This is a genomic window from Kiloniella antarctica, from assembly GCF_042682825.1.
Classification (GTDB): domain Bacteria; phylum Pseudomonadota; class Alphaproteobacteria; order Kiloniellales; family Kiloniellaceae; genus Kiloniella; species Kiloniella antarctica.
In genome coordinates this window covers 1,100,942-1,215,292 of sequence record NZ_JBHUII010000004.1, presented here as the reverse complement: position 1 = coordinate 1,215,292, position 114,351 = coordinate 1,100,942, and the positions used below count along the sequence as shown (strand labels likewise).

The 114,351-nt window shown below is 44.8% G+C and carries 110 protein-coding genes and 1 tRNA gene (1 of these 111 running past the window's edge); 60 read left to right on the top strand and 51 right to left on the bottom strand.

The genetic code is table 11. The features are described from left to right. The 5 genes in view from ACFSKO_RS12680 to ACFSKO_RS12660 are tightly spaced (at most 8 nt apart) and all read left to right on the top strand, a layout consistent with a single transcriptional unit that may run on beyond the window. Nucleotides 1-182, top strand: the 3' portion of a protein-coding gene (locus ACFSKO_RS12680) for a branched-chain amino acid ABC transporter permease (RefSeq protein WP_465262314.1). 745 nt of this gene lie to the left of the window's left edge; the window shows 182 of its 927 coding nt (coding positions 746-927); the start codon falls outside the window, past its left edge; it ends in the stop codon at nt 180-182. Nucleotides 183-190: 8 nt separating this feature from the next. Then, complete coding sequence (locus ACFSKO_RS12675) at nt 191-1,207, top strand: branched-chain amino acid ABC transporter permease (RefSeq protein ID WP_380252091.1); 1,017 nt, start codon at nt 191-193, stop codon at nt 1,205-1,207. Further along, nucleotides 1,200-1,946 (top strand): ABC transporter ATP-binding protein, encoded by a 747-nt coding sequence (locus tag ACFSKO_RS12670; protein WP_380252089.1) that lies wholly within the window; start codon nt 1,200-1,202, stop codon nt 1,944-1,946. Before ACFSKO_RS12675 ends, ACFSKO_RS12670 begins: the two co-directional genes overlap by 8 nt. Further along, the gene (locus ACFSKO_RS12665; RefSeq protein ID WP_380252087.1) at nt 1,946-2,656 is read left to right on the top strand and encodes an ABC transporter ATP-binding protein; all 711 of its coding nucleotides are present in this window, start codon (nt 1,946-1,948) and stop codon (nt 2,654-2,656) included. Before ACFSKO_RS12670 ends, ACFSKO_RS12665 begins: the two co-directional genes overlap by 1 nt. 3 nt (nt 2,657-2,659) lie before the next feature. Then, complete coding sequence (locus tag ACFSKO_RS12660) at nt 2,660-3,523, top strand: alpha/beta hydrolase (RefSeq protein WP_380252085.1); 864 nt, start codon at nt 2,660-2,662, stop codon at nt 3,521-3,523. On the opposite strand, the gene ACFSKO_RS12655 is transcribed toward ACFSKO_RS12660, so the two are convergent. The 5 genes from ACFSKO_RS12655 to ACFSKO_RS12635 all read right to left on the bottom strand — a co-directional run bounded on the left by ACFSKO_RS12655 (nt 3,490) and on the right by ACFSKO_RS12635 (nt 6,843). Then, nucleotides 3,490-4,041 (bottom strand): hypothetical protein, encoded by a 552-nt coding sequence (locus ACFSKO_RS12655; protein WP_380252083.1) that lies wholly within the window; start codon nt 4,039-4,041, stop codon nt 3,490-3,492. The two genes, ACFSKO_RS12660 and ACFSKO_RS12655, sit on opposite strands and share 34 nt — an antisense overlap. Beyond that, entirely contained in the window at nt 4,032-4,670 is a 639-nt protein-coding gene (locus ACFSKO_RS12650) for a lysophospholipid acyltransferase family protein (RefSeq protein ID WP_380252081.1), read from the bottom strand. The genes ACFSKO_RS12655 and ACFSKO_RS12650 overlap by 10 nt, the downstream gene beginning before the upstream one ends. 3 nt (nt 4,671-4,673) lie before the next feature. Further along, a complete protein-coding gene (locus ACFSKO_RS12645; protein ID WP_380252079.1) occupies nt 4,674-5,642 on the bottom strand; it encodes a phosphatidate cytidylyltransferase in 969 nt (322 codons plus the stop codon). Further along, nucleotides 5,639-6,253 carry a CDP-alcohol phosphatidyltransferase family protein gene (locus tag ACFSKO_RS12640; protein ID WP_380252077.1) on the bottom strand — a complete coding sequence of 205 codons (615 nt, stop codon included), beginning with the start codon at nt 6,251-6,253 and terminating at the stop codon, nt 5,639-5,641. Before ACFSKO_RS12640 ends, ACFSKO_RS12645 begins: the two co-directional genes overlap by 4 nt. Nucleotides 6,254-6,375: 122 nt before the next feature. Beyond that, entirely contained in the window at nt 6,376-6,843 is a 468-nt protein-coding gene (locus tag ACFSKO_RS12635; RefSeq protein WP_380252075.1) for a thiol-disulfide oxidoreductase DCC family protein, read from the bottom strand. Nucleotides 6,844-6,996: 153 nt separating this feature from the next. Between ACFSKO_RS12635 and ACFSKO_RS12630 the strand changes: the two genes are divergently transcribed. After that, nucleotides 6,997-7,803, top strand: a complete 807-nt coding sequence (locus ACFSKO_RS12630; protein WP_380252073.1) for a substrate-binding periplasmic protein — start codon at nt 6,997-6,999, stop codon at nt 7,801-7,803. 82 nt (nt 7,804-7,885) lie between these two features. Here the strand turns inward: ACFSKO_RS12630 and ACFSKO_RS12625 are convergent, their stop codons facing one another. Further along, complete coding sequence (locus tag ACFSKO_RS12625) at nt 7,886-8,629, bottom strand: putative 4-mercaptohistidine N1-methyltransferase (protein WP_380252071.1); 744 nt, start codon at nt 8,627-8,629, stop codon at nt 7,886-7,888. 412 nt (nt 8,630-9,041) lie between these two features. On the opposite strand from ACFSKO_RS12625, the gene ACFSKO_RS12620 reads away from it, so the two are divergent. After that, nucleotides 9,042-9,974 (top strand): threonine/serine dehydratase, encoded by a 933-nt coding sequence (locus ACFSKO_RS12620; protein ID WP_380252069.1) that lies wholly within the window; start codon nt 9,042-9,044, stop codon nt 9,972-9,974. A 104-nt stretch (nt 9,975-10,078) separates the two neighbouring features. On the opposite strand, the gene ACFSKO_RS12615 is transcribed toward ACFSKO_RS12620, so the two are convergent. Continuing rightward, nucleotides 10,079-10,471 carry a DM13 domain-containing protein gene (locus ACFSKO_RS12615; protein ID WP_380252067.1) on the bottom strand — a complete coding sequence of 131 codons (393 nt, stop codon included), beginning with the start codon at nt 10,469-10,471 and terminating at the stop codon, nt 10,079-10,081. Nucleotides 10,472-10,671: 200 nt separating this feature from the next. On the opposite strand from ACFSKO_RS12615, the gene ACFSKO_RS12610 reads away from it, so the two are divergent. From ACFSKO_RS12610 to ACFSKO_RS12585, 6 genes are all read left to right on the top strand, one after another. Continuing rightward, nucleotides 10,672-11,262 (top strand): TetR/AcrR family transcriptional regulator, encoded by a 591-nt coding sequence (locus ACFSKO_RS12610; protein WP_380252065.1) that lies wholly within the window; start codon nt 10,672-10,674, stop codon nt 11,260-11,262. A gap of 216 nt (nt 11,263-11,478) precedes the next feature. Next, complete coding sequence (locus tag ACFSKO_RS12605; RefSeq protein WP_380252063.1) at nt 11,479-13,257, top strand: sensor histidine kinase; 1,779 nt, start codon at nt 11,479-11,481, stop codon at nt 13,255-13,257. A 168-nt stretch (nt 13,258-13,425) separates the two neighbouring features. Continuing rightward, entirely contained in the window at nt 13,426-14,337 is a 912-nt protein-coding gene (locus tag ACFSKO_RS12600; RefSeq protein ID WP_380252061.1) for a DMT family transporter, read from the top strand. Between the two features lie 59 nt (nt 14,338-14,396). Next, nucleotides 14,397-15,392, top strand: coding sequence for a hypothetical protein (locus tag ACFSKO_RS12595; protein WP_380252059.1), 996 nt, complete (start codon nt 14,397-14,399; stop codon nt 15,390-15,392). Between the two features lie 160 nt (nt 15,393-15,552). Beyond that, a complete protein-coding gene (locus ACFSKO_RS12590) occupies nt 15,553-16,479 on the top strand; it encodes a PA0069 family radical SAM protein (RefSeq protein WP_380252057.1) in 927 nt (308 codons plus the stop codon). A 3-nt stretch (nt 16,480-16,482) separates the two neighbouring features. Then, nucleotides 16,483-16,698 carry a hypothetical protein gene (locus tag ACFSKO_RS12585; RefSeq protein ID WP_380252055.1) on the top strand — a complete coding sequence of 72 codons (216 nt, stop codon included), beginning with the start codon at nt 16,483-16,485 and terminating at the stop codon, nt 16,696-16,698. 51 nt (nt 16,699-16,749) lie between these two features. Here ACFSKO_RS12585 and ACFSKO_RS12580 read toward each other — a convergent pair whose 3' ends face one another. Beyond that, nucleotides 16,750-17,244 carry a DinB family protein gene (locus tag ACFSKO_RS12580; RefSeq protein WP_380252053.1) on the bottom strand — a complete coding sequence of 165 codons (495 nt, stop codon included), beginning with the start codon at nt 17,242-17,244 and terminating at the stop codon, nt 16,750-16,752. A gap of 112 nt (nt 17,245-17,356) precedes the next feature. Here ACFSKO_RS12580 and ACFSKO_RS12575 point away from each other — a divergent pair, with 112 nt between their 5' ends. Both ACFSKO_RS12575 and ACFSKO_RS12570 read left to right on the top strand, forming a co-directional pair. After that, nucleotides 17,357-18,217, top strand: a complete 861-nt coding sequence (locus ACFSKO_RS12575) for a GNAT family N-acetyltransferase (RefSeq protein WP_380252051.1) — start codon at nt 17,357-17,359, stop codon at nt 18,215-18,217. A 144-nt stretch (nt 18,218-18,361) separates the two neighbouring features. Beyond that, nucleotides 18,362-18,760, top strand: a complete 399-nt coding sequence (locus tag ACFSKO_RS12570; RefSeq protein ID WP_380252049.1) for a DUF983 domain-containing protein — start codon at nt 18,362-18,364, stop codon at nt 18,758-18,760. 5 nt (nt 18,761-18,765) lie between these two features. On the opposite strand, the gene ACFSKO_RS12565 is transcribed toward ACFSKO_RS12570, so the two are convergent. Further along, nucleotides 18,766-19,197 carry an Lrp/AsnC family transcriptional regulator gene (locus ACFSKO_RS12565; RefSeq protein ID WP_380252047.1) on the bottom strand — a complete coding sequence of 144 codons (432 nt, stop codon included), beginning with the start codon at nt 19,195-19,197 and terminating at the stop codon, nt 18,766-18,768. A 167-nt stretch (nt 19,198-19,364) separates the two neighbouring features. Between ACFSKO_RS12565 and ACFSKO_RS12560 the strand changes: the two genes are divergently transcribed. Continuing rightward, nucleotides 19,365-22,400 (top strand): aminotransferase class III-fold pyridoxal phosphate-dependent enzyme, encoded by a 3,036-nt coding sequence (locus ACFSKO_RS12560; RefSeq protein ID WP_380252045.1) that lies wholly within the window; start codon nt 19,365-19,367, stop codon nt 22,398-22,400. A gap of 82 nt (nt 22,401-22,482) precedes the next feature. On the opposite strand, the gene ACFSKO_RS12555 is transcribed toward ACFSKO_RS12560, so the two are convergent. Next, a complete protein-coding gene (locus tag ACFSKO_RS12555) occupies nt 22,483-23,382 on the bottom strand; it encodes a DMT family transporter (protein ID WP_380252043.1) in 900 nt (299 codons plus the stop codon). Between the two features lie 210 nt (nt 23,383-23,592). On the opposite strand from ACFSKO_RS12555, the gene ACFSKO_RS12550 reads away from it, so the two are divergent. The 3 genes from ACFSKO_RS12550 to ACFSKO_RS12540 all read left to right on the top strand — a co-directional run bounded on the left by ACFSKO_RS12550 (nt 23,593) and on the right by ACFSKO_RS12540 (nt 25,829). After that, nucleotides 23,593-24,468 (top strand): helix-turn-helix transcriptional regulator, encoded by an 876-nt coding sequence (locus ACFSKO_RS12550; RefSeq protein ID WP_380252041.1) that lies wholly within the window; start codon nt 23,593-23,595, stop codon nt 24,466-24,468. Nucleotides 24,469-24,576: 108 nt separating this feature from the next. Next, nucleotides 24,577-25,170, top strand: coding sequence for an NADPH-dependent FMN reductase (locus ACFSKO_RS12545; protein WP_380252039.1), 594 nt, complete (start codon nt 24,577-24,579; stop codon nt 25,168-25,170). A 92-nt stretch (nt 25,171-25,262) separates the two neighbouring features. Continuing rightward, entirely contained in the window at nt 25,263-25,829 is a 567-nt protein-coding gene (locus ACFSKO_RS12540) for a D-sedoheptulose-7-phosphate isomerase (RefSeq protein ID WP_380252037.1), read from the top strand. A gap of 9 nt (nt 25,830-25,838) precedes the next feature. On the opposite strand, the gene ACFSKO_RS12535 is transcribed toward ACFSKO_RS12540, so the two are convergent. After that, on the bottom strand, nt 25,839-26,534 hold the full coding sequence (locus ACFSKO_RS12535) for a D-glycero-alpha-D-manno-heptose-1,7-bisphosphate 7-phosphatase (RefSeq protein ID WP_380252035.1): 696 nt from the start codon (nt 26,532-26,534) through the stop codon (nt 25,839-25,841). Nucleotides 26,535-26,997: 463 nt separating this feature from the next. Between ACFSKO_RS12535 and cysD the strand changes: the two genes are divergently transcribed. From cysD to sthA, 9 genes are all read left to right on the top strand, one after another. Then, nucleotides 26,998-27,891: a sulfate adenylyltransferase subunit CysD gene (cysD, locus tag ACFSKO_RS12530; RefSeq protein WP_380252277.1), complete on the top strand. Its 894-nt coding sequence runs from the start codon at nt 26,998-27,000 to the stop codon at nt 27,889-27,891. After that, nucleotides 27,891-29,789: a sulfate adenylyltransferase subunit CysN gene (cysN, locus tag ACFSKO_RS12525; RefSeq protein ID WP_380252033.1), complete on the top strand. Its 1,899-nt coding sequence runs from the start codon at nt 27,891-27,893 to the stop codon at nt 29,787-29,789. Before cysD ends, cysN begins: the two co-directional genes overlap by 1 nt. A 298-nt stretch (nt 29,790-30,087) precedes the next feature. Beyond that, the gene (locus tag ACFSKO_RS12520; RefSeq protein WP_380252031.1) at nt 30,088-32,427 is read left to right on the top strand and encodes an alpha/beta fold hydrolase; all 2,340 of its coding nucleotides are present in this window, start codon (nt 30,088-30,090) and stop codon (nt 32,425-32,427) included. After that, nucleotides 32,427-34,103, top strand: coding sequence for a long-chain-fatty-acid--CoA ligase (locus tag ACFSKO_RS12515; protein ID WP_380252029.1), 1,677 nt, complete (start codon nt 32,427-32,429; stop codon nt 34,101-34,103). The genes ACFSKO_RS12520 and ACFSKO_RS12515 overlap by 1 nt, the downstream gene beginning before the upstream one ends. A 70-nt stretch (nt 34,104-34,173) precedes the next feature. Next, nucleotides 34,174-35,316 carry a thiolase family protein gene (locus ACFSKO_RS12510; RefSeq protein WP_380252027.1) on the top strand — a complete coding sequence of 381 codons (1,143 nt, stop codon included), beginning with the start codon at nt 34,174-34,176 and terminating at the stop codon, nt 35,314-35,316. Further along, on the top strand, nt 35,313-37,643 hold the full coding sequence (locus tag ACFSKO_RS12505) for a 3-hydroxyacyl-CoA dehydrogenase/enoyl-CoA hydratase family protein (protein ID WP_380252025.1): 2,331 nt from the start codon (nt 35,313-35,315) through the stop codon (nt 37,641-37,643). Before ACFSKO_RS12510 ends, ACFSKO_RS12505 begins: the two co-directional genes overlap by 4 nt. A gap of 13 nt (nt 37,644-37,656) precedes the next feature. Continuing rightward, complete coding sequence (locus tag ACFSKO_RS12500; protein WP_380252023.1) at nt 37,657-40,074, top strand: acyl-CoA dehydrogenase; 2,418 nt, start codon at nt 37,657-37,659, stop codon at nt 40,072-40,074. A gap of 100 nt (nt 40,075-40,174) precedes the next feature. After that, the gene (locus ACFSKO_RS12495; RefSeq protein ID WP_380252021.1) at nt 40,175-40,798 is read left to right on the top strand and encodes a YceI family protein; all 624 of its coding nucleotides are present in this window, start codon (nt 40,175-40,177) and stop codon (nt 40,796-40,798) included. A gap of 244 nt (nt 40,799-41,042) precedes the next feature. Further along, nucleotides 41,043-42,434 carry a Si-specific NAD(P)(+) transhydrogenase gene (sthA, locus tag ACFSKO_RS12490; protein WP_380252019.1) on the top strand — a complete coding sequence of 464 codons (1,392 nt, stop codon included), beginning with the start codon at nt 41,043-41,045 and terminating at the stop codon, nt 42,432-42,434. A 39-nt stretch (nt 42,435-42,473) separates the two neighbouring features. On the opposite strand, the gene ACFSKO_RS12485 is transcribed toward sthA, so the two are convergent. After that, nucleotides 42,474-42,947: an OsmC family protein gene (locus tag ACFSKO_RS12485; protein WP_380252017.1), complete on the bottom strand. Its 474-nt coding sequence runs from the start codon at nt 42,945-42,947 to the stop codon at nt 42,474-42,476. A gap of 109 nt (nt 42,948-43,056) precedes the next feature. On the opposite strand from ACFSKO_RS12485, the gene ACFSKO_RS12480 reads away from it, so the two are divergent. Next, nucleotides 43,057-43,914, top strand: a complete 858-nt coding sequence (locus ACFSKO_RS12480) for a LysR family transcriptional regulator (protein WP_380252015.1) — start codon at nt 43,057-43,059, stop codon at nt 43,912-43,914. A gap of 124 nt (nt 43,915-44,038) precedes the next feature. Here the strand turns inward: ACFSKO_RS12480 and ACFSKO_RS12475 are convergent, their stop codons facing one another. From ACFSKO_RS12475 to ACFSKO_RS12450, 6 genes are all read right to left on the bottom strand, one after another. Beyond that, a complete protein-coding gene (locus ACFSKO_RS12475; protein WP_380252013.1) occupies nt 44,039-44,992 on the bottom strand; it encodes a bestrophin family protein in 954 nt (317 codons plus the stop codon). Between the two features lie 144 nt (nt 44,993-45,136). Next, nucleotides 45,137-45,787, bottom strand: a complete 651-nt coding sequence (locus ACFSKO_RS12470) for an ABC-type transport auxiliary lipoprotein family protein (RefSeq protein WP_380252011.1) — start codon at nt 45,785-45,787, stop codon at nt 45,137-45,139. 54 nt (nt 45,788-45,841) lie between these two features. Beyond that, complete coding sequence (locus ACFSKO_RS12465) at nt 45,842-46,879, bottom strand: MlaD family protein (protein WP_380252009.1); 1,038 nt, start codon at nt 46,877-46,879, stop codon at nt 45,842-45,844. Nucleotides 46,880-46,940: 61 nt separating this feature from the next. Continuing rightward, the gene (locus ACFSKO_RS12460) at nt 46,941-47,723 is read right to left on the bottom strand and encodes an ABC transporter ATP-binding protein (RefSeq protein WP_380252007.1); all 783 of its coding nucleotides are present in this window, start codon (nt 47,721-47,723) and stop codon (nt 46,941-46,943) included. 1 nt (nt 47,724) lies between these two features. Further along, nucleotides 47,725-48,891 carry an ABC transporter permease gene (locus ACFSKO_RS12455; protein WP_380252005.1) on the bottom strand — a complete coding sequence of 389 codons (1,167 nt, stop codon included), beginning with the start codon at nt 48,889-48,891 and terminating at the stop codon, nt 47,725-47,727. A gap of 46 nt (nt 48,892-48,937) precedes the next feature. After that, nucleotides 48,938-49,507, bottom strand: coding sequence for a hypothetical protein (locus ACFSKO_RS12450; RefSeq protein ID WP_380252003.1), 570 nt, complete (start codon nt 49,505-49,507; stop codon nt 48,938-48,940). Between the two features lie 196 nt (nt 49,508-49,703). Between ACFSKO_RS12450 and ACFSKO_RS12445 the strand changes: the two genes are divergently transcribed. Next, nucleotides 49,704-50,501, top strand: a complete 798-nt coding sequence (locus ACFSKO_RS12445; protein ID WP_380252001.1) for a substrate-binding periplasmic protein — start codon at nt 49,704-49,706, stop codon at nt 50,499-50,501. Nucleotides 50,502-50,601: 100 nt separating this feature from the next. Then, nucleotides 50,602-51,354 carry a sulfite exporter TauE/SafE family protein gene (locus ACFSKO_RS12440; protein ID WP_380251999.1) on the top strand — a complete coding sequence of 251 codons (753 nt, stop codon included), beginning with the start codon at nt 50,602-50,604 and terminating at the stop codon, nt 51,352-51,354. Nucleotides 51,355-51,411: 57 nt separating this feature from the next. Here ACFSKO_RS12440 and ACFSKO_RS12435 read toward each other — a convergent pair whose 3' ends face one another. Continuing rightward, complete coding sequence (locus ACFSKO_RS12435) at nt 51,412-52,587, bottom strand: TauD/TfdA family dioxygenase (RefSeq protein WP_380251997.1); 1,176 nt, start codon at nt 52,585-52,587, stop codon at nt 51,412-51,414. Between the two features lie 265 nt (nt 52,588-52,852). On the opposite strand from ACFSKO_RS12435, the gene ACFSKO_RS12430 reads away from it, so the two are divergent. Next, entirely contained in the window at nt 52,853-54,007 is a 1,155-nt protein-coding gene (locus ACFSKO_RS12430; RefSeq protein WP_380251995.1) for an aminotransferase, read from the top strand. Nucleotides 54,008-54,046: 39 nt separating this feature from the next. Here the strand turns inward: ACFSKO_RS12430 and pdxR are convergent, their stop codons facing one another. Next, entirely contained in the window at nt 54,047-55,546 is a 1,500-nt protein-coding gene (pdxR, locus tag ACFSKO_RS12425) for a MocR-like pyridoxine biosynthesis transcription factor PdxR (RefSeq protein ID WP_380251993.1), read from the bottom strand. Nucleotides 55,547-55,852: 306 nt separating this feature from the next. Between pdxR and ACFSKO_RS12420 the strand changes: the two genes are divergently transcribed. The 8 genes from ACFSKO_RS12420 (at nt 55,853) to ACFSKO_RS12385 (ending at nt 62,823) form a co-directional block, all read left to right on the top strand. Then, nucleotides 55,853-56,926 (top strand): extracellular solute-binding protein, encoded by a 1,074-nt coding sequence (locus ACFSKO_RS12420; RefSeq protein ID WP_380251991.1) that lies wholly within the window; start codon nt 55,853-55,855, stop codon nt 56,924-56,926. A 213-nt stretch (nt 56,927-57,139) separates the two neighbouring features. Then, nucleotides 57,140-58,285, top strand: coding sequence for an ABC transporter ATP-binding protein (locus ACFSKO_RS12415; RefSeq protein WP_380251989.1), 1,146 nt, complete (start codon nt 57,140-57,142; stop codon nt 58,283-58,285). Then, the gene (locus ACFSKO_RS12410; protein ID WP_380251987.1) at nt 58,282-59,184 is read left to right on the top strand and encodes an ABC transporter permease; all 903 of its coding nucleotides are present in this window, start codon (nt 58,282-58,284) and stop codon (nt 59,182-59,184) included. Before ACFSKO_RS12415 ends, ACFSKO_RS12410 begins: the two co-directional genes overlap by 4 nt. 11 nt (nt 59,185-59,195) lie before the next feature. After that, entirely contained in the window at nt 59,196-60,062 is an 867-nt protein-coding gene (locus ACFSKO_RS12405; RefSeq protein ID WP_380251985.1) for an ABC transporter permease, read from the top strand. A gap of 408 nt (nt 60,063-60,470) precedes the next feature. Continuing rightward, nucleotides 60,471-61,637 carry an extracellular solute-binding protein gene (locus tag ACFSKO_RS12400; protein ID WP_380251983.1) on the top strand — a complete coding sequence of 389 codons (1,167 nt, stop codon included), beginning with the start codon at nt 60,471-60,473 and terminating at the stop codon, nt 61,635-61,637. Nucleotides 61,638-61,761: 124 nt separating this feature from the next. Further along, nucleotides 61,762-61,965 (top strand): mercury resistance system transport protein MerF, encoded by a 204-nt coding sequence (gene merF / locus ACFSKO_RS12395; RefSeq protein ID WP_380251981.1) that lies wholly within the window; start codon nt 61,762-61,764, stop codon nt 61,963-61,965. Continuing rightward, on the top strand, nt 61,962-62,165 hold the full coding sequence (locus ACFSKO_RS12390; protein ID WP_380251979.1) for a GDCCVxC domain-containing (seleno)protein: 204 nt from the start codon (nt 61,962-61,964) through the stop codon (nt 62,163-62,165). Before merF ends, ACFSKO_RS12390 begins: the two co-directional genes overlap by 4 nt. 115 nt (nt 62,166-62,280) lie before the next feature. After that, nucleotides 62,281-62,823, top strand: coding sequence for a glycine cleavage system transcriptional repressor (locus ACFSKO_RS12385; RefSeq protein ID WP_380251977.1), 543 nt, complete (start codon nt 62,281-62,283; stop codon nt 62,821-62,823). A 127-nt stretch (nt 62,824-62,950) separates the two neighbouring features. Here ACFSKO_RS12385 and ung read toward each other — a convergent pair whose 3' ends face one another. The 5 genes from ung to ACFSKO_RS12360 all read right to left on the bottom strand — a co-directional run bounded on the left by ung (nt 62,951) and on the right by ACFSKO_RS12360 (nt 67,846). Further along, nucleotides 62,951-63,670 (bottom strand): uracil-DNA glycosylase, encoded by a 720-nt coding sequence (gene ung / locus ACFSKO_RS12380; protein ID WP_380251975.1) that lies wholly within the window; start codon nt 63,668-63,670, stop codon nt 62,951-62,953. 31 nt (nt 63,671-63,701) lie between these two features. Next, complete coding sequence (elbB, locus tag ACFSKO_RS12375; RefSeq protein WP_380251973.1) at nt 63,702-64,361, bottom strand: isoprenoid biosynthesis glyoxalase ElbB; 660 nt, start codon at nt 64,359-64,361, stop codon at nt 63,702-63,704. A gap of 99 nt (nt 64,362-64,460) precedes the next feature. Beyond that, a complete protein-coding gene (locus ACFSKO_RS12370; protein ID WP_380251971.1) occupies nt 64,461-65,378 on the bottom strand; it encodes a LysR family transcriptional regulator in 918 nt (305 codons plus the stop codon). Nucleotides 65,379-65,580: 202 nt separating this feature from the next. After that, nucleotides 65,581-66,828, bottom strand: a complete 1,248-nt coding sequence (locus ACFSKO_RS12365) for an FAD-dependent monooxygenase (RefSeq protein WP_380251969.1) — start codon at nt 66,826-66,828, stop codon at nt 65,581-65,583. Nucleotides 66,829-67,012: 184 nt separating this feature from the next. After that, nucleotides 67,013-67,846, bottom strand: a complete 834-nt coding sequence (locus ACFSKO_RS12360) for a DUF748 domain-containing protein (protein WP_380251967.1) — start codon at nt 67,844-67,846, stop codon at nt 67,013-67,015. A 715-nt stretch (nt 67,847-68,561) separates the two neighbouring features. Here ACFSKO_RS12360 and ACFSKO_RS12355 point away from each other — a divergent pair. Further along, nucleotides 68,562-69,251 (top strand): cell wall hydrolase, encoded by a 690-nt coding sequence (locus tag ACFSKO_RS12355; protein WP_380251965.1) that lies wholly within the window; start codon nt 68,562-68,564, stop codon nt 69,249-69,251. 182 nt (nt 69,252-69,433) lie between these two features. Here the strand turns inward: ACFSKO_RS12355 and ACFSKO_RS12350 are convergent, their stop codons facing one another. Both ACFSKO_RS12350 and ACFSKO_RS12345 read right to left on the bottom strand, forming a co-directional pair. Further along, nucleotides 69,434-69,835, bottom strand: coding sequence for a MerR family transcriptional regulator (locus ACFSKO_RS12350; protein WP_380251963.1), 402 nt, complete (start codon nt 69,833-69,835; stop codon nt 69,434-69,436). A 221-nt stretch (nt 69,836-70,056) separates the two neighbouring features. After that, on the bottom strand, nt 70,057-70,239 hold the full coding sequence (locus tag ACFSKO_RS12345; protein ID WP_380251961.1) for a DUF4169 family protein: 183 nt from the start codon (nt 70,237-70,239) through the stop codon (nt 70,057-70,059). A gap of 128 nt (nt 70,240-70,367) precedes the next feature. On the opposite strand from ACFSKO_RS12345, the gene ACFSKO_RS12340 reads away from it, so the two are divergent. Further along, nucleotides 70,368-72,467: a S9 family peptidase gene (locus ACFSKO_RS12340; protein WP_380251959.1), complete on the top strand. Its 2,100-nt coding sequence runs from the start codon at nt 70,368-70,370 to the stop codon at nt 72,465-72,467. 73 nt (nt 72,468-72,540) lie between these two features. Here the strand turns inward: ACFSKO_RS12340 and ACFSKO_RS12335 are convergent, their stop codons facing one another. The 5 genes from ACFSKO_RS12335 to carA all read right to left on the bottom strand — a co-directional run bounded on the left by ACFSKO_RS12335 (nt 72,541) and on the right by carA (nt 79,019). Further along, on the bottom strand, nt 72,541-73,056 hold the full coding sequence (locus ACFSKO_RS12335) for a DUF4410 domain-containing protein (RefSeq protein WP_380251957.1): 516 nt from the start codon (nt 73,054-73,056) through the stop codon (nt 72,541-72,543). Between the two features lie 171 nt (nt 73,057-73,227). Continuing rightward, complete coding sequence (locus ACFSKO_RS12330) at nt 73,228-73,791, bottom strand: histidine phosphatase family protein (RefSeq protein ID WP_380251955.1); 564 nt, start codon at nt 73,789-73,791, stop codon at nt 73,228-73,230. A 75-nt stretch (nt 73,792-73,866) separates the two neighbouring features. Next, nucleotides 73,867-74,343, bottom strand: a complete 477-nt coding sequence (gene greA / locus ACFSKO_RS12325; RefSeq protein ID WP_380251953.1) for a transcription elongation factor GreA — start codon at nt 74,341-74,343, stop codon at nt 73,867-73,869. A 78-nt stretch (nt 74,344-74,421) separates the two neighbouring features. Then, a complete protein-coding gene (carB, locus tag ACFSKO_RS12320) occupies nt 74,422-77,682 on the bottom strand; it encodes a carbamoyl-phosphate synthase large subunit (protein ID WP_380251951.1) in 3,261 nt (1,086 codons plus the stop codon). Between the two features lie 119 nt (nt 77,683-77,801). Then, nucleotides 77,802-79,019 (bottom strand): glutamine-hydrolyzing carbamoyl-phosphate synthase small subunit, encoded by a 1,218-nt coding sequence (gene carA, locus ACFSKO_RS12315; RefSeq protein ID WP_380252275.1) that lies wholly within the window; start codon nt 79,017-79,019, stop codon nt 77,802-77,804. A 212-nt stretch (nt 79,020-79,231) separates the two neighbouring features. Here carA and ACFSKO_RS12310 point away from each other — a divergent pair, with 212 nt between their 5' ends. The 6 genes from ACFSKO_RS12310 to ACFSKO_RS12285 all read left to right on the top strand — a co-directional run bounded on the left by ACFSKO_RS12310 (nt 79,232) and on the right by ACFSKO_RS12285 (nt 85,744). Next, on the top strand, nt 79,232-79,684 hold the full coding sequence (locus tag ACFSKO_RS12310; RefSeq protein ID WP_380252273.1) for a GatB/YqeY domain-containing protein: 453 nt from the start codon (nt 79,232-79,234) through the stop codon (nt 79,682-79,684). Nucleotides 79,685-79,883: 199 nt separating this feature from the next. Continuing rightward, nucleotides 79,884-81,890, top strand: a complete 2,007-nt coding sequence (dnaG, locus tag ACFSKO_RS12305) for a DNA primase (RefSeq protein WP_380251949.1) — start codon at nt 79,884-79,886, stop codon at nt 81,888-81,890. Between the two features lie 75 nt (nt 81,891-81,965). After that, nucleotides 81,966-83,990 (top strand): RNA polymerase sigma factor RpoD, encoded by a 2,025-nt coding sequence (rpoD, locus tag ACFSKO_RS12300; RefSeq protein ID WP_380251947.1) that lies wholly within the window; start codon nt 81,966-81,968, stop codon nt 83,988-83,990. 32 nt (nt 83,991-84,022) lie between these two features. After that, nucleotides 84,023-84,508: an ASCH domain-containing protein gene (locus tag ACFSKO_RS12295; RefSeq protein ID WP_380251945.1), complete on the top strand. Its 486-nt coding sequence runs from the start codon at nt 84,023-84,025 to the stop codon at nt 84,506-84,508. 141 nt (nt 84,509-84,649) lie between these two features. Further along, the gene (locus tag ACFSKO_RS12290) at nt 84,650-85,558 is read left to right on the top strand and encodes an MBL fold metallo-hydrolase (protein ID WP_380251943.1); all 909 of its coding nucleotides are present in this window, start codon (nt 84,650-84,652) and stop codon (nt 85,556-85,558) included. A 109-nt stretch (nt 85,559-85,667) separates the two neighbouring features. Further along, nucleotides 85,668-85,744: transfer RNA gene (locus ACFSKO_RS12285), tRNA-Ile, on the top strand. A 16-nt stretch (nt 85,745-85,760) separates the two neighbouring features. Here ACFSKO_RS12285 and ACFSKO_RS12280 read toward each other — a convergent pair. From ACFSKO_RS12280 to ACFSKO_RS12260, 5 genes are all read right to left on the bottom strand, one after another. Further along, complete coding sequence (locus ACFSKO_RS12280; RefSeq protein ID WP_380251941.1) at nt 85,761-86,222, bottom strand: hypothetical protein; 462 nt, start codon at nt 86,220-86,222, stop codon at nt 85,761-85,763. Nucleotides 86,223-86,278: 56 nt separating this feature from the next. After that, the gene (locus ACFSKO_RS12275; protein ID WP_380251939.1) at nt 86,279-86,887 is read right to left on the bottom strand and encodes a DNA-3-methyladenine glycosylase I; all 609 of its coding nucleotides are present in this window, start codon (nt 86,885-86,887) and stop codon (nt 86,279-86,281) included. Nucleotides 86,888-86,939: 52 nt separating this feature from the next. Further along, complete coding sequence (locus ACFSKO_RS12270; protein ID WP_380251937.1) at nt 86,940-87,242, bottom strand: YciI family protein; 303 nt, start codon at nt 87,240-87,242, stop codon at nt 86,940-86,942. A gap of 61 nt (nt 87,243-87,303) precedes the next feature. Beyond that, on the bottom strand, nt 87,304-87,876 hold the full coding sequence (locus tag ACFSKO_RS12265; RefSeq protein ID WP_380251935.1) for a TetR/AcrR family transcriptional regulator: 573 nt from the start codon (nt 87,874-87,876) through the stop codon (nt 87,304-87,306). Between the two features lie 172 nt (nt 87,877-88,048). Continuing rightward, a complete protein-coding gene (locus tag ACFSKO_RS12260; protein ID WP_380251933.1) occupies nt 88,049-88,672 on the bottom strand; it encodes a class I SAM-dependent methyltransferase in 624 nt (207 codons plus the stop codon). A 175-nt stretch (nt 88,673-88,847) separates the two neighbouring features. Here ACFSKO_RS12260 and ACFSKO_RS12255 point away from each other — a divergent pair, with 175 nt between their 5' ends. Beyond that, a complete protein-coding gene (locus tag ACFSKO_RS12255) occupies nt 88,848-89,297 on the top strand; it encodes a hypothetical protein (protein ID WP_380251931.1) in 450 nt (149 codons plus the stop codon). Between the two features lies 1 nt (nt 89,298). After that, nucleotides 89,299-89,517 carry a helix-turn-helix transcriptional regulator gene (locus tag ACFSKO_RS12250; RefSeq protein WP_380251929.1) on the top strand — a complete coding sequence of 73 codons (219 nt, stop codon included), beginning with the start codon at nt 89,299-89,301 and terminating at the stop codon, nt 89,515-89,517. Nucleotides 89,518-89,609: 92 nt separating this feature from the next. Here ACFSKO_RS12250 and ACFSKO_RS12245 read toward each other — a convergent pair whose 3' ends face one another. The 4 genes from ACFSKO_RS12245 to ACFSKO_RS12230 are packed head-to-tail and all read right to left on the bottom strand — an operon-like array spanning nt 89,610 to nt 92,519. Further along, nucleotides 89,610-90,620, bottom strand: coding sequence for a zinc-binding alcohol dehydrogenase family protein (locus ACFSKO_RS12245; protein ID WP_380251927.1), 1,011 nt, complete (start codon nt 90,618-90,620; stop codon nt 89,610-89,612). After that, nucleotides 90,617-91,006: a cupin domain-containing protein gene (locus ACFSKO_RS12240; protein WP_380251925.1), complete on the bottom strand. Its 390-nt coding sequence runs from the start codon at nt 91,004-91,006 to the stop codon at nt 90,617-90,619. The genes ACFSKO_RS12245 and ACFSKO_RS12240 overlap by 4 nt, the downstream gene beginning before the upstream one ends. After that, the gene (locus tag ACFSKO_RS12235) at nt 91,003-92,106 is read right to left on the bottom strand and encodes an alkene reductase (protein ID WP_380251923.1); all 1,104 of its coding nucleotides are present in this window, start codon (nt 92,104-92,106) and stop codon (nt 91,003-91,005) included. Before ACFSKO_RS12235 ends, ACFSKO_RS12240 begins: the two co-directional genes overlap by 4 nt. A gap of 35 nt (nt 92,107-92,141) precedes the next feature. Beyond that, nucleotides 92,142-92,519 carry a VOC family protein gene (locus ACFSKO_RS12230; RefSeq protein ID WP_380251921.1) on the bottom strand — a complete coding sequence of 126 codons (378 nt, stop codon included), beginning with the start codon at nt 92,517-92,519 and terminating at the stop codon, nt 92,142-92,144. 108 nt (nt 92,520-92,627) lie between these two features. On the opposite strand from ACFSKO_RS12230, the gene ACFSKO_RS12225 reads away from it, so the two are divergent. Next, on the top strand, nt 92,628-93,542 hold the full coding sequence (locus tag ACFSKO_RS12225; protein WP_380251919.1) for a LysR family transcriptional regulator: 915 nt from the start codon (nt 92,628-92,630) through the stop codon (nt 93,540-93,542). A gap of 46 nt (nt 93,543-93,588) precedes the next feature. Here the strand turns inward: ACFSKO_RS12225 and ACFSKO_RS12220 are convergent, their stop codons facing one another. From ACFSKO_RS12220 to ACFSKO_RS12210, 3 genes are all read right to left on the bottom strand, one after another. Continuing rightward, nucleotides 93,589-94,047: a GNAT family N-acetyltransferase gene (locus ACFSKO_RS12220; RefSeq protein ID WP_380251917.1), complete on the bottom strand. Its 459-nt coding sequence runs from the start codon at nt 94,045-94,047 to the stop codon at nt 93,589-93,591. A 76-nt stretch (nt 94,048-94,123) separates the two neighbouring features. Beyond that, nucleotides 94,124-95,221 carry a saccharopine dehydrogenase family protein gene (locus tag ACFSKO_RS12215; RefSeq protein WP_380251915.1) on the bottom strand — a complete coding sequence of 366 codons (1,098 nt, stop codon included), beginning with the start codon at nt 95,219-95,221 and terminating at the stop codon, nt 94,124-94,126. Next, complete coding sequence (locus ACFSKO_RS12210; protein WP_380251913.1) at nt 95,203-95,841, bottom strand: DUF4166 domain-containing protein; 639 nt, start codon at nt 95,839-95,841, stop codon at nt 95,203-95,205. Before ACFSKO_RS12210 ends, ACFSKO_RS12215 begins: the two co-directional genes overlap by 19 nt. A 152-nt stretch (nt 95,842-95,993) precedes the next feature. Here ACFSKO_RS12210 and ACFSKO_RS12205 point away from each other — a divergent pair, with 152 nt between their 5' ends. From ACFSKO_RS12205 to ACFSKO_RS12195, 3 genes are all read left to right on the top strand, one after another. Continuing rightward, the gene (locus ACFSKO_RS12205; protein WP_380251911.1) at nt 95,994-96,473 is read left to right on the top strand and encodes a DUF2269 family protein; all 480 of its coding nucleotides are present in this window, start codon (nt 95,994-95,996) and stop codon (nt 96,471-96,473) included. Between the two features lie 146 nt (nt 96,474-96,619). Further along, a complete protein-coding gene (locus ACFSKO_RS12200; protein ID WP_380251909.1) occupies nt 96,620-97,078 on the top strand; it encodes a PAS domain-containing protein in 459 nt (152 codons plus the stop codon). A 151-nt stretch (nt 97,079-97,229) separates the two neighbouring features. After that, nucleotides 97,230-97,469 (top strand): YdcH family protein, encoded by a 240-nt coding sequence (locus ACFSKO_RS12195; RefSeq protein WP_380251907.1) that lies wholly within the window; start codon nt 97,230-97,232, stop codon nt 97,467-97,469. Nucleotides 97,470-97,552: 83 nt separating this feature from the next. Here ACFSKO_RS12195 and ACFSKO_RS12190 read toward each other — a convergent pair whose 3' ends face one another. The 7 genes from ACFSKO_RS12190 to ACFSKO_RS12160 all read right to left on the bottom strand — a co-directional run bounded on the left by ACFSKO_RS12190 (nt 97,553) and on the right by ACFSKO_RS12160 (nt 106,055). Next, complete coding sequence (locus ACFSKO_RS12190; protein ID WP_380251905.1) at nt 97,553-98,224, bottom strand: Fe2+-dependent dioxygenase; 672 nt, start codon at nt 98,222-98,224, stop codon at nt 97,553-97,555. 120 nt (nt 98,225-98,344) lie between these two features. Continuing rightward, nucleotides 98,345-99,451: a DUF1513 domain-containing protein gene (locus ACFSKO_RS12185; RefSeq protein WP_380251903.1), complete on the bottom strand. Its 1,107-nt coding sequence runs from the start codon at nt 99,449-99,451 to the stop codon at nt 98,345-98,347. After that, nucleotides 99,441-100,562 carry an imelysin family protein gene (locus tag ACFSKO_RS12180; RefSeq protein WP_380251901.1) on the bottom strand — a complete coding sequence of 374 codons (1,122 nt, stop codon included), beginning with the start codon at nt 100,560-100,562 and terminating at the stop codon, nt 99,441-99,443. The genes ACFSKO_RS12185 and ACFSKO_RS12180 overlap by 11 nt, the downstream gene beginning before the upstream one ends. Next, nucleotides 100,562-102,100 (bottom strand): di-heme oxidoreductase family protein, encoded by a 1,539-nt coding sequence (locus ACFSKO_RS12175; protein WP_380251899.1) that lies wholly within the window; start codon nt 102,098-102,100, stop codon nt 100,562-100,564. The genes ACFSKO_RS12180 and ACFSKO_RS12175 overlap by 1 nt, the downstream gene beginning before the upstream one ends. Before the next feature lie 128 nt (nt 102,101-102,228). Beyond that, nucleotides 102,229-103,515 carry an imelysin family protein gene (locus ACFSKO_RS12170; protein WP_380251897.1) on the bottom strand — a complete coding sequence of 429 codons (1,287 nt, stop codon included), beginning with the start codon at nt 103,513-103,515 and terminating at the stop codon, nt 102,229-102,231. Between the two features lie 298 nt (nt 103,516-103,813). Further along, nucleotides 103,814-104,293: a bacterioferritin gene (gene bfr / locus ACFSKO_RS12165; RefSeq protein WP_380251895.1), complete on the bottom strand. Its 480-nt coding sequence runs from the start codon at nt 104,291-104,293 to the stop codon at nt 103,814-103,816. 337 nt (nt 104,294-104,630) lie between these two features. Continuing rightward, nucleotides 104,631-106,055, bottom strand: coding sequence for an aminotransferase-like domain-containing protein (locus tag ACFSKO_RS12160; protein WP_380251893.1), 1,425 nt, complete (start codon nt 106,053-106,055; stop codon nt 104,631-104,633). Between the two features lie 105 nt (nt 106,056-106,160). On the opposite strand from ACFSKO_RS12160, the gene ACFSKO_RS12155 reads away from it, so the two are divergent. The 6 genes from ACFSKO_RS12155 (at nt 106,161) to ettA (ending at nt 114,220) form a co-directional block, all read left to right on the top strand. Continuing rightward, nucleotides 106,161-106,772 (top strand): LysE family translocator, encoded by a 612-nt coding sequence (locus ACFSKO_RS12155; RefSeq protein WP_380251891.1) that lies wholly within the window; start codon nt 106,161-106,163, stop codon nt 106,770-106,772. A 410-nt stretch (nt 106,773-107,182) separates the two neighbouring features. Next, nucleotides 107,183-108,715 (top strand): helix-turn-helix domain-containing protein, encoded by a 1,533-nt coding sequence (locus ACFSKO_RS12150; protein WP_380251889.1) that lies wholly within the window; start codon nt 107,183-107,185, stop codon nt 108,713-108,715. 115 nt (nt 108,716-108,830) lie between these two features. Then, nucleotides 108,831-109,214, top strand: a complete 384-nt coding sequence (locus tag ACFSKO_RS12145; protein WP_380251887.1) for a response regulator — start codon at nt 108,831-108,833, stop codon at nt 109,212-109,214. 60 nt (nt 109,215-109,274) lie between these two features. Beyond that, nucleotides 109,275-109,616: a hypothetical protein gene (locus ACFSKO_RS12140; RefSeq protein WP_380251885.1), complete on the top strand. Its 342-nt coding sequence runs from the start codon at nt 109,275-109,277 to the stop codon at nt 109,614-109,616. Beyond that, the gene (locus ACFSKO_RS12135; protein WP_380251883.1) at nt 109,606-112,362 is read left to right on the top strand and encodes an ATP-binding protein; all 2,757 of its coding nucleotides are present in this window, start codon (nt 109,606-109,608) and stop codon (nt 112,360-112,362) included. Before ACFSKO_RS12140 ends, ACFSKO_RS12135 begins: the two co-directional genes overlap by 11 nt. 181 nt (nt 112,363-112,543) lie before the next feature. Then, a complete protein-coding gene (gene ettA, locus ACFSKO_RS12130) occupies nt 112,544-114,220 on the top strand; it encodes an energy-dependent translational throttle protein EttA (RefSeq protein ID WP_380251881.1) in 1,677 nt (558 codons plus the stop codon). Nucleotides 114,221-114,351 lie beyond the last annotated feature (131 nt).

Genomic DNA, 114,351 nt, shown 5'->3' with positions numbered 1-114,351 from the left:
TTCTTGTTGGGATGGTCGATACTTATGGGCGGGCATTTCTTCCTGCTATCATGCGCGAGATCCTGGACCCCTCTGCGGCAGATACTGTCGCCGCGTCAGTTTCGTCCGTTGCTATTTATGTCTTAATGGCTGGGGTCCTAATTTGGAAACCACGCGGCCTGTTCCAGGCATATGGGAGCTAGGCTGAAAAATGGTTCTTGAAAAAATGATCGGCTCAGATGCAGGGGCACGGACAAAAATTGTTTCGGGCATTGGATTAACGATTCTTCTCTTTTTACCTTTGGTGGCAGATCTTCTGGATGAGCCCTTTTTTGTTGATATCGCCAGCAGGGTTTTGATCTACGCTTTGGTTGCTGTCAGCCTTGATCTCATTTTGGGATACGGGGGAATGGTTAGTTTTGGACATGGTGCCTTCTTCGGGATAGGAGCCTATGTCATCGGGATTTTGTCCCATCACAGTTATGAAGTGACTATGATCAGTTTTCTGCCTGGCGAATGGGAGGGGACAACACAAGCGCTGATCCAGTGGCCCCTTGCAATGCTTGTCAGTGGATTGCTTGCTTTACTGATTGGGGCATTAAGTCTGCGGACTACGGGTGTCTATTTTATTATGATCACACTGGCTTTCGCTCAGATGCTGTATTTCCTGATGATATCTATTCCAACCTACGGCGGAGAAGACGGTTTAAATATTTGGGAACGCAGTGAAATTCCATTGTTGGACCTCTATGATAGTGAGACCTTTTACTACACCTGTTTGGTTTTGTTGCTGTTGTGCCTGTGGGTCTGTAAACGACTTGTGAAAAGTCGTTTTGGTATGGTGCTTCAGGGCTGTCGTCAAAATGAAATTCGTATGAAGGCGCTTGGATACCCTGTGTATCGTTACAAGCTGACGGCCTTTGTAATATCGGGAATGATTGCAGGGTTGGCAGGAGCACTATCGGCTAATCATACAGAATTTGTTGGGCCGGGTCTTATGCATTGGACCCGTTCTGGTGAAATCATGATTATGGTTATTCTTGGCGGAATGGGAAGCTTGTTTGGTGCCGTGCTGGGGTCGGCTTCTCTGTTGTTAATGGAAGAAGTTTTGTCTGGGTTGACTGAACACTGGATGATTTTCCTTGGCCCCATTTTAGTTCTCGTTGTTCTTTTTGCTCGCAAGGGCCTTTATGGGCTTCTGATCGGGAAAGGGGATGGCAATGTCTGATCCTATTCTCGAAGTCATCAGTCTGACAAAATGTTTCGGTGCCATTGCTGCCAGCGATGGTTTGACCTTTTCTGTTAAACGGGGAACGATCCATGCTCTGATCGGTCCCAATGGAGCCGGAAAATCAACGGCGATTGCTCAGCTTTCTGGTGAATTACGTTCAGACACAGGCCGAGTTCGGTTTGATGGTCAGGACGTTACACGTTGGTCGGTGGATAAGCGTGCGCGCACGGGACTACAAAGATCCTATCAAATTACCAGCCTGTTACCTGAGTTTACGGCAGAAGATAACGTGGCTGTGGCGATCCAGTCTCAACAAGGCCACAGTTTCCGATTTTTGGAAGATGCGCGGAAGGACCACAGTCTTAGAACGCCTGCAAAGAAGATATTAAAACGTGTCGGGCTATCTGATTTTGCTGATTTTCCTATAACATCTCTTGCTCATGGTCAGCAACGCCAGTTAGAGCTTGCAATGGTGCTGGCGACAGCGCCGACCATGCTGTTGTTGGATGAACCCATGGCGGGAATGGGGCAGTCGGAATCTTTACAGATGATGGAATTACTGCGCCCGTTAAAAGGCGATATCACGATGTTGTTGGTCGAACACGATATGGATGTGGTCTTCGCACTCGCTGATGTCATCACTGTTTTGGTTAAAGGTCAGGCGTTGGCGACGGGAACTCCAGATGAAATTCGAGCAGATCCGGCTGTGCGTCGTGCCTATTTGGGAGAATATTGATGGGGGCGTTGAAACTTTCCGGAGTTGAAACCTGTTACGGGCCAAGTCAGGTTTTGTTCGGTGTGGATCTGGAGATCATGCGCGGCGAGGTGGTCACCTTGATGGGGCGTAACGGTATGGGTAAAACGACGACTGTGCGTTCGATAATGGGACTAACGCCAGCAAGTAAAGGTACGATTTCGTTCGGAGATACGGCGATACAGGATTTACGCAGTCATCACATTGCGAAAATGGGAATCGGTTACGTTCCGGAAGGACGGCAAGTTTTTTCTAACCTTACGGTGTTAGAAAATCTTGTCGCAACGGCTGCGAACAATGCGGGGCTGGATGAGCCCTGGGGGGTGGAGAAGGTCATGGATCTTTTCCCTCGCTTACGAGAGCGGGCAAGCCAATACGCACGGACCCTCTCTGGTGGTGAACAGCAGATGTTGGCAATTGGTCGGGCATTAATGACCAATCCAAGTTTTATGATTTTGGACGAAGCGACTGAAGGGCTTGCGCCTTTGATACGGGAAGAAATCTGGCATGTGCTTGAACACAATTTAAAGCAATCAGGGCAAGCTATTTTGGTGATAGACAAGCATCCTCAAGCTATGGCGCGGATTGCAGATCGACATTATGTGATGGAAAAAGGACGTGTTGTCTGGACTGGCTCGTCCGAACATCTTTTGTCAGATAAAGACATGCAGCATAGATACCTTGGGGTGTAGAAAATGACCATCGATCCAATTCTCGAAGACCTTTATAATGTTCGTGGCGCTATTCCAGAATTCGCTGATATCTTTGCCCTTTGGGACAAGCGTTCAAATGCTTTTCGTGAGAAGATCAACAGTCATCTTGATTTAATTTATGGAACTGGCCCGAGAGCAAAGCTCGATATCTATCCAACGAGGGAAAAGGGTGCCGCTTTGCATGTCTTTATTCATGGTGGGTATTGGCAAGCGATGGATAAAAGCCAATCAAATTTTCTTGCGGAAGCATTTTTGGATAAAGGTATTTCGGTAGCCATGATTGGCTATGATTTATGCCCCGATGTGGCGTTGCGAGATATCGTTGAAGAAATTCGTCAGGGTTTTGCCTGGCTTTGGCACCATGCCGATGAATATGGATATGATCGCGATAGAATTCAAATCTCAGGTCATTCAGCAGGCGGTCATCTGGTTGCAATATTGCTTACGACGGATTGGGTGGCATATGGATTGCCAAAAGATATCTCTCCAATTCATAGCGCGATTGCGATCAGTGGTCTGTTTGACGTGTCACAACTTGTCCAGACATCGATTAACAACAAGTTGGGGCTCGATTTCGAAGAGGCCATAGCCCTCAGTCCACTTTTTATGGTCCGTGAAAATATTTGCCCCCTCTTGCTTGCGGTTGGAGATGATGAAAGTTCAGCCTTCCATGAACAGTCCGATAATCTACATGAAAAGTGGCAGGATGAGGCTGGGTTAATGGAAAGAATGACCCTTTCTGGGCATCACCATCTTTCTGTTGTTGTTGAGCTTGCTAACCCGAACAGTCCTTTGTTTAAATGGGGTGTAAATCAGTTGGGCATAAACACGAAAAAAAGACTGTAAAATATTACCCAAAAGCTAAAAAAGGCCCAAAGAACAAATTTCTTACTGACGTGATTTAATAGAATATTTCCGATGAGTTGCGCTATGAAGATGACCTGAAACCATCTGATCAATCGCGCAGGGATGAATATCGCAATAAATGAAATCAACGGGATAGAAAGTTGCCCTGCTTGAGCCGCAAAAACTTTATAAGGAACACCACTAAAGGCCCCGATAAGAATACTTAGTATTCCGAATTGCTCTAAGTCCTCCTTGGCAGTAACAATCATTGCAGGACTTATTGCGGGTAAAATGTCTATATAATCTATAATGTCAGAGGAATAACTGTTCCCCAGGTGATAAATAATAACGCCGCCAATGAAGGCACCACTTAGTGTGAATAAAGCCGATTTTATTGCTGTTTTTAGGTTATATTTAACGCTGAGATAACTCAGGAATACATCTGGAACGATGAAAAAGAATGTTGCCTCAGCGAACCCCCATAAAAAAGAAATCAAGTAATTTTTGATTAGTCCCATAAAGGGAAGTTGCCTTGAGTTGCAAGGTCGCTCATCTGCTCCTCAAGGTGGTGCATAAATTGTTCTTTGTCGCCCTGCCATGCTTGTGGAGATCCAATAAAGACATCGCAAAAAAACGGAACAAAAATAGCATCTCCACGGGGAAGTGCTTTTCCTAAGCCGTGCAGGAAAAGTGGTACCACAGGTACGGTGGGATATTTTTTGCTAATCAGGGCAATACCTTTTTTGAAACGGGTCATCTCTTCTGGAGTGCCTCGAGATCCTTCCGGGAATATGATTAAAATCTCACCGCGACGCAGAGCTTCGAAGCTAAGCGCCAATGGATTTCCGCCCTGTTGAGATCGGGCAACAGGAATAATACCAATGACCTTTGTTGCAAACCAGGCAAGTACTGGATTTCGTAAAAAATAATCTGCTGCCGCGACGGGTCGAACTTTGGGTAACAAGGCCAGTGGAAATAGCGAAAGGATCACGAGAGTATCAAGATGGGAATTGTGATTGGCGACGATAACTGCGGGCCCTTTTGTTGGAAGCCCTGCACGATTACGGATGTTTAACCCCAAGCCTAGAAGGACAAGAGGACGCACAATAAAAAAGAAAAAGAAGCCGCGGAGTAATATATTTGGCATGGTTTAGTAATAAAAATATCTGAGAAAATGAAAGAAAATCGGGGCGCTATAGGTTAAGCTGTCTAACCGATCGAGTAAGCCCCCGTGGCCGGGAATGGTATTACCAGTATCTTTTACGCCAAGGTCTCTTTTTATCGCAGAAATTGTTACATCACCAATAAATCCGGCAAAGGAAATCAGGGCGCCTGCCAATCCAGCCATGAGCAATGACATGGGAGAGAGGAACGGTGATATGGCAACTGATAAAAGTGCTGTTGAAAATATACCCCCTAGAAATCCTGCCCAAGTTTTCCCGGGACTTACTTTCGGAATGATTTTGGGACCGCCAATAAGGCGTCCCCAAACATACTGTGCGACATCATTGAACTGGGTTAACAGCACCAGAAGGAACAAAAGGGCTGCACCATTTTTGTCAAATACAGGCGCGTCAGTTGAAAGGGCTGTTTCCGGTAAGACCAAAAGATAGGCGGCGTGAGACAAACTGAAGACTGTCATCATCAATCCCCAGTTTAAGGTGCCGATTGCGCGTAGAAAGCCGTCGGTCTCCCCCTTGAGGACCATACGGAATGGTAAGAATAGAAACACCCAAATTGGAATGAAGATGATGAACATGCCGTACCATCCGGCATAGACCCAGTAGTACTGTATGGGGATGGCAATATAGGCCCAGAAAAGAACACGACGATCTGCACGCCTTGTTGGGATCATTGAGAGATATTCTTTCAGGGCGAGAAAAGAAAGCAGGCCGAGAAAAACAATAGACAGCGTTCGGTTTATGGCAATAGCAAAGGTGAATATTGAAATCATATACCACCAGGACTTTACTCGAAGCCAAAGCTCTAGGTGGACTTCAGGGGCTTTACCGTGACGCATTAGGGCAACGATGATTGTTGCGATAGCGAGGAGGGCAAACACCCCGCCGATAATATAAAGCAAATTTTCGGGGACAGGTAAGTCTTGGATAAAGTTCATGTTGATGGTCCGGCTTCGTCCAGAGCGCGTCGTGCGCGGTTCATGATGGTGTAACAGGAAAGAAAAATTAGCAGATAGAAAAAGTAATCAATCCAGGCGAAGGGGATAAGATCAAGGGTAAGTAAAACAGCCAGTAAACCAAAAGCAAAAGCCCGATCGCTTTTCCCAAAAGGGCCGTCGTAACGGCGAGAGGCACCAATTTGTACCGAGATTACCCCGGTCATCTCGACGATGATGCCGAGCAAAATAACAGCAGTGCACAGGGGCGCTGAAATCCCGGCAATCATCACAAACGGTAGATAAAGCAGCGCATCAGCAATAATGTCACCAAGCTCATTGAGGACGGCGCCGAGGTTGCTTTTCTGATTAAATTCCCGCGCCATCATGCCATCAATGGCATTCAAGGCCATACGGATGAAAAGAATAATAGGAAGCACAAAAAGCGGAAGATTTTGATCAGGGGATAATGCAATCCAAAGCCCCCCGAATGCGGATAGAACAATGGCGGACATCGTAACTTGGTTGGCAGTAACACCTCTATTCACGAGCCCACAACAAATCGGCCGTAACAGATTCTGAAACTTGGGCTTCAGATCATATATGGTGATCACGCTATTTCCCCCACGACACTATTTGCATGAACTATGTTGGGATCTTAAGGCCTGGGCGTCGAAGTTGTAAATGCTTCTGTCGTGATCTTAAGGGAATACGTCGGTTTGGGACTTACAGGTTTTCATTCCAGAAAACGTTGCTTTAAATCTCCAGTTGGAATTAAGCAGCTCTCATCTTTGCCAAAGAAACTATAGCGATTTTGCGCGATCATGTCATAAAGCCAATTGTCCAGTGGAGAGGGAATTAAGCCTGAGAGGGAGAGTATCCGTGCCGGGTAGGGAAAGAGTTTCGTGCAATTGGAAAAAGCAGACATCTTTCCATAGGCTTGTCCATTTGAAATCAAGAGGTTGGTTTCAAAATTGATGGTGTCGAGATTGTAGTGCCTGAAAAGTGCTTGGCCCAACTTAGATTGCGCTGCGGTAAACTGAAATTTTTCATCCTTGTCGTTTTTGATAACAAACTTAATAAACCCAGAGCAAAGCACGCAAACACCGTCGTAAACCAATAGCGGACGACGATCATCAAATTTTGGAACTGTGGGGTCGGTTCTGTAACTATAGTCTGTTTGGCTCAAGGGTGCTGTGGACATAAGGACTTTCCAAAAGTTTAGCGCCTTTACTATTGCTCAAAGAGAGCTTGTAGAAAAGTTGTTAATCAATCCCTGTTATAATTTCGTCAACAGAATTTTTGACCAAGCTGTAGCTCTCAAAAAAGCGGCAAAAAAATTCGAAAGGGTTGATAAATGAAGGTTTTTTCTTCGAGTATATATTGGTGTATTGCCATCGTTGTAACTTTTTTTTACAGCAATTTGGCCCAAGCAGATTGTGCAAGAAGCTATTCTATTGCCTACTCTTCGGACTATATACCCTATCAATATCAATCGGAGTCTGAAGCGCCAATGGGGCTGGATATTGATATTACGTCGGCGGTTATGACCGAATTAGGCTGTAAGTTTGAATTTGTTCTGATCCCGTCAAAACGTGCGCAATTGCTCCTCAAAAGTGGCTCTCTTGATTTGATGCCTGCAGCGTCAATTACAGGTGAAAGAAGCGCTTATGCCCACTTTTCAAATCCATACCGAAATGAGGCCGTTGCCATGTTTGTACGGGTTGAGGATCATAGCAAATATCAGCAGTATCATTTCAAGGATGCAATAGATAACGGTCTGCGTACGGTTGCCGGGCTTGGTGGATGGTACGGTTCAGAATATGGTAAGGAGAAAGAGCGCGCATTGGCGGCCGGGGTCTTAAGGCTTAATGCAAGTACCAGCGTACGTATTCATCAGCTTTTAGATAAACGTGTTGATGTTGTCGTCGCTGATTTGTTTGTTGGATACCACCATGCAATTGAGGCTAATAGATTAAGCGAGATTACACCGCTTCCCCACTTGCTCAATTCAGAACCAGTGCATTATATGCTCAGTAAATCCTCGGTTTCAGATAAATTTGTTATGGAATTCAATCTTGCTCTTTCGGCTGTGTTAAACAGTGAAGAATACCAAGTTTTATTGGAAAAATATCGTCCGGCCACAGGAGTTCCAACGAATTAATGATTGATTATGGCCCATGGCATGATGTCATGACAAAAGCCTCAGGGGTGGCTTTTGTTTTTCAGTGGTCTGTTGGTTGGGATTAGTCCGTTTTTTTCCAAACTGTGAGTTCAGCAATCGTGTGTTGGTATTTCCGTCGTGTCTCACGAATGACAAAGGGGACGTCAACTGGCTGTGTGACCAGTTCAAATTCGGGGGCTAAAGCATCGCGTAACCCATCTATCGTGGTATGTTTTTCACCGGTGTTTGATTTGTAGCCGCCCAACCAGTTATCGCGCCGGGTAAACTCTTCGAGCCAGGTATAGGGGGATGTCAATACGAGATGCCCGCCTGCACGGATACGATCCTTGATTGTAGAGATAAATTTTTGAGGGTCGTATAGACGGTCGATAAGGTTGCCTGCAAAGACTAGGTCATAATCTGTATACTTCGCATTCAGATTACAGGCGTCGCCTTGCATAAAGTTGATTTTGTCTTTGATTTCGCTGTAGCCTTCGTAGTCATCGAGATTGATCTCTTTATAACCGACAAGCTCACCTTCATCTTGAACGGCATAGCGCTGTGTCCCTTTTTGCTGTAAGGTAGTTGGTGCCTGTATCAAACGAGTCGAGAAGTCGATGGCATCTACGTGATTGTATGATTTTGCCAGCTCAAAAGAAGCCCGCCCTGTCGCACACCCAAGATCCAGTGCTCTCTCTTTTATGCTTTTTGCTGTGTGGCCGAGACAAATCTTCGCGCAGGTAACTGGAAAATTTGGCACACCAAAATACTGATCGCCATAATGAAACTCTATGTATTGGGCGACAATGTTGTCTGTCTCGTACATATTTACCTCAGTCGTGGTGAGGTCCGCGGCTTCAATATAGCGCAGGCCTGAATATTAGAAGACGTGACGGCGAAGTGCATAGCAAGAATCCTTTAGGAAAAAATTACCTTTTAGATCCAGCCGCCTTCTTTGAAGATATTACGTTTACCAGTAAAGGCAGGGGAAGAGAAATTATCATAATTTGGTTGAGCATCAAAAACTTGATAATCAACATTGGGTGTTTCTGTTCATAGTAAGACTTGCCAATGATATAGAGAAATCTATTGGCAAAGGCATGGCAAGTAACTGGGCAAGGTGATATTTAATGTTCTGGGTTACTTCGTGTTATTTTCGTCTACTCTTTTAATGGGAAGATTTCTTCCTACATATTCCTGTGCTAATGAGAATTTATAATCAGTTAAGGGCAAATTTTGTGACAGAATCGATTACACAATCATCCATTCTCACTTCGTATGAACTCATTCGTGAACACATCAGGCGGACGCCAATTTTGCGAGTGCCTGCTGGTGAATTAATTGAGGATGTGCCCGTTACTCTGAAATTTGAGCAGATTCAACATGCTGGGTCTTTTAAGACAAGAGGGGCATTTAATGCGTTTCTTTCTTCTGACGTGCCAGAGGCAGGCGTCATTGCAGCCTCTGGCGGAAATCACGGTGCAGCAGTTGCCTATGCGGCATATAAGCTAGGTCTTCGCGCTGAAATTTTTGTACCTAAGATTATTTCATCAGCCAAATTAGCAAAGCTTGAAGAATACAAAGCCAAGATTAATATCGTCGGAGATAATTTCTCCGAAGCACTTGATGCCTGTTTTGCAAGACAGAAAGAAACTGGGGCCAAATTACTTCATGCCTATGACCAAGCTGAAATTGTGTCCGGGCAGGGTACTGTTGGTCTTGAGTTCGAAGAACAGGCCCCGGAGTTGGACAGCCTTCTCATTGCGGTTGGCGGGGGGGGATTAATCGGTGGTGTCTCTTCATGGTACCGCGGAAGAGTAAAAGTTATTGCCGTTGAGACCAAAGGCACCGCGACGCTGCACTCTGCACGAAAGGCTGGACAACCAATTGGTATATCTGTTTCAGGTCTCGCTGCTGATGCGTTAGGCGCAAGTACAATTGGTGCAATTGGATATAACGCCGCGCAAGAATTTGTGAATAAATCGATTCTTGTTTCAGACCAGGATGTTGCAGATGCACAGCGTTTGTTATGGGAGAACTTTAGACAAGTTGCAGAACCTGGAGGAGCAACAGCCTTGGCGGGGCTGTTGTCGGGCGCTTATAAACCGGAATCAAACGAAAAAGTAGGAGTTTTGGTTTGTGGAGGTAACGTGGATTTATCGAAATTGTAATTTTGAGCTTATCGTAAAGTCAAAAACCTCGACAGTGATCAAGGTTATAGGAAAACGGCCAATCAGCGATGATTGGCCGTTTTGAATATTTAAATGATACTTGCCTAGTTCAAATTAGCAACGCCAAGGGGGACGTCAAATTTTTCACACCAAACATAAATTTCATTATATTTGGTAGGATCAATTGAAGCAGGGAGTTTGTATTCTTGATGCCCAGTTTTGTTTAGTAGAGGGGTAAATAACGTACTTTTGTCTATACCGTTCTTACCAAATGCCAGCTTTGGGTCTGGGGCACCATCAAGAGAGAAGTTATCGGCGAGGATAACTTTATATCCTCCGTGACCATCCTTAACAATTTCGACGCCGCCAGTTGTAATATGGTCACTACGTCCTTCAAAATTACCTTGTGATACCGCGTTGTCTGCCACAGCGGGTGCGAATGAAAATGTTGAAACTGCTAACACAGCAACGGCAACAATTTTGAATAGCTTCTTCATTATTTTCTTCTCCTAATAGTATGTGACCGTTTGGTCCCTAATTTGTCGCGCGCTTGTTTTTTGCGGCGTCTCGAGTAATATAAGGTTAGGAACCGTTTGGTCAAAAACACAAAGTCGTGATCTTTTCACTTGGGTGTTTGCTCAGGATGGTTCTGAGAGTGTTTTTTGTAGATGCTATTAGATTGTAAAGGGGTGTCGTTTTGGCACGACCGCGTGAGTTTGATTTAGATCGTACGCTTGAGAAAGCGATGAATGTCTTTTGGAACAAGGGGTATGAAGGGGCGAGTCTAAATGATCTGCTTGAAGAAATGCAAATTGCCCGAGGAAGTCTATATAAGGCTTTTGGTGATAAGCGTAGATTGTTTATTGAAACGTTAAAATACTACGACAAAACCTGTATCACTGCTGCGGTACACCTTTTGAAGGATGAAACCATTCCAGAGGGGGGGCAGAGGATTGCCCGGTTGATGGAAAGTATTGCTTTAGCCGTTGAAATAGAGGGTGATCGACGGGGGTGCTTTCTTTGTAATTCAGTTGTAGATCAAGCACCACATGATACGGAGATTGAAGGTGAGTGTCAGCGTATGATGAGAAGGATGGAAAGCGGTTTTTTTGTTGCCTTAAGAGCATCAGATCAATTCCATGATTTAAATGAAAAGGACCTCATGGAAAATGCTCGTAACCTGAATGTGACCTATAATGGGCTGCGGGTCATGGCAAAGGCTGGCTATCGAGCAGAGGATATTCTTACGGCAATTCATACGGCTTTACGGGAAACAAAAATAACTTGAGTTCAAAACCTTCCTCAGAGATCAGCTATGAAATGTGTATTAATAACTTTTACATCTTAGGGGTGTATCTTTGATGAATACTCAATCATTCTGAGTGTATTCGCTGAAAAAATTGATGTTTGGTAAATGTAAGATTCTATCAAGATTCTATATCGAGGGGATATTCGCTTTTTATGTTTTTCGACGGTAAGTCTCTGACGTGTTTTGGTGTTCGACATGACAGTTTATAGTGGTAATTCTTTAGACAAATTCAATAATGATCCGTCAGAGTCTGGAGGAGAAGAGGCGGGGCCTGTTTATAAAGGCTTGAGCCGGCTTCATTTAAGGTGGCGGATATACCTTGTTGTATTGTTTTCGGTAGCTCTTTTTGTTTTTGGGGGAACGCTCGCGGTCTATATATTAGAAGATGAGCGAGCGACTTTAGAACAAACTCAAAATTATCAAGCAAGGCGGCTTTCTGACTTAACCGAGATCTTTCGAAGATTAACTGACGCGAATAGCAACCTTTCTGTTTTACTTTCCAGAACCGGGGACGATTTTCTGAATGATCAATTTTCAAGAGCATCTCAACCCTATATTGAAGAATTAAACAGCATTCATAAGTTGCTTGAAGAAATTAGCCAGGATTCGAAGCTGGAAGAACAAGAAAAACGGCATCTTGCTAATGTGGTTGATCGTTTGGATCGTTATCAACTCGTGATTAAATCTACGACAAAGTTAACAGATCGAGGGCATTACCTTCCATTGACACAGATGCGTGAGGCAAGTGACTGGTTTTTGCAGATCTCGGAAGCTTTTGGGGAATATGTTGATTACTACAGTGAGCGTACCGAAGGGGATATGGGCGCTCTTTTACAGCGGTATTCTTTTTATATTCCACTTTTTATATCCTGTATGGCTCTTGGGTTGTTTGTTCTCGGTGGATTAGCGTGGAGTGTTGCGTCGTCAATTGTTGCTGATCTTTCTCGTGTAACAAAAACCCTGGGGATGTTGGCTGAAGGTCGGAATGTTGGACAATTGGAAGGAATGGAGCGACAAGATGAGTATGGAGATATTGCTCGGGCTGCCGATCAGTTTCGTCATAACCTTAAGAGGCTGGATGATTTGCGGCACCTACAACGCAATGAAAGTATCCTTAAGTTAAGGATTGAAGAACTCAATGAAGCTGAAACACTGCTTGAAAGCCAAGTTAAGTTTCTCAGAAATTTTGCCCAAAATCTTGATGAAGCACGACAAAAAGCACAATCGGCTGTCCGGTCAAAAAATCAATTCCTTTCCAATATGAGTTACGAACTCCGATCTCCATTAAACACAGTTATCGGGTTTTCTCAGATTATGTCTCAGGAAATGTTCGGCCCGCTTGATAATCCTCGTTACAAGGAATACGCAAGACAGATAGAGGATAGTGGGTCTCAGCTTTTACAATTAGTCGATGACATATTTAATCTTGCCGAGTTGGAAGCGGGTAAAATTGAGTTACAAGAAGATACTCATAACGTTAAAGACTTATTTGACACTTGTGAGCGCGTCGTTAGCAATCAAGCAAGAGAGGCTGGGATAACTCTTTCCTCGCAAGTTGTTCCTGAAAATCTTGGTTTGCTTTGTGACATGAGGGTTATTCAACAAGCAATGCTCAATCTTTTGTCAAATGCCCTGAAATTTACGCCACCAGGTGGCGAAATTGTGCTTTGGGCAGGGTTGAATAACGTTGGTAATGTGTGTTTAACGGTCAACGATACTGGCAAAGGAATGGACGAAGTTTCCTTAAGCGAGGCTGTTGATTTATATTCGCAAGGGTCATCTGCATTGATGCGTGGAAAAAGAGGAATTGGTCTTGGTTTGGCTCTTACGGCAAGTTTCCTTGAGTTGCACGATGGACGCTTGAATATTGATAGTGAAGTTGGGAAAGGAACGCAAATTACCTGTGTTTTTCCTGCTGAAAGAACGATCCTTCCAGTCGATCTTGAACAAGGTTTAGCCGAAGCGATTACCTGATGTTCCGAGTTTGGACCTCTTTAGAATTTCAGGTGTTGTGATCGAGGGTCTTTATAATTGAGTTCAAATTTTCCTTACTTGCTGCCGAATTGGGTTTGACGTAGCTTCACTGTAATTTGAGTTCTGTTTGATATTGAAATTCAAATATTTATTTAAAGTGAGGTTGGTATGTCTTCTCCGCGCTGGGCTTTTGTGTTCCTGATTTCAGCACAGCTTTTATGGGCTGGAAACTTTATTGTCGGGCGTGCGATTTCGACAGAAATTTCACCGCTAACCTTATCCTATTGGCGTTGGACCATAGCTCTTATCTGCCTTTTACCTTTTACAGTGCCTGCCTTGATTAAAGATTGGCATTTGTATCGCCCTGTTATAGGGAAGATGGTTGTTCTTGGGCTATTGAGTGTTGCTTCTTTTAACACTCTTTTATATTACGGATTGCAAACCACGCCGGCGACCAATGCTGCACTTTTTAACTCGATGATTCCCGTTATCATTATCGCTATATCATTTTTGGTTTTTCGCGAACGTATTCGGCCACTTCAGATTCTGGGAATTGTGATTTCTTTTTGTGGCGTTTTGACCTTACTTGTTCGGGGAAATCCTCAAAATTTAGTTGGCTTGTCGTTGAATAGTGGTGATTTTTTTATCCTTGGGGCGGTTCTTAGTTGGTCTTTGTACTCTGCCCTGATGCGTTGGAAACCTGTTGGCGTTTCACCCTTCTCCTTCATTCTGCTAAATGTTCTCATTGGCGAAGTCGTTCTTACGGTGCTTTATATGCCGGGATGGATTGACGCGGCGCCTCTTGAGTTTACTCAGAACAACCTGCTTGCCGTATTTTATGCGGGAATACCTGTATCGATTATTGCCTTTCTCTGTTGGAATGAAGGTGTAAAACATGTCGGTGCCAGCCTTGCCGGACAGTTTATTCACCTTCTCCCTATATTTGCGGCAACTCTGGCCATTTTCTTGTTGGGGGAGCAACCTGAATATTATCATGGAGCCGGAGCGTTGTTAATCGGTTTTGGAGTCTGGCTTTCCGTGCGAAAGAGCCGACGAGCTAAGTTGATCGAACCCATATAGGGGTAAGTAATTTTAATGGGTACAGGATTTATTTGCTCTGACATGGTGGAGAAAATAACATGCCGTTGATCATTAACGGGATCTTTTTTGTACTTTCGAAAATAGGCGCCCGGGCATCTCTGATCTTGGCAATAAGTCTGCCCGTTGGGGTAATTTTACCAGAAATAGTAAGTAAAAGCCTTTTGCCCTATCTACCTCACATCATTGTTGGGTTGATAACAGTTGCCATGATCAGGGTTGATTTAGGCCGGGTGATATTGCATCTCAGAAAACCAATTGGTTTGTGTGCTTCATTAGTTCTTCTCATGGTTATCATCCCTTTTGGGATGAATTGGTTAGCGGGGTTTCTGGCGCTTTCATTACCATTGCATATGGCCTTGGTTTTTATGGCCTGTGCACCTCCTTTGGGGTCAGCACCTAATCTGGCTTATCTTCTGAAATTAGATGCCGAACTTGTCTTTAATGTAACGATTGCAGGCACTCTAATTTTACCTCTAATCGCTCCGATTATGGTCGGAATAACCCTTGGGAACGATATCGGCTTTGATAGCTGGGCTTTGTTCTCTCGTTTGATTGTTACCGTTGGCGCATCAATTTTTCTTGCGGCCTTCGCTCGAAATTTTTTTGGCCAAGAGGGTATTAAGGCGAATGAGATTGCACTCGACGGCTTAAGTACTTTGATTATGGTGTTATTCGTCGTCGCAGCGATGGGGGGTGTAACCCACATACTCGAAACGAACCCCATGCAGGTTTTGTATCTGCTTGGCATTGTCTTATTGGCGAATTTTGGGGCGCAGGTGGGTTTCTCTTTTTTTGGAATGATTATCGAAAAATTCTGTCCGGAGATGTCACGAAGACAATCTTTGTCTTTTGGTATGGTCGCCGGAAATAGAAACCTTGGCCTCTTTGCCGCAGCGATCCCCTTAACAAACCTTGAACAGATACTTCCTTTTCTCGCGCTTTATCAGGTGCCAATCTATCTAACTCCTATGATTGGGGGGCTTTTTTACCGCTATTTTCTTAACCGAACTTCTATTTTTAAGATTGCTGATTAAAGTAACCCCTGTCTCTGGTGAAATTCTTCTTAGTGGAGAAAGAAACAGTTTGGATTATTGTGATGATTGATATCCCTTATTTAACTATTTGAAAGTGATAGTATTTTGTGGATATTAAAAATAATGTTCACTTTTTGTTCCGAATACGGTAGCTTACGTAATGGGACAGCAAAAGCACAATGACGAAGTTCAACATTACACGGAATTAACAGGTGAGCTTCACCCGGCAGCAATACGTGGTCGGGGGGCGCGAACCAATAGAGTTGGACGGTTTGAACGTGAAGAACGCCTACGTGTTGATGATGGTTGGGGTAGTCTGGACGATGCCAAAGAAACTAAGACCAAAGTTTTTTCAGACCCCAGTCGCTCGGTAATTTCGAAGAACTTATCTCCTGATATTCCCTTTGACCTATCCTTTAATCCTTACAAGGGGTGTGAGCACGGTTGTATTTATTGTTTTGCGCGACCTTCGCATGCTTATCTGGGACTATCACCAGGGGTGGATTTTGAACGACTTATCTTTGCTAAAGATGATGCGGCACGGCTTTTGACACAAGAGCTGTCGAAGGCGTCCTATCGGTGCAAAGTTATTGCTTTTGGGGCAAACACAGACCCTTACCAACCTATTGAGAAAGAACAAACAATTACACGGCAAGCGTTGGAGGTCTGTGAAGCTTTTAACCAACCCGTCGGAATTATCACGAAGGGCTATCTGGTAATGCGCGACGCCGATATCTTAGAACGTATGGCCCGAAAGAATTTGATTTCTGTTGCAATATCCGTGACGACCCTTGACCGCAAACTGGCTCGAACGATGGAGCCACGTGCTTCGACGCCCATGCGCCGACTGGACGCGGTAAGGAGGCTCACAGCTTTGGGCGTGCCAGTTTCAGTTTTGATGGCCCCGATCATTCCTGCGTTAAACGACCATGAAATAGAGCGTGTTCTTGGACTATCGGCACGTGCTGGAGCTGTAAGTTGTAGCTATGTCCTGTTGCGTCTGCCTGGTGAAATTCGTGATCTTTGGATGGAATGGTTACGTATGCATTATCCAGATCGGGCAAATCGGGTGATGAAGATCTTGTAGTCCATGCGGGGAGGAAAGGATTATGATGCGAGGTGGGGCAAGCGGATGAGAGGGGAAGGCGTTTTTGCTAAATTGATTGCAGATCGGTTCGCCTTGTCGCGGCAAAGATATGGTCTCAATCGACGCTCACTCCGTCAACTTGATACAGAAAGCTTTGCTGTACCAAAACAGTATCAAAAAACTCACAAATCCGCAGAGCAAATGGATCTATTCATGTGAAGAGTGAGGCACTAATATGTCGACGACTAATTATAAAAACGGGCAAGGATGTTAATCGTTGGCGCGCATATAATACATGATATCCAGTGAGGGGGGAGGGACGTCTGTTTGACTTAATAAACAGTGAACTTGGCCGCGATGATGGGTTTGATGGTTAAAGATATGACGTATTATAATGTCCATGGGATCACTATAAAAGTCACCGGCAACGTTTTTATAGTCAAGTACACCATCTAGGCGAGCTTGAGTGATTTTCTCTGCAAAGGAAATGATCCTTTGATCTTCTATTGTTCGTGCAGAACTCAAATTATTGAAGTCGTCGTACAGTATGTCACCGAGCCCGAGATTTTCGAGAACATTTTCCAAGCGGCCAAACCAGATACGATCACCAACAAGGATATGATTTAATGTATTATGGATCGACCCAAAATAACTTTTTCGCTCTAATTTGTATTCTGTTTCGGACAGCTGTGAACAAGCCAGGTAAAGAGTTTCGTTTGCCCAGGCATTATAGTGCGAGAGATGAATTATTTCTTTTGGGGTCATGACCGAGAAGTTTCCAAATTTTGACACATTTTTTTGCTACTTTCTGCATGGCATGAAGCCAGACAGACCTCTATCTTAACACCGTAATTTACTACTCTAAAAGGTTAATTTCGTGACACAAGAGATATCCAAAAAACATTTCGAGATAAGGTTGGTTACGGAAGACGAAGTTCAGTTTCTGTGTGATCTTGCCGCTGGAGAAGGATGGAACCCCGGCTTGCGTGATATTCAGTGTTTTTATCAAGCGGATAAGACGGGGTTTTATATCGGTCTTTTTAATGATGAGCCCATTGCCTGTATTTCTGCGGTGAAATATGGCTCTGATTATGGGTTTATCGGTTTTTATATTGTACGAGAACCATGGCGTGGCAAAGGTTACGGACTTCAAATTTGGAATCATGCGATGGCAAGCCTTGAAGATCGAATCATTGGGCTTGATGGTGTTGTGGACCAACAGGATAACTATATTAAATCAGGATTTCGTCTTTCCCACCGAAATATTCGCTTTGAAGGTACTCCCGTTGTGGATCTCCCGACGACAAAATCGTTAGTTGATATACGGTCTTTGCCTGAACAGCAGGTAATTGTTTTTGATGAAAAGTATTTTTCCGGTAATCGACAATCATTCATGAAAGCCTGGCTTAACGAAGAAGGCCATGTGGGATTTTCCTATATAGAAAAAAACGAAATTCAAGGATATGGTGTTATTCGCCCCTATTCAGATGGGTATAAAACTGGCCCTCTTTTTGCGGAAACCCCAGAGATTGCAGAGATTATTTTTCACGCTTTGTGCAATAAGGTCGATGGCGGGAAGATTATTCTGGACGTACCTGAAATTAACGCAGCGGGACTTGCGCTTGCGGAACGTTTTCAACTGATGCAAAGTTTTGAGACTGCACGGATGTATAAGGGAGAAAAACCTGATCTTCCACTTGATAAAATCTATGGCGTTACCTCTTTTGAATTAGGGTAAGTGTCTTCTGGTCGGGTGCTGCGACGTTGTGAAGCGCTCGATTTCTCTCGTGCAAATCGTTAATTGTCCCTATTTTAGATGTAATAAATTTAACTCTACTCATTCGATGGCTTTTGAGGGGAGTTGATAAAATTGGGAATTAACATGCAAAACATCGACACCGACGAAAAAAAATATCCAAAGCTACCCGCAATGAAAACAGGAACGCGAGGTAAGTGCCCACGCTGTGGAGAGGGAAAGATCTTCAAGGGTTTTTTAACGGTCGCTCCTGGATGTGATACGTGTGGGTTGGATTATTCTTTTGCTGATCCGGCGGATGGTCCCGCATTTTTTATCCAGATGTTGTTTTGTATCCCGGTGGTTATTTTTGTTCTCTGGTTCGAGGTGAAAATAGAACCACCGCTTTGGGCACATTTGCTCACAACTGTACCTATGATTTTGGTGACTTGTGTGCTTCCTCTGCGTCCGCTCAAGGGGTGGTTAATTGCAAGTCAGTTCTTTTTTAAAGCCGAAGAAGGTCGATTGGTGAAGGACGACGATTAGAGTCTTTAGGCGTCGAGCTCTCGATTGAGTACAAGCGAAGTCTGTAAGTCAGCGACAACAGGGTTTAGCGATATCCTGTTTCTTATTTCATTCAAGGCTTGTGTACTTTGAGCTTGAACTTCTACTAATAAATCGGGGTTCCCGGCGAGAGAATAGCAGCGAAGGACTTCTGGAAAACTTGAGATTTCTTCGATGAGGTCGACGGCAGGCGTCTTTTTTAATTTTAAAAATAAAAAAGCGCCAAACCCCTTGGTCGTCGCATTTTTTAATTCAACACGGTAGCCCGTGATAATTTGATCTTCTTCCAGTTTTTGTAAACGGTGACGCACAGTTGAGCGTGCAAGATTTGTTTGCGTAGCGATCCCCTTGATCGTTTCGCGCGCATTTTTCCTGAGCACTTGAATGATCTGTCTATCTGTTTCGTCCAATTCACGCATGGCAGTTTATTCTTAAAGTTTTAGGGGAGGAAGGCCGAAGTTTGCGAGAGACTATCAGGCACCTATCATAAAAACAATCGAAGGCGCATAATGGCGAAAGATGCCGCCATGAAAATTGCTTATAGTAACCCGAGTGAATCAATGTTTTTGGGTAAGGTGTGCTGTAAATGTCTGTTAGTTCTCTTCATAAATACAATACGAGCGAAGCTGAGTTTTTGTTCCAGGAGTTTTACGGGCTGGAAACCATAGCAACTGCTTTACCAAGTGAACGAGATCAAAATTTTCGGGTTTCGACTGTTGATGGTAAATCCTATGTTCTGAAGCTCTATGCACCGGAAACAGATTTTAATTGGTTAGACGCACAGGATAAATTGTTAAAAGAACTGGCCAAGAGAGCGCCAGATTTACCTTTGCCCAGAATGTTGACAAATAATAAAGGCGCGGTGACCCGTAAAATATCAGACCCAAAAGGTGACGTACGGTTTGTTCGCGCATTGACCTGGCGAGAAGGAGAGGTTTGGAGTAAGGCAGCAGAGAAACAAGATCTCGATTTTACTCAAATTGGTCATCTGATGGGGCGTATGGATGTCGCCCTAAAATCGTTTATTCACAATGGTGCCAAGCGTTCGTTTTTGTGGGATGTTGCCCAAGCTTCTGCTCATAGAGCATTTGTGCATATGATTGAAGACGAGCAGACTAGGAATATTGTGATGAATATTCTAAATTTGTTCGAGGAAGAGACATCCAGCAAACTGAGTCGATTACCTAATCAAGTCATACATAACGATGCTAATGATTATAACATATTGGTTGATGAAGACGGCATCATCAGTGGACTGATTGACTTTGGCGATTTCATTGAAAGTCATAAAATTTGCGAACTTGCGGTGGCTTGCGCTTATGCAATGTTGGGACAAAGTGATCCTATCGGTAAGGCATGTGATGTCGTATCAGGTTACCATGCTGAAAATCCACTGTCAGAGGAAGAGATTGCACTACTTTATGATCTTATCCGTGTTCGGTTAGCTGAATCTATTTGTATGGCGGCACAGCAACATGCCGCTGATCCTGAAAATGAATACCTGCTGATCAGCCAGAAAGATGTTCGGGGATTGCTCTCTTGTATGGAGAAAATAAACTCAAAGGTTGTGCATTACCGTTTTCGGGATGTTTGTGGTCTGGAAGCATGTAAAGGTTCTCGAAAATTGGTGCAATGGCTTTCAGCTCATGCAGATGAAATTGGGCCAATCGTCCAACATGATCTTTCCCCGGATAATGTTCTGGTTCTCGATCTTTCGCCTATTTCTGTTAATGATGAAGGCATTCCAAGAAGTGCTGAAGACGCCACCAATGTTATCTTTAAGATGATGGAAGAGGCGGGTGCCGCGGTTGGTGTCGGAAGCTATCTCGAAGACCGGGATGTCTATAAGGGAGACTTTTTTGAAACGGTCGATCCGGACGAAAAACGTACAGTACATCTGGGTATTGATCTTTTCTTAGCTGCCTATGAGCCACTCCATGCTCCTTTGGATGGTATCGTGCGTGTCCACAATGACAATACGCGCGATTATGATTATGGTCCTGTGGTTATTCTGGAGCATAAAACGGATGACGGGCAGGTCTTCTATACCAAGTATGGGCATTTGAGCCGGACTTCGCTTGAGCTTTGGGAAGATGGCAAAGAGTTTAAAAAGGGAGACGTTATCGGATTTTTGGGACCGTATCCAGAGAATGGAAATTGGGCACCACATGTGCATTTCCAACTACTTCTCGACCTTATGGATATGAAAAATGACGTATGTGGTGTGGCCGCGCGGAGTGAAATCAATGTTTGGGCTTCTGTCTGTCCAAGCCCGAACCTTATCTTGGGGATGAAAACCAAATGCCAAGGCGACGTGGTTCGCACCTCTAAAAATATTCGATCTGAACGCGCTCGTCACCTCAGTCCAAACCTGAGTTTGTCATACAAAGATCCTTTGAAAATTACGCGAGCCGAGAGACAGTATCTCTATACAGATCAAGGTGAACGTTATTTGGATATGGTGAATAACGTGTGCCACGTTGGGCATTGTCATCCGCGTGTTGTCGCAGCTGCGGCCGAACAGATGCCTGTGCTCAACACCAACACCCGCTATCTGCACGACAATGTTGTAAATTATGCACGCGAACTGTTATCGACCTTCCCTGATCCTTTAGAGGTTTGCTTTTTTGTCAATTCCGGCAGTGAAGCAAATGATCTCGCGCTTCGATTGTCACGCAATTACACCAATAGTGAAGATATGCTCATTGTTGACCATGCTTATCACGGCAATCTTACATCTTTGATCGATCTCAGCCCCTACAAGTTTAATCGCAAAGGCGGTAAGGGCTGTCCTGATCATGTGAAGATTTGCCCGATGCCTGATGGTTACCGTGGTCCGATCAAAGGAGACGATCCTCAGTGCGGTAGCAAATACGCCGATATGGCGATTGAACAGCTCAGGGCGCTAGAAAAAGAAGGTAGGAAGCCAGCAGCTTTTATTGCGGAATCTTTACTTGGTTGCGGAGGGCAAATTGTCTTGCCGCAAGGATATCTCGCCAAGGTTTATGATGCTGTTCGTGAAGCTGGTGGACTTTGTATTGCGGATGAAGTTCAAGTTGGCTTCGGTCGTGTGGGAAGCCACATGTGGGGTTTTGAGCTACAGAACGTGGTACCGGATATTGTTACATTGGGGAAACCGATTGGAAACGGGCATCCATTGGGGGCAGTGATTACCACGCGTGCAGTCGCTGATGCTTTCTTTAACGGGATGGAGTATTTCAACACCTTTGGTGGGAACCCTGTTTCTTGTGCAATTGGTCTTGAAGTCCTTCAGGTCCTGCGGGATGAACGCTTGCAAAACAATGCCGCCCGCGTAGGGGCGCATATGATGAATAGCCTAAAGGAAATGGCGGGGCGACATTCCTTAATTGGAGAGGTTCGTGGCCGTGGTCTGTTTATCGGGGTTGAGCTGGTACGTGATGCTCAATCCCTGGAACCTGCAACGGTTGAAGCAAACCGCGTGGTGAACCTGATGAAAGACCGCGGTATTCTACTCTCTACGGATGGTCCCTTGGACAATGTTGTGAAAATCAAACCTCCGGTTTGTTTTTCAATGGAAAGTGCGGATGAATTCCTTTGTGCATTTGACAGTTGTATGGGGCTCGTTGGCGAGAAACCGTAAGCACAAGGTTGAGTGTTTCATAAAAACGCAGGCGCTTTTCAGACCAGAAGCTCCTGCGTTTTGTCTTTGTTGAGTGAAATGTTTAAGTGAGAGCACTTTGTTTGACCGGGTGTGATTTCTTTTTTGCAAAGATTACAAGGTTACCAGCAAGGGCAAGGCCCACGCCTATAAGAGCAAGAGGTGTCCAGTTATATCCTTCGAAAATTGTTGAAAGAGATAAGGCGACAATTGGAAAGAGTACGGTGCTATAAGCGGCTTTTTCTGCGCCGACACGGCCTATCAGTCTAAGATACATGGCAAAGCCAATAATTGTACCGGGGACGGCAAGGTAAAGTAAGGAGCCAAGGTACTTTGTTGTCAATTCCAGCTCGAAAGTGTAGCCGTGGAGCAGGCCCCAGATGCCAAGGGTGACGCTCCCGTAAACGAGAGCATAAGAATTTGCGGTTAGGACATCTCTGCCTTGTTTTTGTTGGTGTTGTGAGACCATGTTGCCCAACGAAAAAGAGTAGGTTCCGCAAATGGCAAGCAAGAGGCCAGTGATGTTTGATCCGGTCCAGTCCCCGTTGATAAGGTCCGTCCAAAAAAGAGCACAAACTCCTGTAATGCCAAGGCTTGCGCCGAATAGGGATCGAGAGGAGGGTTTTAGGCTGTTAAAAATAAAGTTGTTGGCCATATTGAAAACAGTGGACAGAGAAAAAACAACAGCAATGAGGCCGCTGGAAATGTAAATGGCAGAGTTATAAAAAAAGAGAAAATTAATGCAAAATAGGAATAAGCCCTGAAGAACAAACCACTTTTGCTGTGAGAGAGGGACCCATTTTAAGCGACCAAGAATGAGCATAACGCTTATTTGAATAAAAGCGGCGAGAGCAAAGCGGTAAAAAGCGGAAACCTCTACCATGACATCTCCCACTTGAAAGGCGATTGCCAGCCAGGTCGTGCCCCAAATTAAAACTGTACTAAGATATAAGAGAGCGGTCACAGTAGTATTCCAAATCATTGATATAAATACATTGTTGTTCATCATGATGAAGGGGGCGATGAATCTCGTCGGATGTTAGCGCAGTTTTAAGGGGCGTTATATCATCAACCTGTGCTAAATTTCATATTCTTGCGGTTAATTTCACAGGATTACTTCACTTGCCCGAGGGCCTCAGTTAACTTGGCCGTCTTGAGTATTAGGTAAAAAGTTATGCGGCCAGAAGAGCTATACGTATACAAAACCCTGTTAGAAGTAGGTGCAAAGTCTGGTCAGTCCACAGATATTGGCCATGGGTTGTCCTTGGCGACATGGATGAACGACGATAGTTATGCGGAATATGAGCGCGCAAGCCATCATACGCTAAGTTATTATATCCAAGGTGGTAAGAAGACACGTCGTCATTTTGGGGAGCATTCAGTTGGAAGAGGTCATCCTGGCGCAGTTTGTGTGATGCCAGCGGGTGTGGAATCTGAGTGGAGCATTGAAGCGCCATTTCAATTTATGCATCTATATTTTGATCGAAACGAGTTCGATCGCCAAATAGCTGAAAGTTATGATGTTGATCCGGCACTTGTCGAGCTTCATGATCTGACGTTTATAAGTGATCCTGTTATCGAGCGTTTATGTCGTGATGTGATTATACCTTTGGATTGGCAAAACCATGCGGACAAGATGAGTCTGTCTCTCGCTGGACAATTACTCGTGCAGCACTTGTTGCGAAACTATACCAATCGGGAACTCTCGCCCTCTCCTAGCCGCGGTGGTATAGCGCCATTTGTCTTGAAAAGAGTCCGTGATTTTATTGAGACTTCCCTTGATAGAGGAATTACGGTGGGGGAACTGGCAGGTATAGCAGAACTAAGCCCCTTTCATTTTACGCGTATGTTCCAACAATCCGTGGGGGTAAGTCCTCACCAATACGTACTTGGTCGTCGGATTGAAAAAGCCAAAGATCTTTTGGGTGAGAATGAATTTTCTCTTACAGAAGTTGCCCAAATCTGCGGATTCAGTAGTCAGAGTCACTTGACCACGCGGTTTCGATGTACAACTGGAATGACACCGAAGTCCTTTCGGCGGCTTTCTTAGAGCTAGGCCTTTCAACTGCTGAAAAGCTTGATCTAAGCACAGTTCCCCCTTAAATCATGGAGTAATGTTTTATATAAACTTAAAGGGTTTAAGCCCTAGGGGAATTTTATGGCTGTTTCGAAAGACCAAGAAAAATCATTTCACATTATTGCTGTCGTTGGCAGTCTTCGCAAAGGGTCTTACAATCGAGCTCTTCTGCGTGAAGCAATGAAAGCTGTGCCTGAGGGTGTGACGATTGAAGCGTTTGATAAAATTTCTGATCTCCCATTTTTTGATGAAGATATTGAGGCGGTAGAGACACCCGATGTCGCGCTTGAATTCAAAGCGGCGATAGGGAAGGCGGATGGTTTGTTGATTGTCACTCCTGAATATAATTCTGGTTTGTCTGCAGTTCTTAAGAATGCCATTGATTGGGCTTCTCGAGGATCACCGTCCATATTTAAAAACCTTGCGGTTGGTATTATGGGGACAAGCCCAGGGGCGATGGGGACTGTTAAAGTTCAAGCACAGTTAAAACAAAGCCTGGGTGGGCTTGGGGCTTATCCTCTGGCTGCGCCTGATTTTGTATTACCTCTTTGTAAAAGTAAGTTCGATGAAAACTTAAAGCTTACGGATGAGACAACGGCTGAACGTTTAACCAGTTATCTCGAACGGTTGCGGGAACTTGGCACCTGTCTCGCGGCTATTCGTGAGAAATCGTAATCTGGTTACTGGAAAGATTTTGCTGCGGATGTTACATCGAATAAAGTGTTCATTACGCGTGCCAAGAATTGACGTTATTTAGGGGTTCTACTGTGTCATTTGAAAATTATTGCCAGACCGTTGTTGAAAATTTTGAAGCCTTAGGTGCTTTGGAAAAGGTCATGGAAAATGCCGCAGATATATGGGTTCAAGCGTTAAAACGGGGCAATAAGATTATTTTTTGTGGAAATGGAGGCTCTGCCTCTGATTCGCAACATCTAGCAGCAGAACTTGTCGGGCGTTATATTCTTGAACGAGATTCGTTGCCATCAATCGCTCTGACCGTTGATACTTCTGCATTGACGGCGATTGCCAATGATTACGGCTATGATCAAGTTTTTGCCCGCCAACTAAGTGGCCTTGGCAAGTCAGGGGATGTTTTTGTCGGTATTACAACAAGCGGTAATTCGGCAAACATTCTAGCCGCGGCTAAAGTGGCCAGGAAAATGGGTATCTCGGTAATGGGCTTTACGGGGCAAAGCGGAGGTAAACTTGCCGAAGTCTGTGATCTCTGTATCAAAGTACCATCAGATGCCACTAACCATATTCAGGAAATGCACATTGCCGTTGGTCACTATCTCTGTGGGATCGCGGAAAATCGTTTGAGAGACGAAGTTTAAGTTTTATTCTTAGGCAAAAAAGATGGGTAGTTCCGAGCTATCGGCGATAGAGCTTCCCGTTCTTACTTTGTAATGTTCAGTTTCGTGCTCTCTGGCTAGGGATACTTCGCCTGAACGATTGCCGTGACCTGTAAGAACGTGAAGACCACCAGCTAGACCAGCATTAAGCCCTGCTTCTATATCAGAAGCCCGATCACCAACAATCCAAGAACGCTCTAAATCAATGTCTAGCATCTGTGTAGCCCGAAATAACATACCGGGTTGAGGCTTTCGTGCTTCATGATCTGGGTGATCGCCCCATATAGTATCTCCTTTTTGATGAAAAGGGCAGGCAAAAACGGCATCGATATGAGCACCTTCTTTTTCAAGGTCGTCATGAAGTTGACGTTGGACAGAATCAAATTCTTTCCAGCCAAACATACCATATGCAATACCTGCTTGATTGGTTACCATGATCACAGGAACTTTCTTCTTGTTGGCCTTTGCAATGATATCAGCTGCAGCCTGAATTAGATGAACATCCTTTGGGTTTTGTAAGTAGTTGACCTCTTTAACAATGACGCCATCACGATCAAGAAAAAGTGCAGGTAACTTATTCGCCCCTTTTGGAGTTGAGGGAAAGGGCGAGGATTGATTTCTGTTTTCCTCCCATACGCCAGTTTGGCTGACATAAGGATAATCCGTGGATAAGAATATTGAAGTCATAATATGTTTCAATTCATAGACAAGGCCGTAAAGTTATATAACCTGTCTACACAAGCGAATACAGGTGGTTTTAATGATTTTTGATGTTAAATTTAAATACAATATTTATATGTATATAAGGTAATTTTACTATTGTTTAATTTTTGAATTAATTTTTTGCACAATGATTTTGAGTTAAGTTATTCAAATATTAAAGTTAATTTAAAATGATAATTTATCAAAATTTTAGTGTTAAATAATTATTTTTCTCTTTTAATGTTGTTAAACGTTCTGTAAGTACTAAATTACAAATTCAGTGGTGAGGTAATTATTATTATCTCATTTTTTAGTGTTGAATAAAGGGGGCTCTATTTTGCATCTCGGTCTTGACTTATGTTGAGATTTTAGCTGCTTAAGGGGCATACTTTTTATATATTTACCTGCTTATTGGTAGGACTCGGAGATAACGGTGAGCGACCCGTACCTGACACATTTGAAACAGTTGGAAGCTGAGAGCATCCATATTATCCGTGAAGTTGCTGCAGAGTTCAGCAATCCGGTCATGCTCTATTCCATTGGTAAAGATTCAGCTGTTATGCTGCACCTCGCGCGTAAGGCTTTTTATCCGTCTAAGCCTCCATTTCCATTGATGCATGTCGATACGACATGGAAATTCAAGGAAATGATCGCTTTTCGTGACAAGATGGCTGCGGAATACGGTTTTGATCTCATTGTTCATACGAATGAGGAAGGTCGTCAAAAGGGGATGAGTCCTTTTGTTCACGGCTCTGGCTTGTATACCGACGTGATGAAAACTGAGGCCCTGAAACAGGCTCTTGATAAGTACAAGTTTGATGCAGCCTTTGGTGGTGCTCGACGGGATGAAGAAAAATCTCGGGCTAAGGAACGTGTTTTTTCCTTTCGATCAGAAAACCATCGTTGGGACCCCAAGAACCAACGCCCTGAACTTTGGAATACTTATAATGCACGGGTGAAGCCGGGTGAATCTATTCGTGCCTTCCCTATCTCGAATTGGACCGAACTCGATATCTGGCAATATATTTACAGCGAAAATATTCCAATTGTACCGTTGTACTATTCAGCGAAGAGGCCGGTTGTTAAGCGCGATGGTATTTTGATCATGGTTGATGATGATCGCATGCCACTTGATCAGGGGGAAATTCCAGAACTCAAATCAGTTCGCTTTCGAACCCTTGGGTGTTATCCACTGACCGGTGCTGTTGAGTCCGAAGCAGATACCTTGCCTGAAATTATCCAGGAAATGCTGCTGACAACAACATCTGAACGTCAGGGTCGTATGATTGATCACGACGAGGCGGGTTCTATGGAAAAGAAAAAGCAGGAGGGCTACTTCTAATGGCCCATCAAGATAAATTAATTTCGGAAGATATTCTCGCTTATTTGAAAACTCATGAAGAGAAGAGCCTTTTGCGCTTTATCACTTGTGGTTCGGTTGATGACGGGAAGTCGACGCTAATTGGTCGTATGTTGTATGATTCAAAGTTGATTTTTGAAGATCAGCTAGCTGCAATCGAAAGCGATAGTAAAAAAGTTGGCACCACGGGCGATGATATTGATCTCGCCTTGTTGGTCGACGGCTTGCAAGCGGAGCGTGAACAGGGCATCACGATCGATGTCGCCTATCGTTTCTTTTCTACCGAGAAACGGAAATTCATTGTTGCGGATACGCCCGGTCACGAGCAGTACACGCGGAACATGGCAACGGGGGCGTCAAGCGCTGAACTTGCATTGATCCTTGTTGATGCGCGTAAAGGCGTTCTAACCCAAACCCGTCGCCACAGCTATATCGTGTCGTTATTGGGGATCAAAAATGTTGTTTTGGTCGTCAATAAAATGGACTTGGTTGATTATTCACAAAGCCGTTATGACGAAGTTGTTGAAGAATACCTGGAGTTTGCCAAGAAACTGGATATTCCCAACATCATCACAACACCAATCTCTGCATTGAAAGGTGAGAACGTAATCTCTCCAAGCGAGAAAATGCATTGGTATCATGGGCCAACCCTGTTAGGTCATCTTGAAACAGTTGATGTCACAACTGACATTGCTGCGACTGACTTTCGTATGCCTGTTCAGTGGGTTAATCGTCCTAACTTGGACTTTCGAGGGTTTAGCGGAACGATTGCGTCCGGCCGTATCAAGCCGGGAGATAAACTGGCGGTTTCTCCATCGGGGAAAACCTCGCTCATCGATCGGATTGTGACTTTTGATGGCGATCTTGATGAGGCGATTGCAGGTCAAGCTGTCACGCTCACGCTCAAAGATGAGATCGATATTAGTCGTGGTGATGTCTTATCCAAAGCAGATGCCGTTCCTGAACTTAGCGATCAATTGCGGGCACACATCTTATGGATGCAGGATGAGGAGATGCTTCCGGGGCGGCCTTATCTTTTGAAGACAGCCTCGACCACAGTCCCTGTTGTTATCTCCGATTTACATCACAAGGTGAATGTAAACACCCTTGAAGAGCAGGCGGGAAAAACGCTTGAACTTAACGAAGTCGGTGTCTGTAATCTGGCTTTGGACCGGGCTATTCCGTTTGATGCCTATAAGGACAACCGTGAAACTGGGTCTTTCATTCTGATCGATCGTTATACCAACTCAACCGTGGGTGCGGGGATGATTGATTTTGGTCTGCGTCGGGCGCGTAATATCGTTTGGCAAGAAATGGATATTAGCAAGGCAACCAGAGCCGAGCAAAAGGGGCAAAAACCTTGCGTTCTTTGGTTCACGGGTCTTTCCGGAGCGGGTAAGTCTACGGTTGCCAATCTGGTTGAGAAAAAACTCTTTGCCGAAGGTCGTCATACCTACACCCTTGATGGGGATAACGTGCGTCATGGCCTGAACAAGGATCTTGGTTTTACGGATGCGGACAGGGTTGAAAACATTCGGCGCGTATCTGAAACTGCAAGTTTGTTTGTCGATGCAGGTTTACTGGTTCTGGTTTCCTTTATTTCTCCATTCCGGAGCGAACGCCGTATGGCGCGCGAGCTGATGGGCGAAAAAGAGTTCATCGAAGTTTTTGTCGATACACCACTTGAGGTTTGTGAAGAACGTGATCCCAAGGGGCTTTATAAAAAGGCGCGTGCAGGTGATATCAAGAACTTCACAGGGATTGATTCTGCTTATGAACCTCCCATTAATGCTGAGATTGTTCTCGCTGGTGATAACACTAGTCCAGAGCAAATGGCCGATCAGGTCATCGCTGACTTGAAAGGACGCGGTTATATTTAAGTGATAGCGAGCACGTATAAATTTTAATACCTTAAAAAGGAGCTGGAGTTTTCAGCTCCTTTTTATTTGTTCTTTTTTTAAGGCGAAATCGTCGCTTATTAATACTACTTTAGCCAGTAATGTGTTTTACTGACTGTAGAACGAAGAACTGGGATAATATTTGATATCTCAAAAATGTGACTTTCAAGTGAGGCCTTTAGTACTAATTTACTGTATATATTAACTGATCCGAAGAACTTATCCTCAGCGACCTGACTGGTTATCGCAGGGAGAAGTGGATCATGTCTTAGGTGGGGAGATGACGGCAGAATTAGATCTCAACTTTAAACCTACTTATGAGTGGTGCGTCCGGGCTTTTTCCCTTGTGAGAAGGCGCTTGGGCATAAATATCCGGCTGCACGATGAGGCGCATAGTTTTCCGGGAGGTGATATTTATCTCTTTAATCACTTTGCTCGTTTCGAAACTATTATTCCCCAATATTTAATACATGAAGCAACTGGTGAATACTGTCGGTGCGTGGCGGCAGGAGAGCTTTTTAGGGGGAGTGAATCCTTCGCCAATTTTCTTTATGGTGTTGGAGCTGTACCGCACGATCATCCTCGGTTGCTTCCTTTTTTGGCCGGAGAGATTTTAAGAGGGCGTAAGGTTATTATTTTCCCCGAAGGGGGGATGGTTAAAGATCGTCATGTGGTCGGCCCCTCTGGTGAATACAGTATCTTCTCGCCAACGGCCCAAAAACGACGCAAACATCATACAGGGGCCGCCGTTCTCGCTCTTATGGTCGATTTATTTAAACAACGGGTTTTGTCTGTTTTTGAAAAAAAAGAATATGATCGCCTCGGTCGTTGGGCACGTGCATTGGAATTGGATTCAATCGAAGAATTGTTATCAGTAGCGAGCAAGCCTACAGAGATTATTCCCGCCAATATTACGTTTTATCCTCTGCGAGCAAGCGACAACATCCTTAGTCGAAGTGCTGAATATTTCAGTAAAGGCAACAATCCTCGTATGGTCGAGGAGATTTTAATTGAAGCAAATATTCTGCTTCAAGACTGTGATATGGATATTCGGGTCAGTCGACCATTGGAGGTTCAGCATGTATGGCACTGGTGGGAAAAGAAATTACTGTCTCGGGTCTTCAATAAAATTAATTCCCTAGACGATTTCTTCGATCTGAATACGTCGCCGGATACGTTAAATGAACGAATTTTTAAACTGTGCAGTTCGCGTGGAACCAACCGTTTACGCGATTATTATATGGAAGCCATTTACGCAGGGGTGACTGTTAACCTTTATCACTTGGTGTCTTCAATCATTAGAGACCTTGTTCTGCAAGATGAAAACAAAATAGAAAAGACCTTGTTTCATAAGACACTCTATCTTGCTGTCAAAGAATGCCAAAAGGATAAAGGCGCGCATCTTCATCGCAGCTTGAGCAAGCCAGAGAATTATTGGGACCTTTGGAGTGGTGCAGACTGTGCTTCTCTCGATAAGTTTTTTGCCTCAGAGGGCTGTGATGAACATGTTTCCGAAGACGAAGAGTATTATTATTTTGATGACTCTGTCATCGAAGAGAATAGTTATAATTCAGTGCGCTTGGAAAATCTTATTAAGGTATATGCCAACGAGGTGATGCCAGTTAGACATGCTGTTTTTGGGGTGAAAAAAGCCTGTTTGGAAGCTGATTTTGTTGACCCGGTGACTATGGCTCAACACCTGTTTAATGATGAGATACTGTCTTTAGACTGTGATCGGAAAACGTACACTAAAACCCTTCACATTGAGACAAACGTCAAAGAAACAGCAACGGCATCACCTGATCCTTTTCTTATTGTGCCTGAGGTAAAAAGGCAGGTGGGTATCCTACTTGTACATGGTCTTTTGGCTTCACCAGCAGAAATGTACGCATTTGGACAGGAACTCTCTGAAGAGGGTTATGTTACTCTTGGCGTACGTTTAAAAGGACATGGAACGTCACCTTGGGATCTTCGAGAAAGGCATTGGCAGGATTGGTCTGCATCGATTTCGCGCGGACGAAAGATACTATCTGCTTATGTTGATGAAATTGTTATCGTAGGTTTTGGAACGGGAGGAACCTTGTCTCTTCTCACTGCGGCAACTGATCCTGTTAATGTTGTTGGGGTGGTCGCGGTTTCTGTGCCGTGGAAATTTAAAACGCCAAATTTATTACTCGCCCATTTGGCGAAGGGTTATGAAAAGTTAACCAGTTGGATTCCGGCAATGGAAGAACGTGCCATCTTTCGTGAGCATCCATCCGAAAATCCCGATGTGAATTATCACAGCGTACCAGTGCGAACAGCGTATGAACTTCATAAATTACGGGAAGAATTACATGAAAAATTACCTGATGTAAGGTGCCCGGTTTTACTTCTGCAGGGAACAAAAGATCCGATAGTCGATGCAAAAGGCATTAATAAGGTGTTTGAGCTGGTTGGGACTGACAACAAAGAGTTGGTGATGATCGAATCAGAAAAGCATGGGATACTTTATCACGATATTGGGGAGTGTCGTGATCGTGTCCGTGGATTTATATCTGATCTAAAGAAAGACAAAAAAGCAGAGATGGTAGAGGGTGTTGTCTCTGTCGGTTATGCAACAACAAGCGAGGTTAGTTGATGTCACTATCCTTAAATCTGGGACAGCGTCCAGCAAGTTCACTTCTACGCAATGACCCCGTAGAAAGGAATAACAGCTCTATTTATCAGAATCTGGAACAAGTTACGTCGGTATTTGGCGAGCGTCCTTGCATAGAGTTTTTGGGACGACAATACAGTTATCGGGATATTTTTGATCAGGTGCAATTGGTCGCAGCAGGACTTCAACGACAAGGTGTGACAAAAGGTGATCGTGTTGTTCTCTTCTTACCTAATTGTCCTTATTTTGTTATAAGTTATTACGCTATTCTCAAAATTGGTGCCGTTGTTGTGAACTCGAACCCTCTATATGCACCAGAGGAGTTGGAGTACCAGTTAAATGACTGCGCAGCTGAAATTCTCATTACGCTGGATGTTAAAGAGCTTTGTGATAAAGCGGCAAGACAGCTAGAGGACACGCCTTTAAAAAAGATTGTTGTTTGCCGTCTGGCTCAATCAATGCCGACTTTTAAAGGTACCCTTTTTTCTCTTCTACAGTTCCATAAGATCACACATCCTTCCGGCGATGAATTTATCGAGTTTGAGGATCTGGCAAGGGATATGGAGGGAGGATATTCTGTCGACGTTTCACCTGAAGACTTTGCGGTTTTGCAATATACAGGTGGAACAACGGGACGACCTAAAGGGGCTGTCTTGACCCACGCAAATATCATGGCCAATACAGAGCAGGTCGTTGCCTGGTTCTCTAGCGCAATGCCTGGGCAAGAGCGTATACTGGGTGTTCTTCCCATGTTTCACGTTTTTGCCATGACGACTGTGCTTAATATGGGCATTGCGCTTGGAGCAGAGATCATTCTCTTGCCCCGGTTTCAGTTGGGACAGATGCTCAAGACAATTGATCGGTTGAAACCAACATTGATGATGGGGGTACCTGCTATCTATGGCGCGGTGAATAACTCCCCTGTTGTTGATCGATATGACCTTTCCTCGATTAAATATTGCATATCAGGTGGAGCGCCGCTTTCGCTGGATGCAAAACGCCAGTTTGAAAAAATAACGGGGTGTATTCTGGTCGAAGGATACGGCCTTAGTGAAGCATCGCCTGTTTGTGCGTGCAATCCAGTAGAGGGAGAAAACCGCGCAGGGGCGATTGGTTTGCCTCTGCATGATACGCTGTTGGAAATCCGAGCAATAGAAGCGCCTCACGCGCTATTGGAAAAAGGCGAAAAGGGTGAACTCTGTATTTCTGGACCTCAAGTTATGTTTGGTTATTGGCACAATAAAGAGGCAACCGACCGGGCAATAAAGGAAGGTCGTTTACACACTGGAGATGTGGGTTATATGGATGAAGATGGTTATGTTTATCTTTTGGATCGTCTCAAAGATCTCATCATCTATAATGGCTACAATGTATATCCCCGCAACATAGAAGAAGCGATTAACCGTCATTCTGCGGTAGAGGAAGTCACGGTTATTGGCATTCCGGATCAAGATCATGGTGAAATTCCAAAAGCCTTTATCAAACTTCGTGCAGGACAAGAGCTTGATGACGATGCGCTTTTGGCGTTTCTAGAAGAATATCTCTCACCGATGGAAATGCCCCGAGAGATTGATTTTAGAAACATATTGCCAAAAACGATGATTGGTAAGCTTTCCAAAAAAGAACTGAGACAGGAAGAAGTCAATAGCACCACATGAGAACATGCCTCTAGCGAAAGCGCCTGAAAGGGCAAAGTGAAAACAAAATGAGAAAGCAAAGGACAAATAAATGGTAGATATCGTAATTGCGGGGTACGCCCGTTCCGCTTTCCATTTTGCGCACAAAGGGGCGTTGGCAAAGGTGCGGCCCGATGACTTGGTCGCACAAGTTATCAAAGGTTTGGTGCGTAACACAGGCATTGAAGGCAGTGCGCTGGAAGCGGTCTTTATGGGGTGTGCTTTTCCAGAAGGCGAACAAGGTCTTAATGTTGCTCGTTTGGCTGTTTTTCTGGCTGATTTACCTCAGTCAGTGGCGGGGGCCACTGTTAACCACTTTTGTGGCTCATCAATGCAGGCCATTCACATGGCTGCAGGGGCAATTTCAATGGGGGCGGGCAATGCTTATGTCTGTGCTGGTATCGAATCAATGTCCCGGATCCCTATGATGGGTTTTAACCCACTTTTGAACCCTACTTTGGCAAAAGATTTTCCTCCTGCTTTTATATCCATGGGCGAAACCGCGGAAAATGTAGCCGACAAATACGGTATTTCCCGTAAAGATCAGGACAGCTTTTCGTTGGCGAGTCATCAAAAGGCGACTCTTGCACAAGGCGCAGGGAAACTAAGAGATGAGATTGTTGCGATAGAAGACGGCAAGGGAGCGATCATCGATCTTGATGGTTGTATTCGCGGCGATAGCACACAGGAAGGGTTAGGCGGGTTAAATCCTGCTTTTAAAGAGCAGGGCAGTGTTACCGCAGGAAGCTCTTCTCCGCTGACCGATGGTGCCTCGGCTGTTATTGTTTGTACTGCTGAATTTGCGAAAGAGCAGGAGCTTAAAGTACTGGCAAAAATTCGCAGTATTGCAGTAGCAGGATGTGCGCCCGAAATTATGGGTATTGGTCCTGTCGCGGCGACAAAAAAGGCACTTTCCAGAGCTGGAATTACCATACAGGATCTTGATGTTATTGAACTGAACGAAGCTTTTGCCAGTCAAGCCTTGGCATGTATGTCTGATCTGGAGGTCAATCCGGAAAAGGTGAACCTGGATGGCGGCGCTATTGCTCTTGGCCATCCTCTTGGCGCGACCGGAGCCCGTATAACTGGTAAAGCAGCACAGCTTCTCAAACGTGAAGGGGGCACTTTTGCGCTCGCGACCCAATGTATCGGAGGCGGGCAAGGCATCGCAACCATTCTGGAGGCGGCTAAATGACATTGATAGAGAAAGTTGCGGTCATTGGTGCGGGCGTAATGGGCGCAGGAATTGCGGCTCAGGTCGCTAATGCTGGGATTGAGGTTCTATTGTTCGATCGCCCCCAAAGTGATGACGATGATCGGAGTGCGATTGCGCGTGGAGCAGTCAACAGCTTACTTAAAAGTAATCCTGCTGCATTGATGAGTAAAAGAAATGCAAGGTTAATCACGCCAGTAAATACCGAAGATGACCTTGATAAACTGGACGCGTGTGATTGGATTATTGAGGCCATAATTGAAGATGTTGGTATTAAACAGGGGCTTTATCGACAACTTGATGAACATCGAAAAAAAGGTTCCGTAGTTTCCTCCAACACTTCTACCCTTCGCCGCCAGGATCTGGTCGAAGGAATGCCGGCGGAGTTTTGCCAAGATTTTCTGATCTCTCACTTTTTTAATCCGCCGAGATACATGCGACTGCTTGAACTGGTTGGCGGTGAAGAGACATCTAATGACCTTATGTCACGGGTTGAAAATTTTTGCGATACAAGGCTAGGTAAAGGCGTGGTTCGCTGTAAAGACACGCCAGGCTTTATCGCCAATCGGATTGGAATTTTCTGGTTACAGTGCGCGGTTGTTGAAGCAATCGATCAGGGGATTTCCATTGAAGTTGCTGACGCTGTTATTGGACGTCCTTTCGGGATTCCTAAAACGGGTGTCTTTGCGCTGTTGGATATGGTGGGTTTGGACTTAATGCCTCATGTTCTAAGCTCTATGGCGAAATATCTTGAGGCGGATGATCCTTTTCACAAGATTTATCAGGAACCTTCCTTGATCAAAAATATGATCAAGGAAGGTTATACTGGTCGCAAGGGGAAAGGGGGATTTTACCGTCTAAAACCTGATAACCCAGACAAGGTTAAAGAAGCCATTGATCTTGCAACGGGTACTTACAGTAAAGCTTCGCGCCCTAAAGTGGCGATTGTTAAAAAAGCAGGCCACAAGAACCCACGGAAAGTACTTGAAGACAACAGCCCTGCAGGACGTTATGCATGGTCGGTAATGTCGGAGACGCTTTCTTATGCGGCGTCTCTTGTTCCTCAAGTATCAGAAGATATTGGAGCAATAGATGAGGCCATGCGGCTTGGTTATAATTGGAAATACGGCCCTTTTGAGCTTTTGGACCAAATAGGTACCGCATGGTTTACCGAAAAGCTGTCTGATAGCGGACAGAGTGTTCCTGAATTTTTAGTAAAAGCTGGATCCAACGGTTTTTACAAAATCAGACAAGGGCGACGGGAATACCTCTCGAGCACAGGAACTTATTCACCGATAAAATCACGACCGGGTGTCCTAAAATTTGAAGACGTGAAAGCGTGTAACGAGCCTGTTGCAAAGAATCCTTCGGCTTCTTTATGGGATATTGGCGATGGTGTTCTTTGTTTGGAATTTCACAGCAAAATGAATTCTCTGAATTTATGGACACTTGGAATGATGATAAAGGCGACGACGATTATTAAGGAAAGTGATTACAAAGCGCTTGTTGTCTATAATGATGGTTCCAATTTCTCAGTGGGAGCAAACATTGGCTTGATGGCTTTTGCCGCCAAGGTTTGGGCCTTTCCTTTTATCGACTATATGGTCAGACGGGGACAAGATACTTATAAAACTTTGAAATTCGCGCCCTTTCCCGTTGTGTCGGCTCCCTCAGGCCTTGCTTTGGGAGGTGCGTGTGAACTGCTGCTTCACAGCGATGCAGTGCAGGCTCACGCCGAAACCTATACCGGTTTGGTCGAGGTTGGTGTTGGTATCATTCCCGGTTGGGGAGGGTGCAAAGAGTTACTTTGTCGTTGGGCGTTGGCAAAAGACGGTCCAAAGGGACCGATGCCCCCTGTGAGTAAAGTCTTCGAGTTGGTCGGTCTTGCTCAGGTAGCAAAATCTGCGGAAGAAGCCCGCGACATGAAAGTTCTGCGATCTAGCGATGGCATTTCGATGAACCGGGATCGATTGCTTGCCGATGCCAAGGCAAAAGCTCTTGAACTTGCAGAAAATTATACTGTACCAGTACCAGTCGAAATTACCCTACCCGGAGAGAGTGGGGCGGTTGCTTTGAACCTTGCGGTAGAAGGTTTTCGAAAGTCAGGCAAGGCAACACCGCACGATGTGGTTGTTTCTGCTGCTTTGTCGGAAGTCCTCAGCGGAGGAAATACGGATATGACGCAAAAAGTCAGCGAAGAAGATCTTCTTGCATTAGAACGCAAAGCCTTTCACGCTCTTTGTCGACATCCGGATACCTTGCTGCGGGTAAATCATATGTTGAAAACGGGAAAACCCTTGAGAAACTAGGAGTTAAAGTAAGATGTTATGGATCGTTATCCTTCTTGCCATTCTGGTTATGGTCTCCTTTCTATATGTCGGACACGGATTTCTAGGGGGAGTTTTTGCCCTACTCGTGTTGATCGTCGGAGGACATTATGGTGGAGCCTCGATCATCTTTACGGGTTGGGCTGTGATTTTCATCGCAGTACTGTCGGCTATATTTGGAATCCACAATATTCGACGGATCGTTTTGACATCAAGTTTGATGACAATAGTCAAAAGGAGCCTTCCAAAAATAAGCGAAACAGAACAAACCGCCCTTGATGCGGGGACGGTTTGGTGGGATGCCGAAATTTTTTCTGGCCGTCCAGATTGGGAACGACTTGGTAAGTTCGATGTATCTGGGCTAACTGCAGAGGAACAGGATTTCCTTGATGGCCCGGTCGAAGAAATTTGTCGCATGACTGATGATTGGAAAACGGCGCAGAATAGAGATCTTAGTCCCGAGGTTTGGCAGGAGTTAAAAAAACAACAGTTTTTTGGAATGATTATTCCCAAAGAATATGGCGGGCTTGGTTTTTCAGCGCAAGCGCACTCCGCCGTTGTGCTGAAACTTTCATCACGAAGTTTACCTCTTTCTGTGGTTGTGATGGTTCCGAATTCTCTTGGGCCTGCTGAGCTTCTTTTGCACTATGGAACGAAAGAACAAAAAGAATATTACCTTCCTCGTTTAGCGAAAGGCGAAGAATTGCCGTGCTTTGCCTTAACAGAGCCAAAAGCGGGAAGTGATGCGGCGTCCATACAAAGTAGTGGTGTAGTTTGTCGTGGAAAATTTGAAGGCAAGGATGTTTTGGGTATTCGCCTGAACTGGCGCAAACGTTATATCACTCTTGCACCTGTTGCCACCGTCGTTGGCCTTGCTTTTAAACTATACGATCCTTCGGAGTTGTTGGGCGATCAAGAGGACCTTGGCATTACCTGTGCTCTCATTCCCAGGGAAACCAAAGGAATGGCCATCGGTAAACGGCATGATCCTATGGGGGTTCCTTTTCCAAATGGCCCGATAGAAGGTAAAGACGTTTTCATTCCTTTGGATTGGGTTATCGGGGGACAGGCCGGTGTTGGTCAGGGGTGGCGCATGCTTATGGAATCGTTGGCTGCTGGACGATCTGTATCATTACCTTCTTTATCTCTGGGCGCGGCACAGTTGGCGACACGGGTAACGGGAGCTTATGCGACTGTACGCCGTCAATTTGGATTACCTATTGGACGGTTTGAGGGTGTTGCTGAGCGACTGGCCCGTATTGGAGGCCTGACCTATGGTATGGATGCTGCCCGTAAATTGACTTGTGCTGCAGTTGATGCAGGAGAAAGACCTTCTGTTCTTTCTGGAATTGCCAAGGCTTATCTTACGGAAAACATGCGTTTGGTTTTTCTTGATGCCATGGATATCCTCGGCGGGGCTGCAATCTGTCGGGGGCCAAAAAATCTCCTCAGCCGGGCCTATGATGGTATTCCTATCGCGATCACTGTTGAGGGGGCTAACATCCTCACCCGATCAATGATTATCTTTGGACAAGGGTCTATTCGGGGGCATCCCTTTGTTCCTCAAGAACTTGAAGCTGTTGGAAAAAATGATCTTACGGCTTTTGATGAAGCCTTTTGGGGGCACATTAATTTCACCATGTGTAATGCTGCCCGTGCGGGAGTTGATGGACTAACAGGTGGAAGGTTCATAAGAGTTGAAGGCACCCCTGTTGCGAGAAGACACAAGCAACTCTTAACGCGATATAGCTCGGCTTTTGTTTTGGTGGCTGATGTTTCCATGTTGATGTTGGGGAGTAGTTTAAAACGCCGGGAAATTCTCAGTGGTCGTTTGGCGGATGCACTTTCATGGCACTATCTGGCGACGGCAGCTGTGAAAAGGTTTGAGGATGAGGGGAGCCTTGCAAATGATGAGATTTATCTCAATTGGTTCTGTGCTTATGCCTATCAACAAATTGAACAGGCGTTGATCACGATCACGCACAATTATCCTGTACGCTTTTTGGGAACGGGGCTACGCCTTAAACTGTTCTTTTGGGGACGATCTGCGCATGGACCCAGCGATAAAGAAAGCTTGGAGCTCGCCCGCCGGGTTATGGGTGAGAAAGAAGGCCGTGATCGTCTGTCCAAAGACATCGCGGTTTCGCGAAACACTGATGAGGCCATGGGCGCATTGGAAGAAGCCTATTATAAAATTTTAGCTATTGCTCCCCTTGATGAACGTATTCGGACGGCGCGAAAGACTGGTGCCTTAAAGGGCGTTGATCGAGAAGATTTACCAGTTGTTGCCGCGGAAAAAGGGATCATTTCCAAAGAAGAGTTAAAGCAGCTACAAGATGCAAATTCGCTCGCGGATACTGCCATCGAAGTCGATGATTATACCGCGGCAGCTTACAAGAAATTGAAAGGATAGAGTTTAAGCGATCCCAAGTAATGGTTAGAGCTAATATTTTGTTAGGCCGATTAGGGGCATGCTCTTAGGGTACCGGTGTTTATAATTCGAGGGAAAGATATTGTTCAAGAGCAGGTTCGTGGTGCCGTTGGTGCTTTCATTGTTGTTGGTTGCGTGTGGTAGTTTGATTCCGTCGGGTCAACAGAATGCCGAGATTTCACAATGGAAAGGTGGTGCTTACACACTCGATCCTGATCATGCCAGTTTGATTTTCTCTATCAATCACCTGGGTTTCTCTAGTTATATCGGTCGTTTTAATCGTCTGGATTCATCCTTGGATTTTGATCCTGAAAATCCAGAGAAGGCTCGTCTTTCGGCAAGGGTTATGATCGATAGTCTGGATGTGAATAATTCGGCATTTGCTGAAGATCTCAAAGGGCCCAGCTGGTTTAATGCCAAGGAGTTTCCAAGTGCTTATTTTGAAAGTACAGAGATAAAACTTACGGGTGATAAACAGGCCTCAATGATTGGGAATCTTACACTTAAAGGTGTGACCAAACCTGTTACTTTTGACGTTTCTTTCAATGGGGGCGCGGATAATTTTCTCACGGGAAAATATACTTTGGGATTTGAGGCTCGAGGAATTATCAAAAGATCAGAATTTGGGGTTACGTTTTTAGTACCAGCGATTAGCGATGAGGTGGAATTAAAAATTTCAACCGAATTTTTAAAAGTTTCAAGCTAACTAATGTCGTAGATAGCGCAGCTCTTTAATTCGTACACTTAATAATGCGCTTAGGTTTCGATTGATTAAAATTAAATAACTCAGTTATTTAAAAAATTTCAAATTATTGATATCAGTCAATCGCCATTTATGAATCTATAGCTTATAAGTCGAAAATCTTATTTTGATCGATCGTTTGGTTGGCCTTTTGTTCTATCGTGATAAATCCTGTACTTTGCAGAATGAATAATCCCTGGGGGAAAATATGGAACGTTATGAACTGATTGTTATTGGCAGTGGCCCTTCTGGACGCCGCGCCGCAGTTCAAGCTGCAAAGTGGAATAAACGCGTACTGGTCATCGAAAAAAGCCCGGAAATTGGGGGCGTTTCTGTTCATACGGGAACACTGCCGAGTAAGACACTTCGGGAAACCGTACTGAATTTGTCTGGCTGGCGGGAGCGCGCGTTCTATGGTCGTTCATACCGGGTGAAAGATAACATTACCGCGGATGATCTGCTTGAGCGTCTTCATATGACCCTTCAACATGAGGTTGATAACCTTGAGCATCAGTTTGTGCGCAACAAAGTTGAATGGGCGCAGGGACTGGCTAAGTTTGTAAATCCTCATGTCCTTGAAATAGTGGATGGAGAAGGCGAGAGCACACAAGTTCATGGCGATAAAATTCTTATTGCTACGGGTACGCAACCGCACCGACCTGATTACATTCCTTTCGATGGTGAAACCATTATCGACAGCGATGAAATTATTGAGTTGAAAAACCTACCACGCTCGTTGGCGGTTATTGGTGCCGGGGTGATTGGAATAGAGTACGCGACCATATTCAGTGCATTGGATGTGGCCGTAACGGTGATTGAGCCTCGAGATACGATGTTGGACTTTATTGATCGGGAGCTGATCGCCGAATTTATGCACGTCCTCCGCCAGCAAAATGTCACTTTCCGATTTGGTCAGGGGGTGTCCGAGGTTAAAAAGGTCGAAGGCGGTGGAAATATTCTAACGCTTGAGAATAAACGCATCGTCAAGGCCGACATGGTTTTATTCTCAGCGGGTCGCATGGGGGCGACGGACAAGCTGGCGTTGGAAAATGCCGGGGTCAAAGCGGATCACAGACAACGTATTAAAGTGAACGAGAATTTTCAAACTGAGGTCGAGCATATCTATGCTGCGGGAGACGTTATTGGTTTTCCAAGTCTCGCTTCTACCTCTATGGAGCAGGGGCGTATCGTCGCTTGTCACGCTTTTGAACAAGATGCGCACAACGCGCCAGAATATTTTCCGTATGGAATTTATTCTGTTCCGGAAATGTCCACCGTTGGTATGCCAGAAGAAGAAGTACAACAGCGAGGCATTCCTTATGAATGTGGTATTTGTCATTTTCAGGAAACGGCCCGAGGCCAGATCATGGGGCTTAATCATGGCATGATGAAAATGATTTTCTCATTAAAGACGCGTCGTTTGCTCGGTGTTCATATTGTTGGTGAGGGCGCGACCGAATTAATTCATATCGGACAAGCGGTTCTTAATCTCAAGGGAACTCTGGAGTATTTTGTCGAAAATACTTTCAATTATCCGACCTTGGCCGAAGCCTACAAAGTTGCAGCGCTGGATGCTTGGAATAGAATGCCTGCCGACTGATTTTGTGGTTTTCGGATCGTTTATTTTTGTGTCTCAGGTTTAAGTTTGTATCGAATTTATTGTTGGGACGTGTTCAACAGGAAAATTCACTGAGCGTGCAATAAAGCACAACTTGTTTGCTTCGTGATGTAAGTCTTTCGCCTTTTGAACATTTGAATCGGATGTGATGGTCACGTGAGGGTACAAGGTTGCCGAAGCAAACTGTCCGCTACCATCCGGGTTCATGACCATGGTTGCAACTGCGGGGTCACTATAGTCGGTTACAATGATTTTGTTGACGGAACACAAGTGAAGATACCACAGCATGTGACATGATGAAATCGATGCCAACAGCATGTCCTCGGGGTTATGTCGTTCAGCATTGCCTCTAAAGGCAGTGTCGGAAGATCCTGATAATGTAGGTTTTCCTTCAATAAGAATATTATAGTCACGATCATAATCTTTGTATGACTTTGTTCCTGATCCTTTGTTGCCTGTCCACGTTATCATTGATTTGTATTGATGTTCCTGCACTGCAAAATATCTCCCGTGTGTCGATGCCCCAGTTGAACCCCATAATAGAAAAAAATTAATAACAATAAAAATATTTGTTTTTGAAGTAGATTAGTTCAAAAATGAATAGATGAACGATTGGGATGATTATCGCTATTTTCAAGCTGTGGTGAAAACCGGAGGGCTTTCTGCTGCGGCAAGAGTGTTGAATGTGAGCCAACCAACGGTCGGTCGGCGCATCGCTGGTATGGAAGCTCAGCTTGGCCAGGAATTGCTGGAACGCGATGGCAAACGTGTGCGTCTGACAGAGTATGGGAAGCTCTTTGCAAAACGGATAGAACCCCTTGTTGAAACAGCCTCTCGGCTGGAAAAGGATCTTGAAGGTTTTGGTAAGAAGGAGCATCCGCCTGTACGCATTACCAGTACGGATGGCCTCGCGCTTTATTGGTTGCCAGAAATGTTGGGGAGGTTACATGACGATGAACCTGATATTAAATTTCTTATCCTGCCAGGAAATCAACTTGAAGATCTCAATAAGAGAGAGGCTGATATAGCTTTTCGGGTCAAAGGTGATCCGGTACAGGGACTTATTGAAGAAAATATTCTTGAGTTGAAAAATTCTTTATGGGCCTCAAGTGGGTATCTTGAAAAAAATGGCGTGCCCGAAGAGATGGAAGGTCTAGCCTCTCACAGTCTGATTGCTTTCAATGAAAGTTACATGGCGATGCGCCATATGAAAATTTTTGGAGACCGGAACTTGTCGGGAAACATTGTTTTTCGCTCTGACAATGTCCCCGTTCAAGCGCGTGCGGTGCAGGCTGGAATAGGAATTGGGATTTTACCAGATTATCTAGCAAACCAATTAGAACTGCAGAAAATTTCGTGGAACGAGAAAATTTCAATCACCCAATTTTCAATGCTGACGCACCCCACAGCTTTGGCCCGAGAAGAGATTTATAAAGTCTGGTCGTATTTTAAATCTCTTTAATATGGCAATTATAGGCTTCTTTTTAAGAGCGATTTATAGGATGTTTTACACAGTTTTAAGCTCCGTTGATTGATATGTGAGAACCTTTATTGTGCAAGATAGTGTTGTTTCATAGTCAGCTATATCAAGATAAATTATACTTCTTCGGCAACAGAGGCGCAGGGAGATGTGGCTCGCTGAGGGTTTCCAGCAGATTAATCTCGATGGTTTTAGACATGCTGCTGAGGGCGAGATCGTGAGGAGATGTACCAAAAGGGCCTTCAAGCTCCTCGCCAAGGGCATCCAGACCGAAAAAGGTATAGGCGATTACGGCGGTAACAAAAGGGGTGAGCACTCCCAGAGAAGCGACCAGACCAAAGGGAAGCGTAAAACAGTAGATGTAAGCGGTACGATGTAATAGAAGGCTGTAAGCAAAAGGTAGCGGAGTGTTATGTATGCGCTCGCACGCGGCAAGGACTGACGCCATTGCTGTTATTCTCTCTTCCAGGTTGCGTGCTGATATTTCCCCAATAAGATTGTTTTGTAAGGCGGTTCTAATTTCTGCGCCGAGTAGGTTGAGAATGAAGTTGGGGATGTGTTGAACCGTCTTTATCGTTATCTTGTCAAGCTCTGTGAGAAAGGGTGCGATATCATCGGTACTATCTGTATCGCGTAAATGGTGCCTAAGGGCATGGGAAAAAGCGACCGCGAGTAAAGCAATACGGCGGTGATATTTGTTTGCCTTACCAGAACTTAATTGTGATGTCGTGCCTGTTGGGGCATCGACGATATAAGTTTGAGCCTGTCGTGCGATAGATCTGGTGTCAATGATCAGCTGTCCCCATTGTTTACGGGCTTCCCACCAGCGTTCATATGAAGCACGATTTCTAAAGCCCAAGAAGATAGAAAGAGTAACACCGAGTAATACAAAGGGTGTAACTGTAAAGTCAGGGATAAAAGAGGGAAGATAAAGGTACCCCAAGTGTACGATTATTGCGACAAAGGCAGAGATTAAAATCTGTGGGGCGATGACCGGAACAACGGATCCCTGGACGACAAAAAAAAGCATAAAAGCGTTGGGTTTGTCTCTTACGATCATAGTGTTTCTAATCTCTACTTGAATTATGGATCAAGCCGCCAAGGTTGCTGTTATAAGCCTTTGACGCAAATCGAAAAATCAATATAGAACATCGAAACTTACGAATAAGATATTGTCTGTTTAAATAGCCTGAAAAGATGAGATCTATTTTTTAGTATAAGATTGCTCTGCTGTTGTTAAAGTCCATTCAACCAATTTTTTTGTCACTTTTCCCAAACCTTCATCAAATGCTGCGACCACAGCGTCGAGTTTGTCAGAGTGCGCAGGGACGTTGGTTTCAAAACTATGCGATCCAATAATTGTCCGCCGGGGCATTTGCACAATCTTGGCATTGAGCACAACACGTACTGTTGGTGTATTGTTAAAGTACAAGGTCTGAAATTCGCGTAGTTCTGTCTTAAGAATAAAATCAGACCTTAAACCAATGGTTTCACGTCCTACAGCAATAATCTTTCCTGTGTTTTCAAAGGATTCAACCAGTAAAGTTTGAACCATAATTGGTGCTTTGTCGACCCAACCAGCATTGGCGTAGTATTCCATCTGATTGGCTTCGCGTTGTAATGCAATCTTTGTCGTATTCAGGCTGGCGTTTGCAGCGGTTTGTTCTAGAACCAGTTGCCATGAGACGGTGGGTAAGTCCGGATCAAAGGTACTTTTGGGCGAAAGGCGATAAAGATCAGGAAGGGGACCCTGACCCGGTATCAAGTTTGTGCAGGATGCCGTAACCCCAGCGAGAGGTAGCAGGCTTACGAGCTTAAGGAAATTACGTCTGTCGTTTTGTCTAGTGTCAGTCATTCTGTCCACTTATTTGTAAAATTCATGTTTTGAAAACGTACTGTTTTAATCGGATCATTCCGTCGTTTCGTAACCCTTCTGCTGGTTACCAAAGAAGAAGCGGGCCGGATCCCGCTCGATTTCGCTGGCGACCAACTGGAGGTCTTTTACAAGTGTGCGGGTTTCAGATAGAAGGCTAGAGAATTCGTAAAGTCCTGTAGAAGTGAAATCTTGCAATGGCTCTCTATTTTCACGAATTAAAGCTTCTACCTGATCGCTCGTTTTGGCAAAACTGCGTGCTGTTTGTTGAAATTCCTGTACCAGAACTTTAATTTCCGGTGTGCTCTCGCTCACGAGTCTGTTCATTGACGTTGCCGCAGAATCAAGGGAGCTGATTGCATGATCAGCTTTAGAAATAATACCTTTACTGCCGCTGTGTAAGTCTTCGGTTAGCTCTTTTACAGAGACAGAGACAGCTTTCATGTTACTTGCTGTCATTGCCGTGTCTTCAATCAAGCTTGTGATTTGATTTTCTTTCTCTGCCAAAATTTTAGTTAAGGCTTCAATATTTTTAAGTGTTTGAGCGATACTCGCACGATTTTGTTCGTTTAAAAGGTCATTTCCGCGAGATACCAAGACATTTGTATTGGATACCAACTCCGGCGCACCTTTCAGAAGTTCGTCCAGAGCAGAGGTTTTTGCCTTGATGAGGGGATGACCATAGGGACCCTTTTCCGTTAAAGGGGCGGAAGCCATATTCCCAAGGGTCAATTGAATCGATTTTACGCCCGTTATACCCTCTAACTGGAGGGTCGCGGTGGTATCGACCTTAACTGGTGTGTCTTCGACAACTTCGAGTAGGATTACGACTTCTTCGGAAGGGTTGTCAGGCGACAGCTCTACTTTGATGACCTCTCCAACATTGACGCCATTATAGCGCACAGCACTTCCTGCTTTAAGCCCAGTTACATTGCCTTTGTAAATTATGTTGTAGTGAGAAAATTCGCGATCCGCTTGATACTTGGCCAGCCAGATAACAAAAATCATTGCTCCCAAAGCAAAAGCAATGACAAAGGCCCCTACGATCAAGTGATTGGCTCGGGTTTCCATCATGTTTCCTTATTAGGCGAAGTGGTCATACTTTACGTTATACTTTAAAAATTTACTGGTAATATCAACGGTGAGATCTTGTGGCGGCCCGGCCCCTTGGCCCTCCAAAGTATTCTTTGATCCAAGGATCTGCTTCTTTTGTTAAGTTCTTAATAGTGCCGACTTTTATTTTTTTGTCTAATAAAACACCAATGCGGTTACAAATCGCATGCAGGGAGTCGAGATCATGTGTAATCATAACCACGGTTAAGCCTAAACTTTCTTGAAGCCGGGTGATGAGTTGGTCGAACTGAGCTGCGCCAATAGGATCAAGTCCGGCAGTGGGTTCGTCAAGAAATAGAATGTCGGGGTCCAGAGCAAGAGCACGGGCAATGCCAGCGCGTTTTCGCATGCCGCCGGATAGTTCCGAAGGGTATTTGTCTCCGGCTTCCATTGGCAAACCAGCGAGAGATATTTTAAGGGCGGCAATTTCTCTAATTAATTTTGAAGGGAGCTTCGTATGCTCTTTAATCACAGCCTCAATATTCTGCGAAACGGTAAGAGAGGAGAAGAGGGCTCCATCTTGAAAAAGGACCCCCATACGTTGGTGTAATTGGGTGCGCTCTTTTGGACTTACTTCATCAACGTTCATTCCGACAATTAAAATTTGCCCAGCTGTTTTTTGATTAAGTCCTACGATTGTACGCATCAAGACGGACTTACCCGTTCCTGACCCTCCGACAATACCGATAACTTCCCCTTTTCGAATATCCAAACTTAACCCGTCGTGAAGGACGTGATCTCCAAACTGGTTTATGATATCTTTGAGAGAGATAACAACTTCTTTGGTTTTCAGTTCATCAGGCATTTTAAATTTCCAGAACTGAAAAGAGAATTGAGAGCAGTGCGTCGAGAACGATGACAAAGAAAATGGCTTCGACAACGGAGCGTGTTGTTTGACGACCGACAGATTCCGCGGATCTGCTAACCTGTAACCCTTCATGGCATCCGATCAGGGCGATAATAAAAGCAAAGATCGGAGCCTTGAACATCCCGACATAAAAATCGCCTAACGTGGCGGCGTCTTGAAGATACCGTATATATTGAAAAAGAGAGAGGTCCAGGGTAACCATGGTCATGACAGCCCCGCCAATCAGTCCCATGATATCCGCATAAAATGTTAAGAGTGGGAGGACAATGACCAGTCCAAAAATTCGAGGTAATACAAGGACGTCAATGGGGTCCAGGCCGATTGTCCGCATGGCATCGATTTCTTCATTAACCTTCATGGTGCCGAGTTGGGCTGTAAAAGCACTGCCGGATCGACCCGCGACAATAATGGCTGTTAAAAGAACACCCATTTCGCGCAAAACACCGACTGCTACGAGGTTTATGGTGAAAATCTGAGCACCGAAACGCTCTAGTTGACCAGAGCCTTGAAAGGCTAAAACAACTCCGATTAAAAATGAGATTAGGCCTACAATCGGTAAGGCGTGAATGCCGATTTGTTCCATTTGGGAGACGAGCGAAGTCAGACGAATTCGACGTGGGTTCAGGATTTGTCGAAAAGAAGCAGTGAGAACAAGGCCAAGAAAACTAAGGAGTTCTTCAAATTTATGACATATCTCAAAAACACTTTTACCCGTGCCAGACACAAGTTCGACGAGGCCTTTGATTTTTTTAGGTGGTGGGCAGTCTTTTATTCTGTGTTTGTCGACAGTCGAAATAATTTGTAATACGTGATCAGGAGCGTGTTTAAAAGAGCTTTTAGCCCCTGCACGTTCAATCACTGTTTGTTGTTGCAACAATGCGAGTGCACCAGCGGTATCCATGGTTTCGACGTTTGAAAGATCAAATAGGATAATTTCGCTTTTCTGTCCCTTGATAGCCTCAAGTGATTTAAGAATTTTGATCAGTTCCTGAGTGAGCCAAGAGCCGGATAGTTGGCAAACTGTTGTGTTTTTGTTTTGTGAGACTTTGATGTCAGGAGAGGTCAAGCTTTTGAAAACCGCATCGTTGTTGATTAATCGGTGCAATACATCTTAAGCGTATACGCGCGGAAAAGGCTAGATTTAAAGTGGCTTAGGACGCTTTTGCTCTCTGAGAGAGACTTTTCACCGCTTCTTCTCCTTCTCGAAATGCAGTTGTGACCCGTAAAGCGTAGTCGACATTAGAAAGACGTTTGTTGGAGAGAGTTTTATCATGTCGCCCGGTCCCGCCAAGAACATAGTCTCTGATAATTGCAGGAGGCTCGGGAACATCACGTTCGTCTTCGTGTAATTCAACTTCGGCGATAACAAAGTAAGTTTTGTCCTGATTCTTGAGAAAATCAACGTCCCAAGTCAAACCATCGACAACGAATTTGAAACGATTTTTTTCAATATCACGTTCTCTGACGGACCAAAGTCTTTCGAAGTCTTCTTTGGAGATATCTGTTTCTACTTCGATAACATCATCTTCAACCCGGTGCTTGTAAGTATAAATATAGCGTAGTGAGTTGGTTTGGTGATCATGCCATTCGCGAATTCTGGACCCTTTACGGATATACCCTTGCTTGATGCTAGCTCTAAAATGGTCAGAGGCTAACAATATTTTTTCCAGTTCACCCTTGGGATCGTGCAGGCAAAATTTATACTCGTTTTCTATGGGCATATATTGCTGTTCTCTTTTATGCTACTGCGTTTTCTTACTCTTTTCTCGCGGAGCACGCTAGAGTAAGAACTTACTGTCATAATAGTTTCATATTTCTCAATTCTTAAAAAATTATAAAATATTGTTTATTTTTATGGGGTTTATGTATTTATATAGTACTCATTTATAGTGAAATATTTTTTAATTTGAGTATTGGTTGAGTCTGATTCGTTTGTTTCTAAAGCCCTTGTCTATCCTCTTCGTATTTCTCTTTATTTTACCTTTCGAAGCCTTTGCTAATGGGGCTCCGCTGAAAGCTGCAGTGCCTTTGGAAAAGCCTTGGAGTTATTATAATGACAAGGGAGAGCTAGAGGGACTTTTTGTTTCATACTTTAAAGCACTCTCAATCGAGTTAGGGCGTCCAATCCTGATTTCTGCGGTTCCTTTAAGGAGAGTATTACTTGGGATGGAGAAGGGGAATTATGACCTCTCGCTTATGTTTCGAGAGCAAGCCTCAAAAGGAACGGTAACCCTCGTCGCCCCAACATTGCCATTAGATACTTTGCTGATCGGACTTCGTGGGCTAAAAATTAAGAACAACAGTTCTATAGAAGGTTTGCGTCTTGCTATGGTTCGTGGCGCATCGAGTGGTAGCTGGATTGATGAAAATGATAAAATAAAAAAAATTTCGACCTCTAATTACAATCAAGCGGTGTGGTTGCTTAAACAGGGGCGGGTTGATGCAATTTCGGGATCTTACCCTGTTCTTGAAAATGTGATGAAAAAACAGGAAATGGACTGGACAGATTTGAATAAGCCTTATCTTTTGAGTTGTCGTTTCGTAATGTTGGTGTTTTCTAATTTCTCAAGCCAATACTCCGAATTAGATACTGTCCGTAGGGTTGCAAAACGGTTGCAACAAAGTCCGAAATGGAATGTTTTATTGAACGATGTGTCTGAATTTGCCCCTTCGATGTTGGGAGCACATGTTCATCATGAGTTCTTGAAACACTAATACTCCTTTGCATTATTGTCGTTTAGGTTATTGCTTAATAACTCTACATCGAGTCACTTTTATCTCTTGCTGAATTACTTTGTCAGAGGATGATTTTTTTATGTTTCTTGATAATCCGTACAGCTTTTACGTTGTTGCTGCTGTAGCCGTGCTCATTACGGGGATTTCTAAAAGCGGATTTTCAGGCGGAATGGGAGCTCTAACAGTTCCTTTGATGGCATTGTTTATTGCGCCTTTCAAAGCTGCAGCCATTATGCTGCCGATCCTCTGCTGCATGGATATATTGAGTATTTTTGCATACCGGAAAAGTTTTCATCGGAAGAACTTAATAATTTTAGTGGTTGGAGCACTTTCGGGGATCGGGATCGGAGCTCTGACCTTTCGTTACGTTAACGCTGATAATGTGCGAATTCTTTTAGGCATGGTCACGTTGCTTTTTGGCCTTAGCTTCTTTGTTGGGAACAAGGAACGTGATGTAGCAAAAAAGGTATCAACCCCCATGGGAGTTGGTTGCGGAGTTGTGGCAGGGTTTACCAGTTTCATTGCCCATGCAGGTGGACCGCCTGTAAAATTTTTCCTGTTGAGACAAAACTTAGACAAGACGCTGTTTGTGGGAACAAACGTGGCTTTCTTCCTGATCGTAAATCAGGTCAAAATTATCCCCTATGCCTGGATGGGACAGTTTTCGTCGGAAAACTTGTTACTGTCCCTTATTTTTGTCCCAATTGTCCCGTTTGGTATTTGGTTGGGCTTGCGTCTGCACAACGTTATCTCCCCGGAGTTGTTCTATAAGATCAGCTATTTCATGATGATCGTCGCTGGGGCTAAGTTGCTTTATGATGGCATGATTTAATCTTCTGAGTGTGAGTTCCCAGAAGATCAGACCACTTATTCTGTTGAGGGTGTTCGTTTACCTTGAAGACGGCGCTTGGTCATAGCGTCTACCAAGAACCCGTAAACGGCTTTCAAATTCACTGCGATCTACATAACAACCGCGAAGATGACGGCCACCACTGTGAGTTTCTGATGCTTGAAAAGCATGCCGGCCATGCATTACCCTGCGGTTGTCAAAAATGCACAGATCCCCAGCTTTCATTCTTATGGAAATGACAAAGCGTTCATCGTTTATGAGGATCATGAGCTCGCGGAATGCGCGGTAATAGCGGTCCATCATGTCCTCATCCATGTCGAAGGTACTGACGAGATGCGGACTGTAACGAAGCTCAATCAAGCGACCATTTTCATCAGCGTTGATAATCGGATGCCTTGTTTGAATATCTGTTTCTCCGTCATGATAACGCATGGGAACATTTACGGTACTTAGAATTTGGAATGAACCGGGAGACGTTGCTTTTAGCTCTTCGATGATTTTAAAGCCATCAGCGTAAGTTGATTCTCCCCCTTTACTGTCGTTCACCAGGCAGTGAAGGAACTGGTAACCCGGAGGGGTTTCCTGATTTATGAGATCAATGTGTAGTGGTAAAGCTTCTGAAGTATAAGCATTGTTGATTGGGTTGGGCTTTGATTTCACGTCAAAAACCTTGCCAAAATTTGTCTCTCTCAAAAAAGCGATCCTGTTGGCAACATCAATTACACCGTCGTCGGTGCAAGGAACATTTCTAACGTACGAAATTCCCCATTTATTTACAGCACTCAGCCAATCGAAGAGAACTGCATCGTTTTGCATCAAGTCTGCGTATTGGACTTCATGGAGACAGTTTAAAATTTCTGTACCCCATGGTGTTGCAGGACTTTCTGTGATGAATTTAAAGTCTGGGGAATATGAATTTTCATAAAGCCATTCAAGGCGGTAGGCACTTTTATGTTCATGTTCTGACCATGAGACGTAAAGCGCCCCATCATCAAAGGCACTGGTAAGTGCGTGGATGTTCTCGCTTACAGATGTCAGATTGAATAACCGTTCTTGAGTGGAGGGGTGAAAACCGGTGGGGCAGTTGTCGCGTAGCCATAGATAATGAAAGTTCGAGATCCGTCCGTCTGACCAGGTGATTTCCAAGGAACGCTCATTTTGTTCCAGCGATTGGACCGCAATTTCTGTGGGGAACTTTTCTGCGGGGGAATTCATCTGCTTCTCCGTAAGTGTTATGTGCAATGCACTGTCTTTAAGGGGCAAAGTGTCCAAGCATATTTGGTGTCGTTTCCTGAAAGTAAGGTGGGGGAGATTTCAAAATTTTAAAAGTGATTTTATTTGATGAATTAGTCAGTTTTTCTCAGCTAAATTAATAACTTCACAAAAGTTATTTGGAAATATTCTTGCGGTCATTCGTTGCATGATTTCGAGCAACGGTGTTACCATAACAACCTGTAAACAAGAGCGGGAGAACAACGCCATGAAAGATGCCAATTCTGTTCTGTCATCCTATAGTACGACAGTTTTTGAAGTTATGTCGCAGTTGGCGATGGAGCATGATGCCATTAACCTTGGGCAAGGTTTTCCCGATGAAGATGGACCTCTTGAGCTTCGGAAGATAGCCGCAGACGCCCTTATTGAAGGCCCGAATCAGTACCCTTCCATGATGGGGTTGCCAGAGTTACGTAAGGCGATTGCCGATCATGATAAGCGCTTTTACGGTATAAGCTTGGATTGGAAAACAGAGGTCATGGTGACTTCTGGGGCGACTGAAGCACTTTCAAACTGTCTGTTTGGGTTGATTGAACCCGGCGATGAAGTTGTTGTTCTCGAACCGTTTTATGATTGTTATCTCCCTTTGATCAAAAGGGCGGGTGGAATTCCTGTGGTTGTTCGGATGTCGGCACCAGATTGGAAACTCCCCGTAGAAGAACTCGATGAAGCGTTAACACAAGATACGAAACTTATCATCATTAACAGTCCGATGAACCCTACAGGTAAGGCGTTTCATTGGGATGAGCTGGAAGCTTTGGCAGAACTTTGTCTTCGTTATGATATTTATGCCGTGTGTGATGAGGTCTACGAACACCAAATTTATGACGGTCGGGAGCACTACCCGCTTATTACCTTGCCAGGAATGAGAGATCGAACGGTACGTATTGGATCTGCAGGCAAGAGTTTTGCTTTGACAGGGTGGAAAGTGGGATATATCTGTGCGGCGCCGGAACTGCTTGCTCCAATTAGCAAAGCACACCAATTCACAACCTTTACGACCCCGCCAAATCTGCAAAAGGCTGTTGCTGCAGGACTTGCTAAAGATCAAAGTTATTTTAATAATTTGACTGCGGATCTTCAGAAAAAACGTGATTACCTGGCAAGTGGGTTAGCCGAAATTGGTTTTGATGTACTGAAAAGCGATGGCACGTTTTTTATAACGGCAGATTTCAGTAAACTCTATAAAGGCGGCGATGAAAAATTTTGCCACTACATTACGACCGAAGCCAAGGTTGCTGCGGTGCCTGTCAGTGTTTTTTATGATGTTGAAGGCCCGAATAACCTCGTACGCTTTTGTTTTAGTAAACGCATAGAGGTGCTTGAAGAAGCTTTGAAAAGACTCAAGAAGGCTTTTTCTTGATGAGTTAGGGCTTTGATCGATAAAGAGAGATACTGTTGGTTAGAGTATCTCTCTTAGGATTTTTGCCATTCCCTTGACGCCTTCTGGAATTTTATCCTCTGGGGTTCCTGCGAAACCAACCATAATGCCTTTTCGTTTATACGGCTTCATGCAGTAGTAACTGATGTTATTAACGGCATAACCTGCGGCGCGGAGGGTCGTTTCCACCATTTCCGGATCAGCGTGTTCGGGGAGCCATGCATTGCAGTGGAAACCTTGGTCAACAGCTGAAATCTCTACGAGATCTTTGAGGTATTTATCGGCGGCCTGTAATAAAATTTGCTGACGCTGGTGATACACCTTGCGCATTTTTCGCATATGCGTGGCAAAGAAACCTTCGTTAATAAAGTCAGCAATAATCTGTTGGGTGAGAAGAGGGGTGGAGCGCTGCAGAATGGTTGAGGCGTGTGCAAAGGCCTCGATCATGGACTTTGGAACCACCATATAGCCAAGCCTTAATCCCGGATAGAGGATTTTGGTGAAAGAACTGACATAGAGGACGCGTCCGGATTTATCGAGCCCCTGCAAGGCCGAAAGAGGGCGTCCTGTATAGCGAAATTCGCTGTTATAATCATCTTCAAAAATCCAAGTGTTATTTTGTTGTGCCCATTCCAAAAGCTTGATGCGGCGGGTTAAAGGCATGCGACGACCAAGTGGATGCTGGCTTGATGGCGTAACGTAGGCCAGTTTAACGGCTTTATTTTTCTCTTCCTCAGGGCAAAGAGCAGGGTTGAAGCCATGCTCGTCAATCGGAATCGGGACAACTTTTGCGCCACTTCCTTGAAAAACACATCGCGCCGCTGTGTGGCCAGGGTCTTCCATCCAAACAGAATCATCTGGATCTATCAGTAATTGACTGGCGAGGTTTAAGGCTGTTTGAGTGCCTGATGTGATTATGATTTGTTCAGGCGTGCAACGAACAGATCTTGATGCTTTAAGGTAACTGGAGATGGCTTCTCGTAGCGGCATATAACCACCACGGTCAGAATAGGTCAGGTATTCATCTTTAGGTTTTCGTTGGTATCGGTTTGTCAGTCGTGAAAAAATATCATGTGGTAAAAGCTCGTAAGCAGGCTGGCTTGGGCGGAAGGTGAAAATGCCCTCTGGTTCATATTGGTGAGGAAGATCAGCATAGCCTTGGCCGCGCTTGGATAGACATAAATTTGGATCTTCTTCGCCGGATTCTGGGTCGTCTTCGACAGAGGTTTGATAGAATTCGGTCATTTCTGAGAGTCGTTGAGTAACATATGTCCCAGAACCACGACGTGTTTCGAGAAATCCTTCGGAAATCATTTGCTCGATCGTGTTGATAACTGTGGTGCGAGAAATATCAAGTTCAGTTGCGATTGTTCTGCTTGCAGGAAGTTTGGTTCCAGGGGGTAAGTCACCGGAAAGGATCAGCTTTCTGATGCCAATATAAAGCTGACGGTAAAGTGGACTCTGAGAGTTTTGGTCCAGTTTTATGCCCTCGAGTAACGCGCCGGATGCAAATTTCGCCATGTTCTTGAACTTAATCTAAAAGTGGTATGGTAAGGCATCCGATAATGGATCTTAAAGTGATGCCACTATCTGTGTAGTATTTCCAAAATAACAAAGCCGCAAGTAAAACCGCTTAAAAAAGTGGAATTGCAAACAAAGTTCAATGTCACTGTAATACATGCTCTATAAGTATATATTACATTACAATGATGCCCTTCCCGGGCATCAAAACAGACTTGGAGAGCTATTGTTCGGTGAGAATAGGGATGAAAATTGGTCCCGTGACGCATTCGAACATGTGCATTAAAAAAAACACGGAGGTTTTTTATGAGTACTACGAAAGCTATTTTGGGCCTTAGCGCGATTGCTGGTCTTGCATTTTCTGGCCAGGCACAAGCTGAAGAACTAAGACTTCTTACTTGGGGTGGTTATGCGCCTGATTCTGTTATCGAACAGTTCAAAGCAGAAACAGGTATCGATGTTAAGGTTACCAAATCTAACAACGAAGATATGATTTCCAAGTTGCGCGCAACGGGCGGCGGCGGGTTTGATCTTGCACAACCAAGTCAGGATCGTATCTCCTCTGCGCAAGCTGAGCACCGCATTTATAAGCCAATTGATCTCTCTAAAGTCGACAGCAGCCAGTTCATTGGCTCTATGTTGGAAGCAACCAAAGGCAATACGACTTACGAAGGTGATGTCTATGGCGTTCCTCATATATGGGGAACTAGCGGTTTGGTTTTGAATAAAGCAACCGCAAGCAGTGTTAAAGATTACACCGATCTTTGTAACGACGCTGTTGCTGGTAAAGTTTCTTATCGCCTCAAGCGTCCAACGCTTATCGGTTTTGCATTCTCAATGGGTCTTGATCCATTTGCTGCATACGGTGATAAAGATAAATATCAAGAAATCATGAATAAAGTTGAAGAGAAACTGATCTCTTGTAAGTCTAACGTGAAAACTTATTGGGAAGGTGGCGATGCGCTGCTGAACCTTGTTCGTTCTGGCGAAGTTGTTGCTGCAATGGCATGGGACACTGGTGGCTGGAAGCTAAACAGCGATAATGCCGATGTAACATTTGTTGCGCCTAAGTCTGGTGCTCTTGGTTGGATTGATACTTTTGCGTTGCCAAAGAAAACTAAAAATGAAGCTGGTGCTTACAAGTGGATTAACTTTGTAATGCGTCCTGAAATTGCAGCTCAAATTACAGCAGCTGCAGGAAACTTCACTGCTTCTAAAGGTGCTGATGAGTTCGCCGAAGATAAACTAAAAGCACAGTTCCAGGCTAGCTTCCCACAAGCTGATCTCGACAATATCAAATGGTACCCAACAGTACCTGCAGGACTTGAAACCATCGAAGGTAAAGTTCTGGATCGTGTGAAAGCGGCTGCTTCTAACTAAGCCAACCTTCTACGATTAAGTTACGGCTTCCCCCGGTCTTGAAAAAGGCTGGGGGAAATGCCTTCCACGGTCCTTTTTTCTAAAGCGTTAAAGACGAAAAAGGCGATCGAAGTTAGAGTGCCGACCCCTAAATTTCGGCATAAAAATAATAAATAATGGTACTGGCGCTTATAATTTAAAAAGCGCTTCAGTAATCAACTAGGTTTTAAGAAAATGAGCAATCAACTGGATCTTGAGTGTCGCAAAATTGTGAAGTCCTTTGGGAAATTTACAGCTGTTGACAATGTATCTTTGGAAATCCCCAAGGGATCATTTTTCTCAATACTCGGTCCAAGTGGCTGCGGTAAAACAACATTACTTCGCATGCTGGCGGGATTTATTGAACCGACAGCGGGTGACATTGTTATCAAAGGTAACTCCATGTTGGGAGTTCCACCGAATAAGCGTCCGGTAAATATGGTTTTTCAGCATCTCGCTCTTTTCCCAATGATGAATGTAGCAGAAAATATTGGCTATGGTCTGCGCCGTCGTAAAATGCCACAGGCAGAAATTGATAAACGCGTCGCCGATGTACTTGAACGCGTCAGTTTGCCGGATGCAGGACCTAAAAATGTTGACCAACTTTCTGGCGGGCAGCGTCAGAGAATTGCAATTGCGAGATCTTTAATCCTTGAGCCAGCAGTTCTCTTGTTGGATGAACCTCTTGGCGCTCTGGATCTAAAACTACGCGAACATATGAAGGTAGAGCTTAAGCAGCTTCAGAATGAAGTTGGTACGACGTTTGTCTATATAACGCACGATCAATCAGAAGCTCTTGTGATGTCTGATAATGTTGCGGTGATGAACGAAGGTCGTTTCGAGCAGGTCGGTTCTCCTCAAGATCTCTATTACAACCCGCAGACCGCTTTTGTTGCGGGCTTTGTTGGCGACAGCAATCGCTGGAGCGGGAAAGTGGAATCCGTAAATGGTGATCAAGCGATGATCACTTTGGACGATGGTGGGGTTATTGCGGCTGTATCAGGAACCAACTCATCTATGGACATTGGTGAGCAGGTAGAACTTTTTGTGCGCCCGGAAGCCATTACCATAGAACGTAGTGCATCGTCTGATAGTGGGGCTCATATCGAAGATGGGGAGAACACCCTAACGGGCGTTGTCGAGAACTTGCTTTTTGATGGAGCAAATAGTCGTGCGCAAGTTCGTGACCAAAAAACGGGTCATGAAGTTACGGTTTCTCTTCCTCAAACTGGAGCATTTAGTGACTTAAAATCAGGGGAACACTTGAGACTGAGTTGGAACGTTGAAAAAGCCCGATCTTATAAAGCGACGGCAACTTCCAAACAGGAGAAAGCAGCATGAGTAGTGCCGAGATCGCTGTTTCTAAAACGGGTCAAAGCTCTGTAATGCCAACATTAAAGCTTGGTACTTTTTTATTGATGCTGCCGTTGTTGCTGTGGTTGTTCTTACTGATTGTTCTTCCCCACGTTGATTTGTTGATCGTCTCGCTGCGGGAGAAATTAGGATATCGCGAGTATGCTTTTAGTCTTCAGAACTATACTGAATTTTTTGTAGAACCGCTGTATTGGAATACTTTTGTTCGAACGGCGGTGATGTCCATTCTGGCCACGTTCATTACGCTGATCATCGGTTTCCCGGTTTCCTATTATATCGCCAAGGTGATGAAAGGGAAAAAACGTAACCTGCTCTTCATGATGTGCCTGATTCCCTTTTGGGTATCTGAGTTGGTTCGAACGTTTGGCTGGATGATATTACTGCGTGAAAGTGGTGTGCTCAGTAGCTTTATCCAATGGATTGGTCTGGTCGATGGTCCTGTGGAGTTTCTTTATACTGATGCGACATTAATGGTTGGTCTCGTATATACCTCCATGCTGTTTATGGTGGTACCTTTGGTTTCCGTTCTGGACACTCTGGACGATAGTTTGATTGAAGCAGCCTATGACCTCGGTGGGAACACCGTGTCGATCTTGAGAGAAATAGTCATTCCTCACGCCATGCCGGGTATTGCGTCTGGCTGTATTGTCGTCTTTATGCTGACACTTGGAAATTATCTGACGCCTACTCTTCTAGGTGGCAAGGATAGCCTGTGGTTTACTGAACAAATTTATAACCAGTTTATCACCCGATTTAATTGGGAATCAGGTTCTGCCTTTGGTTTCCTATTGTTGTTCCTCTCTTCTGCGATTGTTTTTGTCGGCCTTAAGCTAAGCCGTCAGACACTTGCCGATACTGTTAAGTAAGGGGCACGATTATGATCCCATCTTTACCTCAATCAAAGTTTAGTACGCGGCTTTATGCTGCATATATAACCTTGTTCTTTCTTTATCTTGGTGCGCCGCTCATCGTAGTGGGTGTGTTTGCCTTTAATGATAGCTTGTTTCCTTCCATGCCTTGGAACGGGTTTACCTTGGATTGGTTTATAGGCACTGAAGCGCCAAGAGTTGGTGTTTTTAACGATTCACAACTTTTGGAAAGTATCGGGTTTTCAGCGTTTGTCGCGGTTTGTGTAACTACTCTCGCTGTTTTTGTCGGTACATGTAACGCCTTCCTTTTTGAGCGTCATTCGTTTCCGGGTAAAAACATTCTCTACATGTTTGCTTTGATGCCACTGGTTATTCCAGGCGTTATTCTTGGTATTTCGATCTTGATTTTCACCAATTCAATTGCAAATGGCGTTGAAGACAGCTTTGGGTGGGATTTTGAATTCCTGCGTCCAGGTTTGTTTATTGTTATTATGGGGCAATTCGCTTTTGTAACGACAATTACAACATTGGTGATCTCCGCGAGATTGAGAAAATTTGATAATAGTCTGGAAGAAGCGGCATTAAATCTTGGCGCAACGAAGTGGGAAGCTGTTCAAACCATTACGCTTCCTTTTCTTAAGCCGGCCATGATTGGCGCAGGAATTATCAGCTTTCTGATGTCCTTTGAAAATTTCAACACAACCTTGATGTTGGTTGGGTCCGACTCTCCGCTAACCATCACGATGTTTGATCGCCTCAAACAAGGGTCGACACCTGCGTTGAATGCAGTCTCTTTGATGTTAATGGTTGTTTCTGGTGCTTTGGCTCTTTTTGCAGTTTTTGTCCAACGGGATAAAAACAACAATGACAGCTGAATGAAATTTGACAGAACGCGTTTGATGAACGTGACTTTGTCTAGGAGTTATGTGTTCGACCGATCCGAAAGGTAGGGCGCATAAAGGTAGTTGCTCTTTGAGTAACTTACCCCACATGACTTGGCCGGGCTTATGCCCGGCCATTTTTTTCATAAGGCCGATCAAGTTATTTGACGAAGAGGGTCGAGAAAAAAGACCTTGGTTGATTGATGTGGTAATTTTGTGAGTGGAGAACTATGCTTATCTCCGCCGTCATGGAGTATTGGGGACTGATCTCGGGTGATGGTTACGCATTAATAAAAGAGTATTTCTAAAATATTTAAAACCGGTATCTGATGTTTTGTTAAGGGGGCCTAACAAGATTAAAGAGTAAACCAAAGAAGTTTCCATTTGGGGATTAGTCCGTCCATGTTTAAAAACACTGCTTTTAAGAACACAAAAACACAACAAGCAGCACAGAGTTTCACCCGCAGAGGCCTATTGAAATCGTTTGCGGCCCTAGTTGGAACCTGTGCCGTCTCTCCTCTGTTCTCCTCTCCTTCGGTAGCTTTATCAGGTGAACTGGAAGTATTTGCGTGGCAGAATTATTTCAGTAAAGAAATGATTTCTGAATTCAAAAAAGACACAGGGATACAGTTGTCAGTTACCAGCTTTGACACCAATGCGGAGGCATTGTTGTATCTGAAAGCAACGAAAGGGCAGGGCTTTGACCTTGTCTTTCCAACAGCAACATCCCTTACGAATTGGTACGTAGCTGAAGGCTTTTTACAGCCCCTTGATGAAAAACGTCTGGTCCTAGATCATATCCAGCCAACTATTTGGGAAAAATCGAGCAACCTGAATACGATCTACCGTGGACAACGGTTTGCGATGCCTTTTAGTTGGGGCGCAGAGGGTATGTGTTTTGATAGTACGGTTCATGACTATAAAGCTGGCCAAGTCTCTTGGGCCGATCAATGGCTCCCTGAAAATAAAGGACTTGTTACAGCGCGCCCCCATTCTGCCTTGACGACGATGGCTCTGATGCTTGATGGCACGGGGGAGCGGCTTAATATGGCCTATGTGAACGAGGAGATAGCACGAGAAGTTTTTGGTGAGGCCTTGCTCTTTGCTATTGAACACAAATCCTATATTCGTCAATTTTGGAGCGATGTAGAGGGTTTAACTTCTGCTTTCACCCAAAACAATTGTGTCGTCGGACAAGCGTGGGACGGAGTTGCTTTGGAACTATGGAAAAGTTCAAAAAGTAAGTTCAAGTTTGTTGCTCCCAAAGAAGGTGCCCTAGCGTGGTTAGGCACTATGGCCATACCCACTGAGGCACAAAACGTCGATCAGGCTTATGTACTCATAAATTGGCTATCAGCTCCCAAAGGAGGCGGAATGTTCATGTCTCATAGTGGTTTTAACTCCGTAGTCACTGAGGCCAAAGATAGACTGGATCTTGCTTCTCGTGATCGGTTTAATTTTGCTTTTAACGATGGGGCGGCGATGGATAACCTGAATTGGTGGCGTCCTGAGCCAAAGTGGTTTCAGGAATTACGAGAAGTGTATGTTCGTAAATATCAGGCTGCTTAATGTGAGAAAACAGTTAGAATAGAGCTGTTTGTTCTGAATTCCATTCAGTTTGTGGATCACATTTTCGTTGGCGATCTTCTTATCCCTACCAATGAAGCGTATACTTCCTTGGTAGGGAGAGTTCATGGATAAAAATAAATTTTTTAAAGTCGGTATCACTGGGGCAGTTGTCACAGCAATTTGTTGCGTGACACCTGTACTTGTTATCCTTTTTGGAGCGTTTGGTATCGGCGCAATGGTCGCTTATCTGGATATGATCCTCTTTCCTTTGTTAGCCGTTTTTTTGGGGATGGCGGGATATGGATATTGGAAGCGTAAGCAGATATGAGTGAGGCTTATTCTGTAATTACCTGTCCTGAGTGTGGCCATAACGAACGAGAAAAGATGCCGACAGATGCTTGCCAGTGGTTCTATGATTGCAAGGGTTGTAGCGCTTTGTTGAAGCCGAAAAGCGGGGATTGCTGTGTTTATTGTTCATATGGAACAAATCCCTGTCCACCAATTCAATCTGGTGAGAGCTGTTGTTAAGTATTTCTTGTAATAATATGTCAATGCCAGCACTATAAAAGTCGTTTTTGTTCAAATGAAAGGAGTATTAAGAATTATACTGAACAGATAACACATGGCTGAAAGGAGCAGTAGTATGGCGAATTCCATTATCCTGACCGTAACAGGTAAAGATCGGCCTGGATTGGTAGATGATATGTCTGCAATCATAACACAACTGGAAGGAAATTGGCTCGAAAGCCGGATTACCAAGCTATCTGGTAATTTTGCAGGTATAATTCGTGTATCTGTTCCAGAACAAAATACAGAGCAGCTAGAGGCTGATCTGAAGGCTGTTGAATGTGAGAGCTTTCACCTGTCGATTGAACTGCAAAATAGCGTTGAAGCAGATGTTCCGGTCAGAGAGTTGAGCCTTGAAATAATTGGGCCGGATCATCCTGGTATCATAAGGGATATATCGCATGCCCTCGCCGAGAAAAAGATCAGTATTAATGAGATGTTGACGGATTGTAACGACGGAGCAATGTCATCTGAACGGATCTTCAGTGCTGAAATAAATATTTCAATTCCAATAGCAGTATCCGTGGATATGCTACGGGATAAACTGGAAGATTTAGCGGACCAATTGATGGTCGATATTTCTATGGATGATCTCGAGGGCACGGTAACTCGGATATGATTAACTCAAGGTCATGCTGTAGCGAAGTTTGAAAATCATACCAGTTTAAAGCTAAGATTGTCGTCATAAGGCGCAGTAAAATACTGCGCCTTATTCAGTTGAGACTAGGACGTTTCATTTGGTTTGGTTAAAGCAAGCCAAGATGAATTTCTGAACTCGGCGGAAGTTGCCAGTCAATAGGTTGCTTATTGTATTGTTCAAGATATTGGTTAGTTTGCGAGAAATGATCGTTACCAAAAAAACCTCTGTGCGCTGATAGAGGGGACGGGTGCGGTGATTGCAGTACAAGATGTCTGTCTCTATCTATAACAGCGCCCTTTTTTTGTGCATAACTTCCCCAGAGAAGAAAGACGAGATTGTCATGTGCTTTGTTGAGCGCGAGGATGATCTGGTCAGTAAAAAGTTCCCACCCGCGACCTTGATGTGCCCCTGCCTTGTGCTGCTCCACCGTTAATACGGAATTCAATAGCAGTACGCCTTGTTGCGCCCAGGGAATTAGGCATCCGTGTTGTGGTTGGTCTATGTTGAGATCCTGCTTCATTTCTTTGAAGATATTTTTCAAAGATGGTGGGACTGGAATATCTGGGCGAACTGAAAAACATAGGCCATGGGCTTGGCCGGGGCCGTGGTATGGATCTTGGCCCAGAATAACGACCTTCACCTTGTCTAAGGGCGCGAGGTTCAAAGCTTGGAAATATTCGGACCCCTTTGGGAATATCGTTTTGTTGAGCTTTTTTTGCTGTGTGAGAAAAGCTTTAAGGTTATGCATGTAATCTTTGTTAAATTCAGAAGAAAGGGCAACTTTCCAGCTTTCATCCAGCTTGATGGTCTCTGAAGATGTGATCATTTATTTCGTTTATCGTGGAGATTGATTGGGGCTAGTCGTCGATAAGGGTAAGCAGAACTTCCATGGCATTTTCGGCACCACGGGCGATGTCAGGAACGGTTGCATCAAGCATATAACATGGTGTTGTAACCAGCTTGTTTGTCCGATCGACCACAACTTCACCATGCCCCGTTGTCTCATGGGTGGCGCCCATGGTTTCAAGCGTGAGGGCAGTCGCTGTATCTTGACCTATGGTTAGGGTCGGACTGTCGTAAAGGCGGGCCACAACGGCGGGAGAAATGCAAAGGGCCGCAACAGGTTTGTTTAAGCTGATCATGCCTTTGATTGCAGATTCAACATCCGGATTAATGGAACATTCGGCTCCTTCACTCGCAAAGCTTGAAAGATTTTTGGCAGCACCAAACCCACCAGGAAGGACCATGGCATGAACGTTATTGGGATCAAATTCAGCTAAATTGGTAATATTACCCCGTGCAATTCGCGCAGATTCAATAAGGACATTTCTGCGTTCGTTGGGAACGGTTTGTTTTGTCAAATGATTGATGACATCGCTTTGTTCAATGTTGGGTGCAAAACAAATTGTTTCTGCCCCAAGCTTTTGAAGGGCATAGAGTGTCATCACTGCTTCATGAATTTCAGCGCCATCAAGAAAACCACAGCCAGATAGGATTACAGCGACCTTGACACTCATACATCTCTCCGGGGTTTGCGTAGCTTCTGTTATTCTAACCGCAATAAAATTAACAATCTATCAAGTCAGGATTTTACGTGATCTGCCGAAGCTGTGGCTTTACTTTTGCTGGCTAGCTTCGCGCAGAAGTTTTTCAACATCCTGACGTTTTGTGTGTTTAAAAAATTCACGTGCTATTGGCGAACTTGGCTCTCGTTTAGCAATGACCATGCCGATATTATTGATCAAGCGTGGCTCAGATAAAGGAATAGCAACTACGCCCTCAAGGTTTCTAAGAATATGAATGAGGCTGATCGGAACGATACTCGATGTAGATCCAAAACGGGTTTCATGTAACAGTTGGGTAATGGAATTGGTCTGAGTGTGTGGCGTCACAAAACAGTCCAGTTCTTCAAACGTTTTATCGATAATTCGACGGTATTGCATGTCTCTTGTCAGAAGGCTTAAGGGCAGATTTGCGGCTTCTTGCCAGGTAATGGTTTGGCGATCTTTGAGAGGGCCATCTGCATTGTGTATCAAGGAATATTCTTCTTGATACAACTCGTGGCTTTCTACATTTGAGCTAAGTTCATCGCTTAGGTAGGTAACGCCAACTTCTAGATCAAACTTTTCCAGGCCCAACTGAATTTCGGCAGAAGAGAGTGAAAGCAGAGAAATTGTAATATTTGGGTGTGCGTCACAAAAAGGATTTTTTATCAATGACATCATTGGCATTGCGGAGGGGACAGCGCCTATGCGCAGGTGCCCCGCAAGGCCTTTACTCATTTGGCTGAGAGATTGTTTTAGGGTCCGGGCCTCTGCGAGGATGCGTTGTGCTGTAGACACCACCAGTTCGCCCTCGGTGGTTAAGCCTTGAAAGCTTCGCTCTCTTTTGACAATAGGCACGCCGAGTTCATTTTCAAGCTGTCGAATACGGGCTGAAAAAGCTGGTTGAGAGATGTTGCTGTTCTTGGCGGCTCGCCCAAAGTGCTTTTCGCGCGCAAGCGCACAGAGTAGTTCCAATTGGCGCAAGTCCAAGGCAATCACCTCCTGAGGTACAAATTATTCTTTTAATCTCGTGCGTTAAGTGAAGATCGGACATCCGATATTCTATTGCTGACATTCTATTGTTGAGTTTATACAACAAATTTATCGTAAAGATAAGGGGTTAAACATAAGGGGATATGCTTTCCTCTCATCGATTTAGAGCGTCATAAGCCGTTTGTTTTGCGACAAACATCTACTGATTTCGTTCTATTTCCTTGCCTGACATCAGGCTTGGGGTGCCTAAGGGGGATGTCATACCGGATTTCATCATTAAATGCCGTAAGGGGGAGAAGTTCCTAACTGCGGACAGGCCAATGTCTCTCACCTTGTGGAGAATAGCGCTGTCATTTGAGGCAAAACGGTTTAATCCATCGGCCGCGGCCAAACGGGAAACAACATCAAACCGTCTAGCTCTGTCATATTCTTTTAAGAGTTCAATGTCGTTGAGGGCTTTATCAGCTTTGTTTTGATCAATTAAGAGTTCAGCTAAAACAGCGACATCGCGCAAACTCAGGTTTAATCCTTGAGCGGCAATTGGGGGAAGGGCATGTGCCGCTTCAGCTATAAGAGCTAGATTAGGACTATAAAAGTGATCACTAAGCATTGCAGAGATTGGGAATCCACCGCGCTTGCCGAATAGCTTTACGGATCCCAATCGCCCTTTGATTTTGTTTATAAGTTCCTCTGAAAATTCATCATCACCAAGGGCGAGATATTTTTTTGCGAGACGTGTTTCTTCGACCCATACAATTGAAGAGCGTTTCCCCATCATTGGGACAAGGGTGAAAGGTCCTGCAGGATAGTGTGTTTCCGTCGAAACATTTTGATGAGATTTGCTGTGCTCAATGTAGCAGGTGATGGCGGTCTGAGGGTATGACCAGGACATGCTTTTAATACCGGCAGTTTTGCGACAGGCAGAATTTTTGCCGTCAGCACCGATAGTTAAGGCGGCGATTGAACTTTTGTCATTAGATAGAGTGAGCTGGTATCCTTCGGATGTCTGCGCCATTTTTTCCATCTTTGTTGATGTTAAATGGGTTACCTCCGGAAGGTTGTTTAAACGTGTGCAAAGAACGCGACGTAGAACAGAGTTGGGAACATTAAAGCCAAAGGGAGAATTTTCAATTTCTCTGGAGTCAAAGTCCGTTGAATTTGAATGTTTTTGCTGGCCCCGAGGAAGGTTAACAATACGCATAACTGTCAACGCTGTTGCGTAATCTTCGCATCCGTCCCAGGCACCACACGCTTTGAGAAGATTTATAGAGTTTTGAATAAGCGCTGTGGTTCTATTGTCTTTGGCCTCTTCAAAAGGGGTGTCGTAAGATTCTGGTTCCAAGTCGATAAGAAGGGTTTTGATGCCCGCAGTTCCGAGGGCCGCTGCGAGGCTGAGACCAGCTAGTCCACCCCCGACAATTTGTACCTGTGAAGTATAATCCGCCATTCGTATGCACAACACCAAGGGTGCAGCCCTTACTTAATTTTGTTCTTAAATGAGGTACTCCCAAAGCGTGAATGGTGCAAGGTGAACTATAAGATAATGCATGTTTGTTTGAGAAAACGGGAATAAAAAATGGAGCTCGAAAGCTCCATTTTTTATAGTAATTATTTAGGTACAGGTTGGGCGGCTAATCTCCCAAAAGTCCTTTGAGGGCATTACCTGCACCATCCGCAGCACCTTTAATGCCGTCGGTTGCGCCAGAAGCGGCATCACCTACTGTACTTGTTACACCAGAAGCGCCACTGACTACGCCGTCTGCAACACCCTTAACGCCATCTGTGACGCCTTTGGCTAGGCCGTCTAAATCAACAGATCCCAGCGCGCCGGTTATGTTTTTGGTCACGGCCCCAAAAGCTGCTTGTAAAATAACTGCGGGGCTTGCGCCTTGATCACCTTTGCCAATGTCTTTCAGGTGAATGTTTGGCAAGTCCACATCTATTGTTTTGTCGCCAAGTGGCGCAGCTGCGACGGAAATTTCGCCATCATTCAAATAGAGATGCTCAACGATAAATTTAGGAGCGTCTTCATTTGATGCGGTTGTTTCACTGCTCTTGCCGTGGGACTGAGTATTTTCATTGATGGTATCAATGTTACTTTTCTGTGGCCCGACTTCATAAGTAATATGAGGTGCGTTAATCCTTACTTCATTGATGATAATAACATCGTCTGTTAACGATTTTATATCAATTTTGACGGAAATTTCATCAAATTGGAAAGCTTCATTTGACTTGAAGCCATCTGGATTGCTCATGGTGAAACCACGTAAGCTGCCCTGACCTGTTGTTGGTGAAATCTCAACATCATTAAGGGTGACCTCGGTCTGAGTCATGTCAGAGGCAATGCTTTCAACTGCGGCTTTCACAATTGAATCCAGTGATGAATAGACAAAGATAAAGCCAGCCACGATAAGGATAGCGAGTGCGACAGCTGTAATGCTGGCAATTTTGACAAATTTGTTCATCGTTCAGTTTTCCCCGATTGTTCTGTACCAAGCGATTTATCACTCTTGGGGAGGGAAAGCTATAAGTATGTGTGCTTATGTAAGGGTAAGTCGAGAGTGAATCGATGAGTTATAAGGCCTTTATCGTAAACGGTGTTTGTTAACTATTTAAGTAATGAAATTAATAAATTTCAGTAATGTTTTATGAATTTTAACTTATATTTTTGATGTGATAATTTTGCCACGAAGCCGGTTTTAAATAAAACTTATGACATTTTATAATTTTAAAAAGATGACATATTAATGTAATGGTATGAAAAAATAAATAATATCAATGATTTATATTGTCGGTATTTTTACTTATATCCGGTCATAAATTTATCACAATAAATGCATGGGTGTTTCATTTGAGAGAATGGGAGACATGCGATACGTGCATGGTTGAATATTCTCGTTATCAGTAATTATATTTTATTTAAAGTAATTATAAAGTATAGAATTAATAAAAACAAACTATATAAGTGTTTTTATATGTTTTTGTCACGAATTCATGATAAATATTTCTTTGACTCTTGATGTTAATATCTTGTAAAGATTTGTTACTAACAAGCGACACTGGGTTGTTTGTTTTATTTTGATCCCTATATCGGGGGACGCTCACAATGATCTGATCTGTGTGGGCACGGGCTTGCGAAAGCTGCTGAAGTTATAAGTCTTGGACTGAGGTACTTACATTATGAGACGTGGTTTACGGCAGATTAAACGAATTGGTTACCGGTTACGTGGTCAATTCCGAGGTCATTGGTATGGTCTATCGTCATTTAGTTTCGCTCTTGCTATTAGTGCGGGAGTTTTGGCACCTGACGTTCAGCAAAATGTATTAGCTGTTCAGGTTTCAGAAGGTGATTTCATTTCACCTGTTGATGTACGGATTCTTGCACGTGACTATGCAGTATTACCAGAACTGGAACGCCGGCGTCCGACAGACGCAAGTTTTGAGGCTGAACTGGAATGTCTTGCGCAAAACATCTATTTTGAATCCCGCAGTGAAACAACAAGTGGTAAACGCGCTGTTGCACATGTTGTGCTTAACCGTGTTTCAAGTAAGCGTTTCCCGTCCACAATCTGTGGCGTTGTTCAGCAAGGTGGTTCTAAAAAGCTAAATCGCTGTCAGTTCTCTTGGTGGTGTGATGGGCGTAAAGATGAAATTGCCAATGAAGAGGCGTGGGAAGAATCTCTGGAATTAGCACGCTATGTATATTGGGGAATTTCCGAGGATGTGAGTGAAGGTGCTCTTTGGTATCACGCTGATTATGTTAGCCCCAAATGGCGGACAGCCTTTGATAAGGGCCCAACAATCGGTCGTCATATTTTTTATCGTGAAAAATCTGACGAACTGCGGGTTGCATCACTCGACGTAAAGTAGGCCTTTATGCTCTAATGTAGAAAGCGCCTGATAAAAGGCGCTTTTTTAATTTTAAATCATATAAATTTTATCCTGAATCTAAAACGACTTTATCTATTGAGTTCATGGGGTTGATTGCTGCTGTTGGCTTGTGTTGCAAAAACGAGTCGCAGTGAGTTTCTTCACTCGTAAATTTCTACTGGTCACTTTGGGTGCTTTTGCATCCGCTTTGGAGTGGAGCTTGCTGGTTGGTTGATTTCCATCTCTTTATAGAGGTCAACTTTGGAATCAAGCAGGTCTTTGCAGAGAGAAAGTTCCTCAATTTTATGCGCTACGATTTGGCGTTGTTTTTCCAGCATTTTACGTCGTTCCCGCGCCGTGGATGGACCAATTTCCCGAAGAGCGGCGTAGCGAGCCATATCCTTTACGCCCATGTCCATAGCGCGCAGTTTTTGTAAAAAACCGATCCATTCCCTTATCTGAGGCTGATAAACGCGTCGCCCGCCTTGATCTCTTGGTGTATTCGGAAGCAGGCCAATCTTTTCATAATAACGAAGTGTATCAATTGAGAGGCCGCTTTGGTTTGCGAGTTCGCCGATGTACATTTTTGCCTCTCCAGTGTTATCGCCCAGTGTGTGTTATCGTCTAGTGCTATAGCTCAAGTGTTATGATCTTTTCTTTAGAAAAACTGGTCGCGCTAGAGTTAATTTCAAAGGGTATCAATTTTTCTTTCTGTATATTACACACATAAATTAGGTGCTGGAGTACACTCTAGGACAATAGAAAATTATTGATGGCCTGAAACTTTGCTGAAGGAACTTAAATGTTAAGTGTCTTTATCTAATTTATGGTCATCTAAATTTTTTAAATTATTCTTTTTTTCTGTATTTGAAATCAATCTTTCAGTTTTAGTGCGGCCGTGTGCAACACGGTTATCGGCAGCATGGGACGCTTTGGCCTCACGAGCTTTGTCTTTCCGAAATTGTTTCAAGTTAATCACGTTGTTCATGGATGCTCTCCTTGACCCAAGTTTCTATGTCAGGGCATAAAATCTCTTTGCATTTCTTGTTTCTTCTTATGATGTAACCATTTACTGCTTCTGTACCAGAAATTTTTTGTTTCCCATACGGAGCCACCATGTCCAGTATCCCTGTTTCAGAGAATAACTTTGCCCCAAAAGCAGAGAAACGACCATTCTACCATGAGCTTCATGGCGAACGCAGGGAAGATCCATACGCATGGCTTCGGGCCGATAACTGGCAGGAAGTTATGCGTCAACCTGACAAGCTCTCTCCAGATATTCGTGATTATTTGGAGCAAGAAAATGGTTACTGCAAAGCTGTGATGGCAGATCAGGAGCATTTGCAAGAGGTGCTGTTTGAGGAGCTAAAGGGGCGCATCAAAGAGGACGATTCTTCGGTACCTTCGCCGGATGGGCAATGGCTTTACTACCTTCGTTATGAAGAAGGTGCTCAACATCCGATTTTTTGCCGCAAACCATCTTCTGGAAGTGGTGACGAAGTCATATTGCTGGATGGCAATAAAGAGGCTGAAGGCAAAGATTTTTTCCAAATTGCCAGCTGTTCGCACAGTCCCGATCACCGCTATGTTGCTTATAGTGTTGATGAAAAGGGATCGGAATATTACAGCCTGAAAATTCGAGATCTTAGTACGGGCGATGAGCTGGATGATTTGATCGAGAATACTTCCGGATACGTAGTCTGGGCCGCAGATAACAGGACGCTATTCTATACTGTATTGGATGAAAATCATCGCCCTTCGAAAGTCTTCCGCCATATGCTTGGTGATGATGAAGAATTGGATGTGCAGGTTTACGAAGAAACTGATCCAGGCTTTTTTGTAGGCATTGGCAAAAGTGAGTCCGGTCGTTTTATCCAGATTCTGGCCCATGACCATCAAACCTCTGAAGTGCATTTAATCGCCTCTGATCAACCCGCAACGCCGCCAAAGGTTGTCTCTGTTCGACAAGAAGGCCTTGAGTACGAAGTCACAGATCATGGTGAGCGGTTGTTAGTTTTGACGAGCGCGGATGGTGCTGTTGATTTCAAAATTTGCGAAACAGCCATTGATAAACCTGCGCGTGATAACTGGAAAGATTTGGTTCCGCACCAACCCGGTGTCTTAATCCTGACCCAGATCCTTTTTAAAGATCATATGACGCGCCTTGAACGCGTTGAAGGACTGCCTCGGATCGTCATTACGCGAATTTCAGACGGACAAGAGCACTCGATCTCTTTTGATGAGCAAGCCTATAGTCTTGGTATGTCTGCGGGATATGAATTCGATACAACGTCTCTGCGCTTTACCTATTCTTCTCTTTCTACGCCAGCCCAAGTCTACGATTACGATATGGAAAGCCGTGAGCGGGTGCTGCGTAAAGAAGATGAAATCCCAAGCGGGCATAATCCTGATGAGTATGAAGTCAGACGTTTGATGGCACCTTCGCACGACGGGGCATTGGTGCCGATATCTTTGCTCTATCGAAAAGATATACCGCTGGATGGCAAGGCGCCGTTATTGCTTTACGGTTATGGCTCCTATGGCAACGCTATACCAGCAGGGTTTATGCGTAACAGCTATTCTCTGGTTGACCGTGGGTTTGTCTATGCCATTGCCCACATTCGTGGCGGTACGGATAAGGGATACGGTTGGTATCTCGACGGCAAGATGGAGAAGAAAAAGAACACTTTTATCGACTTTATCGCTGCGGCCGAGCACTTAATTTCAGAAGGATATACGTCAAAAGGTCAAATTGCAGCGCACGGTGGAAGCGCAGGCGGGATGTTGATGGGGGTGGTTAGTAATATGCGCCCAGATCTCTTTAAGGCCATTGTCGCTGATGTACCTTTTGTTGATGTTCTAACCACGATGTGTGATGCGACTTTGCCTTTAACGCCGCCTGAATGGCCGGAGTGGGGGAACCCGATTGCAGGGAAAGAGGCCTATGACTACATCAAGTCCTATTCGCCGGTTGATAATGTGAGCATTCAAGCCTATCCGAACATGCTGATCACTGCGGGGCTTACTGATCCGCGCGTGACTTATTGGGAGCCTGCAAAATGGGTGGCGAAGTTGCGTGACCTAAAAATAGACACCAATCATCTGATATTTAAAACCAATATGTCAGCGGGACACGGTGGGGCATCCGGACGTTTTGAACGCCTCAAAGAAGTGGCTTTGATGGATGCATTTCTTGTGAAAGTATTTGGCCTATAGATAAATAGAACGCGATCCATCGTTATTGTAAATCTAGGGCCAGAAAGTTTTGTTTCTGGCCCTAGATTTTGTTTTAAAGAAGGCCAGTTACGATCTGTTCACTTACTTCCCGAATGGCATCGTCCGCTCCGCTTTCGGATGAAAAGGGATGGGCTGCTGATTTTCCTTCGGCTTGGAAGGAGGTAATGGTTTCACCCGTTTTGATTTCTTTGAGGATTACTTCTGCGGTGACATTGTTTGATCCGGCTAATACACCAAAGAAAATACGCGCAGCAGTAGGTACTTTTTTTGCACCAGAGACGTGTACGTCAAGGGTATATTTTGCACTGGTACGATCCTGGTTAACTCCCGTAAATACTTCACGGCTAACCAATTTACCAAATAATCTATCTTGCAGGCGATTAGCAAAATCTTCAGCGGCCTTAGCTTGATCTTCTGAAACATCTTTATTCGTTGAGACGCTTAATACGATGGTCGCAGTATGGTCAATTTCAGAGGTAAGTGCTGATGTCTGTGTTAATTTTCCAGAAGAGCTACATCCAAAAACAAAGAGAGACAAGAAAAGAGTGATAACAATTTTTTTGAACACAGGAATTATCCTTAATTACATAGAGTATTTTCGTGTGGATAGTTGTCTTGATTGTCTCGAAAATACAAGCAGTAATTGAAATCAATGCGTGAGTTTTTGTCTCGAGTTCCCAAGGAAAGGATAACAAGGGTATTGGAAAATCTTTGGGTCGACTCTTTACGTTAAAGGTATCTAACTTTCGTTCACAAAATGGCGTTGCCAACTTGTGTGTGTTGCCGTTGGTGGTATGTGATGGGCAAGCGCGCAGTTAGGGAGCACTTGGTGGTCCTTAACGCCGAAGTAATGTTTGATGGAGCCATACAGGCCACCATGGGCGGCGATTAGAACGGGGCCTGGGCGATCAATAGCTTTGTTAATACCAGCAGTTGCACGTTCGAGAAATTGTTCTCTGGTTTCTGCGCCACCGGGAGTAAACTCTCCGTCTTTCCAGGCGGCAAACCAACCATCATCGACCAAGCCTTCGTGATCGCCGAAACAGGCTTCTTTGAGGTCGTCGAGGATAATTAATTCGCAATTCAGAACTTCATTGAGGATCTTAGCTGTTTCCAAGGCGCGACCAAGGGGGCTTGCGCAGATGGTGGCTATGTTGGTGCCTCTGATTGTTTCTGCTGCCTGATAGGCCTGTTGCCGCCCGGTTTCATTGAGAGGGATATCGGTAAAGCCCTGCATTAATCCTTTGGCGTTCCAGTCGGTTTGACCATGGCGGATGTAATAGAATTCTTTTTCAAGCAACATTATGTAAGCCTACCTAAACAAAAACACCCGGCACATCGTAGATGTGCCGGGTTATACACACTTAAAATCAAACGCTTAAAGGTATTGGATTTTAACGATCTCATAACCCTTGTCGCCAGCAGGGGTTCTAACTTCTACAGAATCCCCTTCTTCCTTACTGATCAGCGCACGGGCGATCGGAGAGGTGATGGCAATACGTCCGGCTTTAACGTCTGCTTCCAAATCCCCAACCAACTGGTAAGTGGCTTCTTCGTCGGTGTCTTCATCAGCGATAGTAACCGTTGCACCAAATTTCACTGTAGAGCCAGACATCGCGGAGACGTCAATGACTTCAGCGCGCGAGATTCGTGCTTCGAGTTCCATGATGCGACCTTCGGTAAAACTCTGTTTTTCACGCGCAGCGTGATACTCAGCGTTCTCAGAAAGATCTCCGTGCTCGCGGGCTTCGGCGATAGCACGAATAATAGCTGGGCGCTCAACAACCTTGAGGTTGCGTAACTCTTCTTCAAGACGGACGAGGCCGTCCTTGGTCATAGGGAACTTTTCACTCATTCGCGTTTCCAGGCGTTAATACAAATAGCAACTCCCGATTCCACCGCCGTTTAGGGTGAGAATCGGGAGTCGTTTAAATTAGAACGAATTAGTAAAGTAGGCCTGAAGTGGCTCGACTTCAAGTAGTCCCGTGTGTTTTGCTTTTAAAGCCTCAACCATGGCACGCGCACCATTGGCTGTTGTGAAGTAAGGAACAGAGGTATCCAGAGCGCCACGACGGATATCAAAGCTATCCGCAATCGCTTTTGCACCCTCGGTTGTGTTGATAATCAGATGAACTTCACCGGACTTAATTGTGTCGGCAATATTAGGGCGGCCTTCACGAACTTTAAGGACTTTTTCCACGGCGAATCCTTTTTCTTGAAGATAGGTTGCTGTTCCGCTGGTGGCGACAAGGTTGTAGCCCATCTCAATTAAGTCACCAGCCAAAGCTTCCATCACTTTTTTGTCACGATCCTTTACAGAGATAAAGACCGTTCCTTTGAGAGGTAGATCAATGCCAGCGGCCATCTGTGACTTTAAGAACGCGCGACCAAAAGATGTATCCAGTCCCATGACTTCGCCAGTTGAACGCATTTCCGGGCCAAGCATAACGTCGACGCCGAGGAAACGGTTGAACGGGAACACGGCTTCTTTAATCGCAATATGGTCGCCGCGATCGTGAATTAAATCAATATTGGCAAGTTTTTCACCGGCCATAACGCGCGAAGCAATTTTAGCAACTGCGTTACCTGTCGCCTTGGCAACAAAAGGAACGGTGCGACTGGCACGTGGGTTTACTTCAAGGATGTAAATCACATTATCTTTGACTGCGAACTGAACGTTCATCAAGCCAACCACATTGAGTGCCAGTGCGAGCTTCTTGGTTTGAACTGTAATTTCATCAAGAATGTTTTGTGCTAAGCTGTATGGGGGCAGAGAACAAGCTGAATCGCCAGAGTGTATCCCGGCTTCTTCAATGTGCTCCATAATCGCAGCGACAAAAACTTCCTGACCATCACAAATTGCATCAACATCAACTTCGATAGCGTCTTGTAAGTAGCTGTCAAGAAGTACAGGGTTTTTACCAGATACCTGAACCGCGGTGTTGATATAGCGTTCGAGCTGTGCAGTTTCATGAATGATTTCCATGGCGCGGCCACCTAAAACGTAGGATGGTCTGATAACCACTGGGAAACCAATTTTCTCAGCAACAGCGAATGCTTCTTCTTTTGTTGTTGCGGTTCCATTGACGGGCTGACGCAGATCAAGGCTTTGTAGGAGCTGCTGAAAACGTTCACGGTCTTCTGCGAGGTCAATGGCGTCCGGTGAAGTGCCCAGAATAGGGATGCCTGCATCTTCCAAGGCTTGAGAAAGCTTCAGAGGAGTTTGGCCGCCAAATTGGACGATCACACCCTTGAGGGTGCCGTTGCTCTGCTCTTTGCGTGCAATTTCAATAACGTCTTCGCCTGTGAGAGGCTCAAAATACAAACGATCAGAAGTATCGTAATCTGTTGAAACTGTTTCCGGATTACAGTTGACCATAATGGTCTCGTACCCAGCTTCACTCAACGCATAAGCCGCGTGAACACAACAGTAATCGAACTCGATGCCTTGTCCAATACGGTTCGGGCCGCCACCGAGGATCATGATTTTATCACGGTCAGTTGGCTCTGATTCACATTCTGCGGGATTAACCCCATCACCTTCGTAACAAGAATACATGTAAGGCGTTGTTGAGGGGAACTCACCTGCGCAGGTATCAATCCGCTTGAATACAGGGAGAACATCAAGACTTCGGCGAAGCGTAGAAACTTGTGCTTCAGTTTGCCCCGTGATTTCTGCCAGACGTTCGTCTGCAAAGCCCATCTTTTTCAGATTGAGAAAAGATTGACGATCTTTTGGAAGGCCGTTTTTACGAACGTTTTCTTCGAGGATCACGACATCTTCGATCTGACGCAGGAACCACGGATCAAATTTGGTGACTTCAAAAATTTCTTCAATACTCAAACCGTGACGTATGGCTTGTGCAATCGTCAGCATACGGTCCTTGGTCGGTTTGGCGAGGAAGGAGCGAATAGCATCCTTATCCACGTTGCCATTGCCATCAACCGCACCAGGAATGTTGACTTCGTTAAAACCTGTAAGGCCGGTTTCCATGGACCGTAGAGCTTTTTGAACTGATTCTGCAAAGCAACGACCAATAGACATGGCTTCACCAACAGATTTCATCGCTGTGGTTAGATAATCTTCAGCTCCGGGGAATTTCTCAAAGGTGAAGCGTGGTATCTTGGTGACGACATAATCAATGGTTGGCTCAAAGGACGCCGGAGTTACTTTGGTGATATCGTTTTTAAGTTCATCAAGCGTGTAACCGACAGCAAGCTTGGCTGCGATTTTGGCAATCGGGAAACCTGTCGCTTTTGATGCCAGAGCAGAAGAACGGGAAACACGCGGGTTCATCTCAATGACGACAAGTTCGCCGTTCTCAGGGTTCATACCGAACTGAACGTTGGAACCGCCTGTATCAACACCAATTTCACGCAAGCAGGCAATCGAAGCATCTCTCAGGATTTGGTATTCTTTGTCGGTCAGAGTCAGTGCCGGGGCTACCGTCACAGAATCTCCGGTATGGATACCCATCGGATCTACGTTTTCGATTGAGCAGATGATGATACAGTTATCCGCGCTGTCGCGAACAACTTCCATTTCGTATTCTTTCCAGCCAAGAACAGATTGCTCAACCAGTACTTCAGTTGTCGGAGAGGCTTTCAGACCGCTTTTGATAATGTCTTCGAACTCTTCAAGATTGTACGCTATACCGCCACCTGTGCCGCCCATGGTGAAGGACGGACGAATGATGGCTGGAAGTTTTACTTCTTCTAAAGCAGCAAGGGCTTCCTCGTATGTGTGTGCAACGCTCGAACGGGGAGACTTGAGGCCAATTTTTTCCATTGCTGTACGGAAAAGTAGGCGGTCCTCAGCTTTTTCAATAACGTCAGCCTTGGCACCGATCATTTCAACGCCGTGCTTTTTAAGAACGCCAGAGTGTTCTAGAGAGAGGCCAATATTGAGAGCTGTTTGTCCGCCCATTGTTGGGAGAAGTGCATCGGGTTTTTCTTTCTCGATGATTTTCTCAACCATTTCCGGGGTGATAGGCTCAATATATGTTGCATCGGCAAGGCCAGGGTCTGTCATGATCGTCGCAGGATTAGAGTTGACCAGAATGACCCGGTAACCTTCTTCTCGCAGGGCTTTACAAGCTTGTGTGCCTGAATAGTCAAATTCACAGGCCTGACCGATGATGATCGGTCCAGCACCGATGATCATGATGGATTTGATGTCAGTTCTTTTAGGCATGTTCTGCTTTGCTCATCTTTTGTCTGTTTGCTTATGTAAGGTCCGTGAGGACGTTTAAGCTGTTCAGCTGTCTGTTAAAGCAGTGGCGGCCGCTTTTGTCTCAGCGCCGCCACAATAAATTACTTAGCAATCACTTTTCGGCGGGCTACCATGAGGTCACGGAACCGTTTGAAAAGGTATTGACTGTCTTGAGGACCAGGAGAAGCTTCGGGGTGATACTGTACCGAGAAAACCGGCCGCCCTTTAAGGCGAATTCCCTGATTGGTCTCGTCAAAGAGAGATATATGGGTTTCTTCAACGTTTTCAGGAAGGCTCGCTTTGTCCACCATAAAGCCATGGTTCTGACTGGTGATTTCAACCTTGTTGGTGGTGAAATCTTTAACCGGATGATTGGCACCTCGATGTCCCAGGTGCATCTTCTTGGTTTCTGCCCCAAGCGCCAGCGCCAAAATTTGGTGGCCAAGGCAAATACCAAAGATCGGGAGATCTTCGTGTGCCAGTAACTCTTTCACCATGGGGATTGCGTATTTACCTGTTGCCGCAGGGTCGCCTGGACCGTTGGAGAGGAAAACGCCGTCAGGGTTGTGGGCAAGTATTTCTTTGGCTGTCGCATCGGCACGGACCACAGTAACTTTACAGCCTTGAGAAGCAAGAGAGCGAAGAATGTTTCGCTTGGCACCAAAATCAACAGCGACCACATGGAACTCAGGGTCGGAAAGGTTTTGATATCCTTTTTCCAGATCCCAGCGTTTTTCATTCCATTCGGATGTTTGCGCGCAAGTTACATCCTTAGCCAAGTCCATGCCATTCAGGCCAGGCCAGTTCCTTGCCTTTTGACGCAAGGCTTCCAGATCAAATTTTCCGTCTGCGTGATAGGCAATGCAGCCATGAGGCGCGCCATTGTCACGAATAAGGCGGGTAAGCACACGGGTATCTATCCCGGAGATTGCGCTTAAACTATGAGATTTAAGCCAAGCGTCTAAACCACGAGTCGCACGCCAGTTTGAAGGCTGTGTGATATCCATACGGAAGATGGCACCACGAGAAGAAGGTGAAGTCGTCTCGATATCTTCATCGTTGGTGCCGACATTTCCTATGTGTGGAAATGTAAAGGTGATGATTTGGCCAGCATAGGATGGGTCGGTCAGGATTTCTTGGTAGCCAGTCATAGAAGTGTTGAAGCACACTTCAGCGACGGCTTCTCCTTCAGCTCCGAGACCTTTCCCCCAAAAGACCTGGCCACTTGCTAAAACCAAAGCGGCGGTAGCTCCTGCGGGTTGCTGGCATGCGGAATCAACAGCCCCTGTCTGAGAGACGGGGGTTTCATTCGATTTCATAGTACTCATGGATGGGGCGTCCTCTAGGCAGACGAAAGCGTCAGCGATTTAATAGCTGAGGCCTTTGTATAAGCATAAGTTCCTTTGAGGTCAAGAAAAACACAAAAAGAAAATATTGTTTAATAACAGGTAGTTATGGCATTTATGAATCTTTGCCATTTTCTTTTTTATGGAGTAGGTTCTCTTCCTTTCTAACATGTTCGGGGCAAATGATGCTACGTAACAGCTTGAATGACACACTCAAAGACGCTATGCGCAACAAAGATAAGCAAGCAATTTCAACGCTTAGACTTATTTTGGCAGCGCTAAAGGACCGCGATATCGCGGCGCGTGGCGAGGGTCATGATCCTATCGGTGAAGATGATGTACTGGAAATGCTCCAGAAGATGATCCGCCAAAGAAGAGATTCTATCGAAATGTACGAAAAAGCTGGTCGTACAGAACTTGCAGAGCGCGAGCAAAGCGAGATCGGTATAATTGAAGGCTTTCTTCCAAAGCAAATGTCTGAGGAAGAAGTTGAACAGATTGTTGTAGATCTTATCGCTGAGCTTGGGGCCGATTCCATTAAAGATATGGGAAAAGTTATGGGCGCGCTAAAAGGTAAGTACGCTGGCAAAATGGATTTTGGTAAAGCAAGTGCGGTTGTAAAAACCAAGCTGGTATAAAATTACTTAAGACGACTTAATAAGAGCAGAACTCATGGGTGACCATCGGGTTCTGTTTTCTTTTCTGCTCTATATTCCGATATCATCGTATTATTTGTGTGCCTTCACCTAGAGACACAATCTATGCTGTGGTAAATCTATGTTGTGGTAAGTTTTTTTCTAGGATCTAAGGGACGACGGGTTGGGAACACGACTTTCAATGTCATTCACACCAGAATTTTTGGATGAACTGCGCGCCCGCGTGCCTGTTTCCGGTGTGGTTGGTCGCAAGGTCAAGTTGATCAAGCGAGGCCGAGAGTTTAGCGGCCTTTGTCCTTTCCATAATGAAAAGAGCCCTTCTTTTACCGTTAATGATGATAAGGGGTTTTACCACTGCTTTGGCTGTGGTGCCCATGGCGATGTCATCACCTTTGTGACGGAAACAGAGGGACTGTCTTTCCCAGAATCCGTAGAACGTTTGGCAGATCAGGCAGGACTTCAGGTTCCCAAGGCCAGTAAAGAAGAAGCTGAGAAGTCAAAAAAACGCGCCAGCCTTTACGATGTCATGGAAGATGTGGCGCGCTGGTTTGAAGAGCAGCTGGCAAGCAGTGAAGGCAAGGAAGCCCGCGAGTATATAAACCGTCGTGGATTACGCGCTGAGACCGTTAATCGGTTCCGTCTTGGGTTGGCGCCTATGCAACGTGGTCTGCTGCGTAAGACGATGAATGCACGTGGGATCGATGATCAACAATTGGTTGATGTTGGGGTCATTAAACAAAATGAAGACAGTGGAAGCTCTGATGGGTCTAAACGAGATGAGTTCTGGGAATATTTTAATCACCGGTTAATGTTCCCCATTACGGATCGTAGAGGCCGCATTATTGCCTTTGGTGGCCGTGCCCTTGGGGATAGTAAGGCAAAGTATCTGAATTCTCCTGAAACGATTCTTTTTCACAAAGGCAGGATTCTTTACAATCTGGCATATGCGCGACAGGCCGCTCACGACATGGGTGAAGTGATTGTGACTGAAGGCTATATGGATGTGATTGCATTATCTCAGGCTGGTTTCCCGGCTGCCGTGGCACCCCTGGGTACGGCTGTGACCGAGGATCAGATTCAAGAACTTTGGCGCATGGTGTCAGAACCGACATTATGTCTGGATGGGGATACGGCAGGTATTCGTGCAGCTTACCGTGTCGTCGACAGAGCTTTGCCGATTGTTCAGCCCGGGAAGTCCCTTAAGTTTGTAACGCTGCCTGAGGGGGAGGACCCCGACAGTATTATACAAACTCAAGGTTCCGCAACTATGCGTGAGTTTCTTTCTCAGGCTCGCCCTCTATCCGAAATGTTGTGGCGAAAAACCGTTGAAGGCGTTGATATTGAAACACCTGAACGGCGGGCAGCACTGAAGGCTGAGCTACGCAAACAAATCGGTGTTATTGTTGATAAAGATTTAAAGTTTGAATACCAAAAGGATATGTTCCGCCGCTTTGATGCTTTGACTGGTGCAAGTAATAATCAAGGGAGCGGAAATTCCGGGGGTGGGCAAAATCCGAGGGGCGGTTATCAACAGAACGCTTATCAGGGGTACAACCAGCCTTATAATAAGCAGAATTACAAAAGCCAGAATCGGACCCCTTGGGGAGTTGGCCGAGGGGGCGCACGTGGCAAGGGAAAGGATTCGTTCAATCCTGACCCACGGATACCCAGAGCGAGCGTGTCTCCAAGATTATTAGCACGGCGTCAGGAACAACTTTTGCTGGCAACGCTGGTAAATCACCCTGGCGTATTGACCAAACACCTAGAGGATCTGGCGACTTTGAGGCTTCCAAGCCAAGATTTTAATGTCGTGTTGCAAGATCTTGTCGATGCGATTGTAAGAGACCCAGATCTTGACAGAGAGGCACTTAAATGCCAACTGTGCGATAAGGGATATTCTCGATTATTGGATGAACTCTTGAGCCCCGCTGTTTTGGATCACGGTAAATTTGCGAGACCAGCTACAGACAGCACCGCTGCTGAGCATGGCGTGACGCATATTGCGGCTATGTTCCGTGAAAAACAGGCAGAGCAGGATAAGGGAGTTCAAAGTCGTGAATTTGCGGCGAATATGGACGAAACGGGATTGACTCAGCTGGAGGCGCATAAGCAACTCCGGCAGGAAGTATCTGGGGTGGCTATCGATTTAGATAGTTATGACCCAGATGCTTACGAAGACAGTCAATGAGCGTTAGGAGAGGGCACGTGGACTATTGATCGAATAGGCTGGCGTGCTGAATTGCTATTTGGGGTACAAGGTTAAATGGTAACCAAGGCGACCGAAAACGCTGAAAAAAGCACAGAAACTCGTGAAGAAACTTCTGATGCGCCGTTGATGGATGTAACATCAGCGACGGTCAAGAAGATGATCGCGAAGGCAAAAGAAGTTGGCTACGTCACTTATGACGAGCTTAACAAAGTATTGCCTTCCGATGAAATGTCTTCCGAGCAAATCGAAGACATTATGGCCCTGCTCTCTGAGATGGGTATTAATGTTGTCGAAAACGAAGAATCAGATGACTCTGTCGATGAAGAGGCAAAAACCGACGAAGCCGTCGTTGGTAATGTCAAAGAAGAGGAAGTCGGGCGTACCGATGATCCTGTTCGGATGTATCTTCGTGAGATGGGGACGGTGGAACTCCTTTCTCGTGAAGGCGAGATTGCGATTGCCAAGCGTATTGAGGCTGGTCGCGATAAAATGATCGGTGGGATCTGTGAGAGCCCCTTGACCATTCGTTCGTTGCTGCACTGGCGCGAAGGTTTGATGGAAGGAAACCTGCTTCTCAGAGATATTATCGATCTGGATGCTACATACGGTAGCGGCCCGAACGATGATGATATTGCTTTCGAAGAATCTGGCGCTGGTGACAAAGCTGATGTTGATGACGAACTCGTCTCTCAACCCGGCGCAAAAGTCACCGACGATGATGACGACGATAAGCCAGCCAAGCCTGAAGGTGAAGAAGGCGAAGCTGCCAAGGTTGAGGAAGACGACGACGACGATGATGGCGAAGAGAACAACATGTCTCTCGCTGCCATGGAAGAAGCTCTTCTGCCACAAGTTCTTGAAATGTTGGAAAGTATTGCTGATCATCAGCATAAAATGAGCAAAATCCAGGATAAACGCCTGACATCTTTGCTTGCTGGTGAAAAGGTTGCTGATGCCGTCGAGAAAAAATACGGCAAAATGAAAAACGAAATGATCGAGCTGATGGAAGGGGTTCACTTTAACTCCAATCGTCTCGAACAAATGATGGATCAACTTTACGGCCTCAACAAAAATTTGATGTCTCAGGAGGGCAAACTTCTTCGCCTTGCTGAAAAGTCAGGCGTAGAGCGTAAAGAATTTCTTGATACCTATTTCGGGAGTGAGTTGCATCCGAATTGGCTTGAAGAAATTAAAGGTTATCCTGGTAAAGGCTGGGCAAAATTTGCAGAGCGTTATGCCGAGGATATCACCAAAATCCGCGGCAGTATTTCCAAAGTTGCTGACGAAGTTGGTTTGCCGATTCCTGAGTTCCGCAAGACTGTTAAAGTCGTGCAGACCAGTGAAAAAGAAGCCAGCCGCGCCAAGACTGAAATGGTTGAAGCCAACCTTCGTCTCGTGATTTCTATTGCCAAGAAGTACACCAACCGTGGCCTTCAGTTCCTGGATCTTATTCAAGAAGGTAATATTGGTCTGATGAAGGCGGTTGATAAGTTTGAATATCGCCGTGGTTACAAGTTCTCGACCTATGCGACATGGTGGATTCGTCAGGCTATTACCCGTTCTATTGCGGATCAGGCCCGGACAATCCGTATTCCTGTTCACATGATTGAAACCATCAATAAGCTGGTTCGTACCAGCCGTCAGATGCTTCATGAAATTGGCCGTGAACCACAGCCGGAAGAATTGGCAGAACGTCTGGGCATGCCGCTTGAAAAAGTGCGCAAGGTCCTAAAGATTGCCAAGGAACCGATTTCGCTTGAAACCCCGATTGGGGATGAGGAAGACAGTCATCTCGGTGATTTCATCGAAGATAAAAATGCTGTTATTCCTTTGGATTCTGCGATTCAGTCAAACCTGCGTGAGACCACAACCCGTGTTCTCGCCAGTTTGACACCACGTGAAGAGCGCGTACTGCGTATGCGTTTTGGTATCGGCATGAACACCGACCATACTTTGGAAGAAGTTGGTCAGCAGTTCTCGGTTACACGTGAACGTATTCGTCAGATCGAAGCGAAAGCACTGCGTAAACTCAAGCACCCAAGTCGTTCACGTAAACTACGTAGCTTCTTGGATACCTAACGGACGTTGCCTGGTTAGGGTGACATCGGCTAATGGGTGAAAGCCCGAAAAGCACGCGTAAAAAAATGATAGAGGCGTTTTGGAAATCTTGTGGGGATCATATCCCGATGGAGGACTGGAACGCCTCTTTTTCTTCCTGGTCCTTCGGGGACAGTGCTGAACTTGCGGATAAATTATTGGCGCTGGTGCTTTCGGGTGTGAAAACGGCGACCTGCGGCACTTTATTTGATTATGAAGCTGATAATGAAGTGCCACCAGAAGAGGGCAGTTATCACATCCTGACAGACTTTGCGGGCATACCTCATTGTTTGATCCAAATAACTTCTGTGACCCTATCTCCTTTTCGCGATGTTCCGATGGATTTTGCTTTGGCCGAAGGGGAGGGTTCCTACGAAGAATGGCGAGAAGCCCATATTAAATTCTTTAACCGGCGCGCAGAGGAAACATCAAATACCTTTGATGGGGATACCGTTTTGGTGTTGGAGCATTTCAAAGTGGTATACGCAAAAATAAACTAGTTTCGTTTGATACTTTCTCTGGGTACAAAGTACAGATAAGTTGCAAGTTCGGCGTAATATCCTGAATGGGTAAGGGTGTCAGGCGAGAACTAAAGCTAATAGAGAATACGATTGTTTAGGTAGAGTTAGGAGAGCAGAAGTATGGATATCACTCTTTTAGGGACAGGATGCCCTGCGGTACATACGGAGCGTTATGGGGCAGGACAACTTATTCGCCATGCTGGTGTTAAGGGCGAAACACAAATCCTCATTGATTGCGGATCTGGGGTTACCCAGCGCTTGGTCGGATCCGGATCATCAGGTGCCAAACTTGATGCCATTTTACTCACCCATCTGCATTCCGATCATGTTATCGATATCTATCAGGTGATCGTTTCTGCTTGGCATCAGGGGCGTACAAAACCTCAGCGGATTTATGGTCCAACCGGAACGGTTAAATTTGTCGAAGGTTTGATGGCCGTCTGGAAAGAAGAACTGGACCTGCGCATCAAACACGAACGCCGTCCCTCTACGGCCGCACTGGAACTGGATATTACCGAAATCAAAGCTGGTGAGCGATTGCAGTTTAATGAAGTGATTGTTGATGTTATCGCTGTGGATCACCAACCCATTGATCCGGCTTTTGGCTTTGTCTTTGAAGCTCCGAAAAAAAATGGGGAAACAAAGGTAACAACAAAGATCGCCCTGTCCGGTGATACCACCTATTGTCCTGCTTTGATTGAAGCTTCCAAAGGCGTTGATTTATTGGTTCATGAAGTTTTTGTTCATCGCGAAATGCACGTTGTCGAAGGAATACGCTCCGCTGATACTATCGCTGCTGTTGCAGGATATCACACCCTGTCCGATGAAGTGGGTAAGGTTGCAGCCCAGGCTGGCGTTGAGTGCTTATTACTTACTCATATTGTGCCCCCAAACAGTGATCGCGACGATCTGTTGGCAGAAGTGAAAAAATCCTTCGCCGGACCGGTTCTGGTTGGAGAGGATTTAATGCGGGTCGATCCCGTTACAAAAACCGTTTCCTATGGCGCGGCGCGGCTTTCGTACGCCTGATATTACGCGGGTATATTTAGTGTACTGAAATTTTTTATGATTCTGTTACAGAATCGAACATTTAACACTTGAAGATTCGGAGCGCCTGAGCAACATTAGGCGCTCAAGTGGGCCTGTAGTTCAGTTGGTTAGAACCCTCCGCTCATAACGGAGATGTCGCAGGTTCAAGTCCTGCCGGGCCCACCAATTCTTCTTGATCAAATTAATCAAATTCGATCTCTTTATTTCTCAACATATTTTTGCTGTTTAAGTCGAATGAGTATCTTTTGGCGCTGCATTCAAATGTTTCATCCCTGAAATAAAACAGATAATTGTTCTGATCACCTTCATTCTTTTCTAAAAACGTCCATGGATGATTTTGTTCCTGTTCTTTGAAGTCACCTTTGACATGATAGAATTCTCCCCATGATGGAGCTAACAAACTGAACCTGCATTGCCCCATATACCAGCCTTCATCATTCACTTGAGTAAATTTGTACCGTGTACAGTTGTGAAAACGAATATATCCAACGTCGTTTTCATTAAACTCTTCAAATACAAAGTGGTTTATAAAGAACTTCAATATTAGATCTGTGCCATCCACTATTAGCTTAGAAGCAGGTGCATTTGGATCTGCATTCCAGTCTTTGTTCAGGTGGATGAAGTGTGTTGATTGGGTGCTCATTGAGGTCTTTAAATTTATTACTTGAGTGGCGTATTTATCCGCTTTTATTTATTGGCTCAAAGTGGACGGTTAAATTTGTTGCGAGCTTGCTCAACTTTTTCCCGGCATATACAGCCTTCAACATGATCATTGATCAGACCCATGGCTTGGATAAAGGCGTAGGCTGTTGTGGGGCCGACGAATTTCCAGCCGCGTTTTTTAAGTTCTTTTGAGAGAGCGATTGATTCTGGTGAGGTCGTTTGCGTCTGTGGTTTACCGTGCGTTTTGGGATCGGGTTCATAGCGCCAAAGGAAGGCTGCAAGTGAGCCTTCGGATTTTACTATTTCTTGTGCGCGTTTTGCATTGTTGATAACGGCTTCGATTTTACCGCGATGGCGAATGATACCCTCATTCTGGAGCAGTACTTTGATGTCCTCTTCATTAAAAAGAGCGACTTTGTCGTAATCAAAATGATGGAACGCTTTACGGAAATTTTCTCGCTTAACTAGAATTGTGCGCCAGCTTAAACCGGATTGAAAACTCTCCAGACATATCTTTTCAAACAAACGTTGATCATCACCAACAGGAAAACCCCATTCCGTATCATGATAGTCGGGAAACTCCGGGGCCGCCCTCGCCCAACTACAGCGTACTTTTCCGTCTGGGCCTGTTACTGTTGTACTCATTTGTTTTTTTCCAGTTGGTCAAAGCCGATTGCAACTTAAAGTCAGAGAAAGCTTATGTGGCAATGCTTTCATCGAGAAGAAATTTTAAACGCTCATCCGTTTTGGCCGGTGTGATCTCTGATATCTCAGTGGTTACGATGTTTTGTGCTACAAAGGGATCTTGGCTTACTCTGTTTTGAAGTTCTGCCATGGTGGTGGCATGTGCTAGAATACCGCCACCAAGATTGGGTTGCAGGCTACCGACAACAAGAAATACCCCGTCATTAAAGCCTTGTTTGATCCATTCTTTGTGGCCATCCATGAATTGGCTGGCTTGGCTTTTATTGTCTGAAAATTTTAGTTGGATGACAAACATTGGATATCTTTCTTTTTGATCTTACAAGTTGATAAGACGTGGATTCAAGATTTGCGACTGCTTATGAGGGGCAGTATTTGTTTAGCCATTCGTTCATCTGGGTAACTTCCTGGGCTATGAATTCTTTATCTCGAAAGGCGTTTGCCAGTGTGGCGACGCCCTGACTGCGGGCGAGAAGGTGCATTGCCAAATTATCTGCATCTGTAGCATGACCTAGAAAGACAAATTGCTGGGCGAGCCATGTTCGAAATAGCGTGAACAGCTTACTTGCGTCGGTTTTAGCGCTATGATCCATTTTGGCCAGTTCGGTACTCAGGGTGCCAACCGGACATCCATATCGCATGATTTTGGTTTGGTTCGTGATCAGGATGTTGATGAAGTGTTTGATGCGGTCTTGGGGGGATTGTCCGGTTATTTCCCACTGCTCCAGCATATCTTGAGTATTTGCCAAACGTAGCTCGATCACTGCGTCGAGAATGTCGTCTTTGGTTTTGAAATGATAATAGAAATTCCCACGCGAAATCCTAACGGCGGCGGCAATGTCAGCAAAGGACGTATGTTCGTACCCTTGCTGATAAAACAACTGATCCGCTGCTTCTATAATGTAGTCACGGGTTGGTTTGCCATCACTCATCAAACACATTCTCTCGTCGAAATAGCATATTAGGACGCTTGACCTATTAATCATCATTAGGGCAATTGTCCTAATTGGTCAAGAGACAGATTTTGGAAGAGTTACCCGATCGAATGGTTCGAGACGTAGAGGTGCTTGGTTTGAGGTTAGATCTGTTAAATAAATAGCAAAATTAGTTGATTCTCCGCGCGACAATAAACACAGATTTTCCTTTTCCCGGTTGCCAAGAGTGGTCAATTTCAAATCCGGCATTGCTCAGGCTCTTGCTTAGGTCTTGTGGGGTGAAAAATTTCACTAAGGGTAAAAGATTAAAGATTTTTCCAATTGCGACGACGGGTTTGAACCATCCCATGCTTCCGGCCAGGCAGACTGTACTGGTAATGAAGAGACCGCCGGGTTTAAGCATCCGATGAGCATTGGTAATGGCGGCTTCTTTATCTTCTAACAAGTGGAGAACACTCATTGCTAAGACGGCATCCATTGACTGGTCAGGAATGCTGAGATCTTCGATGGTTGAATGTTCAAAGGTGATGTTTTGAATGTCTGCTTTGTCGACTTTGTCTTGAGCTATCTTGAGCATGTTTGAAGAGATATCAACCGCACGGATATGCCTTACAAAGGGGGCATGGATTATGGCCGTTGTTCCCGTTCCGCAACCGAGTTCAAGAATTTCCATATCTGGTTTGAAATACCCCTGGGTGATTTGTAATTTCTTTTGGTAGGAAGTTTCGTCAGCGACGGGTGATTTTGAATAGCGATTTGCCATTCGATCCCAAAATTTAGCCGTTGGTGCCATAATCTATCCTTTAACTGTCATGAGAGCTCTATGGAGTGCACTTTGGCTATAATGAAAAGATGAGTCAAATATATTTGACTCTAAGTTATGTTTATTAGACATTGAGTCAGAAAAATAAGACATGTGTCGAATGATGATGAACAGACTCAAAACGAATTATGAAAAGATGATACTGATGTCAGAACAGGAAAGAAGAGTTGGTGTTTCTCTGATAACCACGCTCATAATGTTTGGGGTATTCGGGTTTTATATGTTCGAGCTCTACCAAGACGGAGCAATGAACGGTCCGGATAGTTATCGCCTGATCGGGAAAAGCTTCTTTATTCTTGTTGGCGGCGGCATTGTTGTCAGTATTGTGGTGCATATCCTCTTTACTATTATCCATTCGATCATCATCAAGGACTATGAACCCATGATGAATGATGAGCGGGACAAGTTGTTCGACCTCAAGTCCATGCAGATCATTCTGTTGGTTTTCAGCTTTGGATTTATGGTGTCCATGGGTGTTTTGGCGCTGGACGTCCTCGCGCCTGCGTTGGTTTTCCTCTTGATCATTTTTTCGATGTTCATTGCCAATATTATTGGAGACATCGTGAAATTTTTCCTTTACCGCGGGGGATTATGAGATGGTCAAAGGCCAGATCACCAACAACATTCGCCGATTACGTTTTGACCATGATGAGATGACTCAAAAACAACTGGCGGAAAAAACGGGAGTCTCTCGGCAAACAATCGTGGCCATTGAAAAAGCCAAGTACTCTCCATCACTGGAGCTGGCTTTTCAAATTTCCTATGTGTTTGGGTGTCCGGTTCAGGATGTTTTTTCGTACGAGATTAGGGAATAGTTTTTGGGGCGAATAAATTAAAAACGATTACTTAAAAATTACGGCCCACTTAGGAAAGCAGGCCGTAGTTTTAGGTGAATTTTATCTTCTGCTTAAAAGCCTTCCAGTACGATTTTTCCCTTAACGTTTCCGGCTTCGATCAGGGCATGACTTTTACGGATGTTCTCTGCATTAATGGGAGAGAGAATATCAGAAACCGTTGTGCGTATGTGTCCTGCATCAATTTCTTTAGCTACATAACTCAGTAGTTTGTGTTGCTCAATCATATCAGGCGTATTGTGCATGGCTCGTGCGAACATGAACTCCCAATGCAAGCTGGCGGCTTTCACCTTCATACCAGCCATAGGCATTGGCAAATCCGTATCATCAATCGTGACAATGCCACCTTGGGGACGGATGAGTTCTACTGCGGTTTCCCAATGGCGCATGTCGTTGAAAATGGCAATATGATCCACGTGGTTCATGCCAAGTGTACGTACCTGTTCCACCATATCTTCGCGATGATTAACAACATGATCGGCCCCAAGCTCCTTGACCCAGTTGGTGGTTTCAGGGCGAGATGCTGTTGCAATCACGCTTAAGCCAGCGCGTTTGGCAAGCTGGATACCTATGGAACCGACACCGCCGCCTGCACCAATAATAAGAATGCTTTCGCCTTTGTTTGCGCCGTTGATATCAATCCCGAGGCGATCAAAAAAAGCTTCATAGGCTGTAATGGTGGTTAGGGGTAATGCTGCAGATTGTGCATGGGACAGGGACTTCGGTTTGTGTCCAACAATGCGTTCATCTACCAACTGGAATTCAGCATTGGTACCTGAACGGGTAATGTCGCCAGCGTAATATACTTCATCGCCAACTTTGAACAGGCTGACATCCTCACCAATAGATTCAACAATGCCGCTGGCATCATAACCAATGACACGTGGGGTTTCTTCTATCTTGTCTTTGGGGGCACGAACTTTGGTGTCGACGGGGTTGACAGCGACGGCTTTTACACTGACGAGAATGTCATGGCCAGATGGGGTTGGTTTTTCAAGCTCAGTGTCAAAAAATGCGTTCGGATCTTCAATTGGGAGGTAATGAGTTAAAGCAACTGCTTTCATAACTTTGTTCCTTTAGTTTTTTGAATGCGATGAGTTGGGGCATATGTGTTGGTTTTAAATTCGACGGTGACAAAAACCAAGGGGCTGTCACCGGTGTTGGTCAGGTCGTGAACAAATCCATTTTCAGGGGTAAGATCTGGGAAATGTTGTGTGTCTCCCGCACGGTAAATTATTGGGATGTTGCGTCCATCGTCAAAGCGTGACTGCCCGGTGCCGTCCGATAATACGGTCCAAAAGTAGGGTCGATCATGGCGGTGTGGGGCAATACTTTCTCCGGGTTCAAGCCGTAGGTGCCAGATTTGTATGTCATCTGTGGTATGAACAAGCTCTGTCCCAATCTTGTGATTGCCGTGGCCACGTAAAATTTCTTCACTCGTTAGCGTCATGATGCCTGCTTCCAGGATGGATAATCGCTATAACCTTTGTCCGTTCCACCAAACAGTGTGCCGCCATCAAAATCTGCGAGAGGAAGATCATTATAAAAACGGTGGGGCAGATCTGGGTTGGCAATGAAAGGGCGACCGTAGGCGATGATGTCGGCAAGACCCTCGACAATTATTTGGTCTCCACGTTCTTTGGTGTATTTTCCTGCGACAATAATTTTGCCGGAATAAAGCGCCCTGAGGTCGTGCCGGAATTGATCGGGCACGGTTGGGGCGTCATCCCAATCAGCTTCTGAAAGGTGAATGTAAGTGAGGCCTATGCGGTTAAGCTCTTTTGCAGACTTGAGGATGACGTCGATGATTTCGTCATCGGCCATGTTGCGCTGGGTGATGTAAGGTGACAGGCGAATACCTGTGCGCTCAGCTCCGATTTCAGCAGCAACTGCTTCAGCCACCTCGACCAGAAAGCGAATACGATTCTCTTGTGAACCACCGTATTCGTCTGTTCTATGGTTTGAAGAGCGTCTGAGGAATTGGTCGATAAGATACCCGTTGGCACCGTGGATTTCGACGCCATCAAATCCAGCGGCAATGGCATTGGCTGCGGCTTGACGAAAGTCGTTGACGATGTGGGCAATTTCACTTTTTTCGAGCGCGCGGGGCAGCGGGCAATCCACCATGTTTCCTTTCTCCGTTTTTGGATCTACGATCCAAACTTGGGCATCAGGGGAAAGTGCAGAAGGAGCAACAGGTTTACCATCGGGATGAAAGCTCTCATGACTCATGCGACCTACGTGCCACAACTGTAAAAAGATCCTGCCATCTTTTTTGTGAACGGCATTGGTGACCAGCTTCCAGCCTTCAATGTGAGCTGGAGAAAAGATGCCGGGTGTAAAGGAATAGCCTTGGCCTTGTTGTGATATCTGGGTGGCCTCGCTGATGATCAAACCTGCGGAAGCCCTTTGTGCATAATACTCTGCCATAAGTTCATTTGGAACATCACCGGGTTGGGTCGTGCGTGCGCGGGTCATGGGTGACATGGCAATCCGGTTTGGCATTGTTGTTGAGCCAAGATCCAGAGACTGGAAAAGAGAACGGGTCATAGGGTATTTCCTTAATCATCAATAAATATCAGAAGTCAGTCTGGACTGGGTTCACTAAAGACGGCTTCGAGAAGAGGGCCGCAAGGGGTCCGAAAAAAAAGTCGGCGCTCGTTTATTTCAGGGAGATCCATAGGACTGTAACGGATGCCAAGAAGGTCGAGTTTCTCTCGAAACGTGGTGTAGCCTTTTAAGCGTAGGCCAACGTGATCAAAGGCTTCTGCTGCTCCATCAATTCCGTGGCCGTGAGAGCCAATCAGGTGAATAATGGGTTGGTCATCTGCGTAGAGCCAATGACCAGGAATACGTTGAATAGTGCGAGGACGATTACGCTCTTCCAGATCAAAGACACTGAGAAAGAAGTCGCGTGTAGCCACAAGGTTGCGAGTACGGATGGTAATATGGTCAAGTTGCATAAGGCGTCTCCTTTCGTGATCAATAGATAGCACTTGCTAATGGTCCTGATAATTGAGCAGTATTCGAAATGATATTTTGGAATATCCGAACAATAGAAATGTAATGATATGGATTTGGATAACCTAACCCTCTTTCTACGCATTGTGGAAAAGGGCGGAATGGCGGCAGCAGGGCGAGACCTTGGTCTATCGCCTGCAAGCGTCTCAGAGCGCCTTGCTGCCCTTGAAGTTTATTATGGGGCCCGTCTTTTGACCCGTACCACGCGGTCGATCAGTCTCACGGATGAGGGGAGAGAGTTGGTATCGGGCGCGCGCCGTATACTGGCAGAAGCAGATGAGGTGCAATCGCGTATCAAGCTGGGCGTTGAGAAAATTTCTGGTACAATACATATCAGTGCGCCAATAGATTTGGGTCACAACAGAATTGTCCCTTTGCTGGACGCGTTTATGTGTGAGCATCCCGAAGTGAATATCGACCTGACATTGACGGACGGTTATGTCGACCTCGTTGGGCAAGGTCTTGATCTGGCTCTGCGTCTTGGCGCGTTGTCCGACAGTACTCTGAAGGTCAGAAAGCTTGGCAATAACAGCCGTGTGGTTTGTGCCTCCCCAGATTATCTAAGCACGCATGGTACACCACAGCACCCCGAAGATCTTGTCCACCACAACTGTATAGTGATGCGTTTTGGTAGCCATGTGGATCAGGCGTGGCGGTTTTTAGTTCAAGGAAAAGAACAAAAATTTACTGTCCGTGGTAACCGTATTGTCAATGATGGGCATTTGGTACGCATTTGGTGTCGTGCGGGACACGGGATCGCTTTGAAATCAGAGTGGGATATACAAGATGATCTCAAGACGGGGACGCTGGTGCCAATTTTACAGGACTTCGCTCCAACACCGACAGCATTGCAAATCGTCTATCCAGCAGGATCAATACAGCCACGCCGGGTCCGGTTGTTGATGAACTACATAACGGACTGGTTTGCCTGCAATCCCAATAATCCTTCCATTCAATTTATATGAAAGAGGGTGTAAGTTAGGGGCTTATAGTACTCTGTGCGTGAAGGATTTATACTAAGCTTAAAAACATTTTGGGTAGCATACTGTCCCGAACTTCGGATTTAAGTTCTCCTATCCGTTTACTGCCCATTGCGATATAGAAACCTTCGGCATAGGTATCTGAAATTATTGTTAGGGAACTCCAACCAAGTCTCCTTGCTTTGTTGGTTAAAAGAGCGAACGCTTCTTTGCCATAGCCTTTGCCAATTTGCTCGGGGAGCAACCAAAACTGATCGATCATAGGGCCTTCTTTTCCATCCAGTAACAGTGTCCCCATGCCGATGGTTTTCCCCGAGACTTGGATTAGGTAAGTGTGTGATTTTTTTAAATATTCTATCGTAAATTCTTGCTCAAAATACACACGACATTTATCAAGGAATTCTTGCGGGTAGTCCCAGTAACCCTTAGCCTTATTTGCGATGGAACAGAGTAGCTCTAGGTCATCTGCCGTTGCTTTTACGAGCTTCATTCTCTGTCCTTTCAATCTTTAATACTGTCGAAGAGTATTTACTTTATCAAAAACTACAAAGAACAACGCCATATTATTAAGTCTCTTCTTTATAAGTTTTGATATTATAGGGGGTGAGCTCATGAAGATATTCTTCCAATGAGACCAATCCAACACAGGGCATTGCACCAATTAGGTTTGATTGATTATGGGCGATTTTTTTTGCGAGAATGATTGCGGGTATCGTTGGGATTTGAGGACCATCTCCTTTAAGGGCTATGATAAACCACTTCTTGGTAAGAGTTTTTCCGGCTTGATCTTTGCCTTTGAGGATGATGTGCATTCCACCATCAGATGTTCCTAAAGCATTGAACCAATTGCTTACTTTGAGAAGCCAGTGGGCATGATTTTGTAATTTTACGGGGAGACCTAAACGTATAACCCATGACAATCCCCATAAACCCAAATGCATTGCGCTCAATTCAAGACCTGCAGAAAAGCGAACTCTTTTAATTCCATAATACTCGGGTAGGAGGTCAAGATCAGGAATGTCGCAGTTGGCCATCCATCTGCTGCCCAGTTTAGGATATTTCTGTCGATAGATATCTTGCCAACCGAACCGTTCAGTATTGTCACCTTTGACAGTGCGAAATTTTTGACCAACGTAGCTCATAATGGCTTGAGTTGTGGCGAGGCCGCGTTCAGCTTTTTGTCCGGGGCTAATGCCGTAGGTTATGCTCTTAATTTCAGAAAAATCATCTTTGAAGTGATCGATGACCGCTGAGGAAAGCCCTGGTACGGTGCTGGCGCCGCTAATTACGGCAATGCCTTTTGCTGTGGCTTTGTCATGTAGTGTGTTGATGCCCGTAACAAAATCTCTGCCATCTGAGAGGTCGATGTAAGAGACGTTTTGGTCGATACAGATTTCTGCGACGCTATAGTTACTGTTTTGAAAAGGGCCGCAAGTATTGATAACGACAACGGGCTTGAGTTTTTTTAACTGAGCTTCTAAATTTTCAGTAACATCAAAACAGGCTGAGTTGGTTAAGCCCTTTGGTAGTTCTTGGCAGAAGTTCTCTGCTTTCGCCTTATTTCTTCCCGTTATGATAACGCAGATACCATCAGCAGTGAGAGCCTTAGCAATGCGTTTACCAAAATTGCCGTATCCACCAAGAATTAATACTGACCGTTGCATGAAACTTCCGTTACTTTAAATTCGCCAGCATAGCCAAATGTTGAGCCAAATAAGCCGTGGTTCGCGTGGGTCCACATTGAAAAACGATCTTTTGATAATGGCACTTCTTCGGCATAACCTTTGCCCATAATCAGAGAAAGCGGGATTGGAATCATCCAGCCAAATAATTGCCAGACGTATCCTTCGTGCTGTAAAATAACTTTCTCGCCATCCCATTGATAGCTTAACTTCCAGCCAATTCCAAAGCGCATAAATTCGATTAAGATATTGTCTTTCACATGCTCCATGCGAGAACGAAAGGTAATATCGCCTTTATCCGGGAAGTGAAATATTCGATCAAAGTAGAATGATTTGGATTGCCGCGATCGGTTTTTATCCGATTTATCGTCGCTTCTAAAAATGACGGTGACGGGGATCGCATCTCCAGAATGGGCGAGTAGCATTCCTGTGAACCTTGCCATTAAGCTAACAAAGCGAGAGATTTTAATGTCAAGTTTACCCTTCACCGTAACTTGGTCATCACTATTTGGACGAACGGCGTAGTGTTTTTGCATTACGGAGGGCAGATTGTCCCAATCTTTGCCAAAAACCGATTTGAAAATTGGATCATTCGGGTTCATTTTTGGCTCCAAAAACCTCGGATATAAGAGTGTGGGAGAGTTAGATTGATTTTATTGATGGGTGATATTAAACGAGGAATATGAGAAGAAACAAGTTTATAAGGTAGTTGATTTTACTATTATTTTTTAACGGGCTATGCCTGAATGGTTACATGGAATACTTACTTCTAAAGTGGATTCATATTATCAGCTCTACCATTCTGTTTGGTACAGGGATTGGGAGTGCTTTTTACATGTTTATGGCTAATCGGAACAAAGACCTCAGGGTTATGTATTTTACAATACGTCACGTTGTCATTGCGGATTGGTTTTTTACGACACCTTCAGTAATTATTCAGTTGTTGAGCGGATTATGTCTTGTCCATTTGGGGGGATATGATCTTACAGATACTTGGATTTATTGGGGTCTTGGATTGTATTTTTTTGCTGGAATTTGTTGGTTACCAGTGATTTGGCTACAAATCAAAATGCGAAGTATTATTAAACGTTGCCTAGAGGAGGGGGGTGAGCTGCCGCAACAATATTGGCGAATGAATATGTACTGGATCGTTTTGGGCTCGCTTGCCTTCCCCGCAATTATTTTCGTGTTTTATCTGATGGTTTATAAGCCAAGTGGTCTGATAGATTTATAAAGTCAGGGCTATGAAACTTATTAAATTAGCTCTTCTTTGCTTAAATTTTTTTTGATAATTATTAAATTTTAATAGGATTGTTTTAGTGTGTTATAAGAAAGCTTGTTTTTCGTATCGTATTTGATGAATTTTTTTGGTGGCTGTTCGTGGTACGTGTTTTAGATGCTTGTAATCCTTTAGGGGTCGACAGTGCGCATTTGATTGAATTGTTGCGCTATTGGAAAAGTTTGTTCCCTGTTTCGGGACTGCCTGGTCGACAAAATATCGAGCCATTAAGTATCCCACATATTTTGCCCTATTGTGAATTAATTGATGTACATAACGATCCTCTCGATTTTGAATACCGTTTGATTGGCACCAAAATAGATGCGATCACCCGCGGTAAGTATACAGGATTGAGAGTGAGTGAAATTCCTAGCCAAGTCGCACCGAGTATGATTTTTGATCTTTATCGCAAGGTGGTTGAGCAAAAAGAACCCGTACGTACTGTGTTGCCTTACATTGGTGATGAACCTGGAATTGTTGAGGTTGAGAGTCTGGTGCTTCCTCTTGCCGGGAATGGCAAAGATGTGGATATGCTCCTGGGTGGTATTGCCTTAAATTAAGATAAAAAATAGTCGTGCAGAATGTTTTGGGAAGAATATAACTTCTTCATTCTGTGGCAAATTTTCAATCCCTTGTTGACCTAAGTCAATGTCCGTATCATGCCGCTCCTTTAATCTCATAATTGTAGATGACAGTTATGAGGGAGTGGAAATGTCTCAGCATACACCGCATGAACTTTTGGAAGAATTTCCAGAATACAAAGATAGCATTCACACAAAGAAGCAGTCTGATGCGCATTTCGCAAAGTTGGCGGATGAGTACCACCGGGTCAATCGACTGGTACATCGGCATGAAAGTGAAATCGAAACTCTGAGTGATGACCACATCATTGAGATTAAGAAGGAACGCTTAGCACTGAAAGACACGATCCACTCATTATTAACGGTTTAATTTACTTGTTAAATTCCCCAAGACAACTTTGGCTGCCTTTTTAGGCAGCCACTTTTTTATCTTAAATATAAAAATTAAATTTTTTATGGTTCTGCCCAAAGTCGAAGTAAGTTGGCGTGACTCTTACTTAAGAGGTCAAACGCGGTGGATTTTCCCTCTTTTTCGAAAAGTGCGCGCCGAGTTGTGTCTATATCGTGAAGGATTTCACGGTGTTCCGCGGAACGCACTAAACTTTGGATCCAGCTAACAATAACTTGCCTCGTTCCTTTGGTGACAGGTGCAACTCTGTGGAGAGTTGTGGAAGGATAAATAATTGCTGAGCCCGCTTGAAGTTTGAATTTCTGTTCACCGACAGAACTGTTCATAACGAGTTCTCCACCATCGTATTCATCTGGATCGTTCAAAAATACAGTAAAGGATATGTCTGTTCTGAAGCCTCGATCAGCACCCATAACGGCATCGTCTATATGATTACCATAAGACATGCCGGGTTCATATCTGCTGAAAAGCGGGGGACGCATTTTTCGAGCAAGGGTGGCTCTTGAAAATGGAGCACTCCTTTGCAAACTTTGATTCAATATGGCAATAGCCTGCCGGGTAATCTTGTCATTTCCTGTCAGTTGTTGGTTGTTTTTGACAAGCTTTGCATGCCAACCAGCAGTGAGTTTTCCGTCTTTAAACTGCCCCTGTTCCAACAAAGTATTTATTTTAGAAAGATTGGCTTTGCTTAAAATATTTGGAATGGAAACGAGCATGTATCCTGATCTCCCTGTTTTGTGCCACGTTGTCGATAAGGAAAGTGTAACAAGAAGATTCTTAAAAAACGATGGTCAACGGAGGGAGAGGCTAAGTAAACGAGGATTGTTGCTGAAGTATTAGAGGCTGGTTAGATGATTATCCCAAGCAAAATCAGTATTTTGATGGATGGTTTTTTCTGTAACAGATAGATTTCCTAGCCCATCAGAAATTGCAAAATCTTCACCAAACCCTGCTACACCACCAGCGTCTTGCCGTTGGATCTTCCTTACAAGTTCTCCGCTGTCATTGTTCCATATTGCAATGGTATTCCCCCGTGGAGCTGAGGTTGCGACAAGAGTCCCTGATGCGTTTGCTGCGACCGATCCGATATAGTGCTTCATCCCGTCATAGATTTTAGGGGATGAAACAAGGGTTAATGGTTTGCCACGTTGATGACAGGCAACCAGATTAAGTTGGTCGGTTGGACTGCCTTCGTATTGTCCGCCTATCCATATAGTACCACCTTTTGCTTCGGTCATATGTCGAAGTGAAAGTTGATAAAATTCCCGGGGCAGACTGGCTTGTGATATCAATTTCCCGTTTCTGGCATCAAGGTAGCTAATAGACGGTTCCATAGTGGAGAGGTTCAATTTTTGTCTGGGATAGTCCGGGTGAGTCAGTATACCTCCATTGGCTACGGCGATGGTTGAGCCGTCGGACATTAGCAGCGCTTCATGAGGGCCAATGCCATGGGTCTCTATTTCTGAAACGCGCATAAAGTTAGCTGTGATATCGTAAATTCCAATAATACCACGTTCATTTTCGTAATCGTTCTCACTGGCATAAAGCAACCGTCCATCGTTTGAAAAAAAGCCGTGACCGAAAAAATGATGCCCATCTGGCGGTGTGATGGCGGTACGTTTGTTTCGGTTTATCAGATCCAGGACAAGAGCAAAGCGACCAGGACGACGGGCGAAGACGACGGCTAATTTCTTGTCAGGCGAAATTGCAGTGGCATGCCCTCGACCATTCAGATCTTCACTGAAAATTAGGTTGCCTTGAGCGTCTAGGACAGCGGCAGAAAATTGTCCTGCTATATTTTTTCTGGCTGCAATAAATCTAGCAGGATTATCTGAGGAAGGGTCTGCAATTGCGGCAAGGGGGAAAACACCATTAGAAAATATCCCGGCTGTTGCAAAGCTGCCGAGGAGTTTTCCAATAAATTGTCGGCGGTTAGTCTCCATCGAGTGAATTAAACCCTAAGCTCAGTCCAAGTTCTGCAGGAATGAGATCCGTTGTCACATTTCTGGCGCCATCAAGCGGAATAAATAGATAGGCAAGTGTATCGTGGGCCTCTTTTTGTTTTACGAGCTCTGGCCAAGGTTCTGGTCGTTGTTCTAGCTTTGTCAGAAACTTATTTGCTTGTTCAATTTCAAATTCTAGAGATTTTGTATACCTTGGCGTAAGAGACCCGAGACCACCAGTGTTTAAAAGTTGGACTACAGCATTCAGGTTTTCTTTTATGGCATGAATTGTTAAGTTTGACCGCCAAAGTGGCGCGCGTTTTGGTTTTGAATTTGCAGGTTCATCTTTGATCGAGTTCTGAAGTTTTAAAGATCGGACACTTTGGATCATCTCGCTGGTTACACGAAGGAAGTCTTGAACCACTTCGCCCTTTGATCGATAGACAGCATTATCGGGACCGGTATTGTACATTAAGTCGGCATAACCGTTAGGTTCTGACCACCCTTTTAAAATTTCTTGGGTCGTGATGCTCATTGCTTTGCTGATAGTAAGACCGTAGGTGCAACGATAACTTGCAGGTGTTGCGATTGAGAGGGCTTCGGACCCTTTGCCAAAAAGCACATATTCCAGGGCGAGTAACCCTTGCACAGCAACGCTCTTGCCCTGGAGAGTATCAGGAGTAAGGGCCGTTTGATCTTCTGAAGAGATAAGGTTACGTACTTGTTTGAGGCCGATTGATTTACGATCTGGCCAAAAGAACAACTTTTCTTGGCGGTTATTTTTTATCGTAGGGCCAAAGCGGTACATCTCTACTGCTGACCAGGCACTCACAAGATTTTTGTAATCGCTGCGGGCTTTTTTCAAATTCGTTAGCGTAGGGTTATGGCAAAGCTCTGAGATAATTTTCTTTTCGCGCTCAGCGGCATTTTGTAAAGCCTCGTAACCAGGGAGAACGGAGTACTCAATCATTTGCTGAATCATTGGGCCGAAATCAGGGGATGTTTTTGTATCGGCGATTTGATCTTGAGCAAACGCGGAGATTGGCAACAGGCAAATCCCAGTGAAGAGGGAAAGTATCTTTTGGGGAGATTTAATGCGTATGTTTAACATCAAAGAGATTCCAGAAATTTAAGTAAGGAGCGACGCTCTGTGGGTGCCATATCTACGACGGTGTCTCGGGATGGTTGGGCTTCGCCACCGTGCCAAAGTATTGCTTCGAGCAAGTTACGTGCCCTTCCATCGTGAAGGAAATAGGTATGTCCATTTACAGTTTCGGTCAAGCCAATGCCCCAGAGTGGCGCGGTCCGCCATTCCCGGCCAGAGGCATCACCAACGGGGCGATTGTCTGCCAAACCTTCGCCCATATCATGCAAGAGAAGGTCGCTGTAAGGCCAAATTAGTTGAAACGAAAGTTCTTTTTGGCCAGCATTTCGGCGTGTAACATATTTAGGTTGATGGCATCCAATGCAGCCTGAAGTGTAAAATAATTCTTTGCCTTCGAGGACTTCGGCGTCGTTCACATTACGTCGGGCTGGAACCGCGAGATTTTTCGAATAGAAGACAACGAGATCGAGTACTTTTTTTGGTGCTTCGCCATCGCCGAGATGTTTTTGATCACCATGCGGCTGCGACCGGCAGCTCGGTTGATTAATGGTACAATCGCCCCATGGGACCGGTACGTCCGGAGTGGATAGACCAATGTCTCCAGCAAAGGCGTTGGCAGATTGTATATGAATACTGCTATTGGAGGCCTTCCATCCAAACCGTCCAAGGATTTTTTCGCGATGGTCATGATCAAACACCATACTTGGCTTGCCCGAAATACCATCTTCGTCGTGATCGTTGGGATCTGCGAGAGCGAGAATATCCTGTTCGTGAATGGCTTCTATCAGCCCTAACCCGATCATGGGCGGTGCAATACGGGGAGATAACATAACCTCGGAATCTAAAGCGCCGTACGCCAACTCTTCCACGCGGTAGCTCGGCGCCCGAAGCGAAGCTGTTTCTCCTCCGTTAAGGTGAACCGTTTTTTCTTGATATGAGATCCGCATTTTTCCTTCGGCAGGTAAGCCTGTTACCGCCTGATCCTGAAGTTGGCCGCCGTAGGTTGGTTCTGCTATACGGAGCTCCGTCCCTGTTTCTATTGCGATAATCTCTTCTGGTGTTCTGGGCGGGACCGAGAGGCGAAGGAACATTGATGTGGCAATGTCCTGATTGCTTTCCGGAGGATGTCCCCGACCATCTTGCAAGTGGCATCGTTGGCAAGAGCGTGCGTTGAAAAGCGGTCCGAGGCCATCAGATGCCTTGGTCGAAGATGGGGAAGCAATCCATATTTTCTTAAAAAGACTATTGCCAAGTTTAAAGTCTCTTTCACCCTCAAAGGATAAATTTCCTGAAGAGTGGGAAAAAGATTTTTTATTCACGCGCTTCTTGGATGTGGCAGCACCAGCTGATTTTTGTTCAAACTTTTCTGCCTTGGAGAAGTCCTTCGTCGGTTGCGTTACTGAAGACACCCGCACTTGATCAGTTTCACTTAAATCATCTCTTTGGTAGCGCGTTGATGTATTCGCAATGACTCCGGCTGACATACTTATACCAATTGAAACGATGCCACATAGGATCATTGTATTGCTGAGAGATGAAGCCATTGTTGAGTATTTCTCTTGCAGGATACGTGAAATGGGCAACTCTAAAACAGAATTGCCCATAGCTTTACCACAACATCTATGTAAAAAAATATGAGCACTTGGTCGCAGTACTCATATTTTATCATATCCTAATTGAAGACAGAGTTCGGATTGTCGAGGCTATCTGAACCTTCAACGTCGATTTCGGAAAGGCCGAGTGCAACAACCGCGCGTTCGATAGAGCGTGTTTGATTGATAAGACCATCGATAGCTGCCTGTACAGTCGCGTTGCCGATGACATTACCTTCGCCGATCATTTGATCATAGGCTTCGATACTTTCCGCCCGTGCTTTCATGTTCGCCATGGAAGATACTGTGCTATCCAATTTACCAAGAAGTTCTGCATCAACTGCAGCATCTTTTTCTTTAACGAGATCGGAAATAGAAGGACCGCTAACGACTGAACCGTCTAGGCGACGATAGTGACCAGTGTATACATTACGGATACCAATCTGATCAAAATAGTGAGAGTTGTGGGTGTTGTCAGAGAAGCAGTCGTGCTCTTCTTCCGGATCGTTCAAAAGAAGGCCTAGCTTCATACGTTCACCAGCAAGTTCACCGTATGAGAGAGAGCCCATACCCGTGAAGATTGTTGACAGGCTTGCAGAAGGATCTTTTAGAAGGCTTGTTCTGGCGTTACCGTTGGTTTCCCAATTTGCAGCCATTTCTTCCAGATCAGAGATCAGAAGTGTTGAAGCGGATTTAAGGTACTGGGCGCGACGATCACAGTTGCCACCAGTACAGTTTTCAACATCGAAATCAGTTGCTGGACGGTTACCAGCACCAGGGCCGTTACCGTTAAGGTCCTGTCCCCAGAGAAGAAATTCAATGGCGTGATAACCAGTAGCTACGTTCGATTCAACTTCTTCTGCTTCGTGTAGGGTTTCAGAAATGAGCGCTGGCGTAATTGCTGTTGCATCGATCTCTTTACCGTTCACAGAGAGCTTTGAATTTGCAATAACATTTACTGTGTAAAGCGCATTTTCATCAGACTCGTCACCATATGATGTATCAACGTAGTCAATTAGACCCTCGTCAAGAGGCCAGGCGTTCACACGGCCTTCCCAATCATCAACAATCGCATTACCAAAACGATAAACTTCAGTTTGCTGATAAGGAGCACGGGCCGTGATCCAGGCCGCGCGGGCGGCATTTAGGGATGCATCTGATGGAGAACGAACCAGCGTGTCGATCGCTGTGTCCAGAGCTTTTGCGGATGTTAAAGAATCCTGAAAGCCTGCGAGGGCAATGTCGGCATAGTTTTTGATGACACTGTCAGTATCGACTTTATCTGCATAGGCAGCGCTTGCGCCAAGTACAGACAGGACAGTTACAGTGCTCGCTATACGAGCGGCTTTTTTTAGAGCGTTGCTCATTTTATTCCCATTCAAAAATTGGGCATTTCGCAGAAGCGGTTAGCCGAGGCGATAAGCTTGGAGCTCTTGCGAAACACAAGAGCGGTTGAGTATTATTCGCAATACTTATCACGAATGAGAATGAGTTGCAATTTTGAAAATATATTTTTGTAGAAGAATGAGAAAGCCGCAATGTTGGGGAACAAATAAATATGGGTGACACGTAAGGGGAGGGAGTTTTTTTAAACACTTGTTGATTGGGCACAAAAAAAGGCTGATACAATTAAGTACCAGCCTTTTAAAGTGTTTTGGCGAAGTTTTAGTCTTCGTCAGATTGGCTCTGAGATTGAACGTAGTTTTGAATACCAACACGTTTAATAAGCTCAAACTGTGATTCGATATGATCTACGTGCTCTTCTTCATCAACCAGAATTTGTTTAAGAAGGTCGCGGCTTCCGTAGTCACGAACAGATTCGCAATGCGCGATACCTGCTTTGTAAACTTCAACGGCTTCGAGTTCGCCAGCGAGGTCACATTTCAGAACTTCTTCAACGTCTTCCCCGATTTTGAGTTTGTTCAAGCTTTGGAGGTTCGGGAAGCCATCAAGAAGAAGGATGCGATCCATAAGCTTGTCAGCGTGATGCATTTCCTCAATGGATTCTTTGTATTCAAATTTAGCGAGCTTTTCTACGCCCCAATCTTTGAGCAACTTGGAGTGCAGATAATATTGATTGATAGCCGTAAGCTCATGAGTCAAAGCTGTATTTAGGTGCTCAATAACTTTTTTGTCGCCCTTCATGATGGGGTCCTCGCTTGGAATTAATGATAAAAAGGAATAAAATCCTGAAATAATAAATGTGCGCTACTTTAGAATCTTTCCAATAATGTAAATTGATTAGAAGAAATATCAAGTAAATTTTCAAAAAACATCATTATTGAAAATGATTATCAATTACGATATCGTATGGTTTGTTGTTATTGTAAGTATTTGCAAGGTATGTGCTTAGTACATAGTTTATTATTTTTGTATAATTGTGGATTTTATTTCAAAATAATTGATTTATATAAGTATATATAAATTAAACCGTGTGAGATCTAAAAGGAAAATAATACGTTTTTTGAGTTTACTCTAGGTTTTAAAGCATTTCATAAAAATTTTCATTTGGGGTCGAAAGAATAGCATCCAGTTTTATCAAAGCGGATTTGAGTAGACTATCTCTGGAGGGGGCCATAATCGAGAGGCGTATGTTGTGGCGACCTGCGTTGGATTTGTTGGCAAATCGATTCCCGTCCATGATATTAACGCCTGCTGCTTTAGCTCTTTTAACAAAAATTTCTACTGAGATTGTCGTGGGTAATTCTATCCAAGCATGAGAACGGCAAATTTTGATTGATGTGACATTATTCTTGAGGATTTGTTGTGTAAGTTCGGCACGTTTTATTGCTTGGGCGCTGATGGTGCTGGGGATGGTCAACAATTCATCATTGCGTTCGGAAATCTCGATCGCGGCAGTGACCAAAATAGGCGAGACCATCCAGGTCTGAGCGGTTATACCTTGCGCCATCAGCATGGTGATGTGCGGCGGCGCAATCGCTAATCCAATACGCAACGCGGGGGTGATTCGTTTGGCAAGACCAGTTAGGTAAACAGAAATTTCAGGATAAAGAAACGCATAAGGCGGTGGTGCTTCAGGATATAAAAAGCCATAGATGTCATCCTCTATGATGAGGATGTTATATTTCATTGCGAGAGCGCCAATTTCCTTTCTCCTGGGAAGTGGCGTTGTTATGCATGTTGGGTTATGCCCGGTCGCAGTGGTGACCAAGGTTCTTATTCTTCCTTCTTGGCAAAGCTTTTCAAAGGATTGAGGGCAAATGCCTTTGTCATCGGTCTCAACGATAACGGAAGAAAGACCTGACTGGGATAAGGCTGCTGATATTCCCGGATAACTTAGGGGTTCTATGCAGACGGTATCACCGGGAGTAGTTAACCTGCTCAAGGCGGTAAAAATGCCATTCTGCGCACCATGAGTGATAAGAATGCGTTCGTCCGTGGTATCCTGAAGATGGACGGGGAGGAAATTTCGCATCGATAGCTTCTGTGCAGGATCACCAAAGCCATCTCTATAGGTCATCAGAGTTAGAGATGAAGCTTTTTCTGAGGCGCGACGTAACGCCCAACGGACTAGGTTCTCTCCCCAGTCGTTAGCAATGGCGTTCATGCCAAGGTCGATAAATCCATTATCTGATATTGTTGTCTTATTCCGAGAACTCGATGAGTTCGGAAGAATAACATCGGCGCCGATGTTTGATTTTTCCTGTACGAAAGTTCCCCGTCCAACCTCTGCTGCAACAAGACCTTTACGCTCTAAAGACGTATAGACCCGCGACATGGTTCCCAAACTGCACTTGGCATTCCAAGCCGCCACCCGCAAGGGAGGGAGTTTTTCTCCGGGTTTAAGTATGCCGTCGCTGATCGCTTTTTTAAACAAGGTCTCGAGCTTTAGGTATTTCTGTCCATTCGTCGGAGATTGCTGGGAGATCAGGGATAATATTGTCATAGGAACAATATAACAATTGTTCATTGAACAATGCAAGGTAAGTTAATGTTTACGAGACAGGGGCGTAATCCTTGAGAAACAAAATTTGATGGAGGAGAGACGCTTATGTTTCTAGAAAATATCTTACCGGCCATAATCTTTGCGGCGGTTATGTCAGGAACGCCTGGACCAGCAAACATGATTTTAATGGCAACGGGGGCTACATTGGGTTTTAGGCGTGCGTTGCCCTTTACTTTCGGTGTCCAGAGCGGGTTCTTTTTGGTTCTGGCAGTTGCTGCTTTTGGGGTGACAAGTTTGTTGGATGGCTTTCCAGGTTTAGCGCCCGTGATTACGATAGTAAGCAGTTGTTACCTCCTCTATTTGGCTTGGAAGATAGCGATGTCAGATATGAGTAAGGGCACAGGCGATAGAACACTCAAACCTGTTGGTTATTTGAACGGTCTAATTGTTCATCCAATGAATCCCAAGGCATGGTTGATGGCGACGACCGTTTTTGCACAATTTACCAATCAAGAAGCACCCGCTTGGGAGCAGTGGCTGGTGATGTGTCTCATTTTTATTGTAGGAGGTTTTCCGACCAACTGTATTTGGTGTTGGGGAGGAGATAAAATTATCTCGGCAATACAAAGTCCCAAAAAGAGATTTGCTGTAAACTTATTCTTGGCCGTTTCTACTGTCGGCATTGTTGCTTATATGGCAGTTGGACAATTTTTCTAGAATTGTTTCATGCGTAATTAGGTGCAGAAATAAAAAAACGAGAGAGGCGTGTCTCTCTTGCTTAAGTAAAGTCGATAGAGCTTCACTGATTACGATATTGGCGGTAATCAGATCACCTATCTCTTTGGTTGAAAATTTAGGCTTCTGGGGTCAAATACATTTTCCCCTCATCCCGTTACCAAAGATTCTTGTCGCCCGTTTTATCGTTTTAAGTGTGATATGTCGTCTTCATATCATGCAGATGTGACAGGGCGTAATAAAGGCTAGTAAGCCTAAGTTATCAATGTTGAACACAGATATCGTCTTGTTTGGCTGTATATAAACACTAGAACTCAGTGAGAGATGAGGCAATAAATCGTTGCTTGGTTTTACAAATTTTGTAAATATATTTATGTTTAAGTGTAATGTTTGTGAAAGTTGTAAATTCTATGGCGCGTCAGATCTTTGCGGGTCGAAAAATCCGACACCTAAGAGGGCAGATAGGGCTGACTCAGATTGCAATGGCGACGCAGCTCGGTATTTCCGCGGCGTATCTTAACCTGGTTGAACATAACCAACGGCCCTTATCGAGAAAACTACAAAAAAGATTAGAGGATACTTTTAAAATCAAGGAAGGAGAGCTGTCAGGTGGAGAAGAGGCGCGTTTACTCTCCGCATTGAATGAGCTTTTTTCTGATTCTCTTTTTGATCGGGCAAAGCCAGATGGTGCAGCATTGGGTGACTTTGTTGCTGTTCATCCTGAAATAAGTAGGGCTTTGTTAAAACTTTATCGGGCATTTAGAAATGCGCGGGAAGACACTCTTAAAGCAAGGGAAGTCATATCTGCTGACCCTTATTTCACCGAAACTAGCCACAAATTATTAACGCAGCTGACGTCAATTCGTTCCTTTGCGGAAATTTTACAAGACAACGATGATCTATCTGATCACCAACGAGAGCGCTTCACAACTGTTCTCGTCGACGAAAGTCAGAAGCTAACCTTAATGATAGGGGAGCTGTTCGACTTTATTAATGGAGAGTCCGCCCAATCATCGGCTTTAAGTGAGACACCGACAGATGAAGTGGTCGATATGCTGTCTGCCAATGATCATTACTTTGTCAACTTGGAACAAGCGGCTAACCAGTTGCGGGAACGGTTGGGTGACCCTAAACCTTACGGGCTTTTTGATGCCTTGGCTGGGTATTTGGATCGTCAACTTGGAATTAGGGTCGAAGTTGTCTCTGTTACAACCCATTCATCCTTAAAGCGTGGGATGTGGGAGCTCGAAGGTGAAGATGGTGGCGTGCTGCGATTAATGGAAACGCTCTCGGTAAGTTCTCTAAATTTTCGTATGGCGCGAATAATCGCAGAAGTTGCTTATGCTGATATTCTCGAGAAGACACTTTTAGAAGTGAACGCCACCAGTGAGGAAGCTAAGGCTTTATGCCTGAAAGCTCTAGGGAGTTATTTTGCTGGGGCTCTTATGATGCCTTATACACCGTTTCGTGAGGCTGCGTTGGAGTTACGCCACGATATTGATCTTTTACGGCGGCGGTTTCGGGTCGGTTTTGAGCAGGTTTGTCATCGATTGACCACTTTGCAAAAACCTGATGAAGAAGGTGTGCCTTTTCATTTTATCCGTGTGGATCTGGCGGGGCAGATTTCAAAACGTTTCAGTGCGTCGGGTTTACGTATTCCAAGGTACGGCGTGCTTTCCCCTGAATGGGGTGTCCAGGACGCATTTTTGAAGCCGGGGCGGGTGAATCTCCATTCTTTACGAGCAGAAGATCAAGGTGTGTATTTTTCTATTTCAAAAACAGTGACAAAACCGGGGACTATGGTTGGTCAGGCAGGAAACACTTTTGCCGTTAGTTTGGGGTGTGAAGTATCTTTTGCCCGGCACGTTGTTTATGCCGACGGTTTGGATTTTACCCATCCTGACAGTGTATTGCTAGGCGGATAAACGACCTTTGTCATGAGCTTAAGAAATCACGCCTTGGCAAAGTGGCGACGCTCGCTGTAATGTAAGCACCACAGGGAAATAGAAGAGATAACCGGATAGCAGAGAAAGGCAGCAAATGCCTCATACGGTTCTCGTGGTCGAGGACGAACCGCATATAGTCGACTCATTAAGCTTTCTTATGAAGAAGGCCGGGTTTGAAGTTTTTATTGCACGCGATGGCGATGCAGCCTTGCGCATGGTTGAAAGCCGTCCGCCAGATCTGATGTTACTTGATATTATGCTGCCAAGGCGCGATGGCTTTGAAGTTTTAAAAACAGTGCGTTTAAATCAGGCATGGCGTGACATCCGAGTCATTTTATTGACCGCAAAAGGGCGTGATGTAGATCGATTAAAGGGGATGGAACTCGGGGCAGACGACTTCGTAACCAAGCCGTTTTCGACCAAAGATATTGTTCGCTTAGTTCGACAGCATCTTGGGGTAGAGGAAAGTCCGGCCTAGGTTGTGATGCAATCTTTTATCCTAAGAGTTTCGTGTGTTTAGTCCTTGGAAGGAGGATGCGTGAGTCGTCCTGGTGAAAAAGGAGAGCGCAGCATTGCGCTATTCCTTTTGGCGTTGTTTCTTTTTAGTCCTTTAGTTCTATCCATCTTCAACAGAGGTGAGCTTTTTTTCGGCCTTCCGTCACTGGTAGCGTACTTGTTTTTTGCTTGGGGAGGCATTATTGCAGCGATAGCCTGGTCGGCGTGGAAAGGCCGAGAGAGGCATGGTCTCTCTGATCAAGAAAGGGGCGCCGAAATTATGCCCTATCCTGTTGATGATGTCCTGAATCCTAAAGAAGATAGCCGCGAGAAGTTTGCGGAGGACCACTCAGATTCTACGGGAGAAGATCCTAATGCTCGTTGATTGGATCATTATTCTTTCCTCAATCTGTTATTTACTCTTGTTGTTCGCAATTGCCTATTTTGCTGATAAACGTGCAGAAAGAGGGGCGGGGATAACCTCTCACCCTTATGTCTATGCCCTTTCTCTAGGTGTTTACTGTACGTCGTGGACCTTTTATGGGTCAGTGGGACGAGCAGCGTCGAGTGGCCTGGATTTTTTACCAATATATATTGGCCCAACACTTGTTTTCGTTCTCTGGTGGTTGGTTGTTAAAAAAATTATTCGCATAACCAAAGCTCATCGTATTACGTCCATTGCGGATTTTATTTCTTCTCGCTATGGCAAGAGCACACCGTTGAGCGTGTTGGTGACGATAATCGCAGTAGTTGGGATCGTTCCCTACATTTCGCTTCAACTTAAGGCAGTAGCAACCAGTTTTAACGTACTGAAGCAATATCCTGAAGTGATTATACCGTTGAATTCTCCGCCGATTGCAACGGTCGCCGATACTGCTTTTTGGGTCGCATTGGTCTTGGCTATTTTTGCCATTCTCTTTGGGACCAGACATATTGATAACAGCGAGCATCATGACGGAGTTGTTGTGGCCATCGCATTTGAATCTGTGGTCAAACTACTGGCTTTTCTAGCCGTTGGTGTCTTCGTAACTTTTGGTATTTATGACGGTTTTGGCGATCTTTTTTCTAAGGCTGCGCAACGACCCGAACTTTTATCTCTGATGACGTTTCAAAAAGAGGGATCCTATATAACGTGGGTAACTCTTACAACGTTATCAATGGTGGCAACGGTTTGTTTGCCAAGACAGTTTCAGGTTATTGCGGTCGAGAATGTAAATGAACCTGAACTGCGTAAGGGCGTTTGGTTTTTTCCGCTATACCTTCTCGCGATTAACATCTTTGTTTTACCTATCGCCTTGGGTGGTCTGTTACAATTCCCAGACGGCCATGTAAATGCGGAGACTTTTATCCTCACTTTACCAATGGCTCATGGGCAGGAGCTTTTGGCGTTATTCGTTTTTCTTGGCGGACTTTCTGCTGCAACAAGTATGGTTATTGTTGCAACAATTGCTTTGAGCACAATGGTTTGTAATGACTTGGTTATGCCAGTGTTGTTGCGGTGGAAGTGGCTAGGGTTACGGGAAAAAAGTGATTTTACGGGGGTTTTGCTTTTTGTTCGACGCAGTAGCATGATCCTCATTCAGTTGTTTGGGTATGCCTATTTTCGGTTCCTTGGGGAGAGTGACGCTCTGGTCACAATTGGATTGATTTCCTTTGCGGCGGTGTTCCAATTTGCCCCTGCTATGCTTGGCGGAATGTTTTGGAAAGGCGGAAATCGTTTGGGAGCAATGACAGGGCTTTCTCTAGGTTTTGTTGTTTGGGCCTATACACTTCTTTTGCCGTCCTTTGCAAAGTCAGGCCTGTTACCCATAACTTTTATTGCTGCAGGTCCTTTTAGTATTGAGATGCTTCGTCCTTATGAATTGTTCGGGTTACAGGGCTTGGATCATTTAACGCACGCGCTGTTCTGGACGACGACATTTAACGTTGGGGCTTACATATGTGTGTCGCTCTATACCAAGCACTCTGCCTTGGAGCGTGTTCAGGGCGCCCTGTTTGTTGATGTTTATCGCTATGCTGACCAGAGTCCACAATCTCAGATTTGGCAAGGATCTGCATCGGTCGATGAGTTGTTTGATTTGCTGGTCAGGTTTTTGGGGCGTGCGCGGGCTGATCGTGCCTATAGCGGGTACTTTCGTGACAGAGGGTTAGAACGTCGTAGAGTTGCAACTGCCGATGCAGATCTTGTCAATTTTACAGAACGCCTTTTGGCCGGAGCCATTGGCTCTGCTTCTGCACGGGTGATGATATCTTCAGTGGTAAAAGGGGAGGTTGTTCGCATTGAGGAGGTCATGAAAATTCTTGATGAAACTTCCCAAGTTATCGAGTACAGCCAAAACCTTGAGCAAAAATCACAAGAACTGGAAACGACCACTCAGCAATTACGTGCGGCAAATGTGCGTTTACAGGAGTTAGATCGTCTGAAAGACGAGTTTCTTTCAACCATTAGTCACGAACTTCGAACGCCTTTGACGTCTATTCGTTCTTTTAGCGAGATCCTTTGTGATCATCCTGATTTGGAAGATGATGAGAAAAACCGTTTTTTGGGAATTATCGTCAAAGAAAGTGTTCGCCTGACCCGTTTGATAAACCAAGTACTCGATTTAGCGAAGATTGAAGCGGGTCAAATGGAATGGGTCGTGGAAGATCTTGATGTCCCTCAGATCGTTGAAAATTCATTGGATACTATGACGGCGATTTTGAACGAAAGGGAAATAGAGCTAGATGTCGATTTTGCCCCGAACCTACCTATGATAAAGGGCGATAAAGACCGATTGATGCAGGTTATTGTCAATCTTTTATCTAACGCTGTGAAGTTTTGTAGTCATACACAAGGGTGGGTTAAAGTCACTGTTTCTCGCACTGCAGATGAGATGGTCATTACCGTTGCGGATAATGGTCGAGGTATTCCTTGGAGTGCCAGAGAGTATATTTTTGAAAAATTTCACCAAAGTCGAGAAGGCCTTGCTGATAAACCGCATGGCACTGGATTGGGGTTGAGTATTTCTCGCCAGATTGTTGGATATTTTGGCGGACGCTTGGAGCTGGTTGAATCAAGTTCAAAGGGATCGATTTTTGGGGTCAATTTGCCCTTGGTTACATCACCAAAGTTATTAGAAGTTGGAAAGTAGAAGCTCGTTTCAATCCGTTTGAGGGCTTCTTTCGTGCATGATGGATTGTGTAAGAAGTGTTTTGATAGCTTGTAAAAGAGGCTTTCAAAATTGGAGGGGTTTGCACAGGTAAGATTGTTAGGGTAAAACCGCATCAAGCATTACTATGCACACAATATTAACGATAAATCTGGAGCGCCGAATGGCATCATATCAGTATATTTACCAAATGGATGGGGTTTCTAAGACCTATCCTGGTGGTAAACAGGTTCTGAAAAATATCCACTTGAATTTTCTTCCTGGGGCCAAAATTGGTGTCTTAGGTCTTAATGGTTCAGGTAAGTCAACACTTATGAAGATCATGGCAGGCCTTGATACCGAGATTAATGGTGAAGCTCGCGCCGCGGATGGCGTCAAAGTTGGCTACTTATCTCAGGAACCCGAGCTGGATCCGGCTAAGGATGTCGCTGGGAATGTTTTCGAGGGTGTTGCTGAAACGAAAGCCTTGTTGGTGAAGTTTGAAGAACTGAGCGCCAAGTTTGCCGAAGTTGACCCAGATGAGATGGACGATCTTATTACACAGCAGGGCGAAGTTCAGGAAGAGATTGACGCAAAAGATGCTTGGGATCTAGATCGTCAGGTTGAGATTGCCATGGACGCTCTCCGTTGCCCACCAGGTGATGCGGATGTTTCCAAGCTTTCGGGTGGTGAACGTCGTCGTGTTGCTCTCTGTCGCCTTCTTCTTTCAAACCCTGATATTTTGCTTCTGGATGAGCCGACCAACCATCTAGATGCAGAATCTGTTTCTTGGCTTGAGCGTTTTCTTGAAGAGTACAAGGGTATGGTCGTTTGCGTAACGCACGATAGATACTTCCTTGATAACGTAGCGGGCTGGATTTTAGAGCTCGACCGCGGTGAAGGTATTCCTTACGAAGGCAACTATTCGAGTTGGCTTGAACAAAAAACAAGCCGTCTTTCTCTTGAAGAAAAACAAGAGAGTGCTAAACAAAAATATCTTAAAGACGAATTGCAATGGGTGCGTCAGGGTTCTAAAGCGCGTCAGACAAAGTCTAAGGCTCGTTTACAAGCTTATGAGACACTTGTGCAAGAAGAGAGCACGCGGGCGCCTGATCCCGGCCGTATCGTTATTCCGCCGGCTCCACGTCTTGGTGATCTTGTTATCGAAGCCACTAATGTCAGCAAAGCTTTTGGTGACAGGCTTTTGATTGAAGATATGAACTTCAAAATTCCCAAAGGCGCAATCGTTGGTATTATCGGCCCCAATGGTGCTGGTAAGACAACACTCTTCAAGATGATTACCGGACAGGAGCAGCCAGATAATGGTACGCTTAATGTCGGTGATACTGTAGAAATTGGGTATGTCGATCAAAGCAGAGACGCACTTTCTCCTGAGAAGACAGTTTGGGAAGAGATTGCTGACGGACTTGATGTTATCGAAATTGGCAAACATACCTATCAATCCCGTTCTTATGTGGGGTCTTTTAACTTTAAGGGAGGTGATCAGCAAAAGAAAGTTGGTCAACTTTCTGGTGGTGAGCGTAACCGTGTGCATCTCGCGAAAATGTTGCGGAAGAGTGCAAACGTAATTTTGCTCGATGAGCCTACAAACGATCTTGATGTTGATACATTGCGTTCACTGGAAGAATCAATTCTTGATTACAGCGGTTGTGTTCTTGTCACTTCGCACGATCGTTGGTTCTTGGATAAAATCGCAACACATATTCTTGCTTATGAAGGCGATAGTCAGGTTGTTTGGTTCGAAGGTAACTATGAAGACTACGAAGCGGATCGCAAGCGTCGTCTGGGTTCCGAGGCAGATCAACCTCACCGAATTAAATACAAACCTCTGAAAAGGTAAGTTTATCTTACCAGCAGAGTTGGGTTTTTAATTTAAAGAGGGTGCTGTAAACGTCAGCGTCCTCTTTTTTTATATAATTTTTTTACGAAATAATTATATAAAAAATACGTAATAAAAAAGCCTTGGAGTGA

What these genes read in the sequence shown, in the direction of transcription:
- ACFSKO_RS12400 (WP_380251983.1), top strand. Translation starts at nt 60,471, where the DNA reads ATGTTTAAAAACACTGCTTTTAAGAACACAAAAACACAACAAGCAGCA.
- ACFSKO_RS12465 (WP_380252009.1), bottom strand. Translation starts at nt 46,879, where the DNA reads ATGATGGAAACCCGAGCCAATCACTTGATCGTAGGGGCCTTTGTCATT.
- ACFSKO_RS12505 (WP_380252025.1), top strand. Translation starts at nt 35,313, where the DNA reads ATGACATTGATAGAGAAAGTTGCGGTCATTGGTGCGGGCGTAATGGGC.
- ACFSKO_RS12665 (WP_380252087.1), top strand. Translation starts at nt 1,946, where the DNA reads ATGGGGGCGTTGAAACTTTCCGGAGTTGAAACCTGTTACGGGCCAAGT.
- ACFSKO_RS12155 (WP_380251891.1), top strand. Translation starts at nt 106,161, where the DNA reads ATGTTTCTAGAAAATATCTTACCGGCCATAATCTTTGCGGCGGTTATG.
- ACFSKO_RS12550 (WP_380252041.1), top strand. Translation starts at nt 23,593, where the DNA reads ATGCGGCCAGAAGAGCTATACGTATACAAAACCCTGTTAGAAGTAGGT.
- ACFSKO_RS12630 (WP_380252073.1), top strand. Translation starts at nt 6,997, where the DNA reads ATGAAGGTTTTTTCTTCGAGTATATATTGGTGTATTGCCATCGTTGTA.
- ACFSKO_RS12170 (WP_380251897.1), bottom strand. Translation starts at nt 103,515, where the DNA reads ATGAGCAACGCTCTAAAAAAAGCCGCTCGTATAGCGAGCACTGTAACT.
- ACFSKO_RS12390 (WP_380251979.1), top strand. Translation starts at nt 61,962, where the DNA reads ATGAGTGAGGCTTATTCTGTAATTACCTGTCCTGAGTGTGGCCATAAC.
- ACFSKO_RS12460 (WP_380252007.1), bottom strand. Translation starts at nt 47,723, where the DNA reads ATGCCTGATGAACTGAAAACCAAAGAAGTTGTTATCTCTCTCAAAGAT.
- merF (WP_380251981.1), top strand. Translation starts at nt 61,762, where the DNA reads ATGGATAAAAATAAATTTTTTAAAGTCGGTATCACTGGGGCAGTTGTC.
- ACFSKO_RS12670 (WP_380252089.1), top strand. Translation starts at nt 1,200, where the DNA reads ATGTCTGATCCTATTCTCGAAGTCATCAGTCTGACAAAATGTTTCGGT.
- ACFSKO_RS12570 (WP_380252049.1), top strand. Translation starts at nt 18,362, where the DNA reads ATGCAAAACATCGACACCGACGAAAAAAAATATCCAAAGCTACCCGCA.
- ACFSKO_RS12385 (WP_380251977.1), top strand. Translation starts at nt 62,281, where the DNA reads ATGGCGAATTCCATTATCCTGACCGTAACAGGTAAAGATCGGCCTGGA.
- ACFSKO_RS12450 (WP_380252003.1), bottom strand. Translation starts at nt 49,507, where the DNA reads ATGCCCATAGAAAACGAGTATAAATTTTGCCTGCACGATCCCAAGGGT.
- ACFSKO_RS12355 (WP_380251965.1), top strand. Translation starts at nt 68,562, where the DNA reads ATGAGACGTGGTTTACGGCAGATTAAACGAATTGGTTACCGGTTACGT.
- rpoD (WP_380251947.1), top strand. Translation starts at nt 81,966, where the DNA reads ATGGTAACCAAGGCGACCGAAAACGCTGAAAAAAGCACAGAAACTCGT.
- ACFSKO_RS12595 (WP_380252059.1), top strand. Translation starts at nt 14,397, where the DNA reads ATGCCGTTGATCATTAACGGGATCTTTTTTGTACTTTCGAAAATAGGC.
- ACFSKO_RS12600 (WP_380252061.1), top strand. Translation starts at nt 13,426, where the DNA reads ATGTCTTCTCCGCGCTGGGCTTTTGTGTTCCTGATTTCAGCACAGCTT.
- dnaG (WP_380251949.1), top strand. Translation starts at nt 79,884, where the DNA reads ATGTCATTCACACCAGAATTTTTGGATGAACTGCGCGCCCGCGTGCCT.
- ACFSKO_RS12265 (WP_380251935.1), bottom strand. Translation starts at nt 87,876, where the DNA reads ATGAGTGATGGCAAACCAACCCGTGACTACATTATAGAAGCAGCGGAT.
- ACFSKO_RS12360 (WP_380251967.1), bottom strand. Translation starts at nt 67,846, where the DNA reads ATGAACAAATTTGTCAAAATTGCCAGCATTACAGCTGTCGCACTCGCT.
- ACFSKO_RS12135 (WP_380251883.1), top strand. Translation starts at nt 109,606, where the DNA reads ATGCTCGTTGATTGGATCATTATTCTTTCCTCAATCTGTTATTTACTC.
- ACFSKO_RS12650 (WP_380252081.1), bottom strand. Translation starts at nt 4,670, where the DNA reads ATGCCAAATATATTACTCCGCGGCTTCTTTTTCTTTTTTATTGTGCGT.
- ACFSKO_RS12410 (WP_380251987.1), top strand. Translation starts at nt 58,282, where the DNA reads ATGAGTAGTGCCGAGATCGCTGTTTCTAAAACGGGTCAAAGCTCTGTA.
- pdxR (WP_380251993.1), bottom strand. Translation starts at nt 55,546, where the DNA reads ATGGCGAAATTTGCATCCGGCGCGTTACTCGAGGGCATAAAACTGGAC.
- ACFSKO_RS12420 (WP_380251991.1), top strand. Translation starts at nt 55,853, where the DNA reads ATGAGTACTACGAAAGCTATTTTGGGCCTTAGCGCGATTGCTGGTCTT.
- bfr (WP_380251895.1), bottom strand. Translation starts at nt 104,293, where the DNA reads ATGAAGGGCGACAAAAAAGTTATTGAGCACCTAAATACAGCTTTGACT.
- ACFSKO_RS12585 (WP_380252055.1), top strand. Translation starts at nt 16,483, where the DNA reads ATGCGGGGAGGAAAGGATTATGATGCGAGGTGGGGCAAGCGGATGAGA.
- ACFSKO_RS12280 (WP_380251941.1), bottom strand. Translation starts at nt 86,222, where the DNA reads ATGAGCACCCAATCAACACACTTCATCCACCTGAACAAAGACTGGAAT.
- carA (WP_380252275.1), bottom strand. Translation starts at nt 79,019, where the DNA reads ATGAAATCGAATGAAACCCCCGTCTCTCAGACAGGGGCTGTTGATTCC.
- ACFSKO_RS12580 (WP_380252053.1), bottom strand. Translation starts at nt 17,244, where the DNA reads ATGACCCCAAAAGAAATAATTCATCTCTCGCACTATAATGCCTGGGCA.
- ACFSKO_RS12520 (WP_380252031.1), top strand. Translation starts at nt 30,088, where the DNA reads ATGACGGCAGAATTAGATCTCAACTTTAAACCTACTTATGAGTGGTGC.
- ACFSKO_RS12365 (WP_380251969.1), bottom strand. Translation starts at nt 66,828, where the DNA reads ATGGCGGATTATACTTCACAGGTACAAATTGTCGGGGGTGGACTAGCT.
- ACFSKO_RS12535 (WP_380252035.1), bottom strand. Translation starts at nt 26,534, where the DNA reads ATGACTTCAATATTCTTATCCACGGATTATCCTTATGTCAGCCAAACT.
- ACFSKO_RS12210 (WP_380251913.1), bottom strand. Translation starts at nt 95,841, where the DNA reads ATGAACCCGAATGATCCAATTTTCAAATCGGTTTTTGGCAAAGATTGG.
- ACFSKO_RS12415 (WP_380251989.1), top strand. Translation starts at nt 57,140, where the DNA reads ATGAGCAATCAACTGGATCTTGAGTGTCGCAAAATTGTGAAGTCCTTT.
- ACFSKO_RS12195 (WP_380251907.1), top strand. Translation starts at nt 97,230, where the DNA reads ATGTCTCAGCATACACCGCATGAACTTTTGGAAGAATTTCCAGAATAC.
- ACFSKO_RS12605 (WP_380252063.1), top strand. Translation starts at nt 11,479, where the DNA reads ATGACAGTTTATAGTGGTAATTCTTTAGACAAATTCAATAATGATCCG.
- cysN (WP_380252033.1), top strand. Translation starts at nt 27,891, where the DNA reads ATGGCCCATCAAGATAAATTAATTTCGGAAGATATTCTCGCTTATTTG.
- ACFSKO_RS12230 (WP_380251921.1), bottom strand. Translation starts at nt 92,519, where the DNA reads ATGCAACTTGACCATATTACCATCCGTACTCGCAACCTTGTGGCTACA.
- ACFSKO_RS12675 (WP_380252091.1), top strand. Translation starts at nt 191, where the DNA reads ATGGTTCTTGAAAAAATGATCGGCTCAGATGCAGGGGCACGGACAAAA.
- ACFSKO_RS12270 (WP_380251937.1), bottom strand. Translation starts at nt 87,242, where the DNA reads ATGTTTGTCATCCAACTAAAATTTTCAGACAATAAAAGCCAAGCCAGC.
- ACFSKO_RS12245 (WP_380251927.1), bottom strand. Translation starts at nt 90,620, where the DNA reads ATGAAAGCAGTTGCTTTAACTCATTACCTCCCAATTGAAGATCCGAAC.
- ACFSKO_RS12560 (WP_380252045.1), top strand. Translation starts at nt 19,365, where the DNA reads ATGTCTGTTAGTTCTCTTCATAAATACAATACGAGCGAAGCTGAGTTT.
- ACFSKO_RS12405 (WP_380251985.1), top strand. Translation starts at nt 59,196, where the DNA reads ATGATCCCATCTTTACCTCAATCAAAGTTTAGTACGCGGCTTTATGCT.
- ACFSKO_RS12235 (WP_380251923.1), bottom strand. Translation starts at nt 92,106, where the DNA reads ATGACCCGTTCTCTTTTCCAGTCTCTGGATCTTGGCTCAACAACAATG.
- ACFSKO_RS12615 (WP_380252067.1), bottom strand. Translation starts at nt 10,471, where the DNA reads ATGAAGAAGCTATTCAAAATTGTTGCCGTTGCTGTGTTAGCAGTTTCA.
- ACFSKO_RS12660 (WP_380252085.1), top strand. Translation starts at nt 2,660, where the DNA reads ATGACCATCGATCCAATTCTCGAAGACCTTTATAATGTTCGTGGCGCT.
- ACFSKO_RS12275 (WP_380251939.1), bottom strand. Translation starts at nt 86,887, where the DNA reads ATGAGTACAACAGTAACAGGCCCAGACGGAAAAGTACGCTGTAGTTGG.
- ACFSKO_RS12635 (WP_380252075.1), bottom strand. Translation starts at nt 6,843, where the DNA reads ATGTCCACAGCACCCTTGAGCCAAACAGACTATAGTTACAGAACCGAC.
- ACFSKO_RS12185 (WP_380251903.1), bottom strand. Translation starts at nt 99,451, where the DNA reads ATGGAGACTAACCGCCGACAATTTATTGGAAAACTCCTCGGCAGCTTT.
- ACFSKO_RS12340 (WP_380251959.1), top strand. Translation starts at nt 70,368, where the DNA reads ATGTCCAGTATCCCTGTTTCAGAGAATAACTTTGCCCCAAAAGCAGAG.
- ACFSKO_RS12295 (WP_380251945.1), top strand. Translation starts at nt 84,023, where the DNA reads ATGGGTGAAAGCCCGAAAAGCACGCGTAAAAAAATGATAGAGGCGTTT.
- ACFSKO_RS12440 (WP_380251999.1), top strand. Translation starts at nt 50,602, where the DNA reads ATGTTTCTTGATAATCCGTACAGCTTTTACGTTGTTGCTGCTGTAGCC.
- ACFSKO_RS12655 (WP_380252083.1), bottom strand. Translation starts at nt 4,041, where the DNA reads ATGGGACTAATCAAAAATTACTTGATTTCTTTTTTATGGGGGTTCGCT.
- carB (WP_380251951.1), bottom strand. Translation starts at nt 77,682, where the DNA reads ATGCCTAAAAGAACTGACATCAAATCCATCATGATCATCGGTGCTGGA.
- elbB (WP_380251973.1), bottom strand. Translation starts at nt 64,361, where the DNA reads ATGAGTGTCAAGGTCGCTGTAATCCTATCTGGCTGTGGTTTTCTTGAT.
- ACFSKO_RS12290 (WP_380251943.1), top strand. Translation starts at nt 84,650, where the DNA reads ATGGATATCACTCTTTTAGGGACAGGATGCCCTGCGGTACATACGGAG.
- ACFSKO_RS12205 (WP_380251911.1), top strand. Translation starts at nt 95,994, where the DNA reads ATGGAATACTTACTTCTAAAGTGGATTCATATTATCAGCTCTACCATT.
- ACFSKO_RS12175 (WP_380251899.1), bottom strand. Translation starts at nt 102,100, where the DNA reads ATGGCTTCATCTCTCAGCAATACAATGATCCTATGTGGCATCGTTTCA.
- ACFSKO_RS12330 (WP_380251955.1), bottom strand. Translation starts at nt 73,791, where the DNA reads ATGTTGCTTGAAAAAGAATTCTATTACATCCGCCATGGTCAAACCGAC.
- ACFSKO_RS12500 (WP_380252023.1), top strand. Translation starts at nt 37,657, where the DNA reads ATGTTATGGATCGTTATCCTTCTTGCCATTCTGGTTATGGTCTCCTTT.
- ung (WP_380251975.1), bottom strand. Translation starts at nt 63,670, where the DNA reads ATGATCACATCTTCAGAGACCATCAAGCTGGATGAAAGCTGGAAAGTT.
- sthA (WP_380252019.1), top strand. Translation starts at nt 41,043, where the DNA reads ATGGAACGTTATGAACTGATTGTTATTGGCAGTGGCCCTTCTGGACGC.
- ACFSKO_RS12645 (WP_380252079.1), bottom strand. Translation starts at nt 5,642, where the DNA reads ATGAACTTTATCCAAGACTTACCTGTCCCCGAAAATTTGCTTTATATT.
- ACFSKO_RS12240 (WP_380251925.1), bottom strand. Translation starts at nt 91,006, where the DNA reads ATGACGCTAACGAGTGAAGAAATTTTACGTGGCCACGGCAATCACAAG.
- ettA (WP_380251881.1), top strand. Translation starts at nt 112,544, where the DNA reads ATGGCATCATATCAGTATATTTACCAAATGGATGGGGTTTCTAAGACC.
- ACFSKO_RS12625 (WP_380252071.1), bottom strand. Translation starts at nt 8,629, where the DNA reads ATGTACGAGACAGACAACATTGTCGCCCAATACATAGAGTTTCATTAT.
- ACFSKO_RS12515 (WP_380252029.1), top strand. Translation starts at nt 32,427, where the DNA reads ATGTCACTATCCTTAAATCTGGGACAGCGTCCAGCAAGTTCACTTCTA.
- ACFSKO_RS12260 (WP_380251933.1), bottom strand. Translation starts at nt 88,672, where the DNA reads ATGGCACCAACGGCTAAATTTTGGGATCGAATGGCAAATCGCTATTCA.
- ACFSKO_RS12250 (WP_380251929.1), top strand. Translation starts at nt 89,299, where the DNA reads ATGGTCAAAGGCCAGATCACCAACAACATTCGCCGATTACGTTTTGAC.
- ACFSKO_RS12430 (WP_380251995.1), top strand. Translation starts at nt 52,853, where the DNA reads ATGAAAGATGCCAATTCTGTTCTGTCATCCTATAGTACGACAGTTTTT.
- ACFSKO_RS12310 (WP_380252273.1), top strand. Translation starts at nt 79,232, where the DNA reads ATGCTACGTAACAGCTTGAATGACACACTCAAAGACGCTATGCGCAAC.
- ACFSKO_RS12435 (WP_380251997.1), bottom strand. Translation starts at nt 52,587, where the DNA reads ATGAATTCCCCCGCAGAAAAGTTCCCCACAGAAATTGCGGTCCAATCG.
- ACFSKO_RS12590 (WP_380252057.1), top strand. Translation starts at nt 15,553, where the DNA reads ATGGGACAGCAAAAGCACAATGACGAAGTTCAACATTACACGGAATTA.
- ACFSKO_RS12190 (WP_380251905.1), bottom strand. Translation starts at nt 98,224, where the DNA reads ATGCTCGTTTCCATTCCAAATATTTTAAGCAAAGCCAATCTTTCTAAA.
- ACFSKO_RS12470 (WP_380252011.1), bottom strand. Translation starts at nt 45,787, where the DNA reads ATGACTGACACTAGACAAAACGACAGACGTAATTTCCTTAAGCTCGTA.
- ACFSKO_RS12225 (WP_380251919.1), top strand. Translation starts at nt 92,628, where the DNA reads ATGGATTTGGATAACCTAACCCTCTTTCTACGCATTGTGGAAAAGGGC.
- ACFSKO_RS12350 (WP_380251963.1), bottom strand. Translation starts at nt 69,835, where the DNA reads ATGTACATCGGCGAACTCGCAAACCAAAGCGGCCTCTCAATTGATACA.
- greA (WP_380251953.1), bottom strand. Translation starts at nt 74,343, where the DNA reads ATGAGTGAAAAGTTCCCTATGACCAAGGACGGCCTCGTCCGTCTTGAA.
- ACFSKO_RS12510 (WP_380252027.1), top strand. Translation starts at nt 34,174, where the DNA reads ATGGTAGATATCGTAATTGCGGGGTACGCCCGTTCCGCTTTCCATTTT.
- ACFSKO_RS12545 (WP_380252039.1), top strand. Translation starts at nt 24,577, where the DNA reads ATGGCTGTTTCGAAAGACCAAGAAAAATCATTTCACATTATTGCTGTC.
- ACFSKO_RS12565 (WP_380252047.1), bottom strand. Translation starts at nt 19,197, where the DNA reads ATGCGTGAATTGGACGAAACAGATAGACAGATCATTCAAGTGCTCAGG.
- ACFSKO_RS12180 (WP_380251901.1), bottom strand. Translation starts at nt 100,562, where the DNA reads ATGTTAAACATACGCATTAAATCTCCCCAAAAGATACTTTCCCTCTTC.
- ACFSKO_RS12145 (WP_380251887.1), top strand. Translation starts at nt 108,831, where the DNA reads ATGCCTCATACGGTTCTCGTGGTCGAGGACGAACCGCATATAGTCGAC.
- ACFSKO_RS12220 (WP_380251917.1), bottom strand. Translation starts at nt 94,047, where the DNA reads ATGAAGCTCGTAAAAGCAACGGCAGATGACCTAGAGCTACTCTGTTCC.
- ACFSKO_RS12345 (WP_380251961.1), bottom strand. Translation starts at nt 70,239, where the DNA reads ATGAACAACGTGATTAACTTGAAACAATTTCGGAAAGACAAAGCTCGT.
- ACFSKO_RS12160 (WP_380251893.1), bottom strand. Translation starts at nt 106,055, where the DNA reads ATGACAATATTATCCCTGATCTCCCAGCAATCTCCGACGAATGGACAG.
- ACFSKO_RS12215 (WP_380251915.1), bottom strand. Translation starts at nt 95,221, where the DNA reads ATGCAACGGTCAGTATTAATTCTTGGTGGATACGGCAATTTTGGTAAA.
- ACFSKO_RS12480 (WP_380252015.1), top strand. Translation starts at nt 43,057, where the DNA reads ATGAACGATTGGGATGATTATCGCTATTTTCAAGCTGTGGTGAAAACC.
- ACFSKO_RS12475 (WP_380252013.1), bottom strand. Translation starts at nt 44,992, where the DNA reads ATGATCGTAAGAGACAAACCCAACGCTTTTATGCTTTTTTTTGTCGTC.
- ACFSKO_RS12255 (WP_380251931.1), top strand. Translation starts at nt 88,848, where the DNA reads ATGTCAGAACAGGAAAGAAGAGTTGGTGTTTCTCTGATAACCACGCTC.